The following is a 115,343-nucleotide window of genomic DNA, read 5'->3' as shown; positions in this document are numbered from 1 at the left end:
AGCTCGATTTCTTTCGCGATAGTAACACCATCGTTAGTGATCAACGGGCTACCGAATTTTTTCTCAAGTACTACGTTACGGCCTTTTGGACCTAATGTTACTTTAACGGCATTCGCCAAAGCATCTACCCCGCGAAGCATCGCGCGGCGTGCGTCTTCACTGAACTTAATTTCTTTTGCCACGATAGGAAACCTCCTCTAATTTAAAACCTGTAATCTAAGTATAAAAATCGTTGAAAACGTAAAGCCCGATCTATATGCTGCTCTAACTTAGGCTAATACAGCGAGAATGTCGCTTTCGCGCAAGATCAACAGTTCGCGGCCTTCGTATTTCACTTCAGTTCCAGCGTATTTGGAGAAAATGATGCGATCGCCTTCGCTTACTTCAAGCGGAACACGTACGCCATCTTTCAACGCGCCAGCGCCAACGGCTACAACTTTACCTTCTTGTGGTTTTTCTTTAGCTGTATCTGGCAGCACGATGCCACTTGCTGTAGTCTCCTCTTTCGCAACGGCTTCAATGATAACTCGATCACCTAACGGTCTGATCATGGAAAAATAGCCTCCTTTAGAAAATTGGTCTTGGGTATATTTCTTTGTTATTAGCACTCGAATGTGTTTAGTGCTAACAACACCTCTTATGATACTCATTCTGGGAGTAATTTGCAAGTCCTTTTACACATTTTTCATTCTTGTGGACACCCCCCTCATTCTACCCAAATGATAACCAAATATTCCCTCCATATATGAAAAAAAATAGCCCACCACAAAGGCGGACTATGTTTATGCAGTTGCTCATTTTGAACCAAACTCCCGTTCCCAAGCGGCATCGTTCGCAAGCTGCTTCCGATAAATGAAGCCCGACATGAAAACACTGAATTCATATAAAATAATAAGCGGAACCGCAACTAATATCGCTGAAATTGCATCTGGAGGCGTAATAACGGTCGCTAGAATGACCATGAGCATGTAAGCATATCTTCTAAACTTATGCAGACGCTTCGGGTTAAGCAGCTTAATCTTCGTGAGGAACATCACCACAATAGGCATCTCAAAAACACAGGCCAGCGGCAGAACGATGTTAAACATAAAGGTAAAATACTGCGCAGCACCGTACATCTCCGTAATTTCTAAGCTTTTGCTAATCGACGAAGTAAAATAAAAGGCCATCGGAAAAACAACCCAATACCCGAAGGATATCCCCAGTAAAAAGAGCAAAAATGCATAGGGTACATAAAGGAGTGAAGCCTTCTGCTCCGTTTCCCGCAAGCCTGGCTTAACAAAAGCCCATATATGATACAGAATAACGGGCAATGTAATAAGAAGGCCGACAGCTAAACCAAAATTCATATACAAACGCAAGGCATCCCAAGGCGAGAAAACATTCCAACCAATATCTTTCGCAGGGGGAATGCTTTTCAGATACCGAATGACAGGTTTAGCAGCAACGAGCCCACCCACCATGCCTATGACCAAAACAACTAATATCCACATGATCCGCTTGCGCAACTCACCAAGGTGCTCTACAAGCGACATTTCTTCATTTTTCAACCGATTTCACCTACCTAATCTAGTGCATACAACCTGCAAGGCTGAATCACTGTTCATCTGCGTGTCCTAAAACTAATCCGGTAACCGCCGTGAATTGCCTGAGTTGCCTGACTGCTGCGCTGGCGCCGGGGTAGGGGCCGAGGCTTGTGCAGGAGCGGAGGACAACACATCGCTGGCTGCTGGTGGGTCTAGCTCTTCAACAGCCGTCCCAGTTACATGGACTACCTCTGAAGACTTGTTAGAAATGAAAGTCACAGCTGGCTTTACTGTAGGTGAGCTAGTTGATTCGACCTCCACTTGTATATCAGCCACTGCGTCTGTCGAGTCTTGATCTGACGATGACTTTGTAAGCGAAGGCACTGAAGCATCATCATTTGCAACAACTACGCTGCTAGCTACCTCTACAGGGGTAATCGGGTCAGGTGCAACGGGTGTTTTGGATGCTAACGGTGCTTTGGGCTCGTCACTCATCAGTTCGTTCGTCGCTTGCTTGAAATCTCTTAACGTCTTACCCAGCATTCTGCCTATCTCCGGTAGCTTTTGTGGACCAAAGATGACAAGCGCAACGACCGCAATCAATAAGAGCTCGGTGAATCCTATATTTTGAAACATGGACTTCATCTCCATTATGTAATGCATTATAAATACGGTAAATCAATAAAGGAATGGCAAGTAAAAAACCACAATATACTCATTGGATAAATCCAATAGAAGAGGCTTTACCAGCGCTTAAAAAGGAAATTCACTGGATAAATCCAGTGACACTTCTTCTAACATTGATAAAATCCGCCGTAGCCCATCTCCGTGATGTCGCTACGCACGATCTCTTCGCCAGCGCAGATGCGCGGCAGCAGTACATCAAAGGACGTGTACGGGTCGTGCATCACACAACCCGGCAGGCCCATGATCGGCAGATCGCCTAAATAGGCGATCATCAGCATCGAGCCCGGCAGCATCGGCGTGCCGTAGCTGACCACGCGGGCGCCGGCCGCCTTGATCGCACCCGGCGTGCGATCATCCGGGTCCACGGACATGCCGCCCGTGACCAACACCAGATCCACGCCTAGCTCGGCTAGCGCGTGGATCTCACCCACAATCGCTTCGCTGTCGTCCGACACGAAGCGTTGGTCCACAACCTCGGAGCCGAGCTGCGCGACCTTCTCTTTCACAACCGGGCCGAATTTATCCTTGATTCGGCCCTTAAAGACCTCGCTGCCCGTCGTGATCACGCCGACGCGCAGCGCCCGAAACGGCTTCACCTCAAGCAAGGTGAAGCCCTCTGCACGTCGAGCGGCGGCTAACCGCTCGACCTCTTCAACCTTCGCTTCGTCGACGATCAGCGGGATTACCCGCGTACCGACCAGCGAAGCGCCTGCTTGCACGACCGTGTTGCTGCGAATCGTCGACAACACGACCTCATCGATGGCGTTCACGCTGTCGACGAACGCCTTATCGATCTTCACCAAACCGTGAATCTCCGACTTCACGTTCACCTTACCCTCATGCGGATCGGTCAACTTAAGATCCGCACTCGCACTCGCACTGGCACTCGCACGATCTCCCACAATCGCCCGCGCCATGCGCAAGGCAGCCTCATCCTCATGGAGATAGCCAGGCTGCAGCTCCATCACATAAATATGTTCCTTGCCGATACTAAGCAGGGCAGGAATATCCGCTTCCGTCACTTGATGACCTTTGCGGAACAGACGGCCCTTGAACTGACCAGGCAGGATCTGCGTGAGATCATGCGGAAGAATCATGCCAATCGCATCTTCCACTTTGACCTCGCGCAGCATAGAAGTGTTATGCTCTTTCACCCGTGATCGCCTTCTTTGCCTGTCAGAATACCCAGCGCATGAGGAAGTTGATCAATAATCGCCATCAAATTCTCTTGCACGCCTTTTGGACTGCCTGGTAAATTAATGATCAGCGTACGTCCGCGAATACCAGAAACAGCTCTCGAGAGCATCGCTTTTTTCGTTTTTTGCATCGAAATCATGCGCATCGCTTCTGCAAAGCCAGGTGCAACACGATCAATGACATTGAGCGTTGCTTCTGGTGTGACATCCCGTGGAGCTAGTCCGGTTCCACCCGTTGTTAGAATCAAATCAGCTTGATAGTAATCAGTCATTTCTATTAAGGAAGCCATAATTTCGTCCATCTCGTCCGGAACGACCCGGTACTCGATGATCTCGCCTTGAATTTCCTCTTCAATCAGCTCGCGGATTACCTGAGCGCTAGTGTCTTCTCGTTCTCCTCGGTAACCGCGGTCACTGGCTGTCAAAATCGCAACTTTCCAGTGCATCCTTCGTCACCTCTCCCTTGTTCACTGAATGAGATCAACCCACTAACCTGCGTGATTCGCAGAACCTCACCCGATTAACGGTATGTTGGCGCTGGTGCTTACTCTCATCACGCTTTTATGTCTTGCCTGTGAAAATCCCCGTTTTTGCCGCCAGTTTTCATAACAAGCAATGTCGAGTTAATCATCATATCTTTCTCTACAGCTTTGCACATGTCATACACGGTCAATGCCGCGGCAGAAACAGCCGTTAGGGCTTCCATTTCTACCCCTGTTGGACCCGTTGTACGTACAGTTGCTTCTATGTATAGTTCATTGCTGCCATTATTCGAGAACTGAATATCTACCCCAGTTAGCGCAATGGGATGGCACATCGGTATCCAGTCTGATGTTTTCTTGGCGGCCATAATACCAGCCACTTGAGCCACCGCGAGGACGTCGCCTTTTTTCATTTTACCCTGCACAATTAAATCAAGGGTTTCTGGCTTCATGACTAAGGTAGAGCGAGCTGTGGCTGTGCGCTTCGTCTCATCTTTATCCGATATGTCGACCATTCGCGCTCGTCCCTGTTCATTAAAATGCGTCAATGGTGAAGAATCGGGCACTGCAATCACCTCTATATTAGGTTTCTGTTTTGAACACCATCTTACTTTCGGTTACGATGCCATCCACTCGAAAATCATGCCAAGAAGAAGGAACAGCAGGAATCAATTGATTATCGAAAGCAGCTGCAACGGCAAAAGGTCTTTTTAAACCGCGAGCAGCGAATAACTGCATAAAGCGATCATAGAAACCGCCGCCATACCCTAAGCGACCGAAATCCAGATCAAACGCCAACCCAGGCACAACAATCATCGAAATCGCGCCCAAATCATGTTCTATCGGAACATCACTACGCGGTTCTCTAATCCCATAAGCACCACTTTCGAGGTCCTCATATCGACTTATGATGTGCAAGTTCATCGTCTTCGTATCCGCCACTACCTTCGGTATCAGCACACGAATTCCCTGCTGCCAACACCATTCCATTAATGGCGCAACGTCTGGTTCTGAACGGAAAGGCATATAGCTCATCAGCGTAGGTTGAGAATGGGATGATAACTTCCCCTGTTCAAACAGCTTATCCGAGCATAGCTTCACCATTCTTTGGTTTATCTGTTGTTGCTTCTCATCACGTATCTCAGCAACAATCGAAGCACGTCGTAGTTCCATTTCTTTACGTAATTCTATTTTCCGCTCTCGGATGTTCATCATAAGCTACAGCCCTTCCTAGCGAGGAGTGGTTTCCCCCATTTTAACATAAATAAAGTAAAAAACTATACTCGTACCGCAGAGCACTCCGAATCGCCTAGATTTCATGTCTAAATTAAGCAGGCGTTGCCCTCATTCTTCGTGTATACTAATGATTTGATGGGATTGAAACAGTGACTGAAGGTCAACTTAACTAGGTTCTTACATTAATATGTATCTAAAACGCAGGAGGTAGCAGCAACATGCTATTACAAGTTTCTAACATTTCCAAAAGCTATGGGGTACGCTCCGTACTCTCTAATATAACGCTTCAAATTGAAAATAGGGAACGCATCGGACTCGTCGGAGTCAATGGCGCCGGGAAGTCCACCCTTCTTCAAATCATCGCAGGTGAGATGTCTTATGACAGCGGTGATCTTTTTAAAGCAAAAGAAACCAAGATCGGCTATCTCAAGCAAAATAGCGGACTTAACACCGATAAATCCATATGGAATGAGCTGCTTAGCGTATTCAGTTCTTTATTGGAGACCGAACGCGAATTGCGTGAGCTGGAAGCCTTGATGGCTGACCCCGACCTCATCTCCGATGAGAAAAAGTACGAAACGACCATGAATCGGTATGCGCTGCGCTCCGAATGGTTTCGAGAGCATGGCGGCTATGAAATCGAGGCCAAGATCCGCGGTATTTTGCACGGAATGGGCTTCGGACAGTTTGCTCCAGAGACCTTGGTCAACACCCTCAGCGGAGGGCAGAAGACGAGATTGGCCTTGGCTAAAATGCTGCTGGAAGAGCCCGATTTGCTCATGCTCGATGAGCCTACCAACCATTTGGACATCGCCACATTGACGTGGCTCGAAGGCTATCTGCGCGGCTATCCTGGCGCTATTCTCGTCGTATCACATGACCGTTATTTCCTTGACGCGTTGGTGACGTCGATTTATGAAATTGAACGTCATGCCTCCAAACGGTATACGGGCAATTATTCCCGTTTTATTGAGATTAAAGAAGCGAACTATGAAATTGAATTGAAACAGTTTGAAAAGCAGCAAGAAGAGATCTCGAAACTCGAGGATTTCGTGCAGCGAAATATCGTACGTGCTTCGACAACGAAGAGAGCCCAGTCACGACGTAAGCAACTCGAGAAAATGGACCGTTTGGACAAGCCCATGGGCGATTTGAAACGTGCCTCCTTCTCTTTTGAAATCGAGCAAACTTCTGGGAAAGAAGTTCTGCAAGTAGACCGACTGTCGCTTTCCTACGATGGCAAAAAACGTCTGCTCGACGGTGTCTCGTTCCAGCTTCGCCGATCCGAAACTGCTGCGCTAATCGGACCTAACGGGGTCGGGAAATCCACCTTGCTCAAAACATTGATCGGTCAGCACAAGCAAGATGCCGGTACGTTCAAATGGGGTGCTGGAGTCACGATCGGGTATTACGATCAAGAGCAAAAGGGCTTAAATCCATCCAACAGTGTGTTGGAAGAAGTGTGGAACACGTATCCTCACCTGGAGGAAGCTCGTATTCGTACGGTGCTGGGCAGCTTTCTTTTTAGCGGCGAAGACGTATTTAAGAAGATTGCTGCATTAAGCGGCGGAGAAAAAGCTCGCGTCTCGCTCGCCAAACTCATGCTTCAGAAAGCCAACGTATTGATTCTCGATGAGCCTACCAACCATCTCGATTTATACAGTAAAGAAGTGCTCGAATCCGCGTTGATGGACTACGAGGGTACCTTGCTATTCATCTCCCATGACCGGTATTTCCTTAATAAAATGGCGGAGAGCATGCTCGATCTGCAAAAGGATGGCTTAACGAGCTATCTTGGCAACTACGATGACTATGTGGAGAAAAAAGCCGAGCTTGCTGAATTGGAAGCGCAGCGTTTGGCCAAAGAGGCGGAGAAGAAATCAGCTGGTAATTCCTCTTCTGCTAATGCGGTGAAAGCTGAACCTGTTGGTGGTGGCAGTTACGAGGCGGACAAGTTGGCGAAGCGCGAAGAACGCAGTCGTCAGCGGAAGCTAGAACAGCTTGAGCTGGATATCGCTCGACTTGAAGAAGAGGTTACAGCGCTTGAGGCAGAGCTTGCCGATCCCGCTGTGTATAACGACTATATGCTTGTGCAGGAGAAAACAGCCGAAGTTGATAAACGCAAGAGCTCGCTTGCGGCTTGTTATGAAGAGTGGGAAGTTTTATTGGCTTAAAATAGGGTTAACTCTGGAGTTCACGTCGGTTGACGTGGACTTTTTGTTTTTTACGGCGGGTTGTCGGGCAGGTTGGCAGGCATAACTGTGGACAAGTTCACAAAATGTTCAAAGTTACCCACAGGAGGTGCGAGATTGCACGACAATGTCTTGAAAACTTCCTCAGAAACGGTTCAAACTCACCTCATTGTCCGCTCTTATGCACAGAAAAATAATGACGAATTGTTCCGATAATTTCAACAGTACTTTCACACACCTCTTTTTGTTATACACAACGTTATCCACAGAAAAAGGGAGGCAGTTTCCGCCCCCCATCCCTCTTTCCGAGATTTGACCACAAAGTTATCCACATTACCCACATTTTTTCACGAAAAAGTTATCCCATTTCTTAGCCCTTAAAAAAGGTTGATAGATCACGTTTTATATGAGTTATGCACATTGTACACAGGGCATGTGTATAACCTTGCTCACATGGTGTGTATATATCTAAGTTTTCTTACAATTCGGGTATATGCGACGAAATCTGTCCGTTAAGAAGCTGGAATAACTGTCTCCGTTGTTTCGGAGGTCACGCTATTTTGCATCCGAATCGCTTGATTGCAAGCCGATATGAACGCTTTGGCAACCGCAACAAGGACATCTTGGTCGATACCCGTGTTCTTGTAGGTTTGGCCGCCAACTGAGATCGTAACTTCGGCTTCACCGGTTGCTTTTTCCCCTGTGGACAACGAATGCAGCTCCAGATCAGAGAACTCCACATCCATCGGGATCGCTTGTTGCAGACAATGCACGATAGCCTCGATCGGGCCTTCGCCGGTACCGGAGTAGACGCTCTCTGTGCCCGTCTGATTATTTCTAACGGATACGGAAGCTACGCGATTGCGATCACTGCTCGAAATTACTTGCATATGTGACAGCGTGAATGGCTCCATTTGCCCATCGACCGTGCTGCCGACAAGCTCCATCAGTTGGTCATCAGTGACCATTTTCTGCTCATCCGCTTTTTCTTTGAAGCGCGTATATAATGAATCTAGTTCCTCGCCTGTAAGCTCGATACCGAACTGACCCACGCGATGCTTCAGTGCATGACGGCCGGAATGCTTACCAAGGATAATCATAGAGCGAGGAATGCCCAGCTTTTCAGGATCCATGATCTCGTACGTATTGCGGTTTTTCAGCAGTCCATCTTGATGAATACCCGCTTCGTGCTGGAAGGCATTCCGTCCAACAATCGGCTTGTTATAGGCAATCGGGAAGCCCATAATGCGGGAAACCATTTTGGATGTGTTAAAAATCTCGCTCGTCACGATGCCCGTTTCCACGCCCATCGAATGCTTCCGCGTCTCAATCGCCATGACTAGCTCTTCAAGTGAGCAGTTACCGGCACGCTCGCCGACGCCGTTCACCGTTACTTCCACATGCGTAACACCTGCAGCAATAGCAGCAAGGCTGTTGGCAACAGCAAGCCCCAGATCATTATGACAGTGGGCACTATACTCGACCGTATCACCGCCTCTTACACTTTGGCGCACTCTGCGGAACATCGCACCATATTCTTCAGGAAGTGCATAGCCCACGGTATCTGGGATGTTAAGAATCGTTGCACCTTCCGCGATAACAGCTTCTAGCACTTCGAAAAGGAACTCATCCCCCGTCCGCGTTGCATCCATCGGTGAGAACTCGATCCGATCGACGAATTGCTTCGCATAGCCGACCATGGCGCGAGCCATTTCGACTACCTGCTGACGCGATTTGCGCAGCTGGAAATCCAGGTGAATGTCCGACGAGGACAGGAACATGTGAATGCGTCTGGATGCCGCGTCCTGTGTAGCTTTGACCGCTGCATCGATGTCGGCTTTGACCGCACGGGCGAAGCCGCAAATCTCAACGCCTTGCAGTTCACGTGAAATCTGCTGCACAGCTTGGAAATCCCCAGGGCTAGAGATCGGGAAACCTGGCTCAATGGTGTCAATGCCCATAAGAGCAAGCTGTCTCGCGATGCGGATCTTCTCTTCTGGGTATAAGGATGCGCCTGGTGCTTGCTCACCATCACGAAGTGTTGTATCAAAAATGCGAATGCGTCGATTAGTATTTGTATGGTTTTCCATGGTTGTTTCCTCCTAATGTATGCCCGTATGGGACTTTGAAATTGTATGGTCTGAAATCATCTTTTATAAGCGTAATTTTCACCGTTGTTGCGTGCGATTGGTCGGATGCGGCTTGTTTTATCAGTGTTCAGTGGCTGCAGCGCACTATCCACAGACGACAAAAAAACCCGTCATCTCCACATAAGAGACGACGGGTCTTCACCCAGCGCGGTACCACTCTTGTTGACTCCATGAAGGAGCCCACCTCAGATATAGCCAGCTACCTGCTCGCTATATCACCTGATCACGGAGGTCATCCGTTCATCCCTAACAGCTAGCTGTTCACCAGCCGATCAGGATGACCGCTTCCAAGCGAGTTCAGGGCGTTCTCGGTCTGCGTTGCATCAACCCGCAGCTTTCTGTACCGGAGATATCGAGTCCTTACTACTCTTGTTCATCGCGTTATTTATATGTGTTTCGTTAGTTAAATCAGTTTCAGAACAACCAAAAAAGCCTGCCATCTCTATAAAAGAGACGACAGGCTTGAACCTTCCGCGGTACCACTCTAATTGATCCGAGCTATTACACTCGAAACCACTCATGTACCTGATCACGGGGGTCAACCGTCAAGACCTACCTGGGTGCTGGATCCTTGGCATCCTTATCAGTCCTACCGCTCCCGGGCGAGTTCAGGTGACGTTTCGTCTGTGCTTTCACCAAGCGCACAGCTCTCTGAGCGAAACTGGTCATGCCTTACTATTCCCGTTCGTTGCGTTTGAAAGTATTGATTGTGATTATAATATGCACTTTTTTCAAAGTCAATACAACTGTCTGAAAATTTATTTTATTTGCCTGCGATAACTTACCACTCTTCGAGCTTAAGCTGTGGCTCTGCTTTCAACTCCATCGAGTCGAACTCCTGCTTGTCCCACTTCAAGAAAGCGGCGGCGCCAATCATCGCCGCATTGTCCGTGCACAGCCGGTGAGGCGGCACCAGCAGCGGCACACCCAGCTGCTCGCAGCGCTCGGCGAGCCTGCTGCGAAGGCCTTTGTTCGCGGCGACGCCACCCGCGAGCAAGAGCTGTTTCGCGCCGAAGTCCTTCACGGCGCGGCTTGCCTTCTCCACAAGCACGTCGATGACGGATGCTTGGAAGCCCTTGGCAATCTGCGCGACCTGAACGGTTTCGCCGCGCATCTTGCTTTGGTTGACGACGTTCAGCACCGCGGATTTCAATCCGCTAAAGCTGAAGTCGTAGGAATCTGCCTCGAGCCAGCTGCGAGGCATTTTGATCTCGGAATCGGCTTCCTGTGCAAGCCGATCCACGTGCGGTCCGCCCGGGTAAGGCAATCCCATTGCCCGGGCAATTTTATCGTAGGCCTCGCCGGCCGCATCATCGCGCGTGCGCCCGATGATACGGAACTGGCCGGGGCCTTCGAGCAGAATGAGCTCGGTGTGTCCGCCGGACACGACGAGCGAAATCGAAGGATACACCAGCTCATGCACGAGCTGGTTGGCGTAGATATGTCCCGCGATATGGTGAACACCAATCAGCGGGAGCTCTAGGGCGCAAGCGAGCGCTTTGCCCGCGACGACGCCAACGAGCAGGGCCCCGATTAATCCGGGGCCTTCGGTTACGGCAATGGCGGAGAGCTCATGGAGCGATACGCCCGCTTCTGTGACAGCTTCCTCCAGCATCCATGTAATCGACTCCACATGCTTACGGGAAGCCACTTCTGGCACAACACCGCCATAGCGTTGGTGCGTTTCGATCTGGCTCGAAATCACGTTCGAGCGAATGATTTTGCCATTTTCGACAATGGCCACCGAAGTCTCATCACAGCTCGTTTCAATGGCGAGAATGTACACCGACTTTGATGTTACATCGCTATCTTCTCTCATATTTCCTTCTTGTCCATCCTGTTGCATCTGTTCATTGCTCACACTATTCACCTATTTGAAAACCTCATTCACTGAGGCTATCCTTTCTACGATTGGGCAAATCTGCCCACATAACGACAGCATCCTCACGATTATCCGTATAATAACCTCTACGCACACCAACAGAACGGAAGCCTAGCTTCTCGTATAAATTTTGTGCCACATAGTTCGAGGTTCTTACCTCAAGCGTGATGCGAATGGCACCGAGGAACGATGATGTTTTCATCAACTCGCGGAGGAGTCTTTCCCCCAGCTTGCGGCCTCGATAGGTGTCTTTTACGGCAATATTCGTGACATGGGCTTCCTCCATAATGAGCCACATGCCGCCATACCCCGCGACTTCTCCATCGATATCCATAATCATATAGTGGGCAAACTGGTTGTTCGTCAGCTCATTCTCAAAAGCACCTCGGGTCCAAGGTGTCGTGAACGCTTCCTGCTCGATCTCGACAATAAAAGGAATGTCTTCCATGGTCATCGAGCGGAATACCAATGAATTTTCTATGGCATGCGGCTGTCTCTGTTCCATGTTTATTGTTCCCCTTTCTTCGTCTGCAGGCCAGCCAGCAGATTGGCTTCCGCTTCTGGAAGCCTCGTGTAGTTCGGTACGAAGGTATGAACATCCGATTTCTCGCCACTTGCAAGTCTTGGATAAGCAAGTATTCCAATATACTCCGCCTCAATCCCATAGGGAACCACACTCACACTGCCTCCAAAATCTTTGGCAAACTGCTCAAGCTCCGCCACAAAGCCCTCGGTCTCACCGACAAATAGAATGTGACTAGGTGCTGAAACAGCAGCTTGCGCAAGAATCTGGTCCGTCCACGCTCCAATGACCCGAATACCGTCCGGCAGCACTTCACGCCAAGAAGCATCAGGGACTCTTGCTTCCGTCACTGCTGTTGCCCCTTCAAACGCGTACACAGCCGTAAACGCCTGTTTACGCCTTCCATCCATAAGAGGCACGACCCATGTCAGTCCCATTCCTTTATAGTCGTTCTGTACAGAACCACCAAGTGCCATCGCTTCTAAACTGGATACACCGATGAGATCCAACCCGATCGACCATGCGAATGTTTTGGCTACAGAAACAGCGATTCTAACGCCTGTATACGAGCCTGGTCCTTGACCGGCAACGACCGAGCGAAGATCTCTCGGCTTCATTCCTAAACCAGAGAGCAAATCTTGTATGTGAGGGATCAATCCAATAGAGTGATTCCGTTCCGCGTGAGAGCTAACTTCACCAAGCAGGCGACCATTTTCCAAAACAGCAACTGTCATTGCCGAGGTTGAAGTATCGATGGCTAAGCATCGACCTGTATTAGTTATCCGTTCCGTCATGTAAATATCCGTTCTCCTTCATCTGTACACACCAGCTCAGATACGGCGAACCGTATGGAGTCAGGTGAAATACACGAGTCTGATCAGCCTCTTGGGTGATCGTAATCCTTAATCTGTCGGGTGGCAGTAGATCCTCAATTAAGCTCGACCATTCGATCAGTGTGACCCCTGCCCCATAGAAATAATCCTCTAATCCTAATTCATCTGCTTCCTCTTGCGAAATACGATACATATCCATATGGTAGAAAGGAAGCTCAGCTCCCTCATATTCTTTGATTATCGTAAAAGTAGGCGAATTCACATGCTCCGAAATCCCCATCGCTCTTGCGAAGCCTTGAGAGAATCTTGTTTTGCCAGCACCCAAATCACCATCTAAAGTCAAAACCGTACCCGGTTGTAGATAGGTTGATAATAAGTTTCCCAGTTTATCCGTATCTGCTTCATGCTCAGAACGAAACACAAATGTGGATTGAGTCAATGATCTCATCCCTTTCTTCCGCGTGCGCGTGCTGTTACTATTATAGTCCCCGCTAGCAGGTGACAGCAACCTGTCACCTGTGAAAATTGAAAAGCCCTCCCCGATTTATTCATCGGAGAAGGCTTCTTTTGCCCATACGGACCTTTAGTGTACCTCTTCAAGCTCCTTAGCTGGAACGACCCGAGCATCTGCGGGATTGCCTTCCGCATGGACTTTGACGAGACCTTTACCGGAATCTACACTGTCAATCCAGACAGCCAGACCGTTCAGATCCACCTCAATTTTCTCATCTGCAGCTAAAATCTCTTGAGCGCGGTGAACATTCATGGTTCATCCAGTACGGATTCCGGATATTCCATCGTATCCGTGGTTGAGTGCTCAATTAACCCACCCTGCATGGTGACGTTACCGCCGCCAAGCCCCTCATTAATCATACGATCAATGTCCATATAACAATCGTCCCTATCTTCATTGTTCGTATCTTGTGACAGATTTGATTCTGATGCCATCCGTAATCCCTCCTTTGGTTCGCTATTTGGGCTATCATGTTGCATTAATAAGCTTTCCATTCTCCCCACTAACCATTCTCTTAAATCCCTGCCGTATAAAGGTTCTGCTTCAAGAGAATACTAGTACAATTATGTATGTTGGGGGAGGAATGCTATCTATGCATACTGTGTGGAAAGGCGCCATCAGCTTCGGACTTGTTCATGTTCCTGTTAAAATGTTTTCAGCCACGGAGGATAAAGATATCTCCATGCGCTATATTCACAAAACTTGTATTACACCGCTATCTTATGTCCGAAAATGCCAGACTTGTGAGAAGGAAGTAGAGTGGGAAGAGATTACGAAGGGCTATGAATATGAGCCTGGACGATTCGTACTTTTTGAAAAAGACGAGCTAGAGGAAATCTCCGGCGAAGCGAATAAGGAAATTAAGATTTTGGACTTTGTCAATTTAACAGATATTGACCCCGTTTATTTTCAAAAGACATACTATCTCGGCCCTGGAGATACAGGTGCAGGTGCTTACATGCTATTGCTCGATTCGATGCGCCAAACAGGCAAAATCGGTATCGCCAAGGTGTCGATCCGCTCCAAAAGCTCGCTAGCCGCAATCCGTGTCATTGAAAATTGTTTAGCAATGGAAACGATCTTCTACCCGGATGAGATTCGGCCAATTTCGCAAGTGCCTAACCTCCCAGAGAAGGTTACGGTGAATGAGCGGGAGATGGAGATGGCGAAAATGCTGATCAATCAGCTCTCTACTCCTTTTGAACCGGAGAAATACAAAGACGAGTATCGAGCTCGCTTATTGGAGGCCATTGATCATAAAGTCGCTGGCGAAGAGATTCAGTCCGCCCCTCAATTGCAAAAGACAAGCGTCATCGACCTGATGTCTGCCCTGCAAGCCAGCTTAAATGCGACGAAACCGTCCGATGGTACTATAACGCTTGGCGCAGATGCCTCGGTGACCGAGGAGAAATCGCAAGAGAAAAAGCCCGCAACGAAGCCCCGTGCCCGAAAAGCCAAGGAGCCTGTTAATTAATTAGCATAAAAGAAGTGCCCTATCTTGGCAGCCAAGATGGGGCACTTTTGCGTGCGACAATGAAATGGGCTGTCGGCTGGTGCGGTGCTTCAGAGTTACGATAAGTGCCCATACCTCTAACTGGGAAACCTACAGTTGATTAGGTCCGAATCCACCAGTTTCACCAAATAGATGGATTTCCTCACGTTAATTTCACCCATTATGATAAATTTGAAGAAAATCCTCAAATTTAGGTGTAGGAAATCCAGTTGATCGCTGGATTTCGACTAAATCGACCAAATTAGCTGGAGGAAATCCAGTTATTTCGTGTCGTTAGCTCGCCGACAGCTCGTCACCAATCCAACGCAAGTTGCCTTTTCCCTGTTTCGGCTTGTTTTGGTCTATTTCGGCTTTTTCCGCCCCGTTCGCCCAGTCTTGCCCCTGCTCCCTGAAGCCCCCTCACCCCTGCGGGGCAGGCTTCAGCTTTTTCCGTTTCATCAGCGCTAACATCAGGAGCACCAACGGCCCAATAACCATGAAAATTGGAAATAGGAAGGGTGCCGCTATTTTCTGCGGAAAAATAATCGAGATCTCTTCATAATTAACGGGTATGAAGGATAAGAGCATCACAACGAGTGCGGTAATCCATGTGACGATTTTCCAATTTTGTAAACCTAATAGCTGTGACGCCCCGTAGCTTGCAACAAATAAATAAAGCCCCAATTTCGTGAAAATACTTATAATCCAAATACTAACCACGATGGCATCCAAATTTTCAATAATGCCGCCAATCGAAATGGATCGAACTATCATTAACATCGGGTACGGATAAGCAGCGGCTACATTGGGTCCAAACATCAAGATGCTGACGATTATGGACAACGTTGTCAGTATGCCGGAAAGCATAACACCGCTAACAGCATAGCGAATGGTTTGCTTCCTTTTGCTCACAAAAGCTATTAGCATCATAAGCAAAATACAATCAGCTAAGAAAGCTGATGTTGGAAGCGCGCCTTTCATGATAGAACTGACATTGTTGTCAAAAAGGACGGGGAGCAGTCGATCCCCGTTCATTTGATTGATACCAAGCAGCATGGGGCCAACAACGCAGAGCAATATAATCGGACCCGTAATTTCACAAATACGCGCTATCACGCCCACCCCATGCAAGGTAGGATATAGTACGACGAGAAGCATTGGAACTTCGACCACATAGAGGGGCGTCTTGGGCATAATTGTACCGGTAATAAATAAACTGAATTGCTGCAATATCACCGTTAAAATAACTAGCCAAACCAAGATGTAGAGAGCAGTGATAATCCAGCCTAACCATTTGCCTAACAGTATTCGATTATAGTCAACGATGGTCAGTCCTGGGAAAATCAGATTCAACTTTCCACAAACATAAGCAATCGCCATCCCCACCAATGTCGCCAAAAGGATAGATATCCACGCATCCTGCTTGGCAATCTGAGCAGCTGGCGAAGTCGTAAGCAGCATGGTCATAATAATTTGCGTACTAACCATCATCCAGAATATTTGCCGGTTCGATAAATCCATATCACTCATGGACGCCCCTCCTCTCTATCTTTATTGAGCTGTTATAATCGGAAAATTAGATATCCCCGGTCTCTGGATTACGCTTTTGACATCTAGCTCAACGTCTATGGTCGGATAGATGGTATGCCACTCCTCTTTGGCCTTCTTCCACTCCCGCGGGTACTTTTTATGAAAGGCTCGGGCAAAGCCAAGTACGTCTACCTTTTGTTCTTTTTGTAATTGTTGTAAGGTGTCGGTCAAAATCTTGCAAATCTTCCGATCGAACGGTTCCTCTAATTTCCTCATGTTATCTGAGCCATTAGCCAGGCTTATGTCTGTTGAATTTTGTACAACATCCGCCTCTAATTTCAGTTGAACCTTCATTTTCCAAATCCCATTCTCAATCAAAGGCTGGAGATGAAGATCTGTCGTTATGATTTTGATGACAATTTTGCCATCGTCTTCTAGCTCAGTGATTGTGATATTCCGTCCAAGATCTTCATGAATAAACAATCGAACCCCCATTTGTGATTCATGCGTTAGAAAGCCCACTAGCTTGCCCTTTTGAATGACTGACATGCCATCTACAGTAATAATCGATTTTTGGGCTTTATTCGATATTAAATTACTTCGATTGGCAACAGGCAGTAAAAAATCCCCGGACTCTCCACTCAGCACTTCCTCGATATCATGCATAGTCGAAGACTGAATCAGCGGCTTCTGAGAGAGTTTAATTAACGTTTCATACGAGTTGGGGTCATTTTGCGCCGATAACAGCGCCTTGGCTGTTCCTCTGCAAACAAAGAAATTGGCCTGTTCCCGCGGCTGAATATCCCTAAATAGAAAATCGAAATCATCATACATACCGCTTCGCGCCAGTTCTTCTCCGAAGACATAAGCTTTGGCATGCCCCCAAGAGAAATAGCGGGGAAACTTTTTTTGCAATTCAGTTAACGCATCTGGCATGGAACTACCTATTACTGAAACCGTGTAAACATTGCCGTTCCCGGCACTTCCTTCTCCAGAGGAGGCTGCCGGATTCGGAATGAACACTTGGACCGTCACTTCAACCTCATGATCCACGCTTTTGTCGATACCTGCCGCTATGATAAAAGCCATGTCATTCACTTCAATACGATCCCAGCATCCCGTTAAGAGCAGCACGCAAAGAGAAATGACGGGAAAGGCTATATAGTACCTCATTGCAGTCCTCCTATCCGCTAATCCTCATTGTGGTCATTCTTGTTTCCACCTTGTCTTTTCAAATTATTTTTAGCTGCATAAAAGGCGGGACGGGATGTCATTTTGCTGATGGGAGCACGAAATAAGACATCTTTAATGCCTTTTGGATAAATCGGGGCAAATGGCGCCAAATAAGGTACTCCGAAAGAACGGAGAATACACAGATGACTGATGATTAACAATAACGCAAGAATGAGACCAAACAATCCTAGAATGCCGGATAGAATCATTATGGGAAACCGAAGGATACGTAAGGAGATACCTGCTGAGTATTGCGGCATCATAAACGAGGAAATGCCGGTAATGGCTACAACCATAACCATCGGAGCAGATACTAATCCAGCTTGGATGGCGGCTTGACCAATGACAAGTGCTCCCACAATACTGACGGCAGAACCAACCTGCCTAGGCAAACGTACTCCAGCTTCACGCAGCGCTTCAAATGTAATTTCCATAATCAACGCTTCGACCAATGCCGGAAAGGGGATTTCCTCTCGTGATTTGGCAACACGCAGCAATAAAGTTGTAGGTACCATTTCATGATGAAAAGTTAATACGGCAACATAAATGGCTGGCGCTAGCATGGCGATTAAGAAAAAGGTGTACCGGAGCCAGCGAATCAAACTTCCAATAAGAAATCGCTCATAATAATCTTCAGGAGATTGCATCAATGACCAGAATGTCGTAGGAGCTATGAGCGCAATCGGTGTGTTATCTGTAATAATGACGACACGACCATCTAATAGACTCGATACCGCCACATCTGGTCGTTCCGTTGATTGCAGTTGAGGAAAAGGCGAGTAAATATTGTTCTCGATCAATTCTTCGATGTAACCGCTCTCCAGTACCCCATCTATCTTGATTTGAGCGATTCGTTCCGAAACTTTATTGATGATTTCCGGTTTAGCGACCCCTTCGATGTATGCCAACGTGACATTCGTCTTGGAATAATTACCTAGGATGAATGGAACGAATTTCAACGCGGGCGTCTTTAACCTTTTGCGAATTAATGATCGATTCACTTCTAAGGATTCTACGAACCCCTCGCGCGGGCCCCTGACGATAGATTCAGCCAATGGCTCTTCTACGTTCCTACCTTCAAAGTGAGAGATACCAATTGATATTGCCCCTTCAAGAGTATCTAGCATCAGAACCGGTTTACCACTCAACACCTCGTTCAGGATATCCCCCAGAATACCTACCTTGTTAAGCTCCGGCACCTGGATATAGCTCATCGCTTCGTCCATCGATTCCAAACATTCGGCACTAGCGCGCTTAATCGGTTCAAGGACATGCCCATCTAGCAGTTCTATATTCACCATTCCCCGTAAATACAGGAGAGCTGCTTTCATACCGTTCTCCAAATAAAACACCGAGAAAACAACATCATCACAGTCTATAAATAACGTCCGCAAATGAAGGATATTTGAGGAAAGCTCATCTGAAACCAGGGTATGAAACGATTCCTTATTGATACTTGGATCCTCAGGAAAAGGTTGATTCATGCATAACTCTCCTTTTCTTCCCACATTCATTTACGTATTGTTATGCTCTCAAATCCATTAGGCTATTCAGTTGTTTCCTTTACAGGTGCATTTTAGCAAAATGGAAGTCGCATCGCGCTTAAAAGCCCATTAATTTGTTAAGAATGGTAGGAAAACAACCTTTGAAGGGGGAAGCGAACGGTGGATTTTAAACCAATCAGTCCATTTGAGCCCGTTAGCACAAATGAATTGCCTGTAGGGGAACATTTTATTAGTCAAATCAAATGGGATGGCGTAAGAATGCTGCTTTACTTTGATGGCAGCACAACCAAATTAATCAATCGAAGAACCAATGATCGAACCCTACAATACCCGGAGTTAACGAATCCACGTGCTTTCTGTTCAGCAAATTCTGTTATTTTAGATGGAGAAATTATCGCCTTATCGCAAGGCAAGCCTTCCTTTTATGAAATTATGCGACGTGACGGCGTTCGGAAATCCAGCTCCGTACACCGAGCCATGCAGCAGGTTGCCATTACGTATATGGTATTTGATATCCTCTATTGGAACGGTAACTGGATAACCCACTTGAGTTTGAAAGAGAGACAGGACGTGCTTGGGACAATCATAAAACCGAACGAACAAGTTCAACTCGTCACGAGTCATAGCGACATCGAAGCCCTTTATACGATAGTGAAGCAGCATGATTTAGAAGGTATCGTGGTGAAAGATCTGAACAGCAGCTACCTCATTAACGGGAAAGATAAACGGTGGATGAAGTTAAAACTGTTTAAGGACCTTTACGCCGTAGTAAGCGGAGTTACGTATAGAGCCAATACGGTAAATTCACTCCTATTAGGTTTGTACGATGAGCAGGGTCAGTTATGGTATATTGGCCACGCTGGGACTGGCAAGCTTACCGTGGAAGATTGGCGAAATCTCACAGAGATCGTGCAAAGCTTAAAAATCAAAGAGCGTCCCTTCATCAATGAACCTGAAAGAGCTAAGGATGCGGAGTGGATAACCCCCAAACTCATTGTGAAAGTAAGCTTTTTGGAATGGACTTCTAACAAAACTATGCGACATCCCAGTATTCAAACTTTTGTGGAAACTGATTTGCATGTTTGTACCTTTAATCAGAACTAGAAACAAGCTTGGATGAAATTTATTTTTTGAAATAAAATTTTATTAATAATTATAATTTTAAAATAAAGATACAAAAAGTGCAGGAATACGTCGAATCGTGTCGAATCATTATCCAATAAATCACGCATGTATTTTTTTACCAGATATATGTGAATAGAAACTATTGGTAGGTGAGCGACTTGAGAAATCTCTTAAAGACTGTTACTTCTTCCTTCAAACTGCTTGAAAGCCCAGTAAAATCTGTCGGGATGAAATTATTTCTGATGTTTTTTACAAGTATTATTTTTTTCGTCATGGTTGTCGGCGCAATTTCTTACTTCGTTTCCAAAGACGTAATTAAGAACAAAATGGCCGACTCCAGTCTCCAGACGGTAACACAAGCTGGTCAAAAACTTGATTTCTTATATCAAACATTTGAAGATGTGACGCTGCAAGTTATGTATAATGCAGATGTACAAAAATTATTGGAGACACTCTCCAAAATCGATCCTTTATCTTACGATGCTGCTGATCCTAGTCATCAACTTACAGAAAAAATAAATTTTGTCGCTTTTTCAAATAAAGCTATTAAAACGCTGCGCATCTACAGACCAGACGGCAAGCTCATTGTCGCGACAGGCAGCACTGGCTACGAATCTGATGTGAGCGTTAGTGATACCGATTGGTTCAAGCAAATCGTCGAAGCAGGTGGTAAAGCTGCTTGGCTCGATAGCAAAGCCAAAGGGTATTCAAGTGATTCTGGTAGTACATTCGGGATTGGCCGTATCATTAGCAACGCAACATCGGATCTATTGGTGGTGGAATTTAGCACAGATATCTTGAACAACGAGTTAGGTCGAATGACGCTTGGCGAGAACAGTTCCGTTATTATCACGAATAGCGCCAACAAAAACCTTGCGACGCTGGACATGACAGAATTAGAAAAACCGTCTAAAGTTCAACTGACAAAAGAACAATTCGAAATGAATCAGGATTCCTTTACGACAAAAGACGATCATCTCGTTGCCTATTATAGATCTCCGGTATCCGGATGGAATTTGATCGGAGACGTTCCGGTAAGCTCCATGGTTAAGGATGCTAAGAAGATCTTCAACTATACGTTAATCGTTGCGTTTTTTGCTGCTATTGCAGCCGTTTTGATCGGTTTGTTCGTTGTACGAATGATCGGGAGACCTCTGGTCAAATTACGTAACCTCATGCAGCAAGGGGCAAAGGGTAAGCTGACTGTTCGCGCGAACTACACGACGAAGGATGAAATCGGTCAGTTAGGCACGAGCTTTGATAGCATGATGGAGCAAATCACGGCCTTAGTTCAACAAACAAGCACATCAGCCCAGCAAGTATATGAAACGGCTACTGAGCTGTCGAACTCATCCAAAATAACGGCGCACGCAGCCCGAGAAATTGCAACAGCGACCGAAGAAATCTCTGGCGGCGCAGCAGGTTTGGCAACAGAGTCGGAACGCGGCAATGAGTTGACGCATCATATTGGCATGCAAATGAAAAGCGCTATTGAAGCGAATCTTGAAATGGGTACAGCGGCAACTGATGTGCAAAGATCTAGTGAACTCGGCACGAAGTATATGGCTGAGCTTATTGATAAAACGAAACTGACAGAAACCATGATCCACTCGATGGTGGATAAGGTAGCTAACTTAAAAGACAGCACGAAGTCGATTCGCCAAATTCTTGATGTGTTGAACAATATGACGAAACAGACGAATATCTTGTCGTTGAACGCAACGATTGAAGCTGCGCGCGCTGGCGCAGCCGGTAAAGGATTTATGGTCGTAGCCGATGAAATTCGCAAACTAGCCGATCAATCGAAACAATCTATCGATGTAGTTGGTCAAATCACAGAAAAGATTCAAGTTGAGATTAACGAGACTGTGAAAGTACTCTCCACGGCGACACCGATTTTCAAAGAACAAATTCAAGCTGTGAATGAAGCGGACACTATTTTCAAACAAGTAACGAGTCACATGGGCGGCTTTGTGGTCCAGCTCAGCACGGTTAGCGATTCAATCAGTACGCTCGAGCAGTCGCAAGAAGTGTTATCCGAAGCGATGATGAATGTGAGCGCAGTAGCCGAAGAGTCACTCGCGACCTCCCAGGAGGTTGCTTCTTTAAGCACAGAGCAGCTTAGCATCAGCAATGGCTTGGTGAGGTTGTCAGAACAGCTTGATCAACTGTCCAAATCGCTAAATGAGACATTGTCTTATTTCGAAGTTTAACTAGGCATATAAACTCCTAAGTAAAACGGCTCTTTCGCCAACGATGCGAACAGAGCCGTTTTGTGCAATTGGTCAACCAAAAATTTAGTATATACAGACCTCCATAAATTTGAGATATTTACATCGTCGTTTATTTAACTGTCGATCTGGAGGCTCTCATGATTTATTTAGCTATTATCATTTTTTCACTTACAATTACCTTTGTCATCTGGCAGCCGAAAGGCTTAAGTATTGGTTGGTCTGCTTCAGCAGGAGCGCTGCTTGCCCTTGCCTTCCAAGTCGTTACACTGCAGGATGTCGCTACTGTTACAGGCATTGTATGGAACGCGACATTCGCTTTTGTCGGTATTATCTTAATTTCTATTATCTTAGATGGGATCGGCTTTTTCGAGTGGTCTGCCCTCCACATGGCACGCTTAGCCAAAGGCAACGGGAAGCACATGTTCATCTATGTGATCCTGCTTGGGGCAGCGGTGTCAGCTTTCTTTGCAAATGATGGTGCTGCCTTGATTCTTACGCCTATCGTATTGGCCATGGTCCGCGCGATGAAGCTACCGGATGCCGCCATTCTCCCTTTCATTATGGCTAGTGGCTTTATCGCGGATACCACGTCACTTCCATTTGTCATCAGCAACTTGGTTAATATACTTTCGGCCGATTTTTTCGGGATTGACTTTGTCACCTACGCAAGCCGAATGTTCGTGACGAGCTTGTTCTCGTTAGGAGCAAGCTTGCTTGTTCTCTACCTTTTTTATCGCAAACAAATTCCTCAGAGCTATGATCTCACGGAGCTGCGACGCCCTTCGGACGCGATTAAAGATGTGCAGCTGTTCCGTTTGTCCTGGTTGATTCTCGGCATTCTGTTAGTTGCCTATATCTGCAGTGGATTTATTCATATGCCCGTTTCCTTACTCGTTGGGGTTGCCGCTCTTGCATTCCTGATCATCGCGAGATCGAGCGAGGTCATGGACACGAAGAAAATTTTGAAAGAAGCGCCGTGGGCGGTCGTTATTTTCTCTATCGGAATGTACGTGGTCGTCTATGGGCTCAAAAATGTCGGTCTTACCGATGCGCTTGGCGAGCTTATCAACCTTATTTCTGGTGAGGGCTTGTTCGTAGCCACGATCGGCATGGGATTTCTAGCGGCCATCCTCTCCTCGATCATGAACAATTTGCCGACAGTGCTCATTGATGCCTTAGCGATTCAAGGAACACAAACCGAGGGCATTCTCAGAGAGGCTTTGATTTACGCCAATGTCGTTGGGACCGATCTAGGACCGAAAATGACGCCAATCGGCTCGCTTGCAACCCTTATCTGGCTTCATGTTCTAGCCAAAAAAGGTGTCAAAATCACTTGGGGCGGCTATATGAAAGCAGGTATCATCCTAACGGTACCAACGTTACTTATCACGTTAATCGGTTTGTATCTTTGGTTGCAGGTCGTAGCCTGAGATCAACGTGTTGCGAGTTTATTTAAATGCAGGGGGAACACTTACTACTCCGTTTGAGAAGTGTCTGACTAGGCAATAATTGGTGATACAACCAAGCTCAGAAGGAGTTCCCTGCCTATGGCGTTCAAAGCAGAGAAAGCGACGCTTCTCGTAGAAGGCAACGAGTTAACGATCACGAATCCGAATAAACCGCTATGGCCCGATCTAGGCATCACGAAAGCGGATTATCTAACGAAGTTAAGTGAGCTCTCTCCGTACCTCTTACGTTACTGTCGTAATCGTCATTTAACGACGATTCGCTTTCCACACGGGTACGATGACAAGTCATTTTATCAGAAAAATGCCCCCGATCCTGTGCCCAGCTTCGTTAAGCTTGCGCCTCTGGACGGTATTAACTATGTGAATTTAGATTCCTTATCTACGCTCATGTGGCTTGGGAATCTTACATGCTTGGAATTTCATCCGTCTTTCCATTACATCGGGGAGACAATGCCTGCGGAATGGTTAATCGATATTGACCCTACCTTAGAGGAAGAACCTCGCATCATGGAGGCCGCTCTCATTATCGGTGAAGTCCTCGATTCGCTGCGCATTCAGTCGGTTCCCAAAACCTCTGGTGCTACAGGTGTGCAAATTTACATCCCTATTCAGCCTGGCTATACATTCGAAGAACTAAGACGTGTGGGGCAGTTTATAGCGGCGTATGCGGTGAATATGCATCCAAAACTGTTTACTATTGAGCGTTTCAAGAAAAATCGCGGTGATAAGATTTATATCGACTATCTCCAGCATTGGTATGGCAAGACACTCTCGGCTCCCTATACGCCACGTGCCAAAAAGGATGCCACCGTTTCAACGCCCTTACTTTGGAAAGAGGTCGAGCTTCATCCTAGCCCTCGCGAGTTCAATCAACTAACAATCATGAATCGATTACGAACCTACGGAGACCTAATTGACCGTGTATCACCCCAAAACTTAGACGCTATTTTAGCAAAATTAAAAGAGTAGTTCTTTACAGAACTACTCTTTTCTATTCAGAATAAAGGAGATAATAGTCGCGCAATCATCTCCTTCCTTTTCTCACTCCGCGACCGCCTCTCAAACTCGTCCAACCTAACTTCCGTACACTCCTTCAAATCCATCTCGAAGTCACTCTCCAAACGGCGAATCACCTTCTCATCAAACATCACCGCATTCAACTCGAAGTTACTGAAAAAGCTTCGCAAATCCACATTGGCCGTCCCCGATGTCGCCATGATGTCATCTACGATAATTACTTTGGCATGAATAAAGCCTTTTCGGTATAAGTAGAATCGGACCCCCACCTGCAACAATTCCTGCAAATAAGACCTTGAAGCGTATTGAACGATGCGAGAGTCCGCCTTGAACGGGAGAATAATACGCACATCAACACCACTGATCGCCGCTGATTTGAGTGCCATTATGATGCCGGGATCAGGAATGAAATAAGGCGTTGTAATCCATATTCGATGCTTAGCAGCAATCAAACCCGCGAAATACATCTCTTGAATAGCATCCCATCTGGTATCTGGACCACTAGAAATGACTTGCACGAACGACGATTCTTGCACGGAATGAGATGGATAATAGCTATGTCCAACCAAGCTTTCCCCACTGACAAAGAACCAATCTGTCAGGAAGGTTCTCTGTAAATCATAGACCGAATCCCCCTGCAGCATGAGGTGGGTATCTCGCCAGAAACCAAGCTTCGGATCACCACCGACGTATTCATTACCGATATTAATTCCCCCTACGAAACCTACCAAGCCGTCCACAACCACAATTTTACGATGGTTGCGATAATTCAGTCGTTTATCAAAGAACGCAATCAGTGGCTTTAAGAAAGGCTGAACAGCAATCCCCGCGCGCTTCAATGCGTCCGTGTATGCCTTCGAAAGCGAATGACTTCCAATGCCATCGTAAATGACCCTAACCATTACCCCTTCCTTCGCTTTCTCAAGCAAAGCTTGTTGAAATCTCAAGCCTATCGCATCATCGTGAATCGTATAGAATTCGAAGTGAATATGGTGTCGTGCCTTACTTATTTCCTTCAGCATCGCCTCGTATGTCACATCTGCATTCGTGAGTACTTCCACATGATTCAATGCTGTAATCGGTGCATGAGGCACACGGCGCAGCCAATCTCGCAGTCGCTCTTCACCTGGCAAGAAGCTGTCTACACCTTTTTGAGAGGCTGAGCCGACTATAGAAGTGGCGCCTTGGTGTTCTTGTTTATCATCAGTATGACTGGCATGGACATGAACTTGCTTCCGTCTAACGTATTCCCTTGCAATGAAGACATACATAATAAATCCAATTATTGGAAAAATAAAAAGGATACTTAACCATGCGACTGACTTCGCAGGCCTTTTATATTCAACTATGAGAATCGTAGCTGCCTGAAATATAAATAACAACAGTAGTAGCATGACCCATAACAACAACACCATCTCCAGTCCCTACATCTTCATGCTGAGATAGCTTTTGCTAAGGACTTCGGAGCTATACCTTTTCTTTCCAATAAGTCCCGCACAATAAATTTTTCCAACTTTCGTAATAAAATCCTTCTATTTCGCAGAATATAATCTACGCATTCTTATTTCTTCACTTCAGCGTAACAGGAGGTGCCTATCACTTATGGCCAAAACACCGAAATATTTGATGAAAAGCATCTTGCAAAGTCGGAAATCTCATCCATCAAGCGAAGGGCCTCCCCCTCCCACTTTGGAGCAAGCGCTCGATATTCCATTTATCGAAGACCTTAAACAAACGAAACTCTCGCTGCTGCTAGATGAGAATCATAAATTTATCAAAGATATGTTCACGGAATGCTCCGATGTCGTTGTTAGGGAATTCGAGATTGATCCGCATATCCCAGCCCTGCTTCTATTCGTCGATGGTCTAACTAATACAGAGCTACTGAACGATACCATGAAATCCCTCATGCTGATTGGTGGCGGAGAGACCTCGATTGAACGCATTGCGAATGTTATTCTGCCTGTGTCTCAGACACAAATTTCCGATAATTATGGCGATTTGCTGACTTCCGTCTTAGGCGGTGATGCTGCCCTGCTTGTTGAGGGGAACGCGAAGGCCATTCTGCTCGGCATCCGTGGCACAGAGAAGCGTTCCGTTGGTGAACCGGAGACCGAAACTGTCGTGCGCGGGCCGAAGGAAGGCTTCGTCGAGAGTATCAGGACGAACACTTCCATGATTCGCCGCAAGTTAAAAACACCTAAACTCAAGATGAAATCCATGTGTGTCGGCAAACAAAGCAATACGAACCTTGTCGTTTGCTACATGGATGACTTAGCCATGCCTTCATTAATTGAAGAAGTCGTCAAACGACTAGAACAAATCAAGATTGATGCCATTCTAGAATCAGGCATGATTGAAGAACTCATTCAAGATGACGCCTATTCGCCTTTTCCACAAATGCAATATACAGAGCGTCCTGACGTAGTTGCTTCCGCCTTACTTCAGGGACGGGTTGCCATCCTCACTGACGGAACCCCATTTGCACTCATCGTTCCCTTCGTATTCATTCAAATTATGCAGACAAGCGAAGATTACTATGAACGATTCCAGATTAGCTCGCTCTTACGTATGCTTCGTTATGTCTTCATGTTTCTGTCTTTGACGACACCTGCACTCTATGTTGCCATAACGACGTACCATCAAGCACTACTACCAACAGCCTTAATGCTTAGCGTCGCTGCCTCACGGGAAGCAATCCCTTTCCCGTCTGTTGTAGAGGCCTTCATTATGGAAATCACTTTCGAGGCTTTGCGAGAGGCCGGTATTCGACTCCCTAAGGCAGTTGGCTCAGCCGTTTCCATCTTGGGCGCGCTCGTCGTTGGGCAGGCGGCGGTTCAAGCCGGCATCGTTTCAGCACCTATGGTCATTGTCGTTTCAATTACAGGGATAGCTTCCTTCACGATTCCACGATTTAATGGTGCGATTGCCATTCGGATGCTGCGCTTCCCCATTCTCATTGCTGCTGCTGTTTTTGGATTCTATGGTATCTTTTTCTCCTTAATGCTTCTGATCGGGCACATGGCGAATCTTCGTTCCTTCGGTGTTCCTTATTTATCACCAATCGGCCCTTTATCTGCTACGGATATTAGGGATGTTCTGATCCGCGCGCCTTGGTGGCAAATGCAGAAGCGGCCCGAATTTATGGCCATTCAAGATAACATCAGCATGGATAATGCCTTACCGGATCAAATCAGGAAAGCCGGAGGCTTGGATGGCAGCAATATAGACCATGTACACAAAGCCAGTAAGGAGGAGCAATCCAATGATTCATCCTAAACTGCGTTTAAGAATGGTCGTCATCCTGCTATGTTCCACGACGCTTCTTACTGGCTGTTGGGATCGTACGGAGACGAATGACCTCGCATTTGTGGTTACGTCTTCCGTTGATTTAGAGGATGACGGCAGATATCGTGTCACGTATATGTTCCCGCTTCCAGGTTCTATGGGCGGGGCAAGCGGTGGTGGCGGCGGAACAGCTGGAGGAAAAAGCTATTACATTGATTCCGAAGTAGGGGACACCTTCCGCGATGCCGTCAGCAGACTTCAAATGCGGTTGTCACGGCGAATATTCCTCTCACATCGAAGAACGATTGTCATTGGTGAGGAACTCGCTAAGGCTGGCATTAATTCAATATTTGATGCCTTACCACGATCACCCGAGAATCGGATGACCTGCTTCCTTATCGTTGCGAAAGGCAAGGGCTATGACCTCTTGAAGTCCGAACCCAAATTCGAACGCTTTCCTGCTGAAACCATTCGAGAGCTGGCCAAATCACGTCAATCCATGCCTACATCCATGAAGGATGTGGGTTTGTCATTAAGCTTTAACAGCGATCCTATCATGAGCTATATGCAACCTCATGTGGGCGATCCTGCAAAGGAGTCCCCACAGGAAATCCAAATGACTGGTTATGTACAATTCAAAGGGGATAAGATGGTTGGCGTCTATAAGAAGAAAGAAGCTAGCGGGCTTATGTGGCTTCGAAATCAAGTGAAAGAACAGCAGATCACATTCCCCTTGGAAGAAGGCAAGGATATTTCCATTGCCATTATTGGAGGCCAGACAGCTATCACCCCCAAACTTCTCGATAATAAGGTCCAGTTCAACGTCCTCATCGACGCTCGTGGAGCCATACGAGAAGACTTGTCTGATGAGGATTTATTCAAGTCGGAAAACCTTCACCACGTAGAAACGAAGTTCGCAGAGCAAATCAAGCAATCCGTGTTAGCAACGATTAAACAAATGCAAAAAGAGGGCACAGATTCAGCTCAGCTTGGACTCATGGTTTGGCGAACTCATCCTCAGGAGTGGAACGAACGATACGGGAAGGACTGGGAGCAATATTTTAAAAAAGCGGAATTCAATATTGTGGTCAAAGCCATTATTCCTGATACTGGCGTGATCAATCGTAACGTGACCAAAGGAGGCATTTAAAGATGGATGGTATATTCATCATCAGCTTTCTCAGCATGCTGGTCGTCTTTTTTATTATGGATCGCAAAATGCTTCGGCAGGCGAAAGCAGGATATCAAATAACCTATGGTCTTGCCGTTGGTATCATCCTTGTTCTTCTGGTCGCAAAATATTTTCACGTTCACATCCCGATGCCTCCCTATTTCTTTGTGCAACATGTTTCTCCTTGGCTCATCCGAGTTCTTGGCATCTAAGCAGAAAGGTGGTCTTCCTCATGGATAGTAAGCAAGTCATTAACCAACGTCAGCTCTCGTGGCTAGCTTCTTCCATTGTCACCAGTGGAGGCATCCTCACCTTGCAAAATGAGTTGATTCGTATCAATCAAATGGATGCTTGGTTCAGCTATTTACTTTCCATTATCTATGTGTTCCTCATAGCTGGCTTCTTTGGCTTTATAGCCAAACTTTATCCGCAAAAGAACATTTTCGAAATATCCAAAGAAGTATTAGGTCAATGGATAGGTACTTGTCTAAACCTAATCATATTGTTTCATTTTTGGCAGATTGTTGTCCGTGATATTTCCTCCGTCTCTAGATTTAGTTCAACACTTTTGCTACCTTCAACACCTTTGGAAATTTTATTTTTACTAACCTGCTTATTACTTATTTATTTCGGCAAAACAAGCCTAGAGGTCATTGCACGTGTAAACGATCTCTTCTACCCGCTATTCGTGGTTACCATTACCATAATGCCGTTGCTCCTATCGAATGAATTCTTTTTACGGCTTACTACACCGGTCTTAACGATGCCGCTTCAGCACTGGACAGCTAGTTCGATTCTGACACTTGGAAGTGCTGGTGATGTGTTCATTCTAGGTGCTTTTCTTCATACGATTTACAATTCCAATCACGTGCGATCTGCTATTCGACATGGCTCTTTGCTTGGTTTTTTTCTACTTACCCTTATTTTATTCACCATAATTGCCGTACTCGGACCTAGAATGCCTGCCAATTTCTCCTATCCCACTTTTAACTTGGTCCAGACGATTCATATTACGGACTTTCTAGATCGACTCGATCTCGTCATGCTCATGATCTGGTATCCGACGGAAGCTTGTAAAATCATCGCGATTTACTTGGCACTCCTGATTGGCATTAGCTCCATATTCAATGAGCGAAATTATCCAATGATTAATAAGCCTATCGGGCTTATGTTGGCTCTAACGACTTGCCTTTCCTTTAAAAGCACGACCGAGCTGCTCTCCTTTTCCAACTTTAGCTCACCTGTCATTGTTCTGGCCTACCAACCTTTCACCATGGTACTTCTCCTTATCGTAGGTATTCGAAAGAGGCGGAAAAACCCAAATGCACTTCCTACCCGTTCCTCCTCAGGTGGCACTCATGCTAAGCAGGATCCTGAACAAAATTCAGGTAAGCTCAGCCAACGTCTAACCTATTCCCATTGGTTGCAGGGCGGGAATCTATTGCTGGCCATTTGTGTTGCATTTATTATGATTGGGCTCATGTTTGGCGGAAAATCTCCATTGATTGGTACAATTTGCGCGATTGGATTCGGCAGTAGTCTACTCCTGACGACACTGACCACTTATATGGAAACCACGAAGCTGAAACAAGCGGAAGCAAGTAACTAGCGCGAGCTGCTTTTGTGAAATGAGATGTGGAGGAATGCTTATCGTTCAAAAATGAAAAAAGCACCCGCTTCAGCGAGTGCCTTGTATAGATTAAACAGGAACGGAATGATTCATACGGCTTTTTGCGACCTTCAAATAGCCGTGTACATTGAGGTACTCACTATCATTAGTGAAACGCAATTTCATAGCCCCTGCCGCGTCTTGGATATACGGTTTTAGTGCAGTTGCACCGCCGCCAATTACGTAAAAGCATTTAATATCCGGGCATTTACGCCAGCGCTTCTTGATCATTTCTACCATGCGTACAGCTGCGCGACGGAAATGCTGATCAACGATCGGCCGAATATCTACTTGGCCTTCTCCAGGAAGCTGAATCGTAAACTGACGATTCTTCACCCTTTGCGCTAGCTTTGCACGACTCGGGAACAAATGACCATAGGCATCTTCAACATCCCGAATGATGGCATCCAAATACGTAGCGATTCCAATTTGCTCCCCATGGCTGAAATGGTTATCTATCGCCATACGTTTGATAACAGGGAAGTCTGTCGTCAATGCACCGATTTCGCAAACACCTATGCAGCCGTTGTATATTTCTTCGTCCTTCACTTGCAGGCTGTCGTGTGTCGCCATGTGAAACATAGCCGCAGCACCTTCAATGGAGACAGCAACTTTGCGAATTGAAACTTTGATTTTGCGATTATGGAATTGCGGTGTGGAAAGAAACGTCACTTCGTGCTCACCCAGCAGGCGATGTTCGAAGGTCTGACTATATTTGGGGAATGCACGAACGGGTAAACCCGTGCCTAATGTATATTCAACTTCGTCAACGTTGCCGTAGCCAGGATTGGCCGCTTGGTTCGTGAGCCCCTGATAAGCAAGTGCAGTCAGTGCAACAATGAGGGATTGATCCGATAGCGCTTTATTATCCGTATCTTCAAGCTCTAAGTTATCCTCGTGCTCCAAGGCAAGCTGCCCTACGAAATAACGTTGATTCCTCTGTGAAAGGCTCGGACTGTAGATGACAACATCCAATGCTTTCCAAGGTGAATCTTCTTCCTGCAAAATGTGTCTTTCGTAGCCCGGCGCAATGATATTCGGTATCACCAGTGGTTCTCTGGACCCATCTAGCACCAGCTTAATACTATCGTTCCCTATGTCAATACCTGCAAGCTTAATCATGTGTGCCTCCACTCCAAATCTACAGCTTTCTGTAATTGTATTAGTAACATTCGATCACATACGACAGGATTCCTTCCTACTTTAGACTCATTTTACTAGGACTGATAGGTAAGAAGGCAGGTTTTTAGCAAAATATGACGAATGATGTACAGAACTTTACTTTACCAAATTCAACCATGACAGGAGATAACTTAGTCCTTATGAAGCTTAAGTGGAAACCAAAAAAACTGACACTGGTTATCATACCAGACGCTAATCAATCAGTCGTCAGGTTTCGCATATCTCATTTAGTAGCCTATATCGCAGCAGCATGCTTTTCCTTGCTAATGCTGATTTCCATATCGATTTATTTTGTACACGCACATACCTTGAAACAGGCAAGTGATTTACAGTCGAAGCTTAGCGGTGCTAACCAGCAATGGAGTAAAGCCCTATCTTCCAAAGATGAAGCCATCGAACAATTGCAAAATGAAGTGATTCAACTGTCCCAGCAAGCTGAACAGATGAAAACACAGGTCGAAGAAGTAAAGAAGCTCGAGAGTGATCTCAAATCCATCGCTGGCATTGATCCAGAACCCGGAAACAAGGCACTTGCAAGCACCTCGACGACAGAAAAGGCGAAGAAAGATGCCAATCAGCCTACCATTGGTGAATCTACTGCTTCAACGGGTGTCGGAGGAAGCCCAAACCCTGTCTCACAAGAACTCATTCTTAAGCTGGGTCAAGATACATTAGCCTCTTTCACGGCACTGAATGGCGAAGTTCAGACTTTGCAAACCAATTTGACAGTAACGAAGCAGAAAGTAGCCGATAAACAAGAGCAGCTTCGTATAACGCCAACGCTATGGCCAACAAGTACGAAGGTGGTAACCTCCCCCTTTGGCTACAGATCCGATCCTTTTACCAAAATACCGAGCTATCATTCCGGCATTGATTTCGGCGCTCACGAGAATGACCCTGTTTATGCAACTGCGGCTGGTAAAGTTGTCAGTACAGGTAAGGACATTTACCATGGCAACAACATTGTGATCGAGCATTCCAAGGGCTTGCGCACCTGGTATATGCATTTAAATAAAATTTTAGTGAACAAAGGAGATTCTGTAGAAAAAGGCGGCACCATTGGTTTAGTCGGATCTACAGGCCGAAGCACAGGCGCACATCTCCACTATGAAGTACTCAAAAACGGCGAAAGTATTGATCCCAAACCTTATCTTAAATCGCTTCGAAAGGATGACAACTAACATGTTTAAAAAAACAAAAAACCTCATGAATCCTAATACAACCGATACACTGATAGGTGAGGGAACTAGCTTTGAAGGCCGCATTAAATCAGAGGCGAGCATTCGCATTGAAGGTGGAATTACAGGAGATATCGATTGCGCTGGTGATGTCATTATTGGCGAACATGGGATTGTAAAATCCAATATCGCAGCGCGGGATGTCGTTTTGGCTGGAAGCGTGCAAGGAAATATTACAACTAAAGGTAAACTAACCATCACTTCCACTGGCTCCTTGCATGGCAATATTAGCGCAGCTTCATTCATCATCGAGGAAGGCGGCGTCTTCCAAGGCAGCAGTAAAATGGAAACGAAATCTACCGTACCTGCACCTGTACCAAACAACGAACCTGAGACTGGAAATAGACCCGTTGCTGCACCTGAAAATATGTACAAAGGCAATACGGTGGCCATGTAACGTCCTGACGGCTAGGATTGAAGCTTCCCGCATGATATACTAGTTGGAAACTCATTTTCTAACTGATGTAGGAGAACGCAAACTATGAGAGAACAATCCATCCTATTTGATCTAGATGACACGTTAGTTCATTGCAATAAATATTTTGACTTTGTTATCGATCAATTCGTTGATCTGATGTTAACCTGGTATGCTGGTCATCGACTAACTAAGCAGGACATTAAGCAAAAACAGTTACAAATCGACCTTGCTGGTATCCAAATTCACGGCTTTATGCCAGAGCGTTTTCCACAATCTTTTGTGGAAACGTACCATTGGTTCGCACAGCATTACAACCGCCCTGTCAGCGCCAAAGAAGTGGACTGGCTCATGCAGCTCGGTCATACCGTCTATAGTTATACGGTTGAACCTTATCCCCTGATGAATGAGACCCTGCAGAACCTTCAACAAGCGGGCCATCGTCTATATCTTTACACAGGTGGCGATGTGTCCATCCAGATGAAGAAAATCAAGGATGTTGGCCTCGACGCGTTTTTCCAGGATCGCATCTTCGTTACCGTTCATAAGACACGCGAGTTTATGAATACGCTCGTGCACGAGCAGCGCTTTGATCGCCAGCACACTTGGATGATCGGAAACTCGGTCACGACCGATGTTCTGCCAGCACTGCATGCGGGTATCCATGCGATTCACATCCCTGTTGCGGATGATTGGGTATTTAACAACGGGACGATTGATGTCACTCCACAAGGCGCGTTTTACCAACTGCCCTCTCTTTTGGAAGTGCCTGAGGCGATACAAAAGTATATTCAGAAATAAAAAGAACGATCCCCCGGTGAAAGCTGAACCGGAAGGATCGTTCTTTTGTTGTTAAGCGGCGACATCGCGTCTGCGGAATATTTCCCAGGAAAGTACATTGAATAGTAAGAAGTAGAGGACAAGCATGGTGATCGAGAAGCCCATCGTCATTCCCTCTGCTAACGGCCTATCCTCCAGATAGGGAGTAAGATCTGTATTCGCGAATAGGAAGTATTTGCCCCACGAATACCGTAGAAACAGTAAAGTAATCACTTGGCCAGCAAACATGATGAAAATGCTGAGTCCGATCGCAAGGGAAGCGCTGCGAAACACGGTCGAAATCATAAAAGCCAGTGTAACAATCATCACAAGCTCGATTAATTTAAACCCATAGGTTGCAAACACGTAAAGCAGCATGTTTTTCTCCTGTACCTGCCCTGCGGCATTGACAGTTAGATGTGGAAGGCTCAGTCGCTCAAAGCCATACGAGAAGCCGTACACGATCAAGGCCGTGATGAACAAGAGAACCAGAAGCGTAGCTGCAAAAAGTAAGGTTGTCAGATACTTCGACAATAAGATTTTGGATCGACTAGCTGGCCGAATGAGCAGCAGCTTGATGGTTCCCCACGTAAATTCCCCTGCCACCATATCTCCTGCGATAATAACCGTGAATAGCGTGACCAGAATAACCAAACTAGAAGCAGTGATCATGCCACCCCATAACGTGTTATCAATAGGCGGGTAATCATGGTCCAGCATATATTGCTGACGTGCACTTTCTTCACGCATTTGCTTCTTAAAACTATCTGGAATATCCGGACTCGCAAGTTCTGTCTTATTATGTTCGACGGTTTCTGCTGCTCTAGTCTTCCAACTATCATCTTGTTGATTATCTGAATGTGTTAACACGCCTGTCAGTACGACAATCACAATGAGTAAAATCATGAGAATCCATGTTCGAAGCCGACTATAAATTTTCATATGCTCATTCTTGATGAGATTAAGCAATAGGATCACTTCCCGTCATTTCCAAAAATTGATCTTCCAGCGATTTCGCCGTTTTGCGAATGCCATATACAGCAATACCAGCCTCAACGAATCGCCTATTCCACTCGGCCGTTTCTTGTTTGTCGAGATCCATGACAAGTTCATTGTCAACGACTTCTACTTGCATGCTTTGTTCCGAGGCTAGCTTCACTGCTTGCTCAACCGTTTCTACTTCGAAGACGACCCGCTGCTTGCCATCCTCCTGGACATATTCCTTGATAAGTCGAACATCCACTAATTTGCCATTTTGGATAATGGCTACGCGGTCACACATGAGCTCCATTTCTGCCAATAGGTGAGAGGAAACGATAACTGAAATCCCTTCGTCACGGGTTAGCTTTCGCAAATGATCGCGAAGTTCACGTATCCCTGCAGGATCCAATCCATTGGTAGGCTCGTCCAGTATCAGAACGGACGGCTTATGCAGCAACGCTTGCGCGATGCCTAGTCGTTGACGCATTCCCAGGGAGTACGTTTTGACCTTGTCATGGATACGATTCGACATTCCGACAAGATCAATGACCTCCTCAATCCGATTCTCGTCAATACCTGGAATCATCCGGGCATAATGCACTAAATTTTTATAACCACTTAGAAATTTGTACATTTCCGGATTTTCTACAATCGCGCCAATATGGCGAATAGCTTGCTCAAAATGAGTCCGAATGGAATAACCGCCAATGCGTATATCCCCCTCCGAGATCGACATGAGGCCGACCATCATGCGGATTGTTGTCGTTTTACCCGCGCCGTTCGGCCCGAGAAACCCAAAAACTTCGCCGCGTGGTACATCGAAGCTTAACTTATCAATAATGGTTTTGGAACCAATGCGTTTGGAAATTTGATCCACCTGTACGATGGGTGTAAGAGCCTCTTGTGATGCTGACATTCGACATCTCCTCTCTTCTAAATCCAATATAATCCAATCCTACCTTACTTCTTTTGTCATGCCTAGTCAAAAAATCTCAGTCGAACCCTTCTGGTAAGCAGCGCGGATTGCGGTCATACAGAATCATATGACTGCGTTCACTATGGCTTTTTCCTTTTTTTATGTACAATGGAAAGATAAGACCTGCCAGTAAAGGAGCTCATCTATGATCCAACGAAGACCGTGGCACGGTGTAGAATGGTCCCTGTTCATCGTCTTAACAGGTGCTGCACTGCTTGGTTTACTTTATAGCTGCCTTCACATCTATGAGCAACCATTCTCCCACTTCCTATTAACCATATTGGCTATTTTGCTATCCTATGGGGCTCCATTTTTATTCTGGCGACCCCACTATATCCATTCGACAGGGTACCCTATTGCCGTTCTGCTGACAGGGATCCCCCTGCAAATTTACTTAGCTTGGATGGAGCAAGATGCCCTACTTACCATTAATTGCCCAATTATGGTCATTGGATTCCTCGCTGACCGAAAAAATGCTTGGTGGACCGCCCCTATCTTCATGCTGGGGATGCCTGTCACTTACTTTTTCCTGCTCCACAGCGACACGGGTGTCGGGCAACTATTCAGTGTAATCCTCAATGCCGTCCTCTTCTTCGCAATTGGACTTAGCTTGCAACGTGCCGTTACTTCCAACGAGAAGACGGAAAAGCTGCTAGGGGAGAACCAACGTCAGTATCATTTGATTCATGAGCAAAATAACGTACTAGAACAGTATGCGAATCAGATCGAACAGCTCACTTTAATGGAAGAACGCAATCGGATGGCACGTGAGCTTCACGATACGGTTGGGCATACGTTTACTTCCGTTATTATGGGGATGGACGCCGTCTCCTATCTCATCGAAGTTTCACCAGAAAAAGCGAAGCAGAAGCTCGACGTCCTACGGAATGTGACTAGAGGCGGACTAGAGGAAGTGCGCCGCAGCATTCATCAGATGGTCCCTCAAGAGGGAGATATGCTGCTTTCCCAGCAGCTATCCCGTCTAGCAAATGAGTTTGCGCTGCACACGGGCACACAGATTCATTTCACAACGGTTAGCGATGAATTCGAGATCCCTGAACAAACCAAGCTTTCACTCGTTCGCTGTCTGCAGGAATCATTGACGAATGCCAAACGCCACGGGAAAGCAACCTCCATTGAGATTGTGCTCACTTATGCCGAAGACCAAGTCTCCCTTCGCATCGAAGATGATGGCATCGGTACCGATCAATTGAAAATGGGCTTCGGCATTACTGCGATGCAAGAGCGGATATCTGCGCTGCAAGGCACCCTGCAGGTACGCTCCTTACCCGAGCAAGGAACCGTGGTTCATTGTTTCATTCCCGTAAAACGATTTCCAACCTTTTAATCCCTGTAAGGAGGATTCCCTATGACCGTCAATCAAGCCCCGCTCAAATTGCTCCTGGTCGATGATCAGGATCTAATACGTGAAAGCTTACACATCGTCTTGGGTATGGACCCCGATATTGAGGTCGTCGGTTTAGCCGAAAATGGCCAAGTCGCTGTCCAGCTATGTAAAGAGGCACAGCCCGATGTCGTACTGATGGACATTCACATGCCAATCATGGATGGCGTTGAGGCGACACGCCAAATCAAAATCGCCTGGCCGCACATCCGCGTCGTTATTTTGACCACTTTTCAGGAAATTGGTTACGTTGTAGACGCACTTAGTGCAGGGGCTGAAGGCTATTTGCTCAAAGCTATTCATCCCAAAGAGTTAGCCACGGGAATCAAATGGGTTCATCAAGGCGGTACATTAATTCCGCATGACATTGCCAAAATGCTCGTTCAGCAAGCACGTGACGGCGGAAGCGGGACTTCCTCTGAAGGAAAAGAAGAGACTGTTCGTGCAGAGACTTACGGGCTTAGCGAACGTGAATTGCAAGTGCTCCATAGTATCGCCGATGGGCTCAACAACCGTGAGATCGCCGAGAAACTTTTCTTATCTGAAGGTACCGTGAAGAACTACATCTCCAATATTTATTCAAAAATGGATGTTCGCGACCGCGTTCAAGCATCGAAGAAAGCGCATGATGAAGGTATTCTGTGAGTTGCTCCAAAACTTAGCTACTCCAACTGATCCTTCCTGCCCTAATTGCACACTTAACTGAAACGATCTACTCATGTGCTAAATTTACACCGGTAACAGCCTTTTCTATCCGCTTAAACAGCCACGGGAAAACAAAAACCGCTCTTCATAATGAAGAAGCGGTCTTTGTGCATGCTATTCAAATAGCTTTTCGAGAAAGCCCTTTTTTCTTTTGCGAATCTTGCCGTAGCTCTTTACTCTAGAGAAGGGTAGCTGCGTATCTGCCACAGTGGTGTCCGCCAACGCTTCCTTCTGGGGGCTGGCTTCTTCCCAAGTCATCGCAGCTTGCTGCAACTCCATCTGGTCTTCTTGATTTGCCGCATGTTGATGCACAACGATGGTATTAACCAACTGCTCATGCAGTTTGTTCTCGAGTTGGTGCCTGCATAGTCGGAGAAATTGCTCTTGCTGTCTATTCTGGAGTTCAAACTGCTCATGAAGTTGTGCCTGAAGCTCTTCTACCTGCTTAGAAAGAAGCATAACAGCCTTTTGCAAAGAAATCAGATCTTGCCCCTTGAGCGGCTCATCTTGCTCACTCTCTTCATTCCCTGCTAGTAAGGCCTCTATTTCCGCCGGTGTTATGAATTCTTCCTTCTTCATGTGCTTTCCTCCATTCCGTACATCTTGGTGTCCCTACTTGGACTACACTTTCTCTTATTGTACATGAGAATGAAGAAATGTTCACGTTTATATAGTCCTATTGGGTGGACTAGTCTGGAGCGGCTTGGCTTTGGCGGGTCTGTAAGTCGATTTTTTCGACTTACGCTAGCGCGCATGGGTGTCACAACCCTTTCCCAGCATGCATTAACAATAAAAAACTGCCTGCAAGTAGAATCTCTACCTGCAAGCAGTCCACTACGGTTCTTATGGTAAATTCGACGATCCCATCAAGAAACGGTCCACTTCACGCGCTACTGCGCGACCTTCGTTGATCGCCCAAACCACGAGACTTTGACCACGACGCATGTCGCCAGCAGCGAAAACGCCGTCAACGTTCGTTGCAAACTTCCCGTAGTCCGCTTTCGCGTTAGAGCGCTCGTCTTTGGCAACGCCAAGCTGATCCAACACGGTGTTTTCTGGTCCTGTGAAGCCCATCGCAATCAACACGAGCTGCGCTGGGTAAACCTTCTCGCTGCCAGGTACTTCAACAGGTACGAAAGCACCCTTCTCGTTCTTTTGCCACTCAATTAGAATTGTATGCAGCTCCTTCAAGTTGCCGTTCTCATCCCCCACGAATTTCTTCGTGTTGATCAAGTACGTCCGCGGATCTTCGCCCTGAAGCGCAGCTACCTCCTGTTGACCGTAGTCCACTTTCAACACCTTCGGCCATTCCGGCCATGGGTTGTTCGCTGGACGTGTTTCCGGTGACTTCGGCATAATCTCGAACTGCGTCACGCTCTTACATTTGTGACGAATGGACGTACCCACGCAGTCCGTTCCCGTGTCACCACCACCGATGACGATAACATCTTTGCCTTCAGCGGAGATGAATTCACGATCTGCATGCTCGGAATCGAGCAAGCTCTTCGTATTCTTGCTCAGGAATTCCATCGCTAGATGTACACCGCCGAGCTCACGACCCTCGATTGGAAGATCGCGGCCCTTCGTAGCTCCGCCGCACAGGACGATCGCATCGAATTCCTCTTGCAGCTTCTCAATCGGATAGTTCACACCGACGTGAGCGCCAGTGATGAAAGCTACGCCTTCCGCTTCAAGCAGATCTACACGACGCTGGACATACTTTTTGTCCAGCTTCATGTTCGGGATACCGTACATCAGCAAGCCGCCAACACGGTCGGCCCGTTCAAAAACCGTAACCCAATGCCCAGCTTTGTTCAGCTGCGCTGCTGCCGCAAGCCCGGAAGGACCTGATCCAACAACCGCAACCTTTTTCCCTGTGCGCGTTTCCGGTGGTTCAGGCTTGATCCAGCCCTCATCGAAGCCTTTGTCGATGATCGCTTTCTCAATTGCTTTGATCGTAACCGGTGTATCCTTCAAGCCTACTGTACAAGAGCCTTCACAAGGCGCTGGACAAACACGCCCCGTAAATTCCGGGAAATTATTCGTTTTGTGCAGACGATCCAAAGCTTCACGCCATTGACCGCGATACACGAGATCATTCCACTCGGGAATGAGGTTATTCACTGGGCAACCAGCGGCCATACCGCTGATTAATGCCCCTGTGTGGCAGAAAGGAATCCCGCAATCCATACAACGGGAGCCTTGCGTCTGTAATTTATCTTGCGTAAGTGGTGTCGCAAACTCTTTCCAATGGCCGATTCGGACCAGAGGAGATGCTTCGGATGCCACTTCACGAGCATGTTCTATAAAACCGGTTGGTTTACCCATTTACGTTTAATCCCTCCTGAGTTTCGTTAATTTCCACCGACACGGGAAACATCTCTCATATTCGCCTCGAAAGCAACCATGACCGCTTCTTGTTGGCTTAGACCGGAGCGTTTCACCTTTTCGATGGCATCAAACATACGTTTGTAGTCCTTCGGTATAACCTTCACGAACTTCCAAACGTACTCATCCCAGTGCTGAATAACTTGGTGGGCAACGCTGCTATCCGTAAATGTGGCATGATGCTGGATCATCGTTTTCAACTCATTCATCTCATACGTTTCTTCCAGCTGTTCAAGGTAAACCATCTCTTTATTCACTTTACTTTGGAAATCACCGTTCACATCCAAGACGTAAGCGATACCGCCTGACATCCCAGCTGCGAAGTTACGTCCCGTTTGACCCAGAACTACAACACGGCCACCTGTCATGTACTCACAACCGTGATCGCCAACACCCTCAACGACAGCACGTACACCACTGTTTCTAACGCAGAAGCGCTCGCCCGCGATACCACGGATATAAGCATCCCCATCGGTTGCGCCGTAGAAGGCTGTATTTCCAATAATCACGTTCTCTTCCGGTACAAAAGAGGACTTACTCGATGGGAAAATGGCCAGCTTACCGCCGGACAATCCTTTTCCAACGTAGTCATTGGCATCTCCTTCGAGGGAGAGTGTGATCCCCTTCGGTACGAAAGCACCAAAGCTTTGACCTGCTGATCCTTCAAAGTGAAGTCGAATCGTATCGTGCGGCAAGCCTTCCACACCATGACGGCGTGTCACTTCACTGCCCACGATCGTTCCAACAACACGGTTCACGTTCGTAATTGGTAGAATTGCGTGTACATGCTCTTTGCGCTCAATCGCTGGCTCACAAATCTCAAGCAGCTTCGTCATATCCAGCGAGCGATCTAAGCCGTGATCCTGCGCCATTGAGCAGAAACGACCGACTTCTTCGCCCATATCCGGTTGATGCAAGAGTGGCGAAAGATCGACGCCTTTGGCTTTCCAATGTTCGACCGCTGGTTTGGACTCCAGGATATCCGTGCGTCCAACCATTTCCTCGATCGTGCGAAAGCCAAGCTCTGCCATCATTTCACGCACATCGTTCGCGATGAAGGTCATGAAGTTAACCACATGCTGCGGATCTCCAGCAAATTTCTTGCGAAGCTCCGGATTTTGCGTAGCGACCCCAACCGGACAAGTGTCCAAGTGGCAGACGCGCATCATCACGCAGCCGATTGTAATTAGTGGCGTTGTTGCGAAGCCAAACTCCTCGGCACCGAGCAGGGCAGCTACGACAACGTCGCGTCCAGTCATCAGCTTGCCATCCGTCTCGACGACGATACGGCTGCGCAGGTTGTTCAGCACGAGTGTCTGGTGCGTCTCCGCCAGACCGAGCTCCCACGGCAGTCCCGCGTGACGAATACTCGTCTGCGGTGACGCGCCTGTGCCTCCGTCGTAGCCGGAGATGAGGACAACGTCCGCTTTCCCTTTGGCTACGCCGGCAGCGATCGTGCCAACCCCCACCTCGGATACCAGCTTCACGCTGATTCGTGCCCGTGGGTTGGCATTCTTGAGATCGTGGATCAGCTCTGCCAGATCCTCGATCGAATAAATATCATGATGCGGCGGCGGCGAAATCAAGCCTACGCCTGGCGTAACACCGCGAACCTCGGCTACCCAAGGGTACACCTTGGTTCCCGGAAGCTGACCACCTTCGCCGGGCTTCGCGCCCTGCGCCATCTTGATCTGAATCTCGTCAGCATTGACGAGATAATGGCTCGTGACGCCGAAGCGGCCGGACGCCACCTGCTTAATGCTGCTACGGCGAAGATCGCCGTTCGCATCCGGTGTGAAGCGTTCCGGATGCTCCCCGCCTTCGCCGGTATTGCTCTTGCCGCCGATGCGGTTCATCGCAATCGCGATCGTTTCGTGCGCTTCTTTGGAGATGGAGCCGTAGGACATGGCTCCCGTCTTGAAGCGCTTAAAGATCGATTCGATCGGCTCTACCTCTTCGATCGGAATCGGTGTGCGTCCTGCTTTGAAGCTCAGCAATCCGCGCAAAGCCATATATTTCTCGTCTTCACGTTTGACGAGCTTAGAAAAATTCTTATACATGCCGTAGTTATTACTACGTACGGCAGATTGCAACGCATGCACAGTTTCCGGGGTATAAATGTGATCTTCTCCGTCTCGACGCCATTGCAAGTCGCCGCCTGTATCCAGTACGCGATCGCGTCCCTCTTGCTCAGAGAACGCACGGCTGTGACGCATCAAAGCTTCCTTCGCTACCATTTCGATGCCGATACCACCAACCGGTGTGTACGTCCAAGTGAAATAGCTGTCCACCAGCTCTTGGCTCAAGCCGATCGCTTCGAAAATTTGCGCCCCGCGATAGCTCTGAATGGTGGAAATCCCCATTTTCGCTAACACTTTGACGACACCCTTCGTGACCGCTTTGATGTAGTTATAGATCGCTTTCTCGTGATCAACGCCAACTAACTGCTTACGTTGAATCATGTCATCTAACGTTTCCAGTGCTAGATAAGGGTTAATCGCGCCTGCACCATAGCCAAGCAATAAGGCAAAATGGTGCACTTCACGCGGCTCACCAGACTCGACAAGCAAGCTGACTTTCGTACGTGTCCCTTGACGAATCAGATGGTGATGCAAGCCCGACGTAGCTAATAGGGCTGGAATCGGCGCACTGACACGATCTACACCACGGTCAGACAGGATGAGCAGCGTGGCTCCGTCGACAATGGCTTGATCCGCTGCTGTGTACAGCGCTTGCATCGCACTTTCAAGCCCCGCTGTACCCGCAGATGCTTCGAAAAGCGTCGACAACGTGACCGTTTTGAAACCGTCGCGCTGAATATGACGCAGCTTCGCCAATTCTTCATTGGAGAGGAACGGCGACTTCAAACGAATTTGACGGCAGCTCTCTGGCTCTGGCTTAATCAGATTACGCTCAGGTCCAATCGTCGTGCCTTGCGCGGTAATGATTTCTTCGAAGTTCGCATCAATTGGCGGGTTCGTTACTTGCGCGAACAATTGTTTGAAATAGTTATACAGGAGCTGCGGGCGGTCTGAAAGCACAGCAAGCGGCGCATCCGTACCCATCGAACCGATCGGATCCACACCTGTTTTGCCCATAGGCTCAAGGGTCTTACGCAGTTGTTCGAAGGTATAACCAAAAGCTTGCTGACGCTGAAGAATCGTGTCATGGTCAGAGCCAAGTACAATTGGCGCATCTTCCAAATCCTCTAAGGAAACGAGATGCTCATTCAACCAATCCCGATACGGCTGTTCGCTAGCGATGCCGCTCTTGATTTCTTCGTCGGTCACGATGCGGCCTTCTACCGTATCTACAAGCAGCATACGTCCTGGTCTTAGACGGTCTTTGTACAAAATGCGCTCAGGCTCGATATCCAGCACGCCTACTTCAGAAGCAAGTACGATTAAGTCGTCTGTCGTGACATAGTAACGTGACGGACGCAAGCCATTGCGATCCAGAATCGCTCCGATTTGACTGCCATCTGTGAATGCAATCGCAGCAGGGCCATCCCATGGCTCCATCAAGGTGCTGTGATACTCGTAGAATGCTTTCTTATCATCATCCATACCTTCATGCTTGGACCATGGCTCTGGCACCATCATCATTGCAGCATGCGGCAAGGAGCGACCTGAAAGCATCAGAAACTCTAGTGTATTATCGAACATTTGCGAATCGGAACCATCCGTATCAATAACAGGAAGAATGCGCCCAAAATCTTCGCCAAATAACTCCGAATCACACATCGCTTGACGCGCGTGCATCCAGTTGACGTTACCGCGAAGCGTATTGATCTCACCATTGTGGATGAGATAGCGATATGGATGTGCACGTTCCCAGCTCGGGAAGGTGTTCGTACTAAAGCGCGAGTGAACAAGCGCTAAAGCAGAGTCTACCTTTTCGTCTTGCAATTCCACGTAATAGGCATCCACTTGTTCGGGTGTTAACATCCCTTTATATACAATCGTTCTGCTAGACAAGCTAGAATAGTAAAATTGCGATTCCGCATGAGATATTTTGATAGCGTTTTCAGATAATTTGCGAATAATATAAAGCTTGCGCTCAAAATCAAGATTCGTTACCGTATCCGCGCTTTGGCCGATAAATACCTGACGAACATATGGCTCCGCTGATTTCGCAGAATCTCCCAATGAACTGTTATTTGTTGGAACCGTTCTCCAGCCAAGGAACTGTTGACCTTCTTGTTTGACTATTCGCTCAATTGTACTTTCGCACGCTTGACGTGCTTCTAATTCCTGAGGCAAATACACCATACCCACACCATAATTACCAGCGCATGGTAATTTAATGTTTTCTTTTTCACAAGCTGATTGGAAATACGTATCTGGAATCTGCATCAAAATGCCAGCTCCATCTCCCGTATTCTGCTCACAACCTTGCCCACCACGATGATCCAAATTGCAAAGTACACGAAGCGCTTGCTTAACGATGGCGTGTGATTTGACACCCTTAATATTGGCAACAAAGCCAATCCCACAGGCATCATGCTCATTCCTCGGATCGTACAATCCCTGTTTGGGAGGTAATCCTTTAATAGTCATGTTTTGCAACCTTTCTTCCCTCGTTTTCACTGGACTTTGTTAGACGCCTGCTTTAAAGTACTAAAAAGTAAAAATTCGAAGCAACATATTTCGACTACAACCGCAATAAGTAGAGGAAATATTCTCAATATTTTTTATATTATATTAACACTTGATTTCCTATAGTTCAATTTAAAAATATTTAAATTGAAAAGGTTTTCATTTTAATAGAATTGCCAGTAAAATCATATTGTATAGGCACGGTTATTTATTGGCTTTCCTATATATATACGACAGGCTATGCATGTGATAGCACAATTTCTATGTTTCATGCTATGATAGCTAATACCGCTGCAAGAACATACATCCAGATTCCACATCTTAGGAGGAGCTCTGTTTGAGTATACAGCATACTTTTGGGGACGGCTTGATTAGGGAGCCTCTATACCAATGGCAGCTAAAAGCCCATCCGGTCGAAATTGAGCTTTTCCGCTCTAAGCCGGTACGCCGCCTTAAGTTTTTACATCATTTTGGAGCATCGGCTCTGTTTTCACCACTTACACATTCACGATTCGAACATACGGTTGGCGTTTGGTCACTCATGGCCCACTTTTGCCCAGAAGAACCGCTTCTGCGCATTGCGGCATTACTCCATGATATCGGGCACCTGCCCTTCTCCCATGCGGTTGAGCGGACGCTGGGATATAATCATCATCGTCATACGGAGCAATTGATCGGACAAGGCGTCATCGCCGATATTTTGATTAAACATGGCATCTCACCACAGTCGATTATCGATCTTTTGAAGCAAGAGACGCCACTAACGAACAAATCAACGATTCTTGGACTTGATCATCTAGATAGCTTTCTGCGTGATACGTATTATGCGGGTCTGCAAACACTGCCACCTTCAGAAATCGTAAAAGGGCTGCGGTTACGCGGTCCCTTTATTGAGGCGGATGAGCCTTCAGCCGCGGCACTTGTTGATGCTATCGTCGAAGATCATCGACTTTTCTTGAACCCTCAGTTTCTAGCCATGGATGCGCTGCTGGCGAAAGCAACAGCCCATCACTGCGAGTCTAACCCAGGTATGCGGGATCGTATCCCGGCGCTGATGGATCATGAATTAATCCAGGAGCTGCTTCAGAGTAACAATGATACGGCAAGGGAAACCATTCATGTGCTCATGTATGAGCCTCACCGAATTCAAGTTACACAGCAACCTGTCCCAGGCAGTATCGAGGTTAAAATCGGCAAGGTTTACAAAAAACAACCCTTAATCGGTGAAAAACTCGCCTCCGAGGTGAGCTTCCAAGCCGCTGTTAAGCTCACTGAGTTGGATAGCATGGCCGCGACTTACTTTTTTACAATCTAACATTCTTATGAAATCAACTATCTTACATCCGCAGAAGGGACTGTCCCAGCTTGGCAAAATTGTACTTTCGTTATGGCACGATGAATAGCGGTAAATCCATTGAAGTCTTACGTGTTGCTCATAATTATGAAGAACAAGGCAAAAAGGTACTTCTCCTCACTTCCGTTATGGACGATCGCTTCGGCGTTGGTAAAGTCGCTTCCCGTATCGGCATGCAAAAAGGGGCCATCGTTGTAGACGAACATCTGGATATGGTCGCCCTCGCGCAGACCGAGCGTCCGAACTGCATTTTGGTCGATGAAGCACAGTTCTTAAACAAAGCCCAAGTCTCTCAGTTGATAGAAGTCGTCGATGAACTGGATATTCCTGTTATCGCTTACGGGCTTCGCGCTGATTTCATGGGACAATTATTCGAAGGCAGCAATGCTCTCTTGGCTGTCGCCGATACAATCGAGGAAATTAAAACCGTTTGTTGGTATTGTGATAAAAAGGCGATCATGAATATGCGATGCAAAGATGGTGTTCCTATTTTCCATGGAGAGCAGATTCAGATTGGCGGTAACGAAAGTTACGTTCCCGTATGCCGCAAGTGCTATGCCTCCAAAAAGAAAGCTGCGCACATCTAAGGATTGATATGGTATGTGCAAAGAAAGGTGAGTTCCTTGCGTAAAAAACGGATTCTCCTATTATCCGAGGGCTTCGGGAAAGGTCATACACAAGCTGCTCATGCGCTGTCTGGCGAGCTAAGGCAATCCTCATCTGACATGATAACCCGCGTGATCGAGCTTGGCGCTTTTTTACATCCTACCTTAGCACCTTGGGTCTTCTCGGCATACCGCCGCACGGTAACATCACAACCTAGGCTGTACGGTATGCTCTATCGACATCACTATAATAAAAGGCCGAGTCGTATAGCCAGTCTCGTGCTGCATCGCATCTTCTATTCACGGACGAAAGCCGTTATCAAGCAATTAAAGCCGGACTTGATCGTCTGTACGCATCCATTCCCAAGCATTATTGTCTCAAGGCTCAAACGCGCAGGACTGGATATACCGCTCTTCACTGTAATCACCGACTATGATGCGCATGGCACGTGGATTAATTCTGCTGTAGACAAATATCTCGTATCTACACCACTAGTTCGGGAACGTCTCATGGACTGCGGTGTTCCGGACAAGCGGATCGAAGTAACAGGTATTCCCGTCCACCCTAATTTCCGAATGGCGCATAGCAAGGAACATATTCGTCAGGAATTTGGTCTCAAAGCAATGCCAACCGTAATGGTCATGGGCGGTGGCTGGGGTGTTTTTAAGAAAGAAGAAAAAGAAGAGATGCTGACTTATTTAGCGAGCTGGAGCAAAGATATTCAGCTGCTGATTTGTCTCGGCACGAACGAGAAAGCACGCCTCCAGCTGCTGGAGGAAGACGCCTTTCGTCAACCAAATGTCCATCTCATTGGCTATACAACCGAAATCAGCAAGCTGATGGACATCTCCGATCTGCTGATTACGAAGCCAGGCGGAATGACATGTACAGAGGCGATGGCCAAGGGTATTCCTATGCTGTTCTACAGCCCGATTCCCGGACAGGAAGAGAAAAACTGCACTTATTTTCAGGAAAATGGATACGGACAACGCATCACATCGCTTGCGATGATTGACCACTGGTTCAAACTGCTGCTCGAGCAACACCCCGAGCTCGTTCAACGTAGAACGGACATCCGTGAAGGTAACAATGAGGAAGAAAGCAGCTGCGCGGCTGCGATCATTGCGTATTTGGAGCAGTCGGACAAACGTTCCTATATTCAGGCATCATCAAAAACACCGCTCATACAATGGTAGTATCCATTGTAAGGGCGGTGTTTTGTTATGAATCCCATTCACCGATTCGGCAAGCAGGCTATATTTGCCTATTTAGTAATCTGGTTTGTCGGCAGCCTTTGGATGATGGCCGTGCTTGGCAGCGGATCTTTCCAGCGTAAACTATTAGGTGTTGATTTCGCTCTCTTCCATGAGTATGCCTGTTTCGGATTCGCAGGTGCGCTTGGTGGTGCGTTGTACGGCTTACGCATGTTTCACGAGCATTATCAAGAGCTTACCACACAGTGGATCTACTGGTACCTTATGCGGCCGATCCTTTGCTTCGGCTCCGCGATCATCACGATCATTCTTTTCGCGAGCGGAATCATGCTGCTTGAAGTAGGCGACTCGATGTCAGCGCGCATCAGCATCGCCTTTCTGACCGGCTACGGCTACGGGAAGTTCATGGAGAAGCTGCGTGATCTCACATCGACGTTCTTTAACGGGAAGAATACGAATGGGACGAACGGGAACGGGAATGGCAATGGGAGTGATACGCCTACGAAATGAGTTGACGGACCCGGGGCCATCCCTCCATACCAATTAACACTGACCCGTCAGCTTCAACGTGCGTTTCACAAACCGCGCGGCAAACACTTTGAGCGCAGCATAATCGGAAACGTTAATTTCGTATTGGCGATCTGTCAGACATTGACGCAGATCGTCAATCGTCTTGCAGTCCTTGTATAAGTTGTTTTTAACACAACCAAACTGCACGGGTAAGTGCGAGTCACTGCCGCAAACAACGGGTTTACCCAATTGTTGTCCCAATTGCTGCAACCTTGCAAACGTATCTTTCTGTTTAGCAACATCTTTCCCGTTCAAGTCAAACGCATCAAACCGTTGTAATTGTTCATCACGCAAATGGGTCAAAGGAGTCGAAATGCGTGTAGGATGAGCACCTATTTTAAGCACATTGAATTGTTCGGCAGTGCCCAATACGTCCTCAAATGTCGGAAACTTAGATTTCTCTGTCTTCGTTGCAAATTGTTTGTGAATCGTACGAATGTCCTCGCGGTTGCCAATTAATAGAATATGCCCCTTTTCTCGAATATCCACTTCCATCCCAGGGAACACCTTAAAGCCAGCCACATCATAGTAATCATCGCGATACGTGAAGTGCTGATCCAGTGTATTGTAAATATCCTCATATCGTTTTGTGTTAAAATGCTCTGTTAAGGCTAGCGCATCCAAACCGTTTTTTTGTGCACTGCGCACCATTTTCATAAAATATTCGATTGAAAAATCAATCTTCTTGGACATTTTCGTATGTGTATGGAAATCGATCCACATAAGCTTCTCCTCTTTTCTGATTACATATAGACAATAGTTCCAACGATGTAGATACCTGTTAGATACAACACAGTAGCACCAATAAAAACAGCATCTTTATACGACAATTGCAAATAGGACAACTTCATTCTTTTGGCCTCTTTACTATGAAGGGAATATGTAAATCCTTTCACCTCAAGCGCCTCCACCGTCGTACGTGTTCGTTTGGCCGTATTCAGCAGCATCGGATAGAAGGCTAAGATCGCAATTTTGCAAAGATAGAACAACTTTCTCCATCGTCCTTCAGGCATACGCCCTCTAAGCCGATAGGAATAAATAATATGCTGATATTGTTCGATTAAGATGGGAATCATGCGGTATCCATAAGAAATGCCAAAGCATACTTGTGCGGGCACACCTAGACTTAACAGCGCATCGCTGAATTTCTCAGGATTGAGACTCGTAAATACCGCGACACTTACTAACGCTACGGACAATAACTTTAACGTCAAGGTAATCATCGCTGTGAAAGCTTCTAAATCACCGCCAAGGACTAAAGCAAGAACAACCAAATACAACAAGTTACATACGGTGCTGATAGCCATTAACCCCATGACGAGTCCGCTAACGCGCGAGATTAAAGCCAGTACGAGCATCGTGATAAATAAGATGATAAGCAGCGCTTGATTATAGATAAACCAAGGAATGATGGCAAAAAGCATATACCATAACAATAGCACGCGTGGATCAAATTTCGTTAGAAACGTTGTATTTGGCACATAGACGATTTTAAGCAGTGTGAGCTTCAGCCGCTCGATCGATAGATGAGCTAACATCTTGTTGATCATGTTTCACTTCCTCTCTACGCAATCGCTGTCTGTCACAAAAAGCGTCTACACTTAATGCAGGCGGAAGCATGCCCATTGTAAGGCTAAGTGATACGATTTGTGGAGGCAGCAGCCCCGCCTTGCTCATGAGTACCGGGTCAGTGAATAGCGCTTGCGCTGTCGTGTCTGCCAACACGGCCCCCTGCCCAAGTACAATCATGCGATTCGACCAGTCCGCTGCAAGCTGCATATCATGGGTCGCGATCACAACGGTTTTCACCTTGCTGTCGATGTGTGAGAGCATAGTCACAACTTGCTTGCGACTAGCCACATCTAGACTTGCCGTTGGCTCATCAAGCAACAGCAGTTCTGGGCACATGCCCATACCAATCGCAAGCGAGGCTCTTCGCTGTTGACCACCGCTGAGTAATCTGCCATCGAACTCTTGTATGTCCGTCAGTCGAAAATCTTCGAGCAATTGATCAACGTGCTGATTGTAATGAGGAACTTGGCGTGCCCTCTGGAAAAAAGCAATATCAGAGCGGATGTTATCCGTAATGAACATTTCCTCCGGCTGCTGATAAATAAAGGCCACTTGCTCCGCTAATTGCTCTGGCGTTGCCTTGCAGGTGTCTGTACCCAGCACACGCACAGTCCCTTCTGATGGTTTCAGTAATCCGGTAATCAACTTCAGAAGCGATGATTTCCCTGCCCCATTCCCACCTACTAGCGCAATACGTTCTCCCTCATAGAAATCAAGGTTAATCTGATTAAGAATTGTTTTATGGGAACGTTCTACCGTTAGATTTGTTGTGAAACATTTTGAAACTGAGCAATTAGCCCTCGTTTTTCTTCGTATATAGGGTTTCCAATGTTAGATGGAACAAGGTGAGATTCCAAACCGCCATACGGATACTGAAATGCACCTGCACCTTCCAAAAGGCGTACAGGATAAGGTTTACGATCTGGCTGAAGCTGATAAGCGGCCTGTGTAACCTGAGGCGGATAAATGTTGCGCGCTAGTAATGCCTCTACTTCGTTGAGTGCACTAGTCGTTTCCTTTTTCCATACCAGTGTACCTTGATCCATGAGAATGGCATGCTTGCAATAATCTGCAATAAATTCGGTGTGGTGCTCAATGACGATGATTGTGGTACCGAACTTCTCGTTCATGGTTTTCAGCGCTTCATAGATATGAACGGCATTAAGCGGGTCAAGCTGTGCCGCTGGCTCATCCACGATGAGAACGGAAGGCTCCATAACCATGGCGGCTGCAAGAGCCACCATATGCTTTTGGCCCCCGCTTAGCTGCCATATGTATTTATGCTGAATTGAAGTTAGGCCGAGGAGCTCCATGATGCTAAAAGCTTTCTCACGATAGTCCGCGTATCCGTAATTCATTCTGGCAAAAATCAATTCCTCGAACACGGTTGGTCGGACTAATTGATTCTCAAAATCCTGATAGACATAACCTACGAGCTTAGACATCTCCGATACCGTGCTTTGGAGGGGATCCAACGAGCATACACTAATGTCCCCTTCAAAATCACCAGCATAAAAGTGTGGAATCAACCCATTCAACGCTTTACAAAGCGTAGATTTGCCACTCCCATTACTCCCCATAACGGCAATGAAATCGCCTGATTCAATCGTTAGCGTAACCTGGTGAAGCGCGATGCGCTCCGAACCAGGATAACAAAACGTGACGTCCTTGAGTTCAATCACAGGAACCTCACTCATTATAGTTTCTCAAAACGCGAGACATTTCCCCGACGTGAAGAAAGCCCGATTATGGTTACGGCGATAGCAATTAATCCCGTGATACCGATACCAACCCAGATAAACCCGCCTCCGTACTGATCGACAAAATCCGGTTTCCACTCGCCAAGCTCAATCGACTCACCTAGTACACCCAATAATACAGCAACGATGAATATCCCCACACTAAGGGTTAGTATCGCACCAGCAGTTGCTCTATACATCTTATTGGTGCGTGGTTTCATGCCAAGCAGAGGCTCCAACTTACCGTACAGCTTAGGAATCATAAACATAGCGGGAATGATCCCTACAATTAATCCTGCAACAATCCACTCATTCACATTTTCGATGAGCTCTAGAAGGACGATACTTTGTGGCAAACCTTCAATCGCTTCAAATTCTTTTACCCCAACAGAAACTTTAATAATATCCGCTAATCCACTCAGTAACTGATCGATCCCAATACCAATCATACCTGCAATGGCAATATTCACTTTGCTTTTGGGATTAGTAACCAACAGACCTGCAATATAGAGCCCGATAAACAACGTCAGCACACCTTCAAATTCCCCGATCCCGCCGAAATCTCCCATCAGCAAATCACCGAAGATTACTTCACCTAATGCGGCTCCGAGCGCTGCGTAAAGCGGGTTGAATAACATGACAAGAATGAGTGCAACAAACCCGAAATACGGGACTCCGATTTCAATAGGTCCGAAACCTACATCAGGAATCAATTCTGTTACCAAATCTGCTAATCCGAAAAGCGCCATGGATAAAACGAAGACCATTAAATTTTGTGATTGATTCCGTTGCTGTTGATTCGTTAATGTTTTACTCATCTCTTAACCTCCCAAATTCTTCTTCTACTTCATGGTAATTGGGAAGTGTTAAGCGAGCGTTAACCTCATTTATTGGTTTTGTAAAAATTATTTCAAGTTAATCAATAATGTAATTTTTATTTCATTTTACTATTGAGGTATTCACGCTAGTATGGTAAAACTGTCTACGAGAGGGTGATACGCATGACATTCAAACGATTCGAAGCAGAAGCTTTATCCGCAGGACATCAGAAAATTGCTGATTTTATTACAAAGAATACCCATCAAGTCCCTTATATGACCGAACAAGATATTGCAGACCAGTCAGGTATCAGTATCGCAACGGTATCTAGATTCTGGAAAGCGGTCGGGTATGTGAATTTCAAAGAATACAAACGCCAATTGCAAGAAGAAGCTATCCCTACACCTGTGCTAAAAATGAAGGACAAGCTGCAAAAGGTAGCTGACGACGATATTGTAGGAAAAATGATAGAGCTTGAAATGAATCATCTCGCCGTAACCATGGAACGGTTATCACGTGAAGATTTTAATCGTGCTGTTCAAGCGATTATCCAAGCAAACCAAATCGTCGTGTACGGGTCTGGACCCTCCCATGCGCTGTGCGAGCTGCTGCACTTTCGACTAAATCGGTTTGGTTATCGCGTTAACCATCTTAGTCGAGGGGGATCTGAGCTGTTCGAGGGAGTTTCTCAAATTCGCGAACAGGATGTGCTCATTGTTTTCGGATTTTCCAACACACCGCCGGAAGCCAAGCTGCTGCTTGAAATGGCCATGGAAGCCAAGTGCACCTCCATTCTGATCACAGATCTACTCGTATCCGAGCTTGTCGATGCGGCAACCTGCGTCTTGTATACCTGCAGAGGTGAGCGGCAGGAATTTCATTCCATGGTAGCACCGGTAGCGCTGATCGATTCATTAACTATCGCGCTCGCCAAGCAAGACGAGCAGCGAGCCATTCCGCATTTGCAACGCTTATACGACTTGAGACAGAAGCACGCTTCGTCACTGCAATATAAGCGATAAAAAAAACCACCGCGTGCAGACAACCGCGGTGGTTTGTAGTATTACGGTGCATCGAACGTATGCACCTTATTCCAGTTCACACCACCATTCCGGGTGGTGTACATGACACTCGGCTGCTCATTATCATTCGTGATGAGCCAGCCGCTATTCGCGTCTGCCATGCCGAGCAGCAGCTCGCCGTACCCTGTGAACGACTCCGTCCCGTTCACCCAAGTCTTGCCGCCGTCCTTCGTCCATCCGACGGAGTTCGGCTTGTCGCATGCCGGGCAGCTGCCGCCCATGAAGGCTACGTCGGTGTTCACGACGTAGAGCGGGCCGGGCTTCGAGCCCGTGTTCTTCGGCCCCGACGTATCCCCTACGGGGAATCCTGGGGCCGGACCTCCGCCAGCCGTGCTGTTCACCAGCACGGTCTGCCAGGTCTTCCCACCGTCTTTCGTGTGAAACAGCGAATACGACGTTTGCGTCATCCCTGACTCCCCAATCAGCTCGATCCACGCGTCGTCCACCCCTGCGGAGCGAATGACGGTGCCTGTCAGTGTTGCCACGGTTGGGCGCGACATCACGGTTTTCCAATTTTGCCCGCCATCTTGCGTCCGCAATACTTCGATCGTATCTTTCACCTGCCGGACGGCCCAGCCATTCTTACCATCATGATAATAGGCATCGCCTATCATTCCTTCGGGTACAGGCAGCGTTGCCCATTTGACACCGCCATCCACAGTCTGAGCATTCCCGCTATAAGCTTCCTGCTTCGATACGAAATGAAGGAACGCTTGATTAGGAACAGTACCGACTGCTGACCAATGTGCGCCGCCATCATGGGTGCTCAAGAGCTTCCTCGTAGTTTCTTCCGTTGCCCAGGCGTCCTGATCATTCAGGGCAAATAACTGCGCCACTTCTCCAGCCCCTGTATATTGCACCTTCCACTTCACGCCGCCATCATCGGTACGAGCGATCCAGCCCTTGCCGCCAATCCACCCTTTCTCCGCATCAGCGAGCCTTACTACCGTTACTCCCTGCAAACGTGTTGTTGATGTTGGATCGCTGCCTTTGGTAGGCACGGTTGTCGCCTCTGATCCCGGTGCAGCCGGGCTCGTTGTTGGCTCCCTTGTAGCCACCGCACTGGGACTCGGTGAATCCGAAACGTTCACATTCCCACTTGTTTGTCCAGATGCTTTACACCCCGTTAAGGCCAGAGTGGTTATCGCCAACAGCAGCAGTGTCCTTTTTAACATAAGCATTACTCCCTTCATTTGCATGTGTAGTTGATATTTCATAGACGTTATCGGGGAGGGAAAAGTTGATCTCACTTCCTTAACATCTTCCCCTGAATACGAGAAATTAGGCATGACTCATCCATCTGTGGAATACAATCGTAAACATGAAGGGGGACTTCGTTACGGAGAGGGAGGAGGATCTGTTGAAATTCATTTGGGGCAAAAAGGAACTGACCTTCATGATCATTCCGGGTGCCAACCGCCATACCGTAAGATTCAAGCTTCCGCACAGCAGCCTGTATATTGTGCCTAGCGTGATCCTGCTTGTACTAATGGGATTCTTGGTAACCATCTACTTGATGAATACCCAATCTCACCAAACTCAAAACAGCATGCAGCAAGCTTTCGATGGACAAGAACGTCAGTTGGTTGATCAAATTACACATAAAACAAGCGAGCTGGAGAAACTGCAAATCGATTTGATTGACCTGGCTCAGCAGGCCGATGAATTTAAAGTAAAGCTAGAGGAAATTAAGAAACTGGATCATGTCATCGAACTCATGAGTCAGCCAGAGGGCATAAACGGGACAAGCAAGAAGGTTTCAAGCATTCAGGGCACCAAGCCCGTGAATGGAACAAATGTGGATGTTGGCGGCAGCGATGTACCTGTCACAATAGATGATGTATCTACCCTCGTAAGCGATACCAAGCAAGGGCTTTTTTCATTAGTTGGCGATATTAATGCGCTCCTCGTCAATCTCAATGAATCTGAAGCCAAAATTAAAGAAGCCGAGCGGCTGCGCAGTATTACACCCACGCTTTGGCCAATTACCTCGCATAGTATCACCTCAGGCTTCGGCATCCGCATCGATCCTTTTACATTCAAGCCTTCCATGCATACGGGGTATGATATCGATGGTGAATACAACGACCCTGTCTTCGTAACTGCCGCAGGGAAGGTCATTGCCGTGGGCTTTGATGGCGAGTTAGGCAATTACATCATTGTTGATCATTCGAGAGGTATTGAAACGGAATATATGCATTTGAATAAAATATTGGTAAAACGCGGAGAATCTGTAACAAAAGGTCAACAGATCGGTCTCGTTGGTTCCACTGGACGCAGCACGGGCTCCCATCTTCATTATGAGGTTCATAAAAATGGCGTACAGATTGATCCCAAACCCTATCTCATTTCAGATCGAAAGGATGAACGCAAATGATCGGAAGCTCGAAATTGAAACGAATCGATGCCAAAACAACGGATACGCTGATCGGAGGCAGTACGATCTGTGAAGGCAAAATCATGTCCGAAGCCAGTCTTCGCATCGAGGGGCAAATGAACGGTGACATTGAATGTGCCGGTGACATCACCATTGGTGAGAACGCTGTCGTACAATCGAATATCCACGCGCGCGATGTGATCGTTGCCGGCAAAGTGAAAGGCAATATTTATACGAAGGGTAAGCTGATTGTGACAAGCTCTGGCGTGTTGATTGGCAATATTGATGTTCGATCCTTCATTATCGAAGAGGGCGGTATCTTCCAGGGAAGCAGTGCGATGAATGCCATGGCGGCACAAGGGGATAAAAGCAGCGGCGGCAAAGTTATCGATGCTAAGGCACATAAGCAGCAAAAAAATGAGCAACAGGCCGCTTCTGGTGGAAACTAGAGCAGCATCATATACAAAGAGCTCGTCTTCATCCGCCTGCGGCGGGTGCGACGAGCTCTTTCTCATTTGTTTTATTTCCCAGCTTTCACTTCGGCTAGCATAGAGAGATCCACGAATCGGCTAAGATCCAGTTCCTCAGGCTTAATGCCTTTGATGTATCTAGCGCCGATAGACACTTTCGCCATCTCTTCCATCACCTTCACATCAACGTTAGTGGTCAGCTTGAGACGGCTAAGCGAGGCTTTAATCAAGCCTTTATCCATCCCCTTGCCACTGTACTGCTTCAACTGATTGTTGATAAGATCGTAGGCTTGGTCGGGGCTATTTTGAATGAATGCGATGCCATCCATGTTGGCTTTAATGGCACCTTTCACAATGTCGCGATGGTGTTGGATGAACTTGTCGCTTGCCACCATAATCACGGTTGGATAGTCACCTTGGTTTGGCGGAATCGCCTGCCAATCAACGACGACTTTACCGAGTCCGGCCTTCTCAATCTGCGTTCCCCAAGGCTCTGGGACTAAGGCTGCGTCGATTTCCTTCTGACGGAAAGAGATCAGCGTATCCGAAGGTGAACGTACAATGAGATGTGCGTTATCTACGCCTCTCCCTAGTGCGATGCCGGATTGCTGTAGGAGCAAACGTAGTGATATTTCATTCGTATTCCCTTTAGCAGGGATTGCGATGGTTTTATCTCGTAAGTCTGCTGTCGACTGGATACCTGCATCTGATCTCGCTACCAGTACGGCACCGCCGTTATTGGATCCGGAGACTACGCGGAAATTGCCGCTTTTCAAGAAAAAAGTCGTCGCAGGTCCTGGACCTACAAAACCAACGTCGATATCCCCCGTCGCCATCGCAATAGACAGATCGGACCCATTATCGAAGGGTGTCACTTCTATTTTCACTTCATCGCCCCATTCGCGGGCAAAGTAACCTTTTTCCAGCGCAATGTAGGCGGCGGCATGGGTCACATTTTTGAACACACCTACTCGAACGACCTGTGGTTTTCCTGTTGCTGTCAGCTTCTCCTCGCAGGCGCTAAGCAGCGTAACCGTGAGTAGAAGCAGTATGAGTACTTTGATGCGTTTCGCCATCACGCCCACTCCCCTACGACTTGGAGCCAGCGAGGCCGTAGCGCTCTAGCACTTTATCTTCTAGTTTTTTGAAGCAGAAATGGTCTGAAACCGTACCGAGCACAGCGATAATAATAACGATACAGAGCATCAGTGAGGTATCCCCCAAATTCCGTCCATCCTGCAAAAGCTGTCCCAGCCCCGCTCCCTTGGCAATCAGTTCACCTGCCACAAGCGCTCGCCACGCAAAGGCCCATGCGGTACGCACACCATTGATTAAATGTGGAAAAGCGGCCGGAATCATGACTTGAATGAACAGATTAAACCCATTCCCCGTCCCCATGGTCTGAGCTGCGCGTAAATAGATTGGCGGGATATTCTTGATGCCCGTGCGGCTCGCCAAAGCCATCGTCCACGTAGCACCTAGCGTCGTAATGAAAATAACAGAAGATTCGTTAAGACCGAACCATATAATAGCAAAAGGCAGCCAAGCAATACTCGGAATGGTCTGTAGCGAGACAACGAGGAAGCCCAGCGTGTCATCCAGTAAGCGGTAACGGGCAAATAGGAACCCTAACGTCGTCCCTATCGCGAGTGAAAGAGCAAAGGAAATGAGCAAACGGAGCATACTAGCTCCCGCTGCTTGCAGCAGCTCGCCGTGCACGATACCGTCGTAGAACGCTTGCAGCGTCTGCGTAACGGAAGGGAACTTCCATCCCCAGTCGAAAATCCTAAATCCCGCCTCCCAAGCTATCAGCAGCAGTACCAGAAAAATCGTTCTTCTTAATGCTGTACTCATCGCCAGTCTCCTCTCTCACCACTTTCTCCAGCTCATCCGCCAGTGCGTCCATAATCAACGCCTCCATATGATGGAGCACAGAATCGCTGCTATCGCGAGGTCTCGCTGCTTTGACAGCGAACTCCTTCTTGATCGTGCCGGGACGTGTGGACATCACCAGAACCCGATCCGACAGGATGACCGCTTCGCGAATATTGTGGGTAATGAAGAGAATCGTTTTACGCGTACGCATCCATATTTCTTCCAATTCTTTATGCAAAATAAGGCGTGTTTGCTCATCTAAAGCCGCAAAAGGCTCGTCCATCAGCAAAATTTCTGGATCCATCGCCAGCGCTCTGGCAATCGCCGCACGCTGCTTCATCCCACCCGAAAGCTCGTGCGGATAACGATCCGCAAAGCGGCTTAAATGCACGGCTTTGATCTGTTCCATCGCCATCTCGATGCGCTCTTTCTTCACAATCCCCTTCTGCTTAAGGCCGAAGGCGACATTATCTAGAACCGTCAGCCAGGGGAACAACCCATGCTCCTGAAAAACGACGACGCGATCCGCGCCGGCTCCAGTTACCTTTTTACCGTTGACCTGAATAATGCCTTCAGACTGTGTATCAAAGCCTGCGACAAGGTTAAGAACCGTCGACTTTCCGCAGCCTGAAGGGCCAAGCAGGGAGACGAACTCCCCTTTTTTTATCGTCAAAGTAATGTCATCCAACGCCTTGTAGCTGCCGCCGATCCGTTGAACGAACGTCTTGCTGACTCCCTTAATCTCGATCAAGCTTACTCATCCCCTACGTTTGTCGCATTAGAATAACATTTTCAAGCCTGCCAAGCCTAACCCAATGATAAATCCACAAATCGCCCCGTTCACCCGAATCCATTGTAGATCACTGCCAATCTTCTCCTCCATCAGAACCGTTAACTTCTCGTTGTCGAGTTTGTCTAGGTTCTCTTTGACCAGTTGGCCGATTTTACTATGGTTTTGTTCCACATAAGAGGCGATCTGCTCTTGAATCCAGTCTTCCCCCTTGTGCAGCATATCGGGGTTTTCACGTATGGATAGGAGCATTTTGCGAATGATCGGTACCACATGCTGTGGGACAAAGTCCGGTTCATCGATGAAGGCTTCTGCCTTCTCTTTTAATTTGGTGAGCATAAGAGTCAGCTTCTCATCCAGATCAAACAATTCAGGAAGCTTGGATTTAAGCGATTCTAGCTCTGCTAGAAGCTGTGGATTGCGCTCCAACTTGTGGAGCTCATTGCGGATAAACGTGAGCACCGATTCCCGGCGCGGATGATTCTTCATGCGCATTTGGTCGATGTAACTCAGCACGAAATTCTGGATGATACCGCCGATTTTCTCCTCATTCACCATGCCGATGAAGGCATTCACAGCAAAAGCCATGAAGCCATTGGACTGTAAGCCCTCAAATGCTTTGATCGCCATGGCTCCTAATTGATCGCGTGTATCCGCTTTAATCGCCCATGCTGCTACCTTATCGAGGACAAAATCGAATGTTTTGCCATCGTAGCCACCGTTTTCAATGGTGTCCACGAGGGTGCGAACTAGCCGACTTGTATCTACGTCTTGAAGTGCTTTATGAATTTCCTCTGCTAGAAGAGGAGTTAATTTCTCTACATCAATCGCTTGTAGCGCTTGCTTGGCTAGCGCAGTAAGCCCTTTGTGCAGCGACGCATTGTCCAGTTGCTTGTCCGCGAGCTCTAGGCCTCGCTCCAAGAACCGAATTTGCTGCAAACGTGCGCGAATCGTTTCTTTGGAAAGCAGCTCATTCTGTACAGTGGAAACGAGCGCCTTCGTAATCTTTTCCCTGTTATTCGGCAGTAATGCCGTATGCGGGATGGGAATGCCAAGCGGATGACGGAACAAGGCGCTGACTGCGAACCAGTCGGCCAAACCGCCGACTACCCCTGCCTCGAACCCACCTTGCAGGAACGCGCCCCATACTGTTGAGGATACGGGCAATGTGGCTAAAAATCCGGCGCCCATGACGCCAAGTGAAACTGTTGCTATATACTTAGCTTCTTTTTTCATCGTTGTAACATCTCTTTCCGCGTGAGGTTGATGATTCATTCTTTCTATTTTATCACATTTTGGAAGGAAAGGTGGGAGGGGTGTTGGTGGGCGGAATCCGGTGCGGTGGAAATGGCTCACTCGGGCAACTAGTTAGCACATGTGACGTGGCTCCTTGCGTGAGACGTCGATTATTGCTGCCTCAGTAGCGCATCTGCAGAAATCCCACTCTGAGACGTCGAAAATCGCTCGCTCGGGCAACTAGTTAGACTCATGTGACGTGCTTCCCTGTGCGAGACGTCGATTATTGCTGCCTCAGTAGCGCATCTGCACCCATCTCACTCTGAGACGTCGAAATTGGCTCGCTCAGTTGACAAATTAGGCTCATGTGATGTGGCTCCCTGTGTGAGACGTCGATTATTGCTGTCTCAGTAGCGCATCTGCACCCATCTCACTCTGAGACGTCGAAATTGGCTCGCTCAGTTGACTAATTTGGCTCATGTGACGCGACTCCCTGTGGGAGACGTCGATTATTGCTGGGTCAGCTGCGGATCTGCAGAAATCCCACTCTGAGACGTCGAAAATCGCTCGCTCGGGCAACTAGTTAGGCTCATGTGATGTGGCTATCTGTATACGACCAAGAAAAAAAGAGCCACCGAGTGGCTCTCTCCTAAAATTCTTATCGCTCGCCTTCCCACTCTGCATAAAATTGCTGCAGATAGAGCTCCATAAAGCGATGCCGCTCCTCCGCGAGTTGCCTCGCGTAGGCCGTATTCATAAGCTCCTTCAGCTTGAGGAGCTTCTCGTAAAAGTGATTAATCGCGGTGTCATTGCCCCCGCGATATTCCGCCTCCGTCATCTGCTCACGCGCGATGACGGAAGGATCATGAATCGGGCGGCCTTTCCAGCCCGAATAGGCAAACACGCGCGAGATGCCCACCGCGCCAATGGCATCCAACCGGTCGGCATCCTGCACGACCTGGCCCTCAAGCGTGCGCATCGGCGGACGCGCGCCGCCTTTATAAGACATCGTGCTGATGATCTCCAGCACGTGCTCTACCTGCGCCGCCGGCGTGCCACTGGCGGCGAGCCAAGCCTCCAGCTCGCGCTGCGCCGCAGCTGGATCGGCGTTCAGCTTCTCGTCGACGACGTCGTGAAGCAACGCCGCAAGCTCGCAGACGAAACGATCAGCGCCCTCCTGGGCCGCGATACGTTTCGTCGTTTGTACCACGCGATATATGTGCCACCAATCGTGGCCGCTGCTATCGCGCTCTAGCTTTTCCTTCACGAGCGCTTCCGCCGCGAGTAAAATCCGCTCTTGATTTTCCATTTGCTCATACTGCATCATTTCTTTTTCTTCCTCTTCTCTTGTCCTGACTTTCCTGATTCTGACTTCCCATGTCCTGACTTCACGGGTTCAGACTTATCCTGTTCCGATATATCCAAATCTAACTTTTCATGACCAGCGCTCTCGTCACTCAAATTCTCTACAGTAAATTCACCCTCATCAAGTCTACCCAACTCTCCGGTAATCTCACTCCCTGAATGTAACTTAATTGCAATCAATTTGCCCTCATCCAGTTTCTTCGGTTCAGGCACTTTTCCATCTATTTGTTTTTGTATGATTTTCTTGAAATTTTTTCCGTATTTATCCTCGAGCTTCGTCCCCATATCCTGCTGAAGCTCTTGAAACACAACACTACTGCAAAAATGATTATACAGCATTTCCACCATCGCTGGATGCTCGGTTAGCATAGCCACCGTCGGATCTTCCACGCCACGCGTGCCAACGATCGCCAATTTGCGATCAATAAGCAGTGCGAATTTACGTCCCTGCTGACCCTTCAGACCTTCAACTCGTTTTCGGGCAAAAGGGTAGAAACCAGCCCCCGCTTCGCGTGTCGGCATAACGATTACACGTACGCCCTGCGTAGCAGCTTCACGAATGTCATCCTTCAGCAGCTTGGCTTCCTCTGGTGACAAATCACAAAATGCCTCTTCCTTCGCTCTCCTCAATTCCAAGCGGATACGCTCGATAACCTTGGTTTCACCTTCCAAGCTGAAGTACTCAGAACGATGCGCCTCTTGCTTAGGCAGGTGCTCTTTCACGTAGCGGATAGAGGCTTGCAGCTCCGCTTCCATTCGCTCGCCGATTTCCTCGATCGGCACACTTTGATACACAGTGGGTTCACCATGACTTGTGAGCACTGCACCCTTTTCCGCGAGCTTTTGTAAAGCTGCGTATACGTTTGAACGCGATACGCCAAGCCCCTTGGCAATTTCGTAGCCAGTTTGCGTACCATTCACGGCAAGCACGTGCAGACACTTAGCTTCCAGATCCGTGAAGCCAAGGTTTTTCAAATGCTGTAGAACATTCTCCATGGCGCAGTCCCCCTCATATCCCTATTGTAGCACGATGATTGCCTAGTCGTACTGCTTCACAGTACGAAGATAATAAAAATTTTATGTTGACAATGATAATCATTATCATCTAATATGATGGAAGTTAATGGGTTGCTAAAAACCAATAGGAGGTCCACCATGTCCAAAATTATTATCGTCTACGCAAGCATGTCTGGAAATACAGAAGAACTAGCCGAGGCCATTGCTGCTGGTATTCAGGAAGCTGGTATCGAGCCTGTTCTCAAAAACGTGATGGATACCAATGCTAGTGAGCTCGAGAAGTATGAAGGTGTTCTACTTGGGGCTTACACTTGGGGAGATGGCGATCTGCCTGATGAATTCGAAGATTTTTACGATGACATGGATGATATCAATCTGGATGGCCGCAAGTTCGGCGTATTCGGTTCAGCTGATTCCTCTTACACATATTTTGGTAAAGCAGTGGATACACTTGAGGAGAAATTAGCCGAAATCGGTGGAGAAAAAGTATTTGATGGCTTCAAGGTTGAGCTTAATCCGTCCAAGGATGAGAAACAACAATGCCACGAACTAGGTCTCAAATTCGCAGCTGCTCTGGGCGTATCAGCCTAAATAAGAAAAGGCCGGAAAGCAGCCCTGCGGCAACGATCCGGTCCTCTTCTTACAGCGTTTCAACTTCGGCGATTTCGATATAGGCCATGCTTTTCATTTCATCGAACACTTCGGAAGCATATTTGCGATCCACATACACGATGAAATTGAGCTCTTGCAGCTCTTGGTTCAACTCTTTGATGTGAACGCTTTTCATTTTGTACCCTTTGCCAATAATCTCTTTGATAATCGCTGTTAGGTTTCCGTCATGGGATACGATAAGTCGTACACGCAGATCTTTCATGATCAGCGGTCTAGGTCCCATTTTTTTAATAAAGTAAGGCAATACGATTACGCTAATGAGAATAAGCAGAAGTCCGAAAAACGCTTCAATGTAGAACCCTGCCCCAACTGCAATACCTAGCCCTGCAGCGCCCCAAATCATCGCAGCCGTCGTCAGTCCGATAATGACATCGTTGTGCTTGCGCAGAATAACACCTGCTCCGAGAAAACCGATCCCGCTGACCACTTGCGCCGCTAACCGCATGGGATCCATCACATGCAAACCAGCAACTGCGTACTTGTTCGCCGATTCAATGGATACAATTGTCAGTAAGCAGCTGCTTAAGCAAATGACAAGCGATGTTTTAAGCCCGAGCGGTTTATTTCTAATTTCCCGTTCCAATCCAATAATTAATCCAAAAATTGCTGAAATCCCTAGTTTCATTAAAATATGTAGATCTACAGTAAATTCCATCATCGCCTGCTCCTCTTGTTAAGTCACCTTTACAATATCTTAACAAAGTAACGAAGTAAATAACCATTTGCGAATTAGAAATATGTTTATGCCGACAACCAAAAAAGCCTGAGATGAGTTTGTTAACTCTCCCAAGCTTAGCTAGTTAGATTCGGAATCGATAGCCCGCTCCCCAAATCGTTTCAATATATTGTGGATTGGAGGGATCTTGCTCCACTTTCTCCCGAAGCTTACGAATATGTACGGTTACTGTGGCAATCTCCCCCATCGCGTCCATACCCCATAACAGATCGAATAATTGCTCTTTGCTATACACCCGATTCGGATTCATCGCCAGATGGGTCAGCAGGTCAAATTCTTTGGTCGTAAACATAACTTCCTTGTCATTCACGAACACGCGCCGCGCTGTTTTATCAATCATCAAACCACGAATACGAACTTCATCGTTCCTCGACTCGCGTTTCCCCATCAGCCGTTCATAGCGGGCCAAATGGGCTTTCACTCTAGCCACTAGCTCACTTGGGCTAAATGGCTTAATCATGTAATCGTCGGCGCCAAGACCGAGGCCGCGTATCTTGTCGATGTCTTCTTTTTTGGCTGAAACCATGACGATAGGAATATCCTTCACGCTGCGAATACGTCGGCAAATTTCAAAGCCATCCATAATCGGAAGCATCAGATCGAGAATCACGAGATCATAGTTAATGGATAGCGCCCGCTCAAGTCCACGATCACCGCTAGTCTCAATATCAACCTCATAACCGCTAATTTCTAAATAATCACGTTCGAGCTCGGCAATGCTTTGTTCATCTTCTACAATCAAAATCCGACTCATGCTTCGCTTCCCTTCCCTTGATGACGTGGTAAGGCCATAAACACGGTGGTTCCCTGTCCAACCACGCTAGTTGCCCCAATGCGCCCGCCATGTTCTTCGATAATCTGCTTAGCAATAGCGAGTCCTAGCCCGCTGCCTCCTGTTGCCGTATTGCGCGAAGGATCTGCGCGGTAGAACCGGTCGAAAATATGCGGTAGCGCCTCCTCTGAGATGCCCTGGCCATTATCCTTGATTTGAATGACGGCGAAATCACCCTCTTTTTGCACACTTAATGTAATCTGGCAATTGCCTTCCTCGCTGTATTTCATTGCATTTTCTATTATATTAAGGAGCACACGTCTCAGCTTGTCGCGATCAGCTGTCACCAGTATCGGCTCTTGCGGCAGATCGGTAAGTGTAAACTGAACTCCTTTTTTCTCCATATCAAATTGTAATTCCTGCGCACAATCCTGCACGTAAAGTCCTAGATCGACGGTTTCGAATTGAAACGGAACTTTACCTAAATCCAGCTTGGAAAATAGAAATAGCTCATCAATTAGCCGATCCATATCCGCCGCTTTGTTATAGATGGTTCGAACATATTTATCCAACTTATCCGGTGAGTTCGAAACGCCATCCATGATGCCTTCAACATACCCTTTGATAGCAGTGACCGGCGTTTTCAAATCATGGGAAATATTCGAAATGAGCTCCTTGCGATTCTCCTCGTATTGGAGCTGGAGTTCTACCGATTTCTTGAGTTTACGGCGCATTTCTTCAAATGCAATACTAAGTTCGCCAAGCTCGTCTTTTCCCTGTGGAACAATCTCAAAGTCTAGATTCCCTTCTTTAATTTCCTCTGTCGCCTTTTTGAGTGCTCGCAATGGCCGGATAATGCTGCGTGAAACAAAATAAGTCAGCACGCCATTGGTTGCTATGAGGATAAACAAAAATGTTAAGAATACGGATTTGGAGAACTGGTGCAAATATTTCTGAAACGGGCCTCCGTCCAAGAATACAAATACGGTCCCTTTGCTTTTATCGGCAAATAAAAAATCCTGCTGTCTAGTTATCCACAGAGAACCTTGATTACGCTGGAATTTCCCTGAAGATGTGCCGAAAGCCGGCAGCTTCGCGGTATCCCCCGCTTCTCCCTGTTTAATGTAAGGCGAGATATAGGTGATCGCTTCCTCTTTGCGAATGATCAAACCCATATTAATTTTGTGGAAACGCTGCTCCAAATCCTTCACAAACACCTCATCCAGGAAAGCATCCGGATCGGTATCCATCTTCGCCTTCATATAGGCGACGTTTTCCAACTCCTGGTCAACGACGCGCTTGATCGGATTACCGTGGGAGAAGTCCACTTCAAAACCAGATTTCAGGCTCCCGAAGGTGGCGATGCTGATAAGGATGACGGCTAGCCCGAAAAGCACAAGCGGTACAAGCAGCATGGCTATATAGGACAAGACTAGCCGAAAGCGAATCGACATCGGGTTCAGAGCTCCTTTTTATCAAACAAATAATAACCAGCTGTAAAAAATAGTATACTGCACGCTATCAAAAACATAAAGATCGAAAGGATCTTGCTGCCCACAATCGAACCGCCAACCCAAAGCATATGCCAATCCATGTAAGCTGTCGGGGAGTAAGTTGCAATCTGTGGTAAGAAGAAGGCTACTACCTTAAAAGCCAGATATACCAGAATGCTCACTGTTAACGCAGAGCTGCTGCTTGAGAAAAACTGTGCCAGACAGACCGCTGTAATACTCAAGACTAGCAGAGGTACAAAGGCCGCGCCATAAGCAAGAAGCCAATTGGAGATGGTACCGATGCCTCCGAAATGTTGAAAAAATAGAGCAGAAATTACGGATGCCACTAGAGCTACAATTAAATAGAGCGCAATGTAGATCGCGAGTGCCAACTGCTTAGAAGCAAACACTTTGAATCTGGAAAGTGGCCGGGTCAGAATATTTTTCATCGTTCGGTCACCCATCTCACCAGAAAACACATCTGCCGCACCCATAAACACGAACAAAGGCAAGAAAATCGTCGTGAATAAGCCCAGCATCACAATCGGAAAATCCTTTGCAGCGATTGCACCAATACCGATACCCTGCTGAAATCTCGAGAGCAAGATGCCTGCTAGGATGGGCAGCAGCAAGGTGACGGCTAGGAAGAAGATGGTTTTCTTCTTGTAGGCAAGTTTCAACGTCTCATTCCAGACGTTAGCTGTAAGTATGCTAGGCATGCGCGGCTAGCCCCCTGACTTCTTGAATTTCACGCAGGTAGGCGGCTTCCAATGAGGGGCTGCCTTGGAGCAAATCGGAGACCAATCCCTCACGGATAAGCTTTCCTTGATGGATAATGCCAATCCGATTACACATTAACTCCATTTCGTGGATGAGATGAGAGGAGATTAGGAACGTTATCCGTTCCTCTCGTGCTAACCGTAGGATGATTTCACGAATGTGAACCATGCCCTCAATATCGAGACCGTTCGTAGGCTCATCGAGAATGAGCAGCTCTGGCTTAGCAAGCATCGCGGCCGCTAGTCCTAGCCTTTGCTTCATGCCCAGTGAGTAACCGGCTACTTTTTCATGCTGAAAAGGAGTTAGATCTACAATCTCCAGCACTTCATCTACACGCTGCTTGCTCACCTCCGGGTACAATCGCGCTGCTTGCTCCAGATTCCTTCTGCCGCTCATGTAGGTGTAGGCTTCTGCTGTCTCGATCAACACGCCGACCTTCGCCATCGCTTGCTCATACTGTGTTTTCACATCGTAGCCGAAAAGCTTCACTTCGCCTTGCTGTGCTTGAGAAAGGCCGGTCATGATCTTCATGACGGTTGTTTTTCCCGCTCCGTTCGGCCCAAAAAAGCCATAAATATCACCGCGCTGCACGGTCATATTAACCGCATGGATGCCGCGCAGGTTACTGAAAATCTTTGTTACTTGGCTCATCTCAACGATGTGCTTCACACGGCCTCCGCCTTTCAATAAGGAAGTGAGGAGGTCAACCGAGGTTGACAGCTCCTCTTTGATTTAAGTGATGCTTAGTGCTTATCGCCCCAGTTTTTGTGGCCCGATAATTCGTCAAATTTCACATTCTCTACTTGCTTCCCGCTCAAATCAACCGTATCGGGCAGCGTCGAGTTCAAGCTGGAGAGTGTCATGTCAATGCGAAGCACAACCTCATGTTCGGTGCCTTGCGCATCTTTACCAGACAAATGAATTTGTGCTGACTGACTCGTAATGTGATCATCCTCATCAACGCTCGCATTTACTTCCAATTCATCCATAGAGATGTCGGAAGAAAGCTGTGGCAGACTGTTTCTTAGTGTCGCTAGGTCGATACCGAGCGTATTGGCTTTGGTTGGCATAGGTTCATCTTTGGCCATTACACCATGCTTGATCACGAGCGAACCTACCGTGTTCACAACGGGAGAGATTTGGCTGCCGGAAAGCTTGAAATGAATTTCCTTGCCGTTTCCTGTCGTTTCGTCCATCGTGACATAATTTTTCAAATTGCCGACCAGCGTGTCTACAACATTTTCAACTTCGCTGATGACTTCAGGGTCTGGGGTATGATTGCCTTTGTTATGCCCTTTGAACTTTGACGGTGCGTCGCCACCTTCAATGACTTTGTATACGTCAGAATCTGCTGTTTTGACAATCTGCTTGCCATCTTGGCTGTAGAATTGAATAGTTTGCTGCTCATTCGTGCCATTAAGTACATTCACTTGTGCACTTCCAGCGTGATCGGCTCCGCCGGTTTTGATCGTTGATTTCACTTGGAGCAGAGAAGCTCCATTGTCCTGTAAGGACACGTTGACCTGACGCGTTACGTTTTTAATTGTCGCTGTTTGTTTCACTGCTGATTTGAAAGCTTCATAACCGGGAGCCTCTCCCACACCTGCATATACGGAAGTCACTAGCATCATGCTGCCTACAGCCACACCTAATCCCAACATCGCTAACTTCTTATTCATCTCGTCCTGCCTCCGCGTAATCCATACGCTTTCTCTAATTTGGCCGCGCTACTTGCGCTTCCATATTGACTATCTTAGCCCTCGAGACTTAATTGCCACTAAACCGCCTATTAACACGGGCTAAAACATTTCTTAAATTTTTCTAAACTGGTTAATAACGAGCTCAAATGAAAAAGAAGCTCCCCTCCTAATCGGCGATGGGTAGCTTCTTGTTAATTCGTTTCTGACTAATATTGTGTTTGTTTTATATTCGTTTTCAACATGCCTGAGTGGAGAATTGTGGGTTTTACGTGAATGGTACCGAGCTCATAGTCGGTTAGCGGATTTTCACCATAATTTGTACGTTTGGCCCATCTGGCGAAATCTTTCCTGTAAAGGATATGCTCCAGTCCAAACACATCAATTTCTCTACTTTTGCCAAGTTTAAAGGTCATCTCAATTTCTTCCTTTATTTGTTTGGCAATCAGTTTTTTCAAATCAGCCTCATCCACCTCTTCGAATATTTCAGCTATGGTAGAAGGAGCTAACACCTCCACATCGAAAATGGTTTTCTCACCATCCGCTCGTATCTTGATATTAGCCTTCGGTTTGATAATCACGTTGTGAACCGGTTTCCCCTCTCTATAAACAAGCATTGGGGTACGAATTGTATGTATATTTAACCACCTTGCACCAACATATTCTTCCTCCGAGAACCATTGCAAACTACGGTGCTTGTTCAAGGCGTAAACGCCATTCACCCTTAGTTTGGGATCTGGCTTTTTATTTTTCCTCCATACCTCATCTTCAATATCCAATGTGGGCAACATCACCGTATCCCCAGGCTCTCGTAATCTCGAAGCCACCCAAAACAGCCGATGCGGAGAGATGTTAGATCGTTGTCGAAAGCTATCTGTTGGCTGCATTAAGATGGAACTCATCGGCGAGACATTGAAAAAGGGAATAACGGAGAAAATGTCCTCAATCGACTCGTCTGTACTATAGAACCACTGAGTGAATCTCGTTTCACTATAGCGAACGTTTCCGTCTGTAAATTTGCCTATTCCTTGATTTAACGCATTTTTGGAAAATAAGTAAGCACCGACATGTCCCCAGAATACACGTTGCTGGGATGTCCGGTAGAGCTTATTGAATGCGTCGCTAACAGTTGCTCCCTCTTCTTTACCTACCCAAATCAAAGGTAACTGTGCCGATTGACCCCCTTCTTGTTTGGCCACACTTGCGAAATCCAACATTTGTCCGTAGACGATGTATTTCCCATCTTTATAATCAAAACCAATCGCTGTCATGTAGTTTGTGTCTTGAATCGTTTTTAAATCCCAACAGCCCGTCAAGCTAGTTAATACTAGCACGGCCACCGTTAATTTCACCCACATGTTCATCATGAAGATTCACTGCCTTGTCTTGTATCATCCTTCGTATCGAGCTCAATCGGCCTTCGTGCAAGCTTCTTCCAAGCCTTCGAAAATAAGGAAGTGATCATTTCCCCGAAAAATGGCGGTGAAATTGGTGTTAGATACGGTACGCCAAATGACTGTAGCGTCGACATCAAAAGAACTAAGCCCATGAGCGAAATCATGAATCCGTATATACCGAACATGGTGGAGATCAGTAGAATAACAATACGTAACACCGTAATAGTTCCAGCGAGATTTTGATTAACTAGCGTATACATCGATATCGTAGATAGGGCAGTAACTACCAAGGTAGTGGGGCTTGTAATTCCTGAGCGTATCGCCGCATCACCAACAATTAATCCACCTACTACGGTAACCGTTTGTCCAACTACCTTGGGCAATCGTGCGCCAGCTTCACGGAACAATTCAAATAACATCAGCATGATAATGAAATCCATTGGGCCAGATAAAGGCAAGCCTAATCGTGAAGAAGAAATCGTGGCTACGAGTTGATAGGGAATTTGGTCCAAATTAAAGCTGGACACCGAAATCCAAAGACCTGGCAACAATACCGATATGAGCAAACCGACTAATCTGAGTAATTTCTCAAATGCGACATAATAGAAGGGATTATGGACATCTTCAGGTGAGTTTAGAATATAGGTTAAGGTGACTGGTGCAACGAGAACCATCGGGGAACCATCCACGATAATCGCAAATCGGCCGCGAAGTAGGCTATCTGCCACAAAATCAGGTCTCCCCGTATAATTCAGGAGAGGGAAAAATGAATAGGTTCGCCCTGATAAGGCATCCTCGAGCTGTGCGCTGCTGATAACCGCATCGACATCAATCGATTGTAGTCGATCTTTTGCCTCTTGCAGGACCGACTCATTGATGATATCGCCGAGATACAGCAAAGCAACTACCGTGTTGCTTCTTCGCCCTAATTGTATCTTTTCAACACATAAGCTTGATGTGGCTAAGCGTTTGCGGATTAAGGCGATATTCGTGATAACATCTTCAATAAAACCGTCGCGTGGCCCTTTAATCGACGTTTCCGTACTAGATTCTTCAGGTGTACGGTTCGGAGGAGCGGCAATATCCAGTGCGTATATCGCTTGGCTATTTTCAAAAAATAAAATTAGCTGACCCGCAAAAACAGATAATTTCATATCATCTATGACATGTTTACCCGTGAGCTTGACCAATTGAAGTAATGTACTCATATCAAGAGCTTCTTCATTTTGATAATAATCACTATTTATAAACGCCTGTAGATTAGGAAGCACGAGACCATCGATCATATCCTTTCTTACCATGCCTTCACAATACACCATCGTTACACGTTCAACCCTGTCCCCTTGCGTGACAGGATACGTTTTCACAATAACGTCGTCTGAAAGGGCAAACCATTCACGGAAATCCTGCTCATTCACTTAAGCATCCTGCTCCTTTCGCCGAATAGGCAGCATAGCAACTACAAGTAAAAACAACAGTAGAGATAGACCGACTACAAACATCAACGAATAGTAATATTTCTGCAGCCAAATCACCATGTCGTTATCTGATACGGGATACAAGGTAATTCCGAATAAACCTAGGCCAATTCCAATAAGAATATAGGTTCTAGTAGATTTCTTCTCTATCCTCATCATATCCAAACTAATAAACAACAATATTGAGGTCCGCATGCTAGACCCTGAAATCCATTGAAAAATGGATAAGAAATCTAGATGAGAAATATACTTTCCAAGGCTCACCATCCGCCATTGCTCAAAGGCTGGGTACCTTAAATCCGCTGCTTCAAAAGGACCAAATATAGCGATTGCTCCTGTTAGTGGACCGATGGTAAGCCCAATTACACATGTGGTAAGAATCAATAGTCCTCGTAGTCGGATCCGCGTTCGGACATGATGCTGCATAACGAGAATACTTAATATTTCGAAGGAAGCGCTGCAAGTTAACAACATACACATGAGTGTCGGACCATATCCATGTGTGAAAAGTGGTGTTAGCAGCGTGTAATCCTTAAATTGAAAATTAGCACCCATCACAAAGTAACCGAGAACAACAACAGCTGGTAAAAGGAGGCCAGATGCAATCGCAATCGCTTTAATACCTTCTCTTGCTGCAAAAAAGCAAAATAGGATAAACATTAATGAAATCATAAAAAGGGGGGTTCTTGGCAAGTAAGTGACGTGAGTCCACATGGTGACATCTTTAATCGTGACTAAGGCATGCGTTAAACAGATCAAGATAATGAGAGATTGAATGAGATACGCCCCCCAGTTTCCCAACCTCAATCTTATCCATGCTATCAAGTCACCTTGTTTAGTTCGTTTAACCAAGAAGTAGATTAGACAAGTCCAGACAAGCATTGGGACAATGGCCAATGAGGCTCCTAACCAGGAATCTCGTTTCCCATAGTGCAGTAGAACTGGGATGAGTAGCACATGATTCGTTATCGCGATGGCAATGATCACGATCCCATATAATTGAATGGAAGTAATTTGTTTATTTACAAACATAAGCGTTCTCCCGCTTTGGTATGACGTGGAAATGATGGCATCAGTTATCGTTAAGTTCTCCCCTAACTGGAAATTTATGCGTATAGACGCAACAAAGCCGCTTCCCGGTAACCGGAAAACGGCTTCTATTGCTCATGTTCCTATTAGAATGTTGCCAAAATAATAACCAATAAAATGTACAGTACCAGAATAACTGCTGTGCTGGAATATCCAACGTTTGACATGGGTAGTTCCCCCTTCCGCCTGGTAAAACCTCATCTTGGCTGCTCCCTATATCTTATGTTAGGCAGGGCGGATGGGTATGGACGGATGTCTATTTGCCCGGAAGAAAAGGTGTTAATTCACCTAGATAACAGACATCTAAATAGTGAAGAGGCCTAGTGCAAGCCGTGTAGAACAGCTTGCGTTCCTTCGCCTCCGCGTAGACAGACGCCCCGGCATTGTAGAGAATAACCGCGTCGAACTCGAGCCCTTTGGCGAGGTACGCCGGCAAGATCATCACGCCTGCTTCGTAGTGCAGCGTATCTTTGCTGATCCGCGCGAGGTCTGGCAGCAGCGGCTTCAATCGTCCGTGCGCGTACTCCGTCTCGCGCTCGGTCTTGCAAATGATCGCGACGGAGCTTGCGCCGCCGCGCTGCCTCCTAGCAGCCGCCTCCGCGACGAGGCGGATTAGCTCTTGCTCGCTTGCTGCACGCAGCAAGCGCGGCTCTTCGCCGCTGCGGCTGAACGGTTCCACCGGTTCGCCGCCCGGCAGTACCTGACACGCGAACTCCGTGATCTCGCGTGTGGAGCGGTAGCTCTTGACGAGACGGATCGTCTTCGTCTCGTCTTCGCCCATCAGCTCGCTAATCGAGCTGTAGCTTTGCTCTGGCTGCGCGGCGCTTGAGCCGATGCCTTCGCTTGCACTTGCACTTGCACTTGCATTCGCGTTCGCGTGCGTGAAGATCCCTTGATTCCAATCGCCGAGTAGCGTAAAGCGGGCGCGTGGGAACAGTTTTTTCAAATAGGCATAGTGAAAAGGTGAATAATCCTGTGCTTCATCCACCAGGCAATAACGGATTGTACCAACCCGCAGCTGTCCCTCTACAAGTCCTTTGAGATACACAAGCGGTGTTGCGTCCTCATAGCGAAGATGACCTTGCTCCAGCGCTTCTACTGTGACGTCGCTAATCGTAGCCCATGCTTCGGGCAATGGCTCACCGGCTAGCTTCACCAGCTCCTGCTGTAAGCTCGTATCCGTAAATAACTCTTTATACATGCCGAGCACGTCGACATAGGCTAGCTTTTGCGCTTTTTCCCGGAGCGGTGTGATCGCTTTGTGCGCTTTGACACGGCTCATTTTCTTCATCTCCGGCTCGCTGCCCATATACTTGGGTTCACGTACAAGCTTGCGATAGAACCGTTTTTGCACATCGGCTTGGAAGACGTCCAACTGCTCCAAAATCCACTCCGACAGCTGCTCCATTCGCTCACCGATGGCAAGTATCGAGGACTTGCTATAGAAGCGTTCACTAAGCTCTGCCCCCGTAATGAGTACCTTTTTGCCCACAGCCAGATCAACGAATCGAATCCCATCCAGCTTCAACTTTTCTCCGTATGCTTCAATCACACGAAGGAAAGCCTCGGAGGCTTTGTAGGTAATGCTTTGCAAACGTGCAGCGTACAAGTGATCCTGACCATTGCCTGTCAAAATATACTCGAGCTGATCATATGGATCCTCCAGCTTTAGCCCTGTATCGGTTAATTTATGAGTTAAATAATCTTGGAAGGTCGTTTGCTGCATTGTCGCTTCCCCGAGCTCTGGCAAAACGCGAGACACATAATCGCTGAATAGCGAATTCGGTGAAAAGAGAATCATATTATCGGCGCTCAGCGTCGTCCGATATTTATAGAGCAGGTACGCGATGCGTTGCAGCGCAACGGACGTTTTACCGCTGCCAGCCGCGCCTTGAACGACCAGCACCTTGTGCTGGTCATCGCGGATGATCTGGTTCTGCTCGCGCTGAATCGTTGTCACGATCGAGCTCATCTTCTCGTCAGCGCTGCGGCTGAGCATCTTCTGCAGCATCTCATCACCGATCGAGATACCTGTGTCGAACACATCCTGCAGCTCGCCGGCCTTGATGATATATTGGCGCTTGAGCCACAGCTCGCCGCTTACATCCATCTCTGGCGTCCGATACGTCGCCGGCCCCGGCGGATAATCATAGAACAAGCTGGCGATCGGAGCTCGCCAGTCATAGATGAGAATTTCATCAGTCTTACTATCGATGAACGACGTCAAACCAATATAGATTTTCTCCCGCTCCTGCTCGCCCTTCTCTTGAAAATCAATTCGGCTGAAATAGGGCGCATCGACGACGCGCTCCAACTTGCGCAGTGCATCCTGTGCCAAGCGATAGCTTCGCTCTTGCCCTTGCAGCACGTGCTCCTGCTGTGCCATACTCGCAGCCGTTTCAATCAAATCATCGTCATTGTCTGCGTTGACGGAAATATCATCCCAGAAGCTTCGGCCGATAGCCGTTGCTTCTGATCTGCGATCATCTACGGTTTGACGCAGCTCTACAATTCGCCGCTGAATATTCGTTCTAACTGTAGCGACGCGCTGCGCTTCCCTCTCTCGTTCTTCATTCCCTATCGCCATAGCTTCGTTCCACTCCCATACTTGATCTATAAATAGACGTTCTGAATAACTTCTTCAAATTCTGGTTCTTCCATATGTACATCGTCCATGTCGCCCCAGCTGCTCACAATCCGCAGCACATCCATCGCCTTGAGTTCTTGGCGGTTGCAGGCAATCGTCAAGAAGTTCGCTTCTTGCTCGACTACGCGGAACGGCAGTTCCCAGCTTGCCGGGACTCGAATCTCACCGCGAAAGGATACTTTCATCATCGTCGGTAAGCCGATTCGATCACGCAGCTTGTCTATGGAACCATCATAGCCAATTTGCCCATGATTAATGACAATGACCCTTGGACAAAGCTGCTCAATATCATCCATATCATGCGTCGTTAACAATATCGTCTTTCCGAAATCCCGATTCAACGTCTGCAAGAATCCGCGGATATTTCTCTTAGCGACGACATCTAGGCCGATAGTGGGCTCATCTAGGAATAAAATCGCTGGATCATGCAGCATGGAAGCTGCCAGATCCGCTCTCATCCGTTGACCCAGAGATAATTTGCGAACGGGGGTATCTAAAAATTCTTTTAAATCCAACAGCTCCGACAATTCTCCTAAGCGGCGGCGAGCATCTGCCTCCTCCACGCGATACATCGCGATAAGGATTTCGTAGGAATCCTTCACAGGGAGATCCCACCACAGCTGGCTTCGCTGTCCAAAGACAACGCCAAGCTGCCTAACAACCTGCTTCCGTTGCTTCTGCGGGCTGCGTCCGTGAATCAGAACCTCACCGGAGGTGGGGTGCAGGATGCCTGTCAGCATTTTGATCGTCGTCGACTTTCCTGCCCCATTAGGTCCAATATACCCGACGAACTCGCCAGTTTCAATCTCGAAGCTGACATCGCGCACGGCTTCTTTCTCTTTATATGCCCTAGAAAATAGGGTTCGAATCCCCGAGAACTTCCCTTCCTGGACGACAGGAGATTGAAAGGTTTTGCGTAAATGCCTGACCGTTATCATCGGGTGCTTGCCCTCCCTTTTATTCATATGGTTAACTACCTGTGCTTTGATATCGTGAAAGTCCTAGCTTCCAGAAACGCATCGCTAGCCACAATACAACAGCGGAGACCGCCAAAGTCCCTGCCAGCAGCCCTATGCCTCCTTGATGCCTCAACACGTAGAGTGAAGGAATGTAATTGACGAAACCCACAGGAACGAGCACTAACAGTGCACCTTGCAGCCATTTGGGATAAATGCTGAGCGGGTAGCGAGCCGCTGTTTGCGAGGCATCTTCGGTCATATTTTGCAGAGACTCGATGCGTGTGAGCCAAAATCCAGCCGCCGCCGTAGCAAGCCCAATCGCGAACAAAATCACAGCACCTGTGAGGATGATGAAGACAGTCAGTGGGATGGCACTCCAGCTGATTTGCCCGCTAGCCATTAGCGCTTTCATCGAAATGAAGAGCAGGATCAGACCTTGGCTGACTTCCGCAATGAGAATCCGTGAATTTTGTGTCATCAAGGCAAGCAGTACGGGAACTGGTCGAATCAGAATCGCATCCAGGTCACCTGAAACGAGATATTTCTCAAGATGATGCACGTCTGAAGCAAGTGTCCGATAAATGGCTTTGGAAATTGTCATCATGCCATATAAGTAACTCACCTCGTAGAGTGTCCAACCGTGAATATTACCAAATTTCATCATGACCAGCGCGACCATCAGGAATTCAGAAATTTGAATAAACGAGGCCATAATTGTTGAAAAAACAAAATTAAACTTATACTGCATCCGACTTCGCAAATTGGCTTTAATGAGCAGCATAAACAACCGAATCGAGATCATCCGCCCTGCACCTCCAGCTTCCTGCGAACCATTTGGGTAACGGCCATACAGACACAAGTAAACCCGATGCCCCATAAAAGAGCGCCGAGCACAATCGTTCCATGTTCAAATCCGAGGTAGATCCGTGTCGGGTAATAGAGTAAGTAAGGGTATGGCGTGTACGAACTGATAGTTCGAAGCCAGCTTGGCAGCCATTCTAAGGGAATAAAAAATCCCGAAATCAACATAGCAAATGCATAATTAACCCAATACAACCAACGGGATTCCGTTGTCCATAAGGCGGCTACGCCAATTAAGTAGTTCATACAAATTGAAATATAGGAGGCCGTGACGAGCGAGAGAGCTGTCCATCCGTACACCGAAGCGTGTTGTGGAAGCTGTAAGGAGAAGATGAATACATAGAGGACATAAATCGGAATGCTTTTATATAAAAACTGATACCACACTTGGCCCCATTCCCGGCTCATCGCTTGGTAAAATAAATGCACCGGCCGCATGAGATCGACCGCTATTTGACCCGTGCGAACCGATTGCTCGAGTCCGAGTCCATTCGTCGTAAACTGAGTAATCCACAGAATCGCTTGGTTAAAAGCAATGTAACTCACCATGCCTTTGGCACCATACTCGCCTAGCGATGCATCACTGCCTAAACCTGTCCAGATGCTCGCATAAATAAAGCCGAACACTGCGCTTACTGCGTTATGCAGCAGATGCGAGCCGCGATACTGCAAGTTCCTTGCGTACGCCTTGCGCGCCAAAACCGCGAAAAGCATAAAACACCTCCTGTTTTGTCATTCAAGATCCGTTTGCCTTTTCGTTTATGTGCAGTCGCCGCGTAGAGACGGAATTTCATATTACCAAAATAACCCTGCAGCTGGCAACAGTTATTTCTTGTTGGGTGTTGATGTGCTGTTTAGTGGGAAAAACATTAGCTAATTTCGGCTTGGAGCCTTGCCGTACTGATTAACTGGATAAGGTACAGCTAATTTCGCGCGGATGAGACATTTAGCCGAAATAGATGGAAAAGGTACAGTTATTTCTCATGAATTCGATGAAATGGCGGGAAATGGCTGAATTTAACTGTATGTTTTCCAGGTAATCATCTCAAAGAGTGAATTTCCTGAAAAATAGATGGAGTTTTTCCATCTAATGCCGCCGTGTTAGCGGAGTTGAAGGGGTTGGGTTGGGTTGGGTTGGGTTGGGTTGGGTTGGGTTGGGTTGGGTTGGGTTGGGTTGGGTTGGGTTGGGTTGGGTTGGGTTGGGTTGGGTTGGGTTGGGTTGGGTTGTTCTGCTTGGCCGAGGTACGGAGGCCTGCGGTTGGGTCTGATACAGTGGCGTTGCAGATGGGTTCAACCACCCAAACACACAAAGACCGCCCCCTCAAGTATTCTCTACTTGAAGAGACGGCCTTTTTATCCAAACTACACTACTGTGTACTCGGCTGCTTGGTGTCATTGCTGCCTTGTGCCTCGGACTTTGCCGCGCCCGTACCGCCAAATTCGGCGTTGTAGTCTGCTTGCGTACCCTTGGTCAAATAATCGTGATCCAAATAGTCGGCCAAATATTGCTTACCGAACATTAAATCGTACTGCACGTTTCGATAGTCATTTATTAATGATGCCGCGGATTCCGGTGTAGTTGCATGCAGTTGTCCATCCTGATCAACGATCAAGTTGCTTAGCAAGCCTGGTACTTGCCCCGCCAACTCAGCATCCAAAGCGAAATTCGCTGGCTTTTCCATATGAAGCATATCCAGAACATGTGCACCTAGGAAGGAATCACTCAAAAGTGGAATGTCCTGTTTCGGCATATCGAAGTTAGACCACGTAACTAGGGGAATGCTATGCATCTTCTTGATTTCCTCCAACGACCACTTATTAGCATCGCTTGTTGAGATGAAGCCTGCTTCTTTATACACCTGATAATCCATGCCTAACATCGGTAAATGGTCACCATAGAATACGATAAGTGTAGGTTCATCTGAATCCTTGAAATGATCGATCATCATTTGCAAGCTTTGATCCGCGTCATGCGCACCTTGCGTGTACGTTTCTAGAATACTTTTTGCTTGCGCAGAAAGATTGCCCGTTGCTTTGAACTGATTTTCTCCATAGCGAGGGTCATCGTACGGTCCGTGATTTTGCATCGTAACGGTGTAGATAAACATCGGGTTTTCCGTTTTATCCACTTCACTAATCACGTTTCTTGCCACTTCTGCATCGGAGATAAAGTAACCTTTCATTTCCGGATTATCGAAGTGCTCGCTGCTTTTGAACGCTTCAAAACCTAGCTCCTTATAGACAGAATTCCGATCCCAGAACCATCCTTCATAGGAGTGAATCCCCATACTTTTGTAGCCATGATCAGCAAAATAACTCGCCAAACTTGGTACTGGCTTGGAAATGTACTGTTGATACGGAATGGACCCACCAGGTAGGAAGCTCATCGAGTTCCCCGTTAACACTTCAAATTCCACGTTACTCGTACCGCCTCCATACTGAGGGGAAAGCAAATAACCGGAACTTGACTCCTTCTGCAGACGGTGAATTGTCGGAAGTGGATCTTCGCTAAACGTGACATTCTCTAGTAGGGTTGGGTCCCAGAATGCTTCGCTCATAACGAAAATAACATTCGGCTGTTTCCCGTCAGCAAGCGTAGCTTTCGCTTTACGAACGCCAGCATCTTTTTGTACTGCTGCCTCTTGAATATTTGCCGCGGCCGCAGCCAGTGCTTGCTCACTGTACGTATCCGGCTTCTGCACAATCGAGTTCTTCACATTAAGTGTGAAGGCAAGTGTGAGGCCGTTGTTCGCGTAGTTTTGCTGCTGATCCCATACAATTTCGTTCACGCCTGCATGGTCTAACACTTTGCCTGCCAAAGGTGTTTTGATCCCAAATGCATACAAGGCATAGAGCGAAAAAAGCCCTAAACCGATTCGAGCGATGACTGGAATTGTAGTACGCGGAATGATCCATCTTAGTGCAAGAACGATGAGAATCGCGGCCGCAACCGCACTTATTCGAATTAATGCCGCTTTGCCCGTAACTAACGATGCAATGTCCATACTCTCTTTATTCAGCAATATATCCCAAGGGAAGAACGGCTCCCCGATCATTTTCACTTTCATATACGAGATAATTGCCATTAGACCAAGAATTAAGGTCGAGATGGAGCCGGAAATCGCCAATGACCCAACAAGGGCATAAATAAAGGCGAGAAGGAAGAAAGATAAACCTACGTTTAGCACAAATAAAGGTTGATTACTTGTAATCCATTGCATAGTTTCAGCAAAATTGCCACGCTCAAGAAACTCCATACCTACGACAGACAAAATCGGTAATCCGATCATAAATAAAACTAGTGAAATCGATGCTCCCAGACGGCTTGAGCTCTTTTTACTCGAAAGACGCTTCCGGGGCTTCAAATTCAAGTGCATCTAACATCACTCTCCTCATGCCCCTAATTGTAAATGTCAATTGTGAAGAAATTATGTAGCTAACCTTAACGTAACCTTAATCATACCAGTTATTTACAATTACTTAAGACCAGCCAACCAAGTTGCAAGTGCTTTCAATTCCTCTTCTTTCATCGTGACCTGAAACGGCGGCATCCCGCCACCACCCTTTTGTATCCGTTTTACAATTTCAGCTTCATCGAGGCGTTCTCCCACTTTTTGGATATTGGGACCTTGCCCGCCCTGTAATTGATTACCATGACACGAGATACAATAGTTCTGATATAACTTTGAAACATTCACATTAGCTGAAACACTCGCACTAGGTGTAGCCGATGGTTGATCTCCCCCACAAGCGGTTAAGCCTATTGCAGCTACCAACACGAATCCCCCAACCCAACTTACTCTCATTTTCATGTGCCCTAACTCCTTCAATCTCATTTCTCTCATCATACCAGAGCGTGGATTGGAAAAGAAAGAAAAGCCGCGGGCACCGTCACCTGGAAAGCCTCGCATACCTTATACGATCGAGGTTTTTCCTATGACTATTATGGTACCAAACGCGACTTTTTAGCACATATCAAAGAATAAGTTTTCGGTACTCGAAGACTTTTATACCAATTTAAGACGAATTACATTCCAAGACGCTTTACCTAGAACAGCTTCAATGTGCCCATTCGAAGAAATTTTCGCATTCCCTGCGGAATGCGGTTTTACTCGGTCCGGCGCTTCTAACGTATTGGTCGCCTTGAGATCCTCATGCTCTAAAACAATATGCTCAACGATATTGAACCCGCTGAAACTGCGAAGATCCATCTCTAGAGGGAGCGCTTCGGCCAGATGGCGATTCACTGCGAAGATCGTCAACTCCGATGTTTCCTCATTATGTACAGCAACGGCCTCCAAGTAAGGAACATCTGTGTAGTCTTTCGCATCATATTTCGGCGATTTAATGAGCGGTACAAGGACCGTTCCACGGCCAAATACACTAGCATGAAGATAAGGATAGTAAATCGTTTGCTTCCAAGCCGCACCGCCATTGGCTGTCATAATCGGAGCGATCACATTGACCAATTGAGCTAAGCAAGCCATTTTGACACGATCAGCACGTTTGAGCATGGAAATTAGCATACAGCCCACCAGAAGCGCATCTTCATGATTATAAATGTCCTCCAGTTGGGGCGGTGCGATGGACCAAGGCTCGATTTTACGATCAGCATCGTGGGAGTGGTACCATACATTCCATTCGTCGAAGGAAAGATTGATTTTCTTTTTGCCGCGCTTCTTAGCCTGAACGTAATCTGCCGTTGCAATGACCGTGTGGATGAACCGATCCATGCCTAAAGATTGGGCCAAGAAATTCGCTGAATTTTGTTCTCGATTGCCGTAATACTGGTGAAGCGAAATATAATCAACATGATCGTAGGTATGCTCAAGTACGGTTGCTTCCCAATCTGGGAAGGTAGGCATCGTTAAGCTTGAACTGCCGCAAGCGACTAGCTCGATCGAAGGATCTACCCATTTCATCACTTTAGCTGTTTCACAAGCGGTACGACCATACTCGACTGCGGTTTTGCTTCCTGTTTGCCAAGGACCATCCATTTCGTTGCCTAAGCACCATGTTTTAATTTTATGCGGTGTCCGATAGCCATGGGAGATTCGCAAATCACTCCAGTAGGTGCCACCTGTGATGTTCGCGTATTCAATAATATCCCTAGCTTCATCAGGACCGCGAGTCCCCAGATTCACGGCCATCATTGCTTCTGTATTCGCTTTGCGGCACCAGTCCATGAACTCATTCAGACCGACTAGGTTCGGCTCAATTGTGCGCCAAGCAAGATCAAGACGTCTCTTACGCTGATCGAGAGGTCCGATACCATCCTCCCAGTTGTAACCCGACACAAAGTTTCCTCCTGGGTAACGAACGATTGGCACTTGTAGACTTTTAACTAACTCCAACACATCTCCGCGAAATCCTTGCTCATCTGCTTGCGGATGTCCAGGTTCATAAATACCGCCGTATACCGCGCGTCCCAAATGCTCAATAAAGGAACCATACAGACGTGGATCTACTTCTCCTACTACAAAATCCTTATCAATGATCATGCTTGCTTTCATAGACATTACGATCACCTCATAGTATAATTAATAAAAATATGAATCAGTTAATATAATTATTATGTATGATCATATTAAACAATAAAAAAGAAGGAAGATCAAGACCCTTCCCCCGTTTTCGTTGCATTCACATTTATGTTAATCAGTTAGAAAAGGAGTTGATGGACATGATTCACACGACAACAGACCGCAAATGGCTGCCCTTATATGAAGCCTTGGCTAGCGATGTGCGGCTTAACATATTGGAATTATTAGCTGAACAAGAGATGAACGTAAAGGACTTAGCTCAGCGGCTTTCGTTAAGCAGTGCCATCGTGACGATGCATGTTAAGAAACTGGAGGCAGGCGGGCTCATTCATACGAAGCTCGTTCGCAAGCAAGGCGGTACGCACAAAATCTGTACACTCGCCCTCGCGCGTATTGACGTCCAGCTCCCTCAGTCGACTGAACAGAAGCGCTTATTCAACGAAGTATCGATTCCCGTCGGTCACTATACGCGTTTCGAGGTTCATCCCACCTGCGGTTTAGCGACGGAAGATCGGCTGATCGGTCAGTTTGACGATCCTCGTTTTTTCTTTGAGCCAGAGCGTATGCATGCCAGAATCCTGTGGTTTGCCAAGGGCTTCGTCGAGTACCGGATTCCTAACTATATGCTTGCAGGGCAAGACTTGGAGGAGATCGAAATCTCGCTGGAGATAGGCTCCGAAGCACCAGGAATCGCAGCCAATTGGCCGTCCGATATTCACTTCTATGTGAATGACACCTTGCTGGGCTATTGGACAAGCCCCGGCGATTCTGGAGATGGCCGCGGTCAACTGACCCCAGCTTGGTGGTCGGACTACACGAACCAGTATGGTTGGTTAAAGGTGCTTCGCATCACCCAAGAAGGGACTTTCCTCGATGGACAGCTGCTATCCAATGCGACCATTCAGGATCTTCCCATCTCCCGCAATGAGTGGATATTACGTTTAGAAGTCCCTGAGCATGCTGAGCATGTCGGTGGTTTGACGTTGTATGGAGAAGGCTTCGGCAACTACAACCAAGACATCCGATTTCGAACTTACCGGAGTTAACTGACATGGAACACCAAAGGGGAACACAAGTGACTTGTCACTCTTGTTCCCCTCTCTTATTTGTGCACCAGCAACCTATGTAGGTGCCCTAGTTTAAGCACTATGCACACTTCGAACTTCTGCTCCAATCCCTCCTGAAGCATCAAGAACCTTCGCTTTTCTTTCCGCCATGCGCAAATACTTCTTTCGCCGCCAACGGATAGCCACCAGAATACCGCGAAGATACTCATCGCACATCATCGCTATATAAATCCCCGTTAATCCTAGACCATAATGTAACCCCAAGACATAAGAAAGCCCCGCAGCGACACCCCACATTGAAAACAACGAGATCACCATATTAAATCGTGTATCACCAATCGCATTCAGAGCATTACCAAAGCCCATATTGATCATCCTGCCTGGCTGAAGTATCGCACTTAGTACAAGGCAAGAGAGTGCTAGATTGATAATACCTTGGTCAGAACTGAAGAAACCGAGAAAGCTTTTTCCGATAATCAAAAGAAGAATACTATTGAACCCGACTAAGCCAAGTCCAATCCAGGTGCCGCGATAGCCTGCTTTATATACGGCATGTGTATGCCCTGAGCCATATAGATGCGCAATCTGGATTTGAGCCGATAAAGCAATCGAATAACCCAACATAAAGCAGATAGATTCCAGCGTATTCATATACGTTCTCGCCGCCAAAGCAGCAGCCCCCATCGTTGCCAAAAAGCTATAAATCGCCAGCTGCGATAAAACCCATGACGACATATTGACGCCGAGCGGCCAGCCGATTTTGATAATTTCACTAAATAGCTTTCGATTAAAAATAGCAAGATCACGCCATCTGATTCTTCGCTCAAAGGCAGTAACAAACATATAAAGCAGCAAACAAGTCGCAAGTAACCGACTCACTAGTGTCGAAATGGCAACACCCGTTAAGCCGAGCTGTGGGAATCCGAAGGCTCCATTAATCCATACATAGTTCAAAATGACGTGAATGACATTCATCCCGATCGCGGTTATCATGGGCCCCTTCGTGTTCCCTGTATTCCGAATGGCCGTGCTGAGTGTAGCCGTCAATGCAGTTAACACCATGCCGCTGCCGACAATTGAAATATACGTATGTGCTAGCGGAAGCAGCCGCTCTTCTAACTGAAACAGTCGCGCTAACGGAACAGCCTCGACATACAGGATGACACTGAGTATGGCACCAATCAATCCGCTGATCGTGACAGCCATAATCCCAACCGTTCGTGCGGCTTCCTGTTGTTTGGCTCCAATTTTCTGAGCAATGAGAATACCTGCCCCACTTGCAACTGTCATAAATAAAATCATCACTGCCTGAAAGATCTGATTCGCTAAACCAACTACGGCTACCGCATCATCCGAGACACGGCTTACCATCAGCGTATCCACCGCGCCTAAGAGGAGTTGAAGCAGTAATTCGACAAATATTGGCCATGCTAGAATCCATAAGGAAAACTTATTTTTCTCAGTCGTCATGTTCACGCCACCATCCAGTATACTTCGCTATTTGTTATGTAAATGAAACTTACTAGTCAGTTCAAATTATAGCTGTTATAGTTGGATTCATGTATCAACATCGCAACTGAAACTTATACAATTCCAACTTTTACACAGAATTAAAGAAGGTGGTATTATGGCATTTCTTGAGATCACGATTCCTCCTCTGCCCCACTATATCGCGAGTGGATATAACAGTATCCCCAAGGGAGGACAGCACCCCAGTCGCAGCAACATCCAAGTATTTGATTTGCTTATCACAACTTCCGGCTGCTTCTACATCGGTGAAGAGGATGAACGTTTCGAGGTTGGGGTCGGGCAGGCTGTCATTTTACGGCCTGATCGCTACCATTTCGCGACCAAAGTATGCGAGGAACTAACCTACACCTACTGGCTGCATTTCCATGTAGGCGGTGCTTGGGAGTTAATGAAGCCGAGCGCCGTTGCAGCTGTTTCTTTAGAGGACCCTGCTCCAGAGGATGCCGTGGTGGAAGCCTTCGCCGTGGACCCCTTCACCATGCGCATCCCGCAATTTACGACACTCCAGCACCCCGAGAAAATGTATGAAGTCCTTGATCAGCTGCTACAGCTCCAGCCTCGTGCGCACGTGAACAGTGTTCGTTTTGCCCAGCAGCAGTTATTTCAAGAGATTCTATATCAATTGGCTGCCTCCGCAGAGACCGCTCATGCATCTGCCTCCAGAGCCTGCGCTGAGAAGGCGGCCTCCTACTTAAGGCAGCATTTCCGAGAATCGGTTACCGCTAAACAGCTGGGGGATGAGCTCAATTTCCATCCTGTGTACATAGCTCGCTGCATGCAAAAAGAATACGGCTGCTCTCCCTTAACCTATCTGCTTAAATTACGGGTAAGTCAAGCCAAACTATTGCTTCTACAAACGGAGCTCCCGATTGCCCACATTGCTCAGGAAGTTGGCTTTGAACAAGCTGCTTATTTCGCTGCAAGCTTTACCAAGCTCGAAGGAATGTCGCCTCGCTCGTACCGGCAGCAGTTCGCACATGGGTCCTAAATGCTTGGGGATCGAGCCATTTATGCTATACTGAGAAAAAAAAGGATAAGGAGTCCACGTCATGGCAACCCCCTTACATTGGAAAAAGTCATTATGGATACTTTGGGGTGCGAACTTCTCCATTACATGTGGCATGAATCTAGTTCTTCCGTTCTTACCTCTCTACATCGGGGAGTTAGGGGTTCACGACTTAGATGATATTGTCCGTTGGACAGGCTGGATCGTGGCTGCCCAATTCATCACTTCCTTTTTGACCCAGCCACTATGGGGAGCCATTGCCGATCGACGCGGGCGTAAGATCATGCTGCTGCGCGCCGGCTTCGGAATGGCCATCGTCACCGCTCTAATGGGCATTGTTACATCGCCTTGGCAGCTGCTATCGCTGAGATTGTTGAATGGATTCTTCTCCGGCTTCATCTCGATGGCGGTTTCATTGCAAGCCTCACTGACCCCCCGAGAACATTCGGGTAAGTCGCTTGGCACCTTGCAAACTGGCGCTATCGCAGGCACACTCATCGGCCCTTTAATCGGCGGCGTACTAGCCAGCTTTCTCGGCTACCACCACGTGTTCTTCTTCACAGGAGGGCTCATGCTATGCGCCAGCCTCATCGTCATGCTGTTCATTAAAGAGGAGCGCAAGCCTGTCACCGCGAAAAAGGTACGACAGCGGACGCCGTGGCGCTTGTTCCGCCCCTTACTGCCTGTGTTTGCTGCATCACTGATTACGCAGATCGGTATGATGAGTATCGAGCCGATTGTAACGGTATATGCCAAAACCTTATACACGGGAGCGCACTTGGCCTTCTTCGCCGGGCTTATCGTCGCAATCACGGGCATCGCCAATCTATTCGGAGCTCCGACCTTGGGTCGGTTAGGTGACCGAATCGGGCAGCGCATGACGCTGGTCATTGCCCTCACGATGGCGGCTGTCGCTTTCATACCGCAGGCTTTTGCCACTAATATTACGACGCTGCTCATCGGCAGATTCCTGCTCGGACTGTTCATCGGCGGGATGATTCCTTCGCTGAACGCTTTAGTCATGAAGCTTGCAGCTCCTGAGATTCAAGGCACCGCCTATGGCTTCAATACGTCTTCGCTGTTCCTTGGGAATCTCATTGGCCCCTTGCTCGGCAGTCATCTGGCAGCGGAATACGGCTTCACTTCTGTGTTCTTTGTAACGATGAGTATATTGCTAATTTGTGCCGTGTTCGTGTATGCGAATCGCAGCTTGGATGCAACCACACAGCCCAAAACCGCGTAGAAATATAAGGAAATTAGGATAATCTACAAATAATTAAATGGAGGATACCGATGAAACACGAAATCTTATATAAAGGCGCATTTCCGATGCTGCGCGTGCAGCTTGAAGCTGGTGAGAACATTAAAGCCGAGTCTGGCGCGATGGTTTCCATGTCCCCGAATATTGAACTTAAAGGTACGGCAGACGGTGGAATTATGCGCGGTCTTGGACGGATGCTCAGCGGCGAAAGCTTCTTCTTCCAGGAATTGAGTCCTAACCGTGGATCCGGCGAGGTGCTCCTAGCACCTGCTGTTATCGGTGATATTGAAGCCGTTGAATTAGATGGCACCTACAAGCTTTATGTCCAAAAGGATGGCTTCCTTGCCGGCACTTCAGGCATTCAGGTGAACACCAAAATGCAGAATCTAGCGAGCGGCTTCATGTCCGGCGAAGGCTTCTTTATCGTTGAGATTAGCGGTCGCGGCACCGTATTCCTCTCCTCCTACGGCGCGATCCATGCCATTAACTTGGCGCCAGGCCAAGAGGTTATTATTGATAACGGGCATCTGGTTGCTTGGCCGGATTATACGCCTTATACGATTGAAAAAGCCTCCAAAGGCTGGATTTCCAGCCTTACGAGCGGCGAAGGCATCGTCTGCCGATTCAGAGGTGAAGGCGTCGTGCTCATCCAAACGCGGAATCCGAAGAGCTTCGGCGGTTGGATCAAACAGCTGCTGCCGGGTAGATAAGGCAGCAATGACAAAGAAGCATGCGAAGACGGTTACGTCTTGCATGCTTTTTTGGTTTGTTGCGCGGCGAGCAGTGTCCATCATCTGATCCTATCTATCTATTTTATCTTCTAGTCGCTCCAGCACTTCCTGCATATCCGTCATTCTTCTTCAATTTGACACCTATTAGATAAAGTGATATGGTCAAGAGAACAGGACGTTCCGCTTTTTGCGGGATGTCTTGTTGTACTTTTATGGGTATCGATACATCTCATCTAATTACTTTGCGTATAGGTGAAGTCTTCTGTAATATCTGTTGTACATACTCATCAATCCATTTAGGGAGGAATTTGAAGTGATTCAGGTAAAGGAGTTTTTAGATACGGATGCGTCTTATGCAGAGACAAGAGCTAATCAGTTTCTAGCCGAATTGAAAGATGAACAAATTGTTAATGTTTGCTATGGATCCATCTTGAAGTCATCCCCAAGCGGCGTGGGTTTTCAACGTAGTGCAATCCTTGTAGTTTATAAATCGGAAGAAAGTAATCTTAAGTAAACGAGTTGTTTACACGAAGATAGAGACTGCTATTCCTGTCGCACAACAAAGAGGCATTTCAACACCTATAAAGTGTCGAAATGCCTTTTGTTGTGTGAAGATGATGTGCAGGAGACTGACTTTCTACCAATAACCTTTTGTAACTCCCTGTAACTTGGCGACAGCTTCCACAAAGTAATAATCGCCATAAATAAGGGAACAATCCACATTCGTATTGGCTGGATGATGTCCACAACCATGGAGTAATAAACCTTCATGAGAACGATCAGACCTTGTAGCGTAATGATTATATAAATTAGAAATCGCCTCAACAGCATACCTTTCATAGCGTTGCTGTTCTTCTCCGTCAACGTGCTTGGCTAGCTCTAGTAAGCTCGCAGCAGCGATTGCCGCAGCTGAACTATCCCGATAAGCATTCACGCGATCAGTGACATCAAAATCCCAGAGAGGCACCAAATCCGCCTCTACTCTGTCTAGGTAAACTTTAGCACAGCTGCGCGCTATGTCCAAGTAGGCTTTCTTACCTGTATATTTGTAAGCGTATGTGTAGCCGCCAATAGCCCACGTCTGACCTCTCGACCAGCATGAATCATCTGCAAATCCTTGGAAGGTTTGTCCGAACTTAGGCTCACCTGTTTCTGGATCAAAGACGAAGGTGTGAAACGCCGTAAAGTCTTCTCGAATGATTGTACGCGCACATGTATCCGCGTGTGCCTCCGCCACTCTTCTGTATTCCTCGTCTCCAGTTTCTTCCGAGGCCCAGAATAGAAGCGGCAAATTATACATACAATCAATGATGATTCTGCCTCTATTTTCCTCGCTGAAGGGTTCTCCTGGTACCCAAACATTCCATGCTTGAATGAAGTTACCCTTACTATTAAATCTGGACTTGAGGTGGTCAGCTGCATCAAGCGCCACTTTGCGCGCATAGGTATCCCCTGTCAGCTTATAGTCAGCTACAAAGGACAAGGAGTAAAGAAAGCCGAGATCATGATCCAAGGTTTCCGGCGTCTCATACATCCGTTTTAACAGTCTAGGGTAGGAGTCACGAGCGGACTTCATAAACGTCTCGTCCTTGGTTAACTCATAGCAAAGCCAATTCATACCTGTCCAGAAACCGCCAGTCCAAAAACCATTTTCAGCAAATTCATATTTGCCTTCTTTGGTATGAGCAGGCAGAGCATCCCCGAAGGAAGCTGCATTACGACTTGTTTTTTCGGTAATAAAATCACTAATTTCACGTAATGATGGCATAGGATCCTCCAATAATATAATCAATGTAAACTTTATTATAGGTGCATCCTTGTTCCAAAACTACGAGGTAATCTTTTGTTTATATAAGACGATCTTTCGAGATATATCTACCGATACGCCCGCATCGCCTTGCGCAGTTCCTTCAAGCTAGGCCGCTTGCCGTACATCAGCACGCCTGTGCGGTAGATCTTCGCCGCAAGCCAAGCCATCGCACCGATGGACAGCAACTGAATGGCGATCGAAAGCGCAATCTGCCAGAACGGCGGGCTGCTCATTCCGATGCGCAGAAACATTATCATTGGCGAGAAAAATGGCACGAAGGACATCGTAACCACGAAGGGTGCATTCGGGTGATTAAGACCGAAGATCGCGATCATGAAAGCCGCAACGATGACATAGGTAACTGGCATAATGGCTGGCCCCACATCCTCCGTTCGACTGACAAGTGAGCCTACTGCCGCGAAAATCGTCGCGTAGATGAAGAAACCGAGTAAGTAAAAAATCAAGAAATAGACGATAATTGATATTTCTAAATCGCTCCAACTGATTTTCAGATCCTTGATGGCCGATGCATCACTAAACTGAATATTAATGGCTGCAACGACGATTAATGCGGCGATTTGTGAGAGCGCCAGCAAGCAAATACCAATGATTTTACCAAACATCTGCTTGAGTGGTGACACGCTAGTAATGAGCAATTCCATGACGCGCGTACTCTTCTCGGCTGTGATTTCCGTTGCAACGAGATTCCCAAATCCAATGGCTCCCATGTACAGCATGAAGAGCAGGATATACACCAACATATAGGACAGCCTCATTTGGGACTCGGTTTTGCCCACAGCAGCTTGATCCGAAGTGGATATTTGCACGGTTTCTAAGGAAACAGGCGTCTGTATATCGGTTTTAAGCGCATCTGGCAGACCAGCGCCTTGCAGCACGATATCCGTCTTAATTAGCTGAAGCGCCGTTTGCAGCTTGTTTTTAGGCGAATCCATCGTTCCTGTGGATTTATAGATCATCTTCGGGAATCCGCCCTGTTTCCCCTGCGTGAATTCTAGATATCCCTTGATCTTCTTATCCGCAATTTGCTGCTTCCCGTATGCCTCATTTGCCTCTACACTTCCTTGATCGGAAAGAGGGACAATTTGTATCTCTGCATTCGGCTGATTGTTATAAAAAGCTTCTAATTTGGACGCCACAACCGCTTGTTGTGTGCCAAATATGCCTATTTTCGTCGCCTCATCGGAAGAGAATTGTTTGATAATGGTGGGAAGATGAATCAAAAGCGATATTAGGATTAGTAAGATTAGACCCATCACTTGAAACGATTTCGTGCGAAAGCGAGACAGGAATGTAAATTTAATGACTGTCCATATACTATTCATGCTGGCTTCCCACCTTCTGGATAAAAATTTCATTCAAGGTTGGCTCCATAATCTGAAAACGCTGCACGGTGGATCGTTCCATCGCGTATTGCAGAATACGCTGTGCGGCTTCTGGTTGCGCAATACGTAGCTCGTACCCATGTAGCCCTTGGTTCATTGAGGTTACGCCTGGAAGCTTCTCTAACCCCTCTACACTGGTCGCTGTCTCCAGCACAACTCTCTCCTTCGGGAAGCTTGCTTTAATGTCCTTTAAGCTGCCTTGAAGAATCGTATTTGAACGATGAAGCATACAAATATTCTCACAAAGCTCCTCCACATGCTCCATGCGATGGCTGGAAAATAAAATCGTTCTCCCCTCATCACGGAGGCTTTTCACTGTTTTCTTCAGCAGCTCGACATTCACCGGATCTAGTCCGCTGAAGGCTTCATCCAGAATCAGAATCTCCGGATTATGAATGACCGCCGCAATGAATTGAATCTTCTGCTGGTTTCCCTTGGACAACTCCTCCACCTTACGGTTGTAATAATCAGGAACCTCAAACCGTTCCAACCACATCTTCAAGCTGCGATCTGCCTCGCGTCGCTTCATTCCTCGAAGCTCAGCTAAGTATAAAATCTGCTCACTAATTTTCACTTTGGGATATAAGCCGCGCTCCTCTGGTAAATAACCCATCAAACTGCGGAGCTCTTCCCGATAGCCTTGCCCGTTCCACCTAATATGGCCTTCATCCGGATAAATAAGACCGAGTACCATCCGCATTGTTGTCGTTTTGCCAGCGCCATTCGCACCTAATAACCCATATATTTCTCCCTGCTTCACTCGCAGCTGAATCCGATTCACGGCTGTTCTATCTCCGTACTGCTTCGTTACCTGTTCAACAACTAAAGGGTATGTCATCCATGAACCTACCTTTCATCACGAAGTTGATTACGCTTACTATTTTACATGATAATGGAAGATTAATGAATTTTTCTAATCCAAATACAAAAAAGAGAAGCGTTCAACGCTTCTCATACCGATTTAAGGCTAACTTCTGGATCTCGATAGCTCGATCAATTTTGGATGCTTTCATCTTACTAACGTAGCTATCAAATGCATCTAGCGGCTCAACACCGAGAATAATCTTCAGAGACATCTCATCAACAAGTGTCATCACATCCATCATAATCGAAGAAAACTCAGCACTCTCCAGCTCTGTCTTCGGAGTTTGCGGTAGGGTGTACGATTCAACTTGCGTATCCGCCCAGATCCCAATCGCTTTCCTTTGCTCAGGCAACGTGTAATATTGTTCAACATACCGAACATCCTGAACAAACGGACCAAAATAGCTTGCTCTCGTATACATCGACAAGGCTTGCGAAGGTGCCAACTTATCTGGATTTCGCAGGATCCAATCCGTATAGGTCGGATAGCCGTCTTTCAACGTGTAGCTCGTTCCTTCAATGCCAAAATTAAAGAGCATATGTCCTTCGTCACTATAACCGTAATCAAGTAACTTAGCCGCCTCAGCCGCATGTTGACTATTACTTGAAATCGCTACGCCACCAGTCCCGACATAATCATAACTCTTCTGTCCAAATTTCGGCTTATCCCCTTTATGGAGTACGGGATATGGGGTTGCTGCAAACAAAGCTGACTTGTTTTTCTCTTCGACCAGTGGCTGCCACTTCCCAATACCGGCCCCCGCATTCCAGATCGTTGCCCCGCTGCGCCCTGTTACCATATTGGAATCCATCGTTTTGGTATCCACGGAAGCGATGTTTTTATCGATTAATCCTTCCTTATACCAAGCTCGGAAAGTAGCTAAAAAATCCTGATAGCCCTTCTCCATAGGACCATACTTGACCTCACCCTGATCCAGGTAGAACCCTTTGCGAATCCCATAAGCCCCGACAAAAGCGCCACCCTCAATCCCAAATAACGGATTCGGCACGCCTAGGAAAGTTAAAGGTGCTGCAACTCCCTTCTTTTCCTTGAACGTCTTGAGCACCGTATGCCATTCCTCTATCGTCGTTGGCACCTCTAGCCCGAGCTCATTCAACCAATCCTGCCGAATAATCGGCCCTTGATACGTACGAAGCTTATCGTCACCACGGATAAAGGGGAACACGTAATAGCTGCCGTCATCGGTCCGAATTTGCTTATCGATTTCGGGATGCTCCTTTAAGTACTGCTTTAGATTAGGGGCATACTTATCGATGACCTCATTCAGCCTCAAAATATACCCATCCTTGATCGCCTTTTCAGGTCCACCAGGGAAGCTGTCCCATTCGAACTCCATCATATCAGGCAAGTCGCCAGACGCTAATAAGACATTCATCGCTTCCTTGGCTTGATTGGCAGAAGGCTGAATGAAGGAAAGCTGAACCCCTGTCCGCTTCTGCCACTCTTGAAAAAAGGGAATATCCTTGAATTTGGTTTTCACACTGGCGGCATTCCCATTCAACTCTGACCAATAGGTCAATTTAGTGGTTGCTGGCACAGACTGCTCCTTATCAGTAGTCGTCGTTGTTGGCTGCCCTGACGGTGTCGTCAGATTCGTTGGACTCTCTGAAGAGCATGCCGTGAGTCCAAGGGTGAACATACATAGAAGTAATATTGCCTTGCTGCTAGCTCGTCTGCTCATTCCGTTCCCTCCCAGCATGTCATCTTCTTATCATCAGTTCATTTCTTTATATTTCCCAGGTGTTATTCCTTCATATTTCTTGAAAACACGTATAAAGGTTGCCACTTCATTATAGCCAACTAACTTCGCAATCTCCGAGATCGAATCTTGCTTATAGCTGATCATTTTTTTCGCTTGTTGAATCCGGTATTTCGTAATGTAGTCGAGCAAACCTTCACCCGTCTGATCTTTGAATAATTTGGATACATAGCTACCTCTTAAGGCAAAGTTTTCACCAATTGTATTCACATTCAAATTAGCGTCTTGATACTGCTCCTCAATATATTGCATAACTTTGGCGATTAATTCGCGCAAGGTTTCCGTGCGTTCCTTCGTCTGGTTTGCTTCTATTTTAGAAGCGGCAAACGCACACACCTCTCCGAGGAGCAACTGCAGCTCTTGCTGCATCTCGAGGATGGTGTCGCATGCAATGATTTTATCCATCCACAAGGGGTTGTCCCCTAACCAGGGCTGCGTCGTTCCGTCCCCAAGCTCATTCATCGCTTTCACCATCGTACCCACGAGGTTAAAAATGAGGCATCTCGCCAAGGTAAGCGACACCAGCGGCTTATCAAAATTTCGCTCCATGATTTCGTTCATGCTAGCCGAGGCTTGGTCAATATCTCCCGTTTTGATGAGATTAATAATTTGCTGCTCCACTTGGAGTGGATAATAATAGCCCATCTGCAGCTTATCGGCCGTATCGATACGAATCTCATCGTAGGTGATGATCTCCCTTTTGCCTCTAACCATCTTATATTCCATAGCATCCAGTGCTTCACTATACGCCTCAGCAACACCTACCAAGGCAGGGTGAACACCGCTGATGGAGATCGTTAGATCCATATGGAATCTTGTCAGGAAACGCTGTGCTTCTGCAGCAATCCAATCCAGATCAACCTTCCGCTCGGCTGCATCCGTCTCTGCAAAGTTCACCAAACATACCATCATATCGTCGATCTCTGCCACGTAACCAGCATGCTTACGATGTCCAACGAGCTCTTCAACAACATTCGTGATAATGAATTGCATCAATTTTCGGCGTTCACTGATATCCATACCGGGTAAATTCGTAGATATACTATCGGAATTCTCAACCGCAAACAAAATGACCGCGAAATGATTCGAAATCACATCCATATGAAAGGTCTTGAAAGCTTCCTCATAGGATACGAGTGAATCAATTCTCCCCTTCAACAGTCGATTCAACATATTCGAACGGAGTACATGATGGTGAGATTGCAGCTGTAGCGCGATTTGATCCTTCTCATCCCGTGTATGCGAGATCATTTTCTGAATGAAATGCAGCTCATTCCCATCTGCGCGTTCCTCGAACGCATTTTTATCGGAAATCGATTGAACCAAACGTTGGATCGGTGAGTAATTACGGCGCAGAAAGAACCAGGTCAGCACCGCTGCACCAAATAAGCTGATCAGGATGCTGATATAAGTAAATTTGCGGACATACTCCGCTTTTTCCCAATAAATACGACTTGGAATGATCAGTACATATTTCAAATCAGAAACAGCCGATTGAATATAGAAAAGCTCTGATTCTCCATCCTGCGAAGGTTTGTACGTAACATTATCCTCATCCTGCAATTGCTCCAAAATGAGATTCTTATTCACCGTCACAGGAACATTGGAGAGTAGAACTTGATTGTCATGATTAAGGATGACGATTTGTCCACCGCTAAACCCTGAAATGCTTTCGATAGCCTTCTCGAACCGTTCCATATCGGCCATCACAACGACTGTCCCTGTTTGTTTACCATTCAAATCCTTGGGCAGGTGTGTGATGTACGCGATGGAAGAGGAAGACGGACCTGCATCTACGCGGGGAAGGATAAGAAACTGGTTATTCGTCGCTTGGTGAATCGTATTCAACCATTGTTCATACCGGAGGGTACCTGTATTGTGGATCGTATCAAACGCTGTTTGCAGATCGCGCATATTTCCCGGGCGGAGAATTGCAGCTTCCTGATCCCAAGTCACATAGAATTCATCGATCGTCGCATAGGAGGTTTGATACATCCGAAACTCTTTTACCAGCTGAAAAGCCAGATATTGATCATCATTTGTTCGTATATTCGTGTACATTAAACTTTGAAGCTTCGTATTCCAAGTAATTTCCATATTTAACCGTTTCATCAAATCGAACTGTGTGTCGATCGTATAACGGACTTGTTTGAGTAATGAATCGTTCGCACGATGAATTTCACTTTTTAGTGCATGACTAGACTGTGAATAAATAAGAATGCTCATCAGCATAGGCACGAACAAAACAGCGCTGTACGATAATAACCAAGTAAATACAATACTCTTTCTTTTCGGCCAAAATAATCGAAGCTTCACATGGATCTCCTCCCGCTGCGCACCTTGAAAAATCCTCTGAAGGGATTGTCACCTTCACTCTATTATACCTCTGTTCGCAAGGGGAGGAATGTCCAAAATGACAAATCCAATTGACAAAAGCGCTATTAGATCCCTATTTCTGGGGTTTAGCCCTTCAAGGAGCCTACCATAACCCCTTTAACAAAGAAGCGTTGTACGAATGGGTAGACACATAGAATTGGCAATGTCGCCACGACGATTGTCGCATATTTAATGGTTTCCCCAATCTGGAAGCGATCACCCGCATCGGCTCCCACGGACATACCATCTGTTGAGTTAGAAATTAGTATTTCCCGAAGTACAAGCTGTAACGGGAAGAGATCCCGGTTTTTGATGAAAATCGATGCGTAAAACCAACCATTCCATTTATCAACGGCATAATACAGAATCATCACGGCAATGACGGGCATGGAAAGCGGAATGATGATTCGGAACAAAATCGTAAAGTGATTGGCCCCATCGATTTTGGCCGACTCCTCTAAACTGTCTGGTATCGCCATAAATGCTGTTCGCATAATAATCAAATTGAAAGTAGAGATTGAAAAAGGAATAATCGTCGCCCATAGAGTGTCGAGTAGGCCTACATTTTTGACAATCAAATAGAGCGGGATTAAGCCTCCATGGAAGAACATCGTGATGACAATGATGATCATAAATGCCTTATTCCAGATCACATTTTTTCTAGAAAGTACGTATGCACCTAGCGCAGTCATCAAAAGGTTGACGATAACGCCGGCGACGACGATAAACATCGTGTTGCGGTAGCCGATAAGAATGCCAGGGTTCTTCATCACCCCTTTATAGGCTTCCCAACTAAAGCCAAGTGATTTAAATAAAATCCCTTTATGAGCAACTAATTCATTCGCATTACTGAAGGAAGCAAATAATACGTAAAGTAAAGGGTACAACGTTACGATAACGAGTAGGCTCAAAATCAAATGAATAGCAATATCGAATAGTCTTTCTACAAAACTTGGTCCTTTTCTCATCAACATCACCTCACCATAAGCTGCTTTCATTTACTTTACGACTGATATAATTCGCTGTAATGAGTAGGATTAGATTGATTATGGAGTTAAATAAGCCAACAGCCGAGCTGTAGCTCCATCCAAACTCTAGCAATCCTTTGCGATAGACGAAGGAGGAAATCACGTCCGCCGTTTCATAAGTGACAGGATTATAGAGCAGAATGATTTTCTCAAAGCCCACATTCAACAGATTACCCATACGCAAAATAAACATAATCGCAATCGTCGGCATAATACCTGGCAATGTGATATACACCATCTGTTTCCAGCGACTAGCGCCATCCATCCGTGCAGCTTCGTACTGTTCGGTATCGATACTCATTAATGCAGCAATATAAATAATGGACTCCCAGCCAATACGTTGCCAAATCTCGGATAAAATGTAGATCGGCCGGAACAACTCCGACTTCTGCAGCATCGCTTGTCCGTCATACCCGAAAGCCATCGCGATATTATTAATAACCCCATCCGCATTCGTAAAGTCCGTAATAATTCCGCAAATGACGACTAGTGAGATAAAATAAGGCATATACGTAATCGTCTGTGCGACGCGCTTAAATGTCTTACTTCGTACCTCATTGATCAAGAGGGCTAGAATAATCGGAGCTGGAAACTCAAAAAGCAACGAATACAAGCTGATGACCAGCGTATTTTTCAATATGCGCCAAAAATAAAAAGAACTGAAAAAATCATGGAAATGCTTAATGCCAACCCAATCACTACCAAGGATTCCCTTCATAGGTGAATAATCTTTGAAAGCAATTAAAGCACCATACATCGGTGCATAATGGAAAATCAAATAATAAGCGAGCACTGGTACCATCATGAGGTACAAGTACTTATTAGCGATAAAATCACGGATATATCTGTTTGTCCCCGTTTGTTGCTTCGTAAGCTTTACGCTTTCCAGTGGCTGTGTATTCGCCATCTCCATCCTCACCCTCTCGCCAGTTTACTTATAGAAGAGGGAGATCTCAGATCCCCCACTTCTCCATTGCACAAAAGAAACTTATCGCTTGTTATAGCGATCTAGTGCTGCTTGTTGAATCTCGATAGCGCGGCTTAGATTAAGTGACTTCATTTTATCCACATACTTCTCAAAGCTATCGGCTGACTCGTTACCCAAAATGATTTTTAACGTCATTTCATCAACCAACGTGTTCATATCGCCCATGATTTTCGCATATTCAGAGCTTTCTTCCGGTGTTGGTGTTAATGGTGGCAAGCTGTATTTGGCAGTATCGGTTTTCTTCCACACATTGATCGCATCGCGTTGTGCTGGCAGAACGAAGAATTGCTCCGCATAACGCTTGTCTTGGATAAATGGCCCGTTGTAGCTACCGCGAGTGTACATGGACATCGCTTGTGCAGGTGCTAATTTATCTGGATTCTTCATCAGCAAATCCGTATATTTTGGATAGTTATCCACCATCGAGTAGCTTACACCCTCTGTTCCGAAGTTGAAGAACATATGGCCAGCTTCACTATACCCATAATCCAACATTCTGACTGCAAGTTCTGGATTCTTGGATTTAGCCGTTACCGCGACAATACCTCCGGAGGAATACGGATTATCCTTTTGACCAAACTTCGGCGTATCGCCTTTTTTGAGTACTGGATATGGCGCTGCTACTAGCTGTGCCTTCGGATCTTTAGCCTGTACAAGTGGCTGCCATTTGCCTATGCCGCCGCCAGCATTACCGATACTTGCCCCTGTAGCACCCGTAGCGAAGCTGCCGTCCAAGGCTTTCGTATCCACCGTTGCAATGTTCTTATCTAACAAGCCATCTTGATACCATTGGTGGAATGTCTTCAAATAGTCTTTGAAGCCAGCTTCCGACGGTCCGAACTTGATTTTCCCATTATCCAAATAGAAGCCGCGGTTCACACCAAATGCACCTAAGAATGCACCGTTGTAAGATTCATTGAAGAAACGTGGTTTGCTGATAAAGGATAGTGGCGCTGCTGCACCTTTCTTCTCTTTAAATGCTTTCAGTGTTGTCGTCCAGTCATCAATTGTCTCAGGAACAGGAAGCCCTAACTCATCCAACCAGTCTTTACGAATCATCGGGCCTTGGAATACCTGTAGATACTCATCTCCACGAATAAAAGGGAATGCATAGTAACTTCCGTTATCCGTTTTTACCATTTTGTCGACTTCTGGATGCTCTTTGAGATATTTCTTCAGGTTCGGTGCGTATTTATCAATCAGATCATTCAATTTCAAAATGTAACCATCTTTAATCGCTTTCTCCGGTCCACCTGGGAAATCACTCAGAAAGTTATATTCGATCATATCTGGCAGATCTCCGGATGCTAGCATCACGTTAAGCGCTTCTTTGGCTTGTCCTGTAGGAGGTGCTAAGAATTTAAGCGGGACGCCAGTTTTCTTCTGCCACTCTTGGAAAAAAGGGACATCGGCATGTGTCGTTTTCACACCTGTTAAGTTCCCGTTCAACTCGCCCCAGTAGGTCAGCGTTTTATCAGTTGTCATCGGATACGTCGTCGCACTCGCAGTTGCTGGTGCTTGTGACTCACTCGTTGTTGTCGTTGACTCTGTCTTCGAGGAACAGGCAATGGCTGTACCCATCATCATGACAATCATGGTTGAAGCTAAAATTTTCTTCATTCGTTGACCCTCCACTACATGTTATGGTGAGATGCATCTCTTCCTTAAGCGTAGTGGAATCCACCGAATTAACCTATGAGCAATATGAAGAATGGCATGGTCATTTCGTCATCGCCAATTGTTGATTTCTGCAATCGAATGGGCGAAATCACAAAATCAGCACTTAGGAAGACAAAAAAATAGCACGGAATGATGAACTTTCACATCATTCCGTGCTATTGAGATGGTTTACAATCCAAAAATGGCATCAATTACGGGCTTCGTTGTTCCACCTGGATATAGGATATACAACAATATATAGACCATAACGCCTGTTGGGGCTGTTAACAGCCATACAAACGCAGCGATTTTTCCGATTTTCTTATGTTTAAGGAATTTCTTTTTGTAAGCAAACCACAAAGTGATAAGTCCTAGTACACCACCTAGCGTTGCTAGTGTGATATGGAAGAACAAGAACAAATGATAGGGTAACACTAAACTTTTTGGGCCGCCAAAGGAGGTGTTTCCTTCAAATATAGTACGGGACATGTAGATGATGAAAAAGGCTAACGCGAAAATTGCGCCCAAAACCATCAGCTTTTCATGCGTTTCTCGGTTCCCTTTAACAATATGATACCATCCGAACCCAACAAAAATGGCACTAATCACAATAAACATCGTAGAAATTGTGGGTAATATGTGCATCTTTCGAAATCCTTTCTCTAAGCGCGATTCCAGTTCCCGCCTTGATTATTCAAGCTTTCTTGTGATGGAAGTGGATCCAATTCGTCCTCATCCTTGCGTTCTCTGCGATACCAACGGAAGAAAATGTAAGCTAACGTGGCGCCATAGATAATCTCTTGCAAAATTTTCATGATTACGCCACCTAGTTGTTGATCATCAAGCGGCGACAGGTGAACAAAAGGAACCGTGACATTGTTATACATATCATAGATAATCGTATCTGCAAAAATGATAAGCGCACAAGCCGGTGTCAATAAGACGCCATTCCCGAAAATATACGCCATTTTCTTCAAATCGTTCAAGCGATTCAGCTCAGGCAGCGGGCAAAATACAGGGAACCACATGATAAAGGCCGTCACTAAAAGCACAGTATGATAAGCAAGAAGCGGTACATCATTCTTCATCAAGTAATCCATAATAAAAGGCATATGGTAGATGGAGAATAGCATATTGAACATGAATAATGCGATCAGAGGCCGTGTAAAAAAGGAAAATAGGCCACGGAATACGACATTCGTCATAGCTGCTCTAAGCAGCCATGCCGGCGTTCCTAACCAAATGAGAATCGGTACGATCAAGTAAAGAATCGTTTGTTGCAGCATGTGCATACTGAACAAGTAGTGATGCCCAATATAGTTAATAGGGCTTCCTTGTCCAACGTAGAATAAGAACAACCCTGTGTAAAATAGAAGCTGTTGTGATGTCGAAATTGGCTCGGATTTCGCAGCGCTCCCATTTCCATTCACGACAAATCGACCATAACTATATGCGATCACAACGACGATCAATAGTAAAACAGGACTCCACAAATCGAAAAACCCACCAATCTGACTCATACCCGCATCTATCTCCTTTCAAGCTGACTACTTCCAATTAACTCCCAGTAAAAAAAGAGGAGGCACTTTGTCTAGACAAAGTTGCCTCTTCTTGCTTTTCTACCACCAAACCCAATATACCGCCATGATTACGCCAGTAAGAGCAACGAATGCTCCTGCAAAGATGAAGATTAGAGGAAACAAGTGTCCTCTTTCTTTGGCATGCATCCAGAAAAGCAACTGAACGAGTGCCTGCACGATCCCAAGGGATACGATGAAAATCAAGATAAACGAACGATCCAAGTCTCCGTAAAGTACGACAGCGAATGCCAACATCGTGAGTAGAATCGAGATAATGTAAGTCAAATAGTGGTTAAGTGTTGAGTCGTGCTTCACTCTCTTGCTAGGTGCGTGTGTATCATGAGAATTGCTGCTCATTTAGTGACCCACCTTCCCCATCAAATAAACGACTGTGAAGATAAATACCCAAACTAAGTCGATAAAGTGCCAGTACAGAGAAGCGACATAGAACTTAGGTGCCGTAACAACTGTAAGACCCTTCTTCATACCTTGGAAAATCAACAGTGTAATCCAGCAAACACCGAATGCTACGTGAGCACCGTGGAAACCAACTAGTGTGTAGAACGATGTGGAGAATGCACTTGTTGTAAACCCATGGCCTTCATGAACGTACTCATAAAACTCGTAGATCTCCATCCCTAAGAAGGAAAGACCAAACAAAACGGTAACTGCTAACCAACCTAGCAATTGACCTACTTTTTGACGGTGCATCGCGATGATTGCAAATACACTCGTCAAGCTGCTCGTTAAGAGAACGAATGTTGACCAACCAACTGTTTTAAGCTTGAATAGCTCATCAGCTGTTGGGCCATCCGGAACAGAGTTCCGGAGAGCAATGTAAGTTGCGAATAAGCAACCAAACAATACAACCTCAGCGCCAAGAAATAACCAGAAACCAAGAACTTTATTTTTCCCTTCGAGGGTAGCCGTTTCCGGATTAGCAGGCAGTGCGCCCGTGTGATGACTACTCATGCCTTTACCCCCTTATGATCGTCTTCAAGTTCTTCTGGTTCAATATGCCAACCGTGGTCGTCATATACCGAACGCAAGAACATGGCAATGAATGTAACTAAGATACCTGCTCCAGCTACATAGTAGTTTTTGTACATAAAGCCAAATCCAGCAATGAACAACCCAACAGACATAACAAGCGGCAAAATCGATGCCGAAGGCATATGAATGGAACCAATTGGCTCAGCAGGTGTCATTTGTTTGTTACCAGCCATTTTTTCTTTCCAGAAAGCATCCAAACCACGAACAAGCGGAGTTTGTTTGAAGTTATATTCAGGTGCAGGTGACGGAATTGTCCACTCCAAGGAGCGTCCATCCCATGGATCTGCAGGAGCTGTAATTGGTTTTCTTGCAGTTGCAATAATGTTGATAAGGAACACTAACGTACCGATACCCATTAAGAACGCACCAACGGTTGAAACTAAGTTACCAGTTTCGAGACCATACCCTGGTTGATACGTAAATACACGTCGTGGCATCCCCATTAGACCCAAGAAATGCTGCGGGAAGAATGTTAAGTGGAAACCGATGAAGAACAACCAGAAATGAAGTTTACCTAAACCTTCATTTAGCATACGACCGAACATTTTCGGCCACCAGTAGTAAAGACCAGCGAACAAACCAAGTACGAGACCACCAACGATAACGTAGTGGAAATGCGCTACTACGAAATACGTATCATGATACTGGAAGTCAGCTGCAGGAATCGCAAGCATAACCCCTGTTGTTCCACCCATAACGAAGGTTGGAATGAAAGCTGTAGCGAAAATATTCGCTGTTGTGAAACGGATTTGACCACCCCAAAGCGTGAACAACCAGTTAAAGATCTTAACACCTGTAGGAACGGCAATCGCCATTGTTGCAATCGCGAAGATTGAGTTCGCTACCGGGCCTAAGCCTGATGTAAACATATGGTGGACCCAAACCATGAAGCCTAGGAAACCAATTAACACTGTTGCAAATACCATGGAGCTGTATCCGAACAGACGTTTTTTCGAAAAAGTAGAAACGATCTCAGAAATAATACCGAAGGCTGGAAGAATCAAAATGTAAACTTCGGGATGCCCGAAAATCCAGAATAAATGCTCCCACAGTACGTTGTTTCCGCCTCTGGCTGCATCGAAGATGGCTCCGCCAAAGACACGGTCAAACATAAGAAGAACTAGAGCAACTGTAATTGCCGGGAAAGCAAGAACGATCAAACCTGAAGTTACAAAAGCAGACCATGTGAACATTGGTAAACGCATGTATGTAAGACCAGGAGCACGCATGTTAATAATCGTTACGAGGAAGTTAATCCCCCCGATTAGTGTCCCGATACCTGCAATTTGCAGACCAAGCACGTAGAAGTCAGTTCCTTGTAAGTTGCCTTCTAACGTTGCTCCCCAACCTGCGTCGGTGATGGAAGACAGTGGTGCATACCCCGTCCAACCAGCATCAGGTGCGCCGCCTAAGAACCAACTTGTGTTCATAAGCACGCCGCCGGCGAAGAATAACCAGAAGCCTAATGAGTTAACGAAAGGGAACGCAACATCCCTTGCCCCAATTTGCAGTGGAACAATGGCATTCATGAAAGCGAAGATGACCGGCATCGCCGCAAAGAAAATCATCGTTGTTCCGTGCATCGTTGTTAATTGGTTAAAAGAATCGCCGATAAAAATCTGTTGGTCTGGATATGCGAGTTGTATCCGAATCAAGATTGCTTCAAGTCCTCCAACGAGGAAGAAGAAGCCGCCCGCTAGTAAATACAGGATACCGATTTTCTTATGATCGACAGTTGTAAGCCAATCCATAAGCCCGGTATGTTTTTTTACTGGATGAGAGTGAGCCAACGTATGAACCTCCTTTACATCAAGAGTTTATTTCAATGTTTGTAAGTACGTAACAATATCTTTAATTTGAGCGTCATCAAGTTTACCGTTAGCTTCTTTACCGAAAGCTGGCATTTTGTTGCCCGGTTTCAGTTCTTGCGGATTATGTATCCAAGATGCTAAGTTCTCAGGTGTCTTCTCTAAGATGCCCGCAAGTGTGTCGCGATCTGCAAAGCCTTTAAGGTTAGGTGCAACCCCTGGACCGCTAGCATTAACAGCATGACAAGACATACAATTTTCTTTGAAAAGCTCTTCACCTTTTTGTGCAGAAGCTGGCACAGTGTTAGGTGCTTTCATTTTGGCAACCCAAGCATTGAAGTCTGCCTCAGACTTAGATGCAACAGTAAAGTTCATCAAAGCATGTGAAGCTCCACAAAGCTCTGTACATCTACCTTGGAACGTTGCAATTTCATCTGCTTGCAAGTAAAGCGTATTACGGATACCTGGGTTCGTATCGACTTTACCACCAAGGGATGGTACCCAGAATGCGTGTGCTACGTCAGCAGAAACAACATCAAATGCAATGATTTTATCCTTTGGAATCACAAGCTGTTGCGCTGTCGCGATACCAAGATCTGGATATTCAAACTGCCACCAGAACTGATGCGCAGTGACTTTCACATGGATAGCGTCTTTGTTCTTGTTGTAATTCTCGGAGTGTTTGAACGTGTAGGACACTGTTGGCACCGCAAGTACTAACAGTAATAGAATTGGGATTACCGTCCAGATAATCTCCAAAACGTGACTTCCTTCGACTTGTTTAGGTATGCTTTCGTCACCTTTGCGCTTGCGAAAGCGAACTAAAACGTACACATAAATCGCAAATACGACAATTACGACAAAAATCATGATAAAGAGACTTAATTTCATTAAATAAAGCTGCTCCGTCGCCACAGGACCTTTTGGCACTAAAGCAGATAAGGTTGGGTCTCCGCACCCAGTTAGCATGAACGTCATCACCGCTAAAAGGGGTAGCAGACGCCAGAACTTTTTCAATTGACTCATTGTATCAACCCCACTTTTAAAACAATATTTTTACCACGAAGGCCATGCCCATGTCAATTCACTTTAATAACTATAAATTCGTGAAAACTTTTTGTCAATCGCTGTAGGAGAGTTCACAAATTGTTCTTAAACAGCGTCTGTAGCGATATATTTCCCTTCATGGTTATTTCCATACACCCACCTCTTTATGCATAAAAGCCTTTATTTGTGATCACGAATAATTAGACAGAAACATCTCATCCTATAGACAATAAATCACATTGGGAGGTCTGTTAATTATGTTCAGGAAGTTAGGTTTTCCGATTTGTGGAATCATATTCCTACTGCTCACATTATCTGCATGTGGTACTAGCGGTAAACAGTACAGAGGCGATCGTGATGACTCTACAAGCTCGAATTTTGGCGTTCATGTCGATAAAGCTGGTCAAAATGAAAGAGCCTATCAAGTACAGCAACTCTCCGGTCCCGTAACGCACAACAATACGAAGCTAGAGTATAGTCAATATCTCTCAGATCAATTACACACCATGGATGGAGTCAATACGGCTTTAGTCATGATTACAAATCAGAATGCCTATGTCGCATTAATGATGGATAGCAGTGCCGTCGGAACAAAAGGATGGACCAAAGAAACGAATAATCAAGGAACGACAAAAGGGTTTTACAACGATGATAACCCCTATGATGACTCTTTACCGTCTAACGATCTAAATAAAGGTTACAATAGTTATGAAACGGCTATGCATCATGATTGGCTTTCTCATCCCTTTAAACAGGCTATAGCTGAGAAGCTGCGTGTCTTAAAACCAGATCTCATGGACGTTTATATATCGGCGAATCGAGATTATCTCAATAAAATGAATAACTACGCACAGGAAAGTTGGAAGGGCCATTCACTCATGCCGCTATTAACGGATTTTAATCAGACGGTTACTCGTGTGTTTGGAACGGCACAATCTTTACCTCATGACTAGATAGATTAGGGCTAACCTCCTATAGGAAGCTTTATTTCTCTTAGGGGGTCTTACTATGTCTCTTGGAGCACAACCAGCATGTAAAACTTCTATTATTAAAGTGGTTTATTTCTGCTAGTGGGTCGGCTCCTGTTTTCATTTGTCTTTCATTCCTGTACAATGAGGGAATCGTCTTTACTAAGAAGGAAAAAGGGAGCTGGCCAATTACCCATGTCAAATGGATTTGCCTCATTAGGTATCAGAGAACAATTAGTTCAAGTTTTGCAAAATCAAGGTGTCGTAGAACCGACCCCCATTCAAACGGAAGCAATTCCTGTCTTGTTGAAAGGTTCGGACGTTATCGCTCAAGCTCAAACAGGTACAGGTAAAACCCTTGCCTTTGTACTTCCTATATTAGAAACAATTGATGTAGAAAGCTCTGACGTTCAGGCGCTGATTCTCACGCCTACTCGTGAGTTAGCCATTCAAATCAGCAATGAATTGAAAACCCTGGTTCCCATTACAGGCGCTAAGGTCCTAGCCGCTTACGGCGGGCAGGATGTAGAAAAACAGCTTAGAAAGCTTCAAGGTAACATACATATAGTAGTAGGAACACCGGGAAGATTGCTTGATCATCTTCGCCGCGGTTCTATTAACTTCTATAAACTAAAAATCCTTGTATTAGATGAAGCGGATCAAATGCTGCACATGGGCTTCTTGCACGAAGTTAAAGATATCATTGCCCAAACGTCTCCTTACCGCCAAACGCTGCTCTTCTCTGCAACAATGCCCGAACAGGTCATCAATCTGTCTAAGGCTTATATGAAGGAAGCAAAAGAAATTAAAATTCAAAGTAAACAAGTTACCTTGACTGAAATTCAGCAAGTACTTATTCCTACAACTGATCGTGATAAACAGGATGCTCTTATTGCTGCAATTAAACAATATAGGCCTTATCTCGCGATGATTTTCTGTCGGACCAAAGCCAAAGCGATCGCTCTCAATGAAACGCTGCAAGAAATCGGTCTGATGTCAGATGAGCTGCATGGTGACCTATCGCAAGCGAAACGTGAGCAAGTGATGAAGCGTTTCAGAGAAGGTCGTATCGAACTCTTAGTCGCTACGGATATCGCAGCTCGCGGTCTAGATGTTGAAGGCGTAACGCATATCTTCAATTATGATGTACCACAAGATGCCGAAAGCTATATCCATCGGATTGGTAGAACTGGCCGTGCTGGAGAGTCGGGCGTTGCTGTGACCTTCGCAACACAAAGAGATATGCCAACGATTGAGCTCATTGAAAAAGGAATCAAAATGTCTTTGCGCGGTGCCGATGGGCAACAACGCCGTGTCGTGCGTTCCAGAACAGAAGATCACATCGAGCAAGAAGGCAGAGGGTCTGCACGTAAAGGTGGAGCTGGAGCTTCTTCGCGCGGTGGTAGACGTAATGACCGCAGCGGTGCCCCAGAGCAACGCAGCAGCGGCGGACGTGCAGGAAGACCTGGCGCACGCGAATTGCGTGGTGAACGCACTAACGTTCAGTATGGTGGCGAGCGGAAAACTGGTTATGGTTCCAAAGCGGACAAATTTGGTTCACGCGGTGGTTCAGCTGGTGCTGGACGTTCAGGCGAAAGACCGGCTAAAGTGAACTCGGAGCGCAGCCCGAATACATGGGGGCGCGCAACTGTCATCCATGAAGCAACAACAACGAATGCCGCCCCAGCTCGTGGCACGAACATGGGCGCTGCGAAAGCACGCGTAACAGGTTCGTATAATGGCGGCGGCGAGGGTGCTGAGCGCAAGCGTTCAGCTCCGCACGGCGATAAGTCCTACTCGCCATACAACAAGTACGCGGGCGCAGGTCGCGATGACGCGGCTAGCGCATCTCGAACGCTTCGCGGCGGCAAGGGCCGTGGCGATGGCGCAGCACGCGGTGCAGCTCCTCGCGGCGAAGGCTTCGGCGCTCGCACGGGCGGTGCTCCGCGCGGTGAGGGCTTCGGCGCTCGCACGGGCGGTGCTCCTCGCGGCGAGGGCTTCGGCGCTCGCACAGGCGGCGCTCCGCGCGGTGAGGGCTTCGGCGCTCGCACGAGCGGTGCTCCTCGCGGGCGCAGTGACGAGCGTGGTGCGCGTAGCGCAGCACCTCGTGGCGACAGCTTCGGGTCGCGCGGTGGCGCGCCTCGCGGCGACAGACCAAGCGGCCCGCGCGGCGGCGGTCAAGGCGGCGCTCGCGGTAGTGCGCCAAGAGGCACACGCGGCGGCGGCGGAAAGCGCTAAAAGAAATGAAGCGATTTCATGCGAGTCTTTACCAATTAAGGCTTACGTTGTAAACTATAGGTATGGTTAATTAAGTTTCTACAGGGCAAAAATCGTTTCACCCCGTTCACGCACTTAGGATTTACCCCCACATCCAATCGAAGGAGGTATGTTCCATGTACGCATTAAAGGATAAGGAAATGATTTTTGTATTCACTGGCCCACACGGGGCAGGTCGTAAAACCGTCGCCGAAATGTCCGGCTCCACCTTGGGAATGAAACAAGTGATTTCCTACACCACCCGACCTCCGAAACCGACAGAGGAAGATGGTCAGGATTATCACTTCATCTCCCCCGCCCAATTTGTTCAGGCACAAACTGGCGGCGAATTTATTGAGGTTAGCACCGTAAATGACCATCTATACGGAATCAAAAGCGCAGATATTGAGCGGATGTTCCAGCAAAGTGGCAGCATTTACTTGATTTTGAATCGCTTTGGCGCCGAAACGCTCAAAAAGCTATATGGCGACCGCGTCGTCCAAATCTTCATTTATGCCCAGCGAGACACACTTGAAGAGCGGATGAAAGAAAGCGGAGATACGGAAGAAATCGCCTCTAAATATTTGTCTGATTACGAAAATGAATTAGCCTACCGTGACCAATGTGATCATGTTTTTGAAAATGTGGACTTGGCGCATACGGTTTTTGATCTTACCAAAACGTTGGATTTATATTTAAATCGTAACCTAGTCGACTTAGACTAGAAACGAAGGGCACTAGCTGCCGATCAAGGCCTGGACGGTTCCCCGTCCGGGCCTTTTCATCTAACGAATCAACAGCAGCATCGATCCGTTCCTATTAAGGAGTTGAATGTAATGAAAATCATTTCTATTGAACCAACACCCAGCCCGAATTCTATGAAGCTCAATATGGATGAATCCTTACCGGCTGGCGTCCGAGAAACGTATACAAAAAAGAATGGAACTAACGCTCCCGAGGACGTGCAGAAGTTGCTTGCTGTGCCCGGCGTTATCAGCGTGTTTCACGCAGCTGATTTCATTGCGGTAGATCGCAGCTCCAAAGGGGACTGGCAGTTTATCCTGGCGCAGGCGCGAGAAATTTATGGAGAAGCTCAGGGAGCAACTAGTACTGGATTGCCTACCGAGCAACCTGCTCCTGAGGCCGCATTCGGCGAAGCGCAGGTGCTCGTGCAAATGTTTCGCGGTATTCCGCTCCAGGTGAGGGTGCGCGCAGGCTCAGAAGAAGCGCGCGTCGCTATGCCGGAGCGCTTCACGCAAGCCGCCGTCCGCGCAGGTACGGCCTCGCCGAACCTGATCAAAGAGCGGAAGCTCGAGGAGCTCGGCGTCCGCTACGGCGAGCTGTCGGACATCGCGGGCGAAGTCGTCCAGGAACTGGACGCTTCTTACGACGATGCCCGCGTCGAAGAACTGGTCTCCCGCGCGATGCAGGAGACTACGGATTCCCCTGTGGAGGAAGACGCCACAGGAGATCTTGTCGCAGCCGCCGCGCAGCTGCGACACAGTGATTGGAAGCTGCGCTACGCCGCGCTTCAGAAGATCCAGCCGTCGCTAGAGACGCTGCCCCTTCTCGTCACTGCGTTGCAGGACGAGAACACGTCGCTTCGGCGACTGGCCACGGTGTACCTCGGGGACATCAAGGAACCCGAGGTACTGCCCTATCTGTATCGTGCCCTCGAGGACGATACACCTTCTGTTCGCCGGACAGCAGGCGATACGCTGTCCGATCTCGGTGACCCCGCCGCCATGCCGGCGATGGCCAAGGCGCTTAAGGATCGCAACAAGCTCGTCCGTTGGCGGGCGGCGCGTTTCCTATATGAAGTAGGCGACCAGAGCGTGCTTGATGACTTAAAGCAAGCGGCAGACGACACCGAATTTGAGGTTCGGATGCAAGTAAAGATCGCACTCGAGCGCATCGAGGGCGGGCATGCTGCTGAAGGCTCTGTATGGCAGCAAATGACACGCAGAAATGATTAACCCTATCAAATAATTAAAGCACGAAAGCTGCCTATGGATGTAGGTGAGCATTCGTGCTTTTTTGATTGATTGTAACTATGATTAATAGCATTTACTTTCTAAACTGCCCGAAATACACAATTCTCTCCTCAATCGTTGGATGAGAGCCGCGGAACCACTGTACAAGCTTGGGCTGCGTAACTGGGCTTAGGTTCTCTTTGGCAATATGCTGAAAAGCGCGAATCGCCGCATCGCCATCTCCTGTCATTTTCATCGCATAGACGTCTGCCCGATGTTCGATCACCCTGGAGAACGCATTTTGTGCTGGCGACGAAAGGAAGCCCATCAGCGAGATGAGCACTAGCAGAATCGGCAAAGCCGCTAAGTCCCTCTCCCCGCGCATTCCCCACAGCGAACCCCATCGCTTCAGAATCAGTCGGTATGCGTGAAATGCCAACCAGAAGCCTACAAAGCTGAGGGCAACACCATAAGCAATTCCCCAATATATATGATGTTCTACATAATGTCCCATCTCGTGCGCCATGACGGTCAGAATTTCAGCTGGCTGCAGCTTATTCAAAATCGTGTCCCACAGCACAATACGCGCATTGCCACCGATGCCATTCACGTAAGCGTTAATCGTGTTGGTTCTCTCTGACATGTTGACCTCGTAAACCTGGTCAGTCGGAATCTGTGATTTGGCAGCGAGATCCAGAATTTGCGCCTTTAGTTCTTGATTTTGAAGGGGCTGAAATTGATTGTACAACGGGTCCAACACTACAGGCTGAATAAATGTGACGAATAAGATCAATGGAATGGAAATCAACCATAGCCAAACCCACCAGCGCTTAGGGCTCCACTTACTGATCCATCTAAAAATAACAACCATCACGATCGTGCCAACGATATCTATGAAAAATGTTTTGATGTAATCCTTTAGAAAAAGGATAGGTGTCTCATTGGAGATGCCGTAGGCTTGATCGATTTTAAACAAAAATACATCAATCGGTAGAAACAGCACGTCCATAACGAGCGTAAAAAGCACTACAAAGAGGAGTAATTGCAGGAATGAAGCTCGGAATACTTTTTCCGCGAGTTGACGAAAGCTAACGGCTATACCGAACAAAGCAACAGTCACCCCAATTTGCAATGGAGAGCTCAAGAAAAAGGTTAACGAATGAATCCGCGAAAGCGTCTCTGCTTTGGCAATTTCTGCATGCGTCATGAACGTATTGGGATCCGCTGCAGTGCCCACAACAGATAATGGGATTGAAAACAAATCCCCTTTGATGAAATACATGATAATGAAAATAGCATAACAAGCAAAAGCAGCTGCACACCACAAATAAAATCGCTTCATCCTATTCCTCCAATATCTTTTGGATCATCTCAACCTTCGATGCTGTTTGTAGATGTGCCTGTACACCTTTGTCTAGTCTATGCGAGTATATGCGTCACCTATGTGTCTCTAGGTATAGTGAATGCCAAGTATTGCATTCTCTAGCAACCCATGATCTAATGAAAGCATCGATAGGAATGGAGTGCGACATGAAGAAATCTATCTCGCTAGTTTTGCTGAGTTTGGTCAGCCTACTATGTTTTCTACTCTTAAAAACAACCACTCCCGCTACACTATCTATCACTCCACCAGCCCGTCAAGCCCAGGAAACTCTTTCACAGAAGCCCATTGTTGGAGATGTCGCGATGGCAACTCTATCACCTGAAGTCGATCCAACTACCACATCTTCAGCTCTACAGAGTACAGTTAATGCAGCATCCACATTAAGCCTTACAGTAGCTGGAGCCACCTTGCCAATCGAGCATCATGTTCAAATACAAGCCATTCCCCCACTATCCCAGCTCCCCGAGCTGCCAAATGGGTGTGAAGCTGTTGCCGCAACCATGCTGCTGAATTGGGCCGGGATGCCGATAACGAAGGAAGAAGTGGCGCAATCGCTGCCTACAGGTGACATGCCTTCTGAAAATGCCTACGGCGCCTTAGTTGGAGCAAATCCCAATGATGTATTCGTTGGCGATCCATTTGCTGTCGGCTATGGGATTTATCATACACCAATCGCGGATTTGATGAATCAGTGGTTACCTGGTCATGTGCGCGATCTGACAGGAGCCTCCTTTGAAGCTTTACTTGGTGTTATCACCAAGGGGAGTCCGGCTATGGTATGGGCAACCGAGCATATGGACACCCCCTATCTGGATTTAGAGTGGGAAGACGAGTCCGGCGAAGTTGTTCCATGGTACCAGCCTGAGCATGCCTTGCTGTTAACCGGATGGGACGATGACTTTGCGTATATGAACGACCCCATGACGGGTGAGCAAGAAGCCTATCCACTGGCTGCTTTCAAGGAGGCCTGGGAGCATTTGGGTTCCCAAGCGATTACAATCATCACCTAGTATGGGGATTAGTTCCTCGCGTGCTCCTATTTCCTTATTTTAAATGGAAAAAGTACATCTGTTTTCGCTTATTTGGGACAATATTAACAATTAGATGGAGAATATGCAGTTAATTTAGAGCATTAATTAGTTTTCTTAGAAAAAGTATCAGATTAGATGGAGTTTTTCCAGTTATTTGGTCAAAAAGGGAAATACACAAGAAATTAACTGTACTTTTTCCTGCTAATTACGTTTGGCGGGGGCTGGTTGAAGAAGACTGGTGCTGATCAGGGAAGACTCGATCGCCAGCGTTGGTTAAAACGGAGTGGCATAGTTAGTTTGTACAGCTGGAGATACGTCAATGGACAAGTGTGTTGTGTTTCGCAAGTGCGATGAGTGACGCTAGTGGATGAGTTATTGAATTGAGATCCATGGGCTAGCTGGTAAAGTGAGATCGACGGACGAGCTAACTATATTTCGTCTGCGGATGGCCCCCAACAGCCGCACCAAAAAGCAGGGATAACCCACAAGGGTTGTCCCTGCTTTTTGGTTATCCCCGCTTTGCTTGAACGCACTTTTGCTTGTACATAATTTGCTTGTACTTGCTTGAACTTGCTTTACTTGAACGTACTCTTACTTTTACACGCTCATGCTTGTCCACTCTTTACAAAGGATCCAACTGAACGGCCGCTTGCTTCCCGCTTAGTTGAATGCCCGTGTGCTTTTTGCCGTGGGAGCTCAGCTCCTTAACTAGCGTTTCCAGTAATTCCTTTGCTTTTGCGCCTTCCTTGCCGGAGATCTTAACGACCAGCAGGACGGCGTCCCCGCCTGTGAGGATGCGCTCCGCTTGCTGGCGCTTCGTATCCAGATCGTGATCTTCGATGTTCGCTGTCAAGCGGAGCTCCTTGACCTT

104 protein-coding genes and 2 other annotated features (2 of these 106 running past the window's edge) are annotated in these 115,343 nt (G+C 46.8%); of the genes, 34 read left to right on the top strand and 70 right to left on the bottom strand.

What is annotated here, in order from left to right; all coding sequences use genetic code 11:
- From groL to AC58QM_RS00990, 8 genes are all read right to left on the bottom strand, one after another.
- A protein-coding gene (gene groL, locus AC58QM_RS01025) for a chaperonin GroEL (protein WP_497280621.1) crosses the window boundary here: on the bottom strand, positions 1-182 show its 5' end (the start). Its footprint begins 1,447 nt before the window's first position; the window shows 182 of its 1,629 coding nt (coding positions 1-182); it begins with the start codon at positions 180-182; its stop codon lies beyond the left edge, outside the window.
- Positions 183-269: 87 nt separating this feature from the next.
- On the bottom strand, positions 270-551 hold the full coding sequence (gene groES / locus AC58QM_RS01020; protein WP_028553854.1) for a co-chaperone GroES: 282 nt from the start codon (positions 549-551) through the stop codon (positions 270-272).
- A 243-nt stretch (positions 552-794) separates the two neighbouring features.
- The gene (gene tatC / locus AC58QM_RS01015; protein WP_497281559.1) at positions 795-1,535 is read right to left on the bottom strand and encodes a twin-arginine translocase subunit TatC; all 741 of its coding nucleotides are present in this window, start codon (positions 1,533-1,535) and stop codon (positions 795-797) included.
- Positions 1,536-1,622: 87 nt separating this feature from the next.
- Entirely contained in the window at positions 1,623-2,162 is a 540-nt protein-coding gene (gene tatA / locus AC58QM_RS01010; protein ID WP_497280619.1) for a twin-arginine translocase TatA/TatE family subunit, read from the bottom strand.
- 158 nt (positions 2,163-2,320) lie between these two features.
- On the bottom strand, positions 2,321-3,346 hold the full coding sequence (locus AC58QM_RS01005) for a molybdopterin-binding protein (protein WP_497281557.1): 1,026 nt from the start codon (positions 3,344-3,346) through the stop codon (positions 2,321-2,323).
- Positions 3,347-3,363: 17 nt separating this feature from the next.
- Positions 3,364-3,855 (bottom strand): MogA/MoaB family molybdenum cofactor biosynthesis protein, encoded by a 492-nt coding sequence (locus AC58QM_RS01000; protein ID WP_056608535.1) that lies wholly within the window; start codon positions 3,853-3,855, stop codon positions 3,364-3,366.
- A 107-nt stretch (positions 3,856-3,962) separates the two neighbouring features.
- Complete coding sequence (gene moaC, locus AC58QM_RS00995; RefSeq protein ID WP_497280617.1) at positions 3,963-4,457, bottom strand: cyclic pyranopterin monophosphate synthase MoaC; 495 nt, start codon at positions 4,455-4,457, stop codon at positions 3,963-3,965.
- A gap of 16 nt (positions 4,458-4,473) precedes the next feature.
- Positions 4,474-5,106 carry a 5-formyltetrahydrofolate cyclo-ligase gene (locus tag AC58QM_RS00990; RefSeq protein ID WP_497280615.1) on the bottom strand — a complete coding sequence of 211 codons (633 nt, stop codon included), beginning with the start codon at positions 5,104-5,106 and terminating at the stop codon, positions 4,474-4,476.
- Positions 5,107-5,345: 239 nt separating this feature from the next.
- Between AC58QM_RS00990 and AC58QM_RS00985 the strand changes: the two genes are divergently transcribed.
- Entirely contained in the window at positions 5,346-7,301 is a 1,956-nt protein-coding gene (locus tag AC58QM_RS00985) for an ABC transporter ATP-binding protein (protein WP_497280613.1), read from the top strand.
- 530 nt (positions 7,302-7,831) lie between these two features.
- On the opposite strand, the gene AC58QM_RS00980 is transcribed toward AC58QM_RS00985, so the two are convergent.
- The 7 genes from AC58QM_RS00980 to AC58QM_RS00950 form a co-directional block, all read right to left on the bottom strand.
- Positions 7,832-9,409 carry a 2-isopropylmalate synthase gene (locus AC58QM_RS00980; RefSeq protein ID WP_497280612.1) on the bottom strand — a complete coding sequence of 526 codons (1,578 nt, stop codon included), beginning with the start codon at positions 9,407-9,409 and terminating at the stop codon, positions 7,832-7,834.
- Positions 9,410-9,589: 180 nt separating this feature from the next.
- Positions 9,590-9,855: a binding site (T-box leader), on the bottom strand.
- A 60-nt stretch (positions 9,856-9,915) separates the two neighbouring features.
- Positions 9,916-10,167, bottom strand: a binding site (T-box leader).
- 83 nt (positions 10,168-10,250) lie between these two features.
- Positions 10,251-11,288: a tRNA (adenosine(37)-N6)-threonylcarbamoyltransferase complex transferase subunit TsaD gene (gene tsaD / locus AC58QM_RS00975; protein WP_497281555.1), complete on the bottom strand. Its 1,038-nt coding sequence runs from the start codon at positions 11,286-11,288 to the stop codon at positions 10,251-10,253.
- Positions 11,289-11,352: 64 nt separating this feature from the next.
- Positions 11,353-11,856 (bottom strand): ribosomal protein S18-alanine N-acetyltransferase, encoded by a 504-nt coding sequence (rimI, locus tag AC58QM_RS00970; protein ID WP_497280610.1) that lies wholly within the window; start codon positions 11,854-11,856, stop codon positions 11,353-11,355.
- Positions 11,857-11,858: 2 nt separating this feature from the next.
- Positions 11,859-12,668: a tRNA (adenosine(37)-N6)-threonylcarbamoyltransferase complex dimerization subunit type 1 TsaB gene (gene tsaB / locus AC58QM_RS00965; RefSeq protein ID WP_497280609.1), complete on the bottom strand. Its 810-nt coding sequence runs from the start codon at positions 12,666-12,668 to the stop codon at positions 11,859-11,861.
- The gene (tsaE, locus tag AC58QM_RS00960) at positions 12,649-13,155 is read right to left on the bottom strand and encodes a tRNA (adenosine(37)-N6)-threonylcarbamoyltransferase complex ATPase subunit type 1 TsaE (protein ID WP_497280607.1); all 507 of its coding nucleotides are present in this window, start codon (positions 13,153-13,155) and stop codon (positions 12,649-12,651) included. The genes tsaB and tsaE overlap by 20 nt, the downstream gene beginning before the upstream one ends.
- Positions 13,156-13,290: 135 nt before the next feature.
- A complete protein-coding gene (locus AC58QM_RS00955) occupies positions 13,291-13,473 on the bottom strand; it encodes a small, acid-soluble spore protein, H family (protein ID WP_497280605.1) in 183 nt (60 codons plus the stop codon).
- Positions 13,470-13,655 carry a hypothetical protein gene (locus AC58QM_RS00950; protein WP_057315037.1) on the bottom strand — a complete coding sequence of 62 codons (186 nt, stop codon included), beginning with the start codon at positions 13,653-13,655 and terminating at the stop codon, positions 13,470-13,472. Before AC58QM_RS00950 ends, AC58QM_RS00955 begins: the two co-directional genes overlap by 4 nt.
- Before the next feature lie 158 nt (positions 13,656-13,813).
- Here AC58QM_RS00950 and ku point away from each other — a divergent pair, with 158 nt between their 5' ends.
- Entirely contained in the window at positions 13,814-14,695 is an 882-nt protein-coding gene (ku, locus tag AC58QM_RS00945; protein WP_497280603.1) for a non-homologous end joining protein Ku, read from the top strand.
- A 438-nt stretch (positions 14,696-15,133) separates the two neighbouring features.
- Here ku and AC58QM_RS00940 read toward each other — a convergent pair whose 3' ends face one another.
- The 3 genes from AC58QM_RS00940 to AC58QM_RS00930 are packed head-to-tail and all read right to left on the bottom strand — an operon-like array spanning position 15,134 to position 18,960.
- Positions 15,134-16,243, bottom strand: a complete 1,110-nt coding sequence (locus AC58QM_RS00940) for a GerAB/ArcD/ProY family transporter (protein WP_497280602.1) — start codon at positions 16,241-16,243, stop codon at positions 15,134-15,136.
- Positions 16,244-16,264: 21 nt separating this feature from the next.
- Positions 16,265-17,416: a Ger(x)C family spore germination protein gene (locus tag AC58QM_RS00935; RefSeq protein ID WP_497280600.1), complete on the bottom strand. Its 1,152-nt coding sequence runs from the start codon at positions 17,414-17,416 to the stop codon at positions 16,265-16,267.
- A 17-nt stretch (positions 17,417-17,433) separates the two neighbouring features.
- Positions 17,434-18,960: a spore germination protein gene (locus tag AC58QM_RS00930; protein WP_497280598.1), complete on the bottom strand. Its 1,527-nt coding sequence runs from the start codon at positions 18,958-18,960 to the stop codon at positions 17,434-17,436.
- A gap of 180 nt (positions 18,961-19,140) precedes the next feature.
- Between AC58QM_RS00930 and AC58QM_RS00925 the strand changes: the two genes are divergently transcribed.
- From AC58QM_RS00925 to ligD, 4 genes are all read left to right on the top strand, one after another.
- Positions 19,141-20,085: an ATP-dependent DNA ligase gene (locus AC58QM_RS00925; RefSeq protein ID WP_497280596.1), complete on the top strand. Its 945-nt coding sequence runs from the start codon at positions 19,141-19,143 to the stop codon at positions 20,083-20,085.
- A gap of 179 nt (positions 20,086-20,264) precedes the next feature.
- On the top strand, positions 20,265-22,319 hold the full coding sequence (locus tag AC58QM_RS00920; protein ID WP_497280595.1) for a methyl-accepting chemotaxis protein: 2,055 nt from the start codon (positions 20,265-20,267) through the stop codon (positions 22,317-22,319).
- A gap of 158 nt (positions 22,320-22,477) precedes the next feature.
- Entirely contained in the window at positions 22,478-23,770 is a 1,293-nt protein-coding gene (locus tag AC58QM_RS00915; RefSeq protein WP_497280593.1) for an arsenic transporter, read from the top strand.
- A gap of 117 nt (positions 23,771-23,887) precedes the next feature.
- The gene (gene ligD, locus AC58QM_RS00910) at positions 23,888-24,778 is read left to right on the top strand and encodes a non-homologous end-joining DNA ligase (protein ID WP_497280591.1); all 891 of its coding nucleotides are present in this window, start codon (positions 23,888-23,890) and stop codon (positions 24,776-24,778) included.
- A 26-nt stretch (positions 24,779-24,804) separates the two neighbouring features.
- On the opposite strand, the gene cls is transcribed toward ligD, so the two are convergent.
- Entirely contained in the window at positions 24,805-26,232 is a 1,428-nt protein-coding gene (cls, locus tag AC58QM_RS00905; RefSeq protein ID WP_497280590.1) for a cardiolipin synthase, read from the bottom strand.
- Between the two features lie 196 nt (positions 26,233-26,428).
- On the opposite strand from cls, the gene AC58QM_RS00900 reads away from it, so the two are divergent.
- From AC58QM_RS00900 to AC58QM_RS00885, 4 genes are read left to right on the top strand one after another with little or no spacing between them, the layout of a single operon-like run.
- Entirely contained in the window at positions 26,429-28,105 is a 1,677-nt protein-coding gene (locus AC58QM_RS00900) for a spore germination protein (RefSeq protein WP_497280588.1), read from the top strand.
- Positions 28,092-29,264 carry a Ger(x)C family spore germination protein gene (locus AC58QM_RS00895; protein WP_497280587.1) on the top strand — a complete coding sequence of 391 codons (1,173 nt, stop codon included), beginning with the start codon at positions 28,092-28,094 and terminating at the stop codon, positions 29,262-29,264. Before AC58QM_RS00900 ends, AC58QM_RS00895 begins: the two co-directional genes overlap by 14 nt.
- A 2-nt stretch (positions 29,265-29,266) precedes the next feature.
- Complete coding sequence (locus AC58QM_RS00890; protein ID WP_497280585.1) at positions 29,267-29,497, top strand: hypothetical protein; 231 nt, start codon at positions 29,267-29,269, stop codon at positions 29,495-29,497.
- 20 nt (positions 29,498-29,517) lie between these two features.
- A complete protein-coding gene (locus AC58QM_RS00885) occupies positions 29,518-30,894 on the top strand; it encodes a GerAB/ArcD/ProY family transporter (protein ID WP_497280584.1) in 1,377 nt (458 codons plus the stop codon).
- 90 nt (positions 30,895-30,984) lie between these two features.
- Here AC58QM_RS00885 and AC58QM_RS00880 read toward each other — a convergent pair whose 3' ends face one another.
- On the bottom strand, positions 30,985-32,076 hold the full coding sequence (locus AC58QM_RS00880; RefSeq protein WP_497280582.1) for a ParM/StbA family protein: 1,092 nt from the start codon (positions 32,074-32,076) through the stop codon (positions 30,985-30,987).
- A 200-nt stretch (positions 32,077-32,276) separates the two neighbouring features.
- Between AC58QM_RS00880 and AC58QM_RS00875 the strand changes: the two genes are divergently transcribed.
- The 3 genes from AC58QM_RS00875 to AC58QM_RS00865 all read left to right on the top strand — a co-directional run bounded on the left by AC58QM_RS00875 (position 32,277) and on the right by AC58QM_RS00865 (position 34,590).
- Entirely contained in the window at positions 32,277-33,317 is a 1,041-nt protein-coding gene (locus AC58QM_RS00875; protein WP_497280580.1) for a peptidoglycan DD-metalloendopeptidase family protein, read from the top strand.
- Between the two features lies 1 nt (position 33,318).
- Positions 33,319-33,771, top strand: a complete 453-nt coding sequence (locus AC58QM_RS00870; protein WP_497280579.1) for a bactofilin family protein — start codon at positions 33,319-33,321, stop codon at positions 33,769-33,771.
- An 84-nt stretch (positions 33,772-33,855) separates the two neighbouring features.
- Complete coding sequence (locus AC58QM_RS00865) at positions 33,856-34,590, top strand: HAD family hydrolase (RefSeq protein ID WP_497280577.1); 735 nt, start codon at positions 33,856-33,858, stop codon at positions 34,588-34,590.
- Positions 34,591-34,641: 51 nt separating this feature from the next.
- Here AC58QM_RS00865 and AC58QM_RS00860 read toward each other — a convergent pair whose 3' ends face one another.
- Together AC58QM_RS00860 and AC58QM_RS00855 are read right to left on the bottom strand one after the other, a co-directional pair.
- On the bottom strand, positions 34,642-35,577 hold the full coding sequence (locus AC58QM_RS00860; protein ID WP_497280575.1) for an ABC transporter permease: 936 nt from the start codon (positions 35,575-35,577) through the stop codon (positions 34,642-34,644).
- On the bottom strand, positions 35,570-36,505 hold the full coding sequence (locus AC58QM_RS00855) for an ABC transporter ATP-binding protein (protein WP_497280573.1): 936 nt from the start codon (positions 36,503-36,505) through the stop codon (positions 35,570-35,572). The genes AC58QM_RS00860 and AC58QM_RS00855 overlap by 8 nt, the downstream gene beginning before the upstream one ends.
- Positions 36,506-36,710: 205 nt before the next feature.
- Here AC58QM_RS00855 and AC58QM_RS00850 point away from each other — a divergent pair, with 205 nt between their 5' ends.
- The gene (locus tag AC58QM_RS00850) at positions 36,711-37,913 is read left to right on the top strand and encodes a sensor histidine kinase (RefSeq protein ID WP_497280571.1); all 1,203 of its coding nucleotides are present in this window, start codon (positions 36,711-36,713) and stop codon (positions 37,911-37,913) included.
- A 21-nt stretch (positions 37,914-37,934) separates the two neighbouring features.
- A complete protein-coding gene (locus tag AC58QM_RS00845; RefSeq protein ID WP_497280569.1) occupies positions 37,935-38,615 on the top strand; it encodes a response regulator transcription factor in 681 nt (226 codons plus the stop codon).
- Between the two features lie 174 nt (positions 38,616-38,789).
- On the opposite strand, the gene AC58QM_RS00840 is transcribed toward AC58QM_RS00845, so the two are convergent.
- The 3 genes from AC58QM_RS00840 to gltB form a co-directional block, all read right to left on the bottom strand.
- The gene (locus AC58QM_RS00840; protein ID WP_497280567.1) at positions 38,790-39,254 is read right to left on the bottom strand and encodes a hypothetical protein; all 465 of its coding nucleotides are present in this window, start codon (positions 39,252-39,254) and stop codon (positions 38,790-38,792) included.
- Positions 39,255-39,518: 264 nt separating this feature from the next.
- On the bottom strand, positions 39,519-41,003 hold the full coding sequence (locus AC58QM_RS00835) for a glutamate synthase subunit beta (protein WP_497280566.1): 1,485 nt from the start codon (positions 41,001-41,003) through the stop codon (positions 39,519-39,521).
- A 26-nt stretch (positions 41,004-41,029) separates the two neighbouring features.
- On the bottom strand, positions 41,030-45,622 hold the full coding sequence (gene gltB, locus AC58QM_RS00830) for a glutamate synthase large subunit (RefSeq protein ID WP_497280564.1): 4,593 nt from the start codon (positions 45,620-45,622) through the stop codon (positions 41,030-41,032).
- 376 nt (positions 45,623-45,998) lie between these two features.
- On the opposite strand from gltB, the gene AC58QM_RS00825 reads away from it, so the two are divergent.
- From AC58QM_RS00825 to AC58QM_RS00810, 4 genes are read left to right on the top strand one after another with little or no spacing between them, the layout of a single operon-like run.
- Positions 45,999-46,976 (top strand): HD domain-containing protein, encoded by a 978-nt coding sequence (locus AC58QM_RS00825; protein ID WP_497280562.1) that lies wholly within the window; start codon positions 45,999-46,001, stop codon positions 46,974-46,976.
- Positions 46,977-47,026: 50 nt separating this feature from the next.
- Entirely contained in the window at positions 47,027-47,602 is a 576-nt protein-coding gene (locus AC58QM_RS00820) for a thymidine kinase (protein ID WP_310499700.1), read from the top strand.
- 36 nt (positions 47,603-47,638) lie between these two features.
- The gene (locus AC58QM_RS00815; RefSeq protein WP_497280560.1) at positions 47,639-48,817 is read left to right on the top strand and encodes an MGDG synthase family glycosyltransferase; all 1,179 of its coding nucleotides are present in this window, start codon (positions 47,639-47,641) and stop codon (positions 48,815-48,817) included.
- Between the two features lie 27 nt (positions 48,818-48,844).
- Positions 48,845-49,345 carry a hypothetical protein gene (locus AC58QM_RS00810; protein WP_497280558.1) on the top strand — a complete coding sequence of 167 codons (501 nt, stop codon included), beginning with the start codon at positions 48,845-48,847 and terminating at the stop codon, positions 49,343-49,345.
- A gap of 33 nt (positions 49,346-49,378) precedes the next feature.
- On the opposite strand, the gene AC58QM_RS00805 is transcribed toward AC58QM_RS00810, so the two are convergent.
- The 5 genes from AC58QM_RS00805 to AC58QM_RS00785 all read right to left on the bottom strand — a co-directional run bounded on the left by AC58QM_RS00805 (position 49,379) and on the right by AC58QM_RS00785 (position 53,534).
- The gene (locus AC58QM_RS00805; protein WP_497280556.1) at positions 49,379-50,128 is read right to left on the bottom strand and encodes a PHP domain-containing protein; all 750 of its coding nucleotides are present in this window, start codon (positions 50,126-50,128) and stop codon (positions 49,379-49,381) included.
- A 20-nt stretch (positions 50,129-50,148) separates the two neighbouring features.
- Positions 50,149-50,955 (bottom strand): energy-coupling factor transporter transmembrane component T family protein, encoded by an 807-nt coding sequence (locus AC58QM_RS00800; RefSeq protein ID WP_497280554.1) that lies wholly within the window; start codon positions 50,953-50,955, stop codon positions 50,149-50,151.
- Positions 50,897-51,670 (bottom strand): energy-coupling factor ABC transporter ATP-binding protein, encoded by a 774-nt coding sequence (locus AC58QM_RS00795; protein WP_497281553.1) that lies wholly within the window; start codon positions 51,668-51,670, stop codon positions 50,897-50,899. Before AC58QM_RS00795 ends, AC58QM_RS00800 begins: the two co-directional genes overlap by 59 nt.
- 65 nt (positions 51,671-51,735) lie before the next feature.
- The gene (locus AC58QM_RS00790; protein WP_497280552.1) at positions 51,736-52,674 is read right to left on the bottom strand and encodes an energy-coupling factor ABC transporter ATP-binding protein; all 939 of its coding nucleotides are present in this window, start codon (positions 52,672-52,674) and stop codon (positions 51,736-51,738) included.
- A complete protein-coding gene (locus AC58QM_RS00785) occupies positions 52,674-53,534 on the bottom strand; it encodes a DUF8171 family membrane protein (RefSeq protein ID WP_497280550.1) in 861 nt (286 codons plus the stop codon). The genes AC58QM_RS00790 and AC58QM_RS00785 overlap by 1 nt, the downstream gene beginning before the upstream one ends.
- 183 nt (positions 53,535-53,717) lie before the next feature.
- On the opposite strand from AC58QM_RS00785, the gene AC58QM_RS00780 reads away from it, so the two are divergent.
- Positions 53,718-54,557: a MurR/RpiR family transcriptional regulator gene (locus AC58QM_RS00780; protein WP_497280548.1), complete on the top strand. Its 840-nt coding sequence runs from the start codon at positions 53,718-53,720 to the stop codon at positions 54,555-54,557.
- 41 nt (positions 54,558-54,598) lie between these two features.
- Here AC58QM_RS00780 and AC58QM_RS00775 read toward each other — a convergent pair whose 3' ends face one another.
- Positions 54,599-55,792 carry a hypothetical protein gene (locus AC58QM_RS00775; protein ID WP_497280546.1) on the bottom strand — a complete coding sequence of 398 codons (1,194 nt, stop codon included), beginning with the start codon at positions 55,790-55,792 and terminating at the stop codon, positions 54,599-54,601.
- A gap of 185 nt (positions 55,793-55,977) precedes the next feature.
- Between AC58QM_RS00775 and AC58QM_RS00770 the strand changes: the two genes are divergently transcribed.
- Together AC58QM_RS00770 and AC58QM_RS00765 are read left to right on the top strand one after the other, a co-directional pair.
- Positions 55,978-56,994 carry a peptidoglycan DD-metalloendopeptidase family protein gene (locus AC58QM_RS00770; protein ID WP_497280544.1) on the top strand — a complete coding sequence of 339 codons (1,017 nt, stop codon included), beginning with the start codon at positions 55,978-55,980 and terminating at the stop codon, positions 56,992-56,994.
- A complete protein-coding gene (locus AC58QM_RS00765) occupies positions 56,991-57,443 on the top strand; it encodes a bactofilin family protein (RefSeq protein WP_497280542.1) in 453 nt (150 codons plus the stop codon). Before AC58QM_RS00770 ends, AC58QM_RS00765 begins: the two co-directional genes overlap by 4 nt.
- 71 nt (positions 57,444-57,514) lie before the next feature.
- On the opposite strand, the gene AC58QM_RS00760 is transcribed toward AC58QM_RS00765, so the two are convergent.
- The 6 genes from AC58QM_RS00760 to AC58QM_RS00735 form a co-directional block, all read right to left on the bottom strand.
- Positions 57,515-58,540, bottom strand: a complete 1,026-nt coding sequence (locus AC58QM_RS00760; protein ID WP_497280540.1) for an ABC transporter substrate-binding protein — start codon at positions 58,538-58,540, stop codon at positions 57,515-57,517.
- A gap of 13 nt (positions 58,541-58,553) precedes the next feature.
- The gene (locus AC58QM_RS00755; RefSeq protein WP_497280538.1) at positions 58,554-59,318 is read right to left on the bottom strand and encodes an ABC transporter permease; all 765 of its coding nucleotides are present in this window, start codon (positions 59,316-59,318) and stop codon (positions 58,554-58,556) included.
- The gene (locus AC58QM_RS00750; protein ID WP_497280536.1) at positions 59,251-60,090 is read right to left on the bottom strand and encodes an ABC transporter ATP-binding protein; all 840 of its coding nucleotides are present in this window, start codon (positions 60,088-60,090) and stop codon (positions 59,251-59,253) included. The genes AC58QM_RS00755 and AC58QM_RS00750 overlap by 68 nt, the downstream gene beginning before the upstream one ends.
- Before the next feature lie 27 nt (positions 60,091-60,117).
- A complete protein-coding gene (locus tag AC58QM_RS00745) occupies positions 60,118-61,365 on the bottom strand; it encodes a DUF445 domain-containing protein (protein ID WP_497280534.1) in 1,248 nt (415 codons plus the stop codon).
- Positions 61,366-62,023: 658 nt separating this feature from the next.
- Positions 62,024-62,692 (bottom strand): HD domain-containing protein, encoded by a 669-nt coding sequence (locus AC58QM_RS00740; RefSeq protein ID WP_497280532.1) that lies wholly within the window; start codon positions 62,690-62,692, stop codon positions 62,024-62,026.
- Positions 62,689-63,726 carry a TrmB family transcriptional regulator gene (locus AC58QM_RS00735; protein ID WP_497280530.1) on the bottom strand — a complete coding sequence of 346 codons (1,038 nt, stop codon included), beginning with the start codon at positions 63,724-63,726 and terminating at the stop codon, positions 62,689-62,691. Before AC58QM_RS00735 ends, AC58QM_RS00740 begins: the two co-directional genes overlap by 4 nt.
- A 159-nt stretch (positions 63,727-63,885) precedes the next feature.
- On the opposite strand from AC58QM_RS00735, the gene AC58QM_RS00730 reads away from it, so the two are divergent.
- A complete protein-coding gene (locus AC58QM_RS00730; RefSeq protein ID WP_497280528.1) occupies positions 63,886-64,338 on the top strand; it encodes a flavodoxin in 453 nt (150 codons plus the stop codon).
- A gap of 49 nt (positions 64,339-64,387) precedes the next feature.
- On the opposite strand, the gene AC58QM_RS00725 is transcribed toward AC58QM_RS00730, so the two are convergent.
- From AC58QM_RS00725 to AC58QM_RS00665, 13 genes are all read right to left on the bottom strand, one after another.
- Positions 64,388-65,074: an MgtC/SapB family protein gene (locus AC58QM_RS00725; RefSeq protein WP_497281551.1), complete on the bottom strand. Its 687-nt coding sequence runs from the start codon at positions 65,072-65,074 to the stop codon at positions 64,388-64,390.
- A 145-nt stretch (positions 65,075-65,219) separates the two neighbouring features.
- Positions 65,220-65,909 (bottom strand): response regulator transcription factor, encoded by a 690-nt coding sequence (locus AC58QM_RS00720; protein WP_497280526.1) that lies wholly within the window; start codon positions 65,907-65,909, stop codon positions 65,220-65,222.
- Positions 65,906-67,381, bottom strand: coding sequence for a sensor histidine kinase (locus AC58QM_RS00715; protein WP_497280524.1), 1,476 nt, complete (start codon positions 67,379-67,381; stop codon positions 65,906-65,908). Before AC58QM_RS00715 ends, AC58QM_RS00720 begins: the two co-directional genes overlap by 4 nt.
- A gap of 5 nt (positions 67,382-67,386) precedes the next feature.
- Complete coding sequence (locus AC58QM_RS00710; RefSeq protein WP_497280522.1) at positions 67,387-68,139, bottom strand: DUF2705 family protein; 753 nt, start codon at positions 68,137-68,139, stop codon at positions 67,387-67,389.
- Positions 68,132-68,869, bottom strand: a complete 738-nt coding sequence (locus tag AC58QM_RS00705) for an ABC transporter ATP-binding protein (RefSeq protein WP_497280520.1) — start codon at positions 68,867-68,869, stop codon at positions 68,132-68,134. The genes AC58QM_RS00710 and AC58QM_RS00705 overlap by 8 nt, the downstream gene beginning before the upstream one ends.
- Positions 68,870-68,943: 74 nt before the next feature.
- Positions 68,944-69,879, bottom strand: coding sequence for a hypothetical protein (locus tag AC58QM_RS00700; protein WP_497280518.1), 936 nt, complete (start codon positions 69,877-69,879; stop codon positions 68,944-68,946).
- A 227-nt stretch (positions 69,880-70,106) separates the two neighbouring features.
- Positions 70,107-71,264, bottom strand: coding sequence for a Ger(x)C family spore germination protein (locus AC58QM_RS00695; protein WP_497280516.1), 1,158 nt, complete (start codon positions 71,262-71,264; stop codon positions 70,107-70,109).
- On the bottom strand, positions 71,261-72,712 hold the full coding sequence (locus AC58QM_RS00690) for a spore germination protein (RefSeq protein WP_497280514.1): 1,452 nt from the start codon (positions 72,710-72,712) through the stop codon (positions 71,261-71,263). The genes AC58QM_RS00695 and AC58QM_RS00690 overlap by 4 nt, the downstream gene beginning before the upstream one ends.
- Positions 72,713-73,804 carry a GerAB/ArcD/ProY family transporter gene (locus AC58QM_RS00685; RefSeq protein ID WP_497280512.1) on the bottom strand — a complete coding sequence of 364 codons (1,092 nt, stop codon included), beginning with the start codon at positions 73,802-73,804 and terminating at the stop codon, positions 72,713-72,715. It lies immediately after the preceding gene.
- Positions 73,805-74,117: 313 nt separating this feature from the next.
- Complete coding sequence (helD, locus tag AC58QM_RS00680; RefSeq protein ID WP_497280510.1) at positions 74,118-76,448, bottom strand: RNA polymerase recycling motor HelD; 2,331 nt, start codon at positions 76,446-76,448, stop codon at positions 74,118-74,120.
- A gap of 26 nt (positions 76,449-76,474) precedes the next feature.
- Positions 76,475-77,446, bottom strand: coding sequence for an ABC transporter ATP-binding protein (locus AC58QM_RS00675; RefSeq protein WP_497280508.1), 972 nt, complete (start codon positions 77,444-77,446; stop codon positions 76,475-76,477).
- 31 nt (positions 77,447-77,477) lie between these two features.
- Positions 77,478-78,269: an ABC transporter permease gene (locus tag AC58QM_RS00670; protein WP_497280507.1), complete on the bottom strand. Its 792-nt coding sequence runs from the start codon at positions 78,267-78,269 to the stop codon at positions 77,478-77,480.
- Positions 78,266-79,042 (bottom strand): ABC transporter permease, encoded by a 777-nt coding sequence (locus tag AC58QM_RS00665; RefSeq protein WP_497280505.1) that lies wholly within the window; start codon positions 79,040-79,042, stop codon positions 78,266-78,268. The genes AC58QM_RS00670 and AC58QM_RS00665 overlap by 4 nt, the downstream gene beginning before the upstream one ends.
- Positions 79,043-79,452: 410 nt before the next feature.
- Here AC58QM_RS00665 and AC58QM_RS00660 point away from each other — a divergent pair, with 410 nt between their 5' ends.
- Positions 79,453-79,596: a hypothetical protein gene (locus tag AC58QM_RS00660; protein ID WP_497280503.1), complete on the top strand. Its 144-nt coding sequence runs from the start codon at positions 79,453-79,455 to the stop codon at positions 79,594-79,596.
- Positions 79,597-79,695: 99 nt separating this feature from the next.
- Here the strand turns inward: AC58QM_RS00660 and AC58QM_RS00655 are convergent, their stop codons facing one another.
- From AC58QM_RS00655 to arfA, 3 genes are all read right to left on the bottom strand, one after another.
- On the bottom strand, positions 79,696-81,705 hold the full coding sequence (locus AC58QM_RS00655; protein WP_497280501.1) for an LTA synthase family protein: 2,010 nt from the start codon (positions 81,703-81,705) through the stop codon (positions 79,696-79,698).
- Between the two features lie 99 nt (positions 81,706-81,804).
- Positions 81,805-82,140 (bottom strand): c-type cytochrome, encoded by a 336-nt coding sequence (locus AC58QM_RS00650; protein WP_497280499.1) that lies wholly within the window; start codon positions 82,138-82,140, stop codon positions 81,805-81,807.
- A gap of 195 nt (positions 82,141-82,335) precedes the next feature.
- Positions 82,336-83,847, bottom strand: coding sequence for an arabinosylfuranosidase ArfA (arfA, locus tag AC58QM_RS00645; RefSeq protein ID WP_310499668.1), 1,512 nt, complete (start codon positions 83,845-83,847; stop codon positions 82,336-82,338).
- A 161-nt stretch (positions 83,848-84,008) separates the two neighbouring features.
- On the opposite strand from arfA, the gene AC58QM_RS00640 reads away from it, so the two are divergent.
- Positions 84,009-84,914, top strand: coding sequence for an ArsR/SmtB family transcription factor (locus tag AC58QM_RS00640; RefSeq protein WP_497280497.1), 906 nt, complete (start codon positions 84,009-84,011; stop codon positions 84,912-84,914).
- A gap of 93 nt (positions 84,915-85,007) precedes the next feature.
- On the opposite strand, the gene AC58QM_RS00635 is transcribed toward AC58QM_RS00640, so the two are convergent.
- Positions 85,008-86,405, bottom strand: a complete 1,398-nt coding sequence (locus AC58QM_RS00635; RefSeq protein WP_497280495.1) for an MATE family efflux transporter — start codon at positions 86,403-86,405, stop codon at positions 85,008-85,010.
- Between the two features lie 157 nt (positions 86,406-86,562).
- On the opposite strand from AC58QM_RS00635, the gene AC58QM_RS00630 reads away from it, so the two are divergent.
- The 4 genes from AC58QM_RS00630 (at position 86,563) to AC58QM_RS00615 (ending at position 89,977) form a co-directional block, all read left to right on the top strand.
- On the top strand, positions 86,563-87,453 hold the full coding sequence (locus AC58QM_RS00630) for a helix-turn-helix transcriptional regulator (RefSeq protein ID WP_497280493.1): 891 nt from the start codon (positions 86,563-86,565) through the stop codon (positions 87,451-87,453).
- 61 nt (positions 87,454-87,514) lie between these two features.
- Entirely contained in the window at positions 87,515-88,714 is a 1,200-nt protein-coding gene (locus AC58QM_RS00625; RefSeq protein WP_497280491.1) for an MFS transporter, read from the top strand.
- A 50-nt stretch (positions 88,715-88,764) separates the two neighbouring features.
- Positions 88,765-89,442, top strand: a complete 678-nt coding sequence (locus tag AC58QM_RS00620; RefSeq protein WP_497280489.1) for a TIGR00266 family protein — start codon at positions 88,765-88,767, stop codon at positions 89,440-89,442.
- A gap of 334 nt (positions 89,443-89,776) precedes the next feature.
- A complete protein-coding gene (locus AC58QM_RS00615) occupies positions 89,777-89,977 on the top strand; it encodes a sporulation protein Cse60 (RefSeq protein WP_497280487.1) in 201 nt (66 codons plus the stop codon).
- 123 nt (positions 89,978-90,100) lie between these two features.
- Here AC58QM_RS00615 and AC58QM_RS00610 read toward each other — a convergent pair whose 3' ends face one another.
- From AC58QM_RS00610 to coxB, 14 genes are all read right to left on the bottom strand, one after another.
- Positions 90,101-91,231: a glycoside hydrolase family 88 protein gene (locus tag AC58QM_RS00610; protein WP_497280485.1), complete on the bottom strand. Its 1,131-nt coding sequence runs from the start codon at positions 91,229-91,231 to the stop codon at positions 90,101-90,103.
- A 107-nt stretch (positions 91,232-91,338) separates the two neighbouring features.
- Complete coding sequence (locus AC58QM_RS00605) at positions 91,339-92,616, bottom strand: ABC transporter permease (protein WP_497280483.1); 1,278 nt, start codon at positions 92,614-92,616, stop codon at positions 91,339-91,341.
- Complete coding sequence (locus AC58QM_RS00600) at positions 92,609-93,514, bottom strand: ABC transporter ATP-binding protein (protein ID WP_497280481.1); 906 nt, start codon at positions 93,512-93,514, stop codon at positions 92,609-92,611. Before AC58QM_RS00600 ends, AC58QM_RS00605 begins: the two co-directional genes overlap by 8 nt.
- 103 nt (positions 93,515-93,617) lie before the next feature.
- Positions 93,618-95,243 (bottom strand): extracellular solute-binding protein, encoded by a 1,626-nt coding sequence (locus AC58QM_RS00595; RefSeq protein WP_497280480.1) that lies wholly within the window; start codon positions 95,241-95,243, stop codon positions 93,618-93,620.
- Between the two features lie 33 nt (positions 95,244-95,276).
- A complete protein-coding gene (locus AC58QM_RS00590; protein ID WP_497280478.1) occupies positions 95,277-97,637 on the bottom strand; it encodes a helix-turn-helix domain-containing protein in 2,361 nt (786 codons plus the stop codon).
- 146 nt (positions 97,638-97,783) lie between these two features.
- Positions 97,784-98,665, bottom strand: coding sequence for a carbohydrate ABC transporter permease (locus AC58QM_RS00585; RefSeq protein WP_497280476.1), 882 nt, complete (start codon positions 98,663-98,665; stop codon positions 97,784-97,786).
- A 10-nt stretch (positions 98,666-98,675) separates the two neighbouring features.
- The gene (locus AC58QM_RS00580) at positions 98,676-99,632 is read right to left on the bottom strand and encodes an ABC transporter permease (protein WP_497280474.1); all 957 of its coding nucleotides are present in this window, start codon (positions 99,630-99,632) and stop codon (positions 98,676-98,678) included.
- An 81-nt stretch (positions 99,633-99,713) separates the two neighbouring features.
- Positions 99,714-101,333, bottom strand: coding sequence for an extracellular solute-binding protein (locus tag AC58QM_RS00575; RefSeq protein WP_497280472.1), 1,620 nt, complete (start codon positions 101,331-101,333; stop codon positions 99,714-99,716).
- Between the two features lie 228 nt (positions 101,334-101,561).
- Positions 101,562-102,017 (bottom strand): DUF420 domain-containing protein, encoded by a 456-nt coding sequence (locus tag AC58QM_RS00570; protein ID WP_497280470.1) that lies wholly within the window; start codon positions 102,015-102,017, stop codon positions 101,562-101,564.
- Positions 102,018-102,034: 17 nt separating this feature from the next.
- Positions 102,035-102,892: a cytochrome c oxidase assembly protein gene (locus AC58QM_RS00565; protein WP_497280468.1), complete on the bottom strand. Its 858-nt coding sequence runs from the start codon at positions 102,890-102,892 to the stop codon at positions 102,035-102,037.
- A gap of 99 nt (positions 102,893-102,991) precedes the next feature.
- A complete protein-coding gene (locus AC58QM_RS00560; protein ID WP_497280466.1) occupies positions 102,992-103,309 on the bottom strand; it encodes a cytochrome C oxidase subunit IV family protein in 318 nt (105 codons plus the stop codon).
- Positions 103,310-103,924, bottom strand: a complete 615-nt coding sequence (locus tag AC58QM_RS00555; RefSeq protein WP_310499653.1) for a cytochrome (ubi)quinol oxidase subunit III — start codon at positions 103,922-103,924, stop codon at positions 103,310-103,312. It lies immediately after the preceding gene.
- The gene (gene ctaD, locus AC58QM_RS00550; protein WP_497280464.1) at positions 103,921-105,795 is read right to left on the bottom strand and encodes a cytochrome c oxidase subunit I; all 1,875 of its coding nucleotides are present in this window, start codon (positions 105,793-105,795) and stop codon (positions 103,921-103,923) included. The genes AC58QM_RS00555 and ctaD overlap by 4 nt, the downstream gene beginning before the upstream one ends.
- A 27-nt stretch (positions 105,796-105,822) precedes the next feature.
- Positions 105,823-106,839: a cytochrome c oxidase subunit II gene (coxB, locus tag AC58QM_RS00545; protein ID WP_497280462.1), complete on the bottom strand. Its 1,017-nt coding sequence runs from the start codon at positions 106,837-106,839 to the stop codon at positions 105,823-105,825.
- 278 nt (positions 106,840-107,117) lie between these two features.
- On the opposite strand from coxB, the gene AC58QM_RS00540 reads away from it, so the two are divergent.
- From AC58QM_RS00540 to AC58QM_RS00525, 4 genes are all read left to right on the top strand, one after another.
- Entirely contained in the window at positions 107,118-107,813 is a 696-nt protein-coding gene (locus tag AC58QM_RS00540; RefSeq protein ID WP_497280461.1) for a YhcN/YlaJ family sporulation lipoprotein, read from the top strand.
- Positions 107,814-108,023: 210 nt separating this feature from the next.
- Positions 108,024-110,066: a DEAD/DEAH box helicase gene (locus AC58QM_RS00535; protein ID WP_497280459.1), complete on the top strand. Its 2,043-nt coding sequence runs from the start codon at positions 108,024-108,026 to the stop codon at positions 110,064-110,066.
- Positions 110,067-110,221: 155 nt separating this feature from the next.
- Entirely contained in the window at positions 110,222-110,809 is a 588-nt protein-coding gene (locus tag AC58QM_RS00530) for a guanylate kinase (RefSeq protein WP_497280457.1), read from the top strand.
- A gap of 111 nt (positions 110,810-110,920) precedes the next feature.
- A complete protein-coding gene (locus AC58QM_RS00525) occupies positions 110,921-112,060 on the top strand; it encodes a virulence factor (protein ID WP_497280455.1) in 1,140 nt (379 codons plus the stop codon).
- A 91-nt stretch (positions 112,061-112,151) separates the two neighbouring features.
- Here the strand turns inward: AC58QM_RS00525 and AC58QM_RS00520 are convergent, their stop codons facing one another.
- Positions 112,152-113,399 (bottom strand): M48 family metallopeptidase, encoded by a 1,248-nt coding sequence (locus AC58QM_RS00520; protein ID WP_497280454.1) that lies wholly within the window; start codon positions 113,397-113,399, stop codon positions 112,152-112,154.
- Positions 113,400-113,743: 344 nt separating this feature from the next.
- Between AC58QM_RS00520 and AC58QM_RS00515 the strand changes: the two genes are divergently transcribed.
- Positions 113,744-114,451, top strand: a complete 708-nt coding sequence (locus AC58QM_RS00515) for a C39 family peptidase (protein ID WP_497280452.1) — start codon at positions 113,744-113,746, stop codon at positions 114,449-114,451.
- A 643-nt stretch (positions 114,452-115,094) separates the two neighbouring features.
- Here AC58QM_RS00515 and infC read toward each other — a convergent pair.
- Positions 115,095-115,343, bottom strand: the 3' portion of a protein-coding gene (gene infC / locus AC58QM_RS00510; RefSeq protein ID WP_497281549.1) for a translation initiation factor IF-3. 237 nt of this gene lie beyond the right edge of the window; the window shows 249 of its 486 coding nt (coding positions 238-486); the start codon falls outside the window, past its right edge; its stop codon occupies positions 115,095-115,097.

Source organism: Paenibacillus sp. J22P165 (genome assembly GCF_059692015.1).
Note: the sequence above shows the minus strand (reverse complement) of the source record. Positions and strands in the feature narration are given on the sequence as shown.

Bases quoted from the DNA above. Each gene is read 5' to 3' on its own strand.
- AC58QM_RS00600 (WP_497280481.1), bottom strand. From the start codon at position 93,514: ATGACATACCCTTTAGTTGTTGAACAGGTAACGAAGCAGTACGGAGAT.
- AC58QM_RS00870 (WP_497280579.1), top strand. From the start codon at position 33,319: ATGTTTAAAAAAACAAAAAACCTCATGAATCCTAATACAACCGATACA.
- AC58QM_RS00730 (WP_497280528.1), top strand. From the start codon at position 63,886: ATGTCCAAAATTATTATCGTCTACGCAAGCATGTCTGGAAATACAGAA.
- AC58QM_RS00515 (WP_497280452.1), top strand. From the start codon at position 113,744: ATGGCAACTCTATCACCTGAAGTCGATCCAACTACCACATCTTCAGCT.
- AC58QM_RS00880 (WP_497280582.1), bottom strand. From the start codon at position 32,076: ATGATTAAGCTTGCAGGTATTGACATAGGGAACGATAGTATTAAGCTG.
- AC58QM_RS00780 (WP_497280548.1), top strand. From the start codon at position 53,718: ATGACATTCAAACGATTCGAAGCAGAAGCTTTATCCGCAGGACATCAG.
- AC58QM_RS00585 (WP_497280476.1), bottom strand. From the start codon at position 98,665: ATGAGAAAAGGACCAAGTTTTGTAGAAAGACTATTCGATATTGCTATT.
- AC58QM_RS00580 (WP_497280474.1), bottom strand. From the start codon at position 99,632: ATGGCGAATACACAGCCACTGGAAAGCGTAAAGCTTACGAAGCAACAA.
- tatC (WP_497281559.1), bottom strand. From the start codon at position 1,535: ATGTCGCTTGTAGAGCACCTTGGTGAGTTGCGCAAGCGGATCATGTGG.
- AC58QM_RS00560 (WP_497280466.1), bottom strand. From the start codon at position 103,309: ATGAGCAGCAATTCTCATGATACACACGCACCTAGCAAGAGAGTGAAG.
- arfA (WP_310499668.1), bottom strand. From the start codon at position 83,847: ATGTCTATGAAAGCAAGCATGATCATTGATAAGGATTTTGTAGTAGGA.
- AC58QM_RS00930 (WP_497280598.1), bottom strand. From the start codon at position 18,960: ATGAATCAACCTTTTCCTGAGGATCCAAGTATCAATAAGGAATCGTTT.
- AC58QM_RS00720 (WP_497280526.1), bottom strand. From the start codon at position 65,909: ATGAGTCGGATTTTGATTGTAGAAGATGAACAAAGCATTGCCGAGCTC.
- AC58QM_RS00745 (WP_497280534.1), bottom strand. From the start codon at position 61,365: ATGAAAAAAGAAGCTAAGTATATAGCAACAGTTTCACTTGGCGTCATG.
- tsaB (WP_497280609.1), bottom strand. From the start codon at position 12,668: ATGACGGAACGGATAACTAATACAGGTCGATGCTTAGCCATCGATACT.
- AC58QM_RS00655 (WP_497280501.1), bottom strand. From the start codon at position 81,705: ATGCACTTGAATTTGAAGCCCCGGAAGCGTCTTTCGAGTAAAAAGAGC.
- tatA (WP_497280619.1), bottom strand. From the start codon at position 2,162: ATGTTTCAAAATATAGGATTCACCGAGCTCTTATTGATTGCGGTCGTT.
- AC58QM_RS00990 (WP_497280615.1), bottom strand. From the start codon at position 5,106: ATGATGAACATCCGAGAGCGGAAAATAGAATTACGTAAAGAAATGGAA.
- AC58QM_RS00630 (WP_497280493.1), top strand. From the start codon at position 86,563: ATGGCATTTCTTGAGATCACGATTCCTCCTCTGCCCCACTATATCGCG.
- AC58QM_RS00865 (WP_497280577.1), top strand. From the start codon at position 33,856: ATGAGAGAACAATCCATCCTATTTGATCTAGATGACACGTTAGTTCAT.
- ligD (WP_497280591.1), top strand. From the start codon at position 23,888: ATGGCGTTCAAAGCAGAGAAAGCGACGCTTCTCGTAGAAGGCAACGAG.
- AC58QM_RS00950 (WP_057315037.1), bottom strand. From the start codon at position 13,655: ATGGCATCAGAATCAAATCTGTCACAAGATACGAACAATGAAGATAGG.
- AC58QM_RS00620 (WP_497280489.1), top strand. From the start codon at position 88,765: ATGAAACACGAAATCTTATATAAAGGCGCATTTCCGATGCTGCGCGTG.
- AC58QM_RS01000 (WP_056608535.1), bottom strand. From the start codon at position 3,855: ATGCACTGGAAAGTTGCGATTTTGACAGCCAGTGACCGCGGTTACCGA.
- AC58QM_RS00740 (WP_497280532.1), bottom strand. From the start codon at position 62,692: ATGATGCAGTATGAGCAAATGGAAAATCAAGAGCGGATTTTACTCGCG.
- AC58QM_RS00540 (WP_497280461.1), top strand. From the start codon at position 107,118: ATGTTCAGGAAGTTAGGTTTTCCGATTTGTGGAATCATATTCCTACTG.
- AC58QM_RS00885 (WP_497280584.1), top strand. From the start codon at position 29,518: ATGGATAGTAAGCAAGTCATTAACCAACGTCAGCTCTCGTGGCTAGCT.
- AC58QM_RS00835 (WP_497280566.1), bottom strand. From the start codon at position 41,003: ATGGGTAAACCAACCGGTTTTATAGAACATGCTCGTGAAGTGGCATCC.
- AC58QM_RS01005 (WP_497281557.1), bottom strand. From the start codon at position 3,346: ATGCTGCGCGAGGTCAAAGTGGAAGATGCGATTGGCATGATTCTTCCG.
- groES (WP_028553854.1), bottom strand. From the start codon at position 551: ATGATCAGACCGTTAGGTGATCGAGTTATCATTGAAGCCGTTGCGAAA.
- AC58QM_RS00670 (WP_497280507.1), bottom strand. From the start codon at position 78,269: ATGATCTCGATTCGGTTGTTTATGCTGCTCATTAAAGCCAATTTGCGA.
- coxB (WP_497280462.1), bottom strand. From the start codon at position 106,839: ATGAGTCAATTGAAAAAGTTCTGGCGTCTGCTACCCCTTTTAGCGGTG.
- AC58QM_RS00890 (WP_497280585.1), top strand. From the start codon at position 29,267: ATGGATGGTATATTCATCATCAGCTTTCTCAGCATGCTGGTCGTCTTT.
- ku (WP_497280603.1), top strand. From the start codon at position 13,814: ATGCATACTGTGTGGAAAGGCGCCATCAGCTTCGGACTTGTTCATGTT.
- AC58QM_RS00850 (WP_497280571.1), top strand. From the start codon at position 36,711: ATGATCCAACGAAGACCGTGGCACGGTGTAGAATGGTCCCTGTTCATC.
- AC58QM_RS00605 (WP_497280483.1), bottom strand. From the start codon at position 92,616: ATGAATAGTATATGGACAGTCATTAAATTTACATTCCTGTCTCGCTTT.
- AC58QM_RS00710 (WP_497280522.1), bottom strand. From the start codon at position 68,139: ATGCCTAGCATACTTACAGCTAACGTCTGGAATGAGACGTTGAAACTT.
- AC58QM_RS00760 (WP_497280540.1), bottom strand. From the start codon at position 58,540: ATGGCGAAACGCATCAAAGTACTCATACTGCTTCTACTCACGGTTACG.
- AC58QM_RS00940 (WP_497280602.1), bottom strand. From the start codon at position 16,243: ATGAGTGATATGGATTTATCGAACCGGCAAATATTCTGGATGATGGTT.
- AC58QM_RS00955 (WP_497280605.1), bottom strand. From the start codon at position 13,473: ATGAATGTTCACCGCGCTCAAGAGATTTTAGCTGCAGATGAGAAAATT.
- AC58QM_RS00625 (WP_497280491.1), top strand. From the start codon at position 87,515: ATGGCAACCCCCTTACATTGGAAAAAGTCATTATGGATACTTTGGGGT.
- AC58QM_RS00735 (WP_497280530.1), bottom strand. From the start codon at position 63,726: ATGGAGAATGTTCTACAGCATTTGAAAAACCTTGGCTTCACGGATCTG.
- AC58QM_RS00810 (WP_497280558.1), top strand. From the start codon at position 48,845: ATGAATCCCATTCACCGATTCGGCAAGCAGGCTATATTTGCCTATTTA.
- AC58QM_RS00665 (WP_497280505.1), bottom strand. From the start codon at position 79,042: ATGCTTTTCGCGGTTTTGGCGCGCAAGGCGTACGCAAGGAACTTGCAG.
- AC58QM_RS00900 (WP_497280588.1), top strand. From the start codon at position 26,429: ATGGCCAAAACACCGAAATATTTGATGAAAAGCATCTTGCAAAGTCGG.
- AC58QM_RS00575 (WP_497280472.1), bottom strand. From the start codon at position 101,333: ATGAAGAAAATTTTAGCTTCAACCATGATTGTCATGATGATGGGTACA.
- AC58QM_RS00805 (WP_497280556.1), bottom strand. From the start codon at position 50,128: ATGTGGATCGATTTCCATACACATACGAAAATGTCCAAGAAGATTGAT.
- AC58QM_RS00675 (WP_497280508.1), bottom strand. From the start codon at position 77,446: ATGATAACGGTCAGGCATTTACGCAAAACCTTTCAATCTCCTGTCGTC.
- tsaD (WP_497281555.1), bottom strand. From the start codon at position 11,288: ATGAGAGAAGATAGCGATGTAACATCAAAGTCGGTGTACATTCTCGCC.
- AC58QM_RS00535 (WP_497280459.1), top strand. From the start codon at position 108,024: ATGTCAAATGGATTTGCCTCATTAGGTATCAGAGAACAATTAGTTCAA.
- AC58QM_RS00790 (WP_497280552.1), bottom strand. From the start codon at position 52,674: ATGAGTGAGGTTCCTGTGATTGAACTCAAGGACGTCACGTTTTGTTAT.
- tsaE (WP_497280607.1), bottom strand. From the start codon at position 13,155: ATGAGATCATTGACTCAATCCACATTTGTGTTTCGTTCTGAGCATGAA.
- AC58QM_RS00695 (WP_497280516.1), bottom strand. From the start codon at position 71,264: ATGATGAACATGTGGGTGAAATTAACGGTGGCCGTGCTAGTATTAACT.
- AC58QM_RS00755 (WP_497280538.1), bottom strand. From the start codon at position 59,318: ATGAGTACAGCATTAAGAAGAACGATTTTTCTGGTACTGCTGCTGATA.
- AC58QM_RS00530 (WP_497280457.1), top strand. From the start codon at position 110,222: ATGTACGCATTAAAGGATAAGGAAATGATTTTTGTATTCACTGGCCCA.
- AC58QM_RS00800 (WP_497280554.1), bottom strand. From the start codon at position 50,955: ATGATCAACAAGATGTTAGCTCATCTATCGATCGAGCGGCTGAAGCTC.
- rimI (WP_497280610.1), bottom strand. From the start codon at position 11,856: ATGGAACAGAGACAGCCGCATGCCATAGAAAATTCATTGGTATTCCGC.
- AC58QM_RS00935 (WP_497280600.1), bottom strand. From the start codon at position 17,416: ATGAGGTACTATATAGCCTTTCCCGTCATTTCTCTTTGCGTGCTGCTC.
- AC58QM_RS00845 (WP_497280569.1), top strand. From the start codon at position 37,935: ATGACCGTCAATCAAGCCCCGCTCAAATTGCTCCTGGTCGATGATCAG.
- AC58QM_RS00725 (WP_497281551.1), bottom strand. From the start codon at position 65,074: ATGGAATTTACTGTAGATCTACATATTTTAATGAAACTAGGGATTTCA.
- gltB (WP_497280564.1), bottom strand. From the start codon at position 45,622: ATGACTATTAAAGGATTACCTCCCAAACAGGGATTGTACGATCCGAGG.
- AC58QM_RS00855 (WP_497280573.1), bottom strand. From the start codon at position 36,505: ATGTCAGCATCACAAGAGGCTCTTACACCCATCGTACAGGTGGATCAA.
- AC58QM_RS00785 (WP_497280550.1), bottom strand. From the start codon at position 53,534: ATGAGTAAAACATTAACGAATCAACAGCAACGGAATCAATCACAAAAT.
- AC58QM_RS00980 (WP_497280612.1), bottom strand. From the start codon at position 9,409: ATGGAAAACCATACAAATACTAATCGACGCATTCGCATTTTTGATACA.
- AC58QM_RS00565 (WP_497280468.1), bottom strand. From the start codon at position 102,892: ATGAGTCAGATTGGTGGGTTTTTCGATTTGTGGAGTCCTGTTTTACTA.
- AC58QM_RS00555 (WP_310499653.1), bottom strand. From the start codon at position 103,924: ATGAGTAGTCATCACACGGGCGCACTGCCTGCTAATCCGGAAACGGCT.
- helD (WP_497280510.1), bottom strand. From the start codon at position 76,448: ATGGCGATAGGGAATGAAGAACGAGAGAGGGAAGCGCAGCGCGTCGCT.
- AC58QM_RS00915 (WP_497280593.1), top strand. From the start codon at position 22,478: ATGATTTATTTAGCTATTATCATTTTTTCACTTACAATTACCTTTGTC.
- AC58QM_RS00840 (WP_497280567.1), bottom strand. From the start codon at position 39,254: ATGAAGAAGGAAGAATTCATAACACCGGCGGAAATAGAGGCCTTACTA.
- AC58QM_RS00775 (WP_497280546.1), bottom strand. From the start codon at position 55,792: ATGTTAAAAAGGACACTGCTGCTGTTGGCGATAACCACTCTGGCCTTA.
- AC58QM_RS00640 (WP_497280497.1), top strand. From the start codon at position 84,009: ATGATTCACACGACAACAGACCGCAAATGGCTGCCCTTATATGAAGCC.
- AC58QM_RS00520 (WP_497280454.1), bottom strand. From the start codon at position 113,399: ATGAAGCGATTTTATTTGTGGTGTGCAGCTGCTTTTGCTTGTTATGCT.
- AC58QM_RS00765 (WP_497280542.1), top strand. From the start codon at position 56,991: ATGATCGGAAGCTCGAAATTGAAACGAATCGATGCCAAAACAACGGAT.
- AC58QM_RS00525 (WP_497280455.1), top strand. From the start codon at position 110,921: ATGAAAATCATTTCTATTGAACCAACACCCAGCCCGAATTCTATGAAG.
- AC58QM_RS00715 (WP_497280524.1), bottom strand. From the start codon at position 67,381: ATGTCGATTCGCTTTCGGCTAGTCTTGTCCTATATAGCCATGCTGCTT.
- AC58QM_RS00610 (WP_497280485.1), bottom strand. From the start codon at position 91,231: ATGCCATCATTACGTGAAATTAGTGATTTTATTACCGAAAAAACAAGT.
- AC58QM_RS00685 (WP_497280512.1), bottom strand. From the start codon at position 73,804: ATGTTTGTAAATAAACAAATTACTTCCATTCAATTATATGGGATCGTG.
- AC58QM_RS00650 (WP_497280499.1), bottom strand. From the start codon at position 82,140: ATGAAAATGAGAGTAAGTTGGGTTGGGGGATTCGTGTTGGTAGCTGCA.
- AC58QM_RS00570 (WP_497280470.1), bottom strand. From the start codon at position 102,017: ATGCACATATTACCCACAATTTCTACGATGTTTATTGTGATTAGTGCC.
- AC58QM_RS00895 (WP_497280587.1), top strand. From the start codon at position 28,092: ATGATTCATCCTAAACTGCGTTTAAGAATGGTCGTCATCCTGCTATGT.
- AC58QM_RS00700 (WP_497280518.1), bottom strand. From the start codon at position 69,879: ATGAATAAGAAGTTAGCGATGTTGGGATTAGGTGTGGCTGTAGGCAGC.
- AC58QM_RS00985 (WP_497280613.1), top strand. From the start codon at position 5,346: ATGCTATTACAAGTTTCTAACATTTCCAAAAGCTATGGGGTACGCTCC.
- AC58QM_RS00595 (WP_497280480.1), bottom strand. From the start codon at position 95,243: ATGAGCAGACGAGCTAGCAGCAAGGCAATATTACTTCTATGTATGTTC.
- AC58QM_RS00875 (WP_497280580.1), top strand. From the start codon at position 32,277: ATGAAGCTTAAGTGGAAACCAAAAAAACTGACACTGGTTATCATACCA.
- AC58QM_RS00635 (WP_497280495.1), bottom strand. From the start codon at position 86,405: ATGACGACTGAGAAAAATAAGTTTTCCTTATGGATTCTAGCATGGCCA.